Source organism: Streptomyces sp. NPDC054932 (assembly GCF_053610205.1).
This window is the reverse complement of the sequence record NZ_JBSGXU010000009.1, coordinates 1-91,084: the sequence shown is the minus strand read 5'-3', so window position 1 is coordinate 91,084 and position 91,084 is coordinate 1. Positions and strand designations below refer to the sequence as shown.

The window sequence follows — 91,084 nt, the reverse complement described above, 5'->3', positions numbered from 1 at the left end:
GTCCTCCCCTTGTGACCTGGAGCCCCGAGCTCTCAAGGTCGTCCCCTCGGACCGTCTTCCCCGAGCGGCCCGCCTCCCTGTTGAAAGGATCTCCATCGGCAACGGCGGCCAATCCTTGAGCAAGGTCACTCGAAAGAGCGGTGTTGTGGGCGAGAAACCCGTTTTCGAATACGGGTTCGATAGTCTGGCGGGGAGCGAAGGGGGTGCATCTGCGGTGGTACAGCGCGTCGATGTGACAGGGGCCGAAGGAGTCCGCCTGGCCGCCTGGGAGTTCCGCGAAGCAGAGGCCGAACCCGACACCCGCCCCGGGGCCCTGTTACTGCACGGCCTGATGGGCCGCGCCCTCCACTGGGCCGGCACCGCCCGCTGGCTCCGCGAGCGCCGCCGCGTCGTGGCCCTGGACCAGCGCGGACACGGCCAGAGCGCCCGCCCTCCCGCCACCTCCGACAGCACCCTCACCTCCCTGGGCCGCGAGGCATTCGTGGCCGACGCCGAGGCGGCCGTCGAACAGCTCGGTCTCGCCCCCGTGACCCTGATCGGCCACTCCATGGGCGCCCTCACCGCCTGGCAGCTCGCGGCCCGCCGCCCGGAACTGGTCGAGGCCCTCGTCATCTGCGACATGCGCGCCTCCGCCCTGGGCGCCGCCTCCCAGCAGGAATGGGAGGACTGGTTCCATCACTGGCCCCTGCCCTTCCCCACCCAGGACGCGGCCCGCCGCTGGTTCGGCGAGGACGACCCCCGCGTGGAGCGCCCCGACCCCGGCCGCGGCGCCTTCTTCGCCGAGGTCATGCAGGAGGCGTCGGACGGCTGGCGCCCGGTCTTCTCCCGCCGCCAGATGCTGACGGCCCGTGAGACCTGGGTCCACGACGCCCACTGGGAGGAGCTCGCCCAGGTCCGCTGCCCGACCCTGGTGGTCCGCGGCCTCGACGGCGAGCTGGGCCGGGCCGAGGCCCAGGAAATGGTCCGCGTCCTCCCGGCCGGCCAGTACGCGGAGATCCCCGACGCGGGCCACTACCTCCACTACGACCAGCCGACGGCCTGGCGCGAGGTCCTGGAACCCTTCCTCGACGGCATCAAGGCCGAAGCGCCCTGACCGGCCGGCGCGGGCGGCCCCGGCGGGCATCGTCCCGGTGAGACCGCCCGTCGCCGCCCGTCGCCGCCCGGGGCCGCGCAGGGGCGCCCGAGGCCGCGCGAGGCTGCGTAAGGCCGCGCGAGGGCGTATCAGCGGTTTGTCAGCGGGCTGTTCGGGAGCTGTCAGGGGACGGCGTCATGGTGACGTCGTCGCCAGGCAAGCACCGAGAAACGAGGAACCCCGATGAACGCCGTCGCCGCCCTGCAGCTCCTGATCGCCCTCGCCTTCCTGAGCATCCCCGTCGTCCGCAGCCGCTACGGCGCCCGCGCCCAGGCCGCCGTCGAGGCCGAGTTGGGGCGCCAGGGCGTGCGCACCACGGTCACGGCCGAGAACGGCATGCGGCTCGACGCCGGCGGGCACGAGACGTGGGCCCCCGTCGGGATAGCGGTGTCCCTGGCCGTGCCCGCCGTGCTCGGGCTCGCCGGGAGCCCGTGGAGCGGGACGCTGTCCTGGATCGTCCAGCCGCTCGTCATCCTCGTGAACTGCGTGATCCTCTACTCGAACCTGACCGCCGTGCCCTCCGTGACCGCCGCCTTCGCCAAGTCCGGTGACGCCGAACTGCAGCGCATCGACGTCAGGTCCATGCTCCGCGCCGCCGAGGACGGTTTCCCCGACTGGGTGATGCCCGGCCTCCAGAACATCCGGCACGTCGTCGTCTTCGCGGGCTCGATCGCGGTGCTCCTCCTGCTCGCCGCCCGTTGACACCACGCCCGCCGATCCGCCTGGCGCCGGACCCGCGCGAACGGGCCGGCCTCCGCTCCCGCAGGGGAGAGGAGGCCGGCCCGTTCGGCGTGGTCGGCCGTCAGCCCTTGCTGACCGCCAGCAGGATCTCCGGGAGCTTGCGCGCCACGGTCGGCGCGGAGAACCGCAGGCCCGCCCAGGTGGCCAGTGCGCCCCAGGCCACACCCAGCGGGAGCACGATCCAGGAGATGTCCTGATGGTCGGCCACCTTGAGCCAGATCGTCAGGGCGATCACCGGGGCGGCGATCACCGCCGAGACCAGCAGCCCGCCGAAGATGCCCGCCCAGGCCAGCCCGGCCTGCCCCGGGACGACGTTCTTGAAGGCGCCGTCCGACGGGATGGAGTACGGGAAGCGGGCCGAGGCCAGTGCACCGGTGCAGAGCATCGAGCCCAGCAGGGCCAGGGAGAGGCCCGTGGCCGCGGGGAGGGTGGACCAGTCGCCCATCACGGCGGCAGTGACCACGGTGACGAGGACCGTGTACGGGACGGTGACCAGGGCCAGCGCGACGGCCCGGGCACGCAGTTCCACATAGGCGTCGCGCGTCGTCGAGATGGTCTGCGCGACCATCCAGAACGCCGAGGTGTCCTGCCCGAACTGGTTGTACATCTGCATGCCGAGCATGCTCGCGCCGAAGCAGGCGAGGTAGACGGATCCCGTGCCCTGGAGGGCGTTGAAGACCGGGATGATCATGCCGATCGCCAGCGCGGTCACCCAGGAGGCCTTGGTCTTCGGGTCGCGGACGGCGTAGCGCAGGGTGCGCTGCATGGCCGCGCCCGTCCGCCCGGCGGGCAGCAGGGACCACAGGCCGCCCGCGCCGCGGTCCTTCGTCGGCCGGGCGGCCGCGATGGTCGAGCCGTCCGGGGTGACCATCAGCCGGGTCAGGCTCCGCTCCCAGAACCACAGGAGGGCGGCCACGGCGGCCAGGGTCAGGGCGAGTTGGGCGGCCGCCACCCCGTACGCACCCTCGCTCGCGGAGTCCACCATGCCGACGGCGGTCGCCGGCGGCAGCCAGCGGACCACGGCCTCGACGGGCTCCAGCGTGGCGAGGCCGCCCGCCTGGAACAGGCGCTGACTGGCGAAGTTGACCAGCTGGCCGCCCACCGCGATCAGCAGACCGCTGAGGATCGCCAGGTCACGCCCCTTGCGGCTGCTCAGCAGCCGCACGTTGGCCGTGGCCACCGCCCGCGCGAGGGTCACGCAGCCGAGCACCAGCAGCGGCGCGGCCACCACCGCGGCCACCGCTCCGGCGGCGCCGCGCGCGACGGCCACCACCGAGCCGACGGCCAGGCACAGCGTGAACAGCGGCCCGATGCCGACCAGCGAGGAGGCGAGCAGGGCCCGTACGAGAGGACGCGGGCGCAGCGGCAGCATGACCAGCCGGCTCGGGTCGAGCGTCTCGTCCCCGGTGGGGAAGAACAGCGGCATGAAGGCCCAGGCGAGGGCCAGGATCGCGGCCAGCAGGACGACGACGGTGCCCGCGCGGGCGTGCCCGTGCAGCAGGGCCAGGCCGAGCGTCATGAAGAAGCCGACGACCAGCGCGAAGGCGAGCGTCGTGAAGTAGGCGGCCTTGCGCTTCGAGGAGCCCTTCAGGCCGTTGCGCAGCAGCGACAGCTTGAGCCGGACGAAGATCGGGGTCAGCGGGATCGACGCGACGGAGGAGGCCCCCGTGGCTTCCGCGGACCCGTTGACGGCGGTGGTCACCACGGCGGCCGGGTTGGCGGGCGAGGTCATCGCGATCCCGCCCCGGAACCGCCGCCGAGCCACTCCAGCGAGTCCCCGGCCGCGTCGCGCCCGTGCGCGCCGACCAGTTCGAGGAAGGCGGCCTGCAGTGAGGGTGCGGAGCCCCGTACGTCGGCCAGCGGGCCGGCTGCGCGGATGGAGCCGGCAGCCATCACCGCCACCCAGTCGCACAGGGACTCGACGAGCTCCATCACGTGGGAGGAGAAGATGACGGTGGCCCCGGAGGCCGTGTAGCGCTCCAGCACCCCGCGGATGGTCTGCGCCGACACCGGGTCGACGCCCTCGAACGGCTCGTCCAGGAAGAGCACTTCGGGGTTGCGCAGCAGTGCCGCCGCCAGGCCGATCTTCTTCCGCATGCCGGTGGAGTAGTCCACGACCAGCTTGTGCTGCGAGCCCGCGAGGTCGAGGACCTCCAGCAGCTGCGTCGCGCGCTTGTCGGTCTCCTCGCCCGCCAGCCCGCGCATGCGGCCCATGTAGCCGAGCAGTTCGCGCCCCGACAGCCGCTCGAAGAGCCGCAGCCCCTCGGGCAGGACACCGATGCGCGCCTTCACCTCGGTCGGGTCCGCCCACACGTCGTGCCCGGCGACGTGGACGCGCCCCATGTCCGGGCGCAGCAGTCCGGTCACCATCGACAGCGTCGTCGTCTTGCCCGCGCCGTTGGGGCCCACCAGACCGATGAACCGGCCCGCGGGCAGCTCCAGATCGATCCCGGCCACGGCCACCTGATCGCCGAACCGCTTCCACAGTCCTTCCACCCGCACGGCGGGCGGAGCGGATCGCGCGCCACCCGCTCCGTACGCCCCACCCGTCGCATCGCCCCGGTCCGGCATGCGCCTGCCTCTCATTGCGTCCCCGTTGGTCGTTCCTTCTTCACCATAGGAGGGCAGGGAGGGGCCTGAGCAGTTACTTATGTCATGAGTTTTCGCCCCGATTCGCAGGTCCGGCGGGCGAGTTGCCGGGTCAGCCCTGGCGCCGCTTGCGTTCCGCCGCGGCCTCGCTCCCGCACGCGTAGGCCAAGGCGTCGATCAGTTCCTCGGTGTCCGGCAGCCACCGGTTGGCCGGCGTGGGGCGCTGCGCCCACTGGACCGATCCCCGGCCGCCGAAGCGGGTGGGCGGCGCCGCCACGTACTCGCCCTCGCCGCGGGCGACCAGGTCGATCGTGGCCGCGGGCCAGCCCAGCTTGCGCACCAGGTCGGGCACCTTGACGCCGGCGCCCGGCAGGACGAAGAACAGCATCCGGTGGTCGGGCGTGAGCGTGACCGGCCCGAGGGTGCGCTCCATCCGCTCCAGCCGCGCCAGCGCGAGGAATCCGGCCGAGTCGGGCACGTCCAGCGCGTCGAACGTCCGGCCGGTCGGCAGCAGGATCGAGGCCCGCGGGTGCTTCGCCCAGATGCGGCGGACCTGCACCGCGCTGCCGGTGGCCTGCGCCGCCCAGTCCTTCACCGCCGGGTGCGCGCCGGGCGCCGGGCAGTCCTCGGCCCCGCAGGAGCACAGCTCGCGGCCGTCCCCGGGTTCCAACCAGGTGCCGGCGAAGACATCCCAGTGCCGTTCTTCCGCGTACCGCACGGCATGGTCCAGCAGCTGCTCGCCGCGCTGCTTGGGGATGGGTGCGGTCTCCGTGACTCCGATGGTCTCTTCCACGCCCATCACAACTCCCCGGGTCACCCGGGGTTACGGGCGTAAACCCGGCGGCGGGCGGAGCATCGATCCTGCATACGGGGCGCACTGATGCACGCGTGGGGGCGCGTAGGAGGCCGGGGCGCCGCAGTTGGGTAGCTGCACGACGCAGAGCGGAAGATTCTCCGCACATCAGGCGGGAAGTGATCATTCCAACGATCACCCGCGGCCTCAGGGGGTTTTCATGGCAGCCAGGCCTCTCGTCGCCCGCCAGCCGAACGAACGGCTGCAGGCGCTCATCCAGGAAGCCGGGTGCTCCAACGCCGGGCTAGCCCGGCGCGTGAACATGTGCGGGGCCGAGCACGGCCTCGATCTCCGCTACGACAAGACCTCCGTGGCCCGGTGGCTGCGCGGCCAGCAGCCGCGCGGCCGGGCGCCGGGGATCATCGCCGAGGCGCTCGGCCGCAAACTGGGCCGGACCGTCACCATCGACGAGATCGGCATGGCCAACGGCAAGAACCTCGCCTCCGGCGTCGGCCTGCAGTTCTCCCCGACCGTCATCGGCGCCATCGAGCAGGTCTGCGAGCTGTGGCGCAGCGACGTCGGCCGCCGCGACTTCCTGGCGGGCTCCAGCGTGGCCGCCTCCGCCCTCGTCGAGCCGAGCCGGGACTGGCTGATCACGGGGGCCGACTCCCAGGTCGCCCGCAGCGGCGGCTCCCGCGTCGGCATGCCGGACGTCGAGGCGGTCCGCGCGACCACAGAGGCGCTCAAGGACCTCGACCACCGCTTCGGCAGCGGGCACGTCCGGCCGGTGGTCGTGCACTACCTCAACTCGGTGGTGTCCGGGCTGATCGGCGGCTCGTACCGGGAGCCCGTCGGGCGGGCCCTGTTCGCGGCGGTGGCCCGGCTGACCGAGCTCGCCGGCTACATGGCGGTGGACACGGGCCAGCCGGGCCTGGCCCAGCGCTACTACATCCAGGCGCTGCGGATGGCGCAGGCCGCGGGCGACCGGGCCTACGGCGGCTACGTGCTCGCGGCGTCCATGAGCCACCTCGCCGCAGAGCTGGGCAACCCGCGGGAGATCGCGCAGCTGGCGCGGGCCGCCCAGGAGGGGACGCGGGGGCAGGTCACCCCGCGGGTCGAGGCCATGTTCTACGCCGCCGAGGCGCGCGGGCACGCGCTGCTCGGGGACACCCGGGCGACGGCGGTGCTGTCCGGGCGGGCGGTCAGCGCGCTGGAACGGGCTCAGCCGGAGTCGGGCGACGACCCGGTGTGGATCAGCCACTTCGACGCGGCGTACCTCGCGGACGAGCTGGCGCACTGCCACCGCGACCTGGGCCAGGCGGACGCGGCGGCCAGGCGGGCGGAGGAGGCGCTGCGGGGTCTGCCGGCGGGCAAGGCGCGCCGCCGGGCCATCGGGCTGCTGGTGCTGGCGGCGGCGCAGGTGCAGCAGCGGGAGGTGGAGCAGGCCTGCCAGACGGCGGCGAAGGCGGCGGAACTGCTGGAGGGGCTCCGCTCGAACCGGGGCGTGGAGTACCTGGACGACTTCCGGGCGCGGCTGGAGCCGTACCGGGAGGAGGCGGCGGTGCGGGAGTTCGCGGCGCGGCTGGAGGTGACGGCCTAGGAGATGTCCTGCCGGGGCGGGGCCGGGGCGGGGCCGGGGCGGAGCCGGGCGGGCCGGGCAGGGGCCGGACGGGGTTCGGGGTGCTCTCACGGTGGCGGTGCGTGACGGGGTAGCGTGACCTGACGGTCCCGTAGGGTCGGGCGAGTCGGAGAAGGAGTCCCGGTGACGCAGAGCGGACAAGGGGGCGCCCCCCAGCCGGGTGCCCCGTGGGGTCCGGACCCGGCGTCCGGATACCCGGCGTACCCGGAGCAGCCGCAGTCGCAGCCGCCGCACCCCGGCGCCGCGTACGGCTACCCGCAGGCCTATCCCGCCCCGGAGGGCGCGCCGCCCGGTCACGTGGTGGGGCCCGGCTACGAGGGGGCGGGGGATCCGCACGGTTATGGCTACCCGCCGCTGCCCGAGGCCGCCACCCAGTACATCCCGCCGGTGCCGGCCGCCCCTTCGTACGGGGAGGCGGCGACGCAGTACATCCCGCCGGTGCCCGCGGCCGCCTCGCACGAGGAGGCGGCGACGCAGTACATCCCGCCGGTGCCGGCCGCCGCCTCGCACGAGGAGGCGGCGACGCAGTACATCCCGCCGGTGCCGGCCGCCCCCTCGCACGAGGAGGCCGCGACGCAGTACATCCCGCCGGTGCCCGCCGCCGACGGGTTCGACGGGCTCTTCCGCGGTGACAACGACACCGCCGGACACACCCAGCACCTGCCGCCGGTCCAGGAGCCCGTGCTGCGGCAGCCGCCGCCGCGACCCCAGCAGCCGCGCCCCCAGCAGCCCCGACCGCACCAGCCCCGCCCGCAGCAGCCGCAGTACCAGCAGCAGCAACCGCACCCGCAGCAGCAGTACGCCCCGCCCCCGCCGCCCCCGGAGCCCGCGCGCAGGGTCTCGCCCGGGATCATCGCCGCGGTGGTCGTCGGCCTCGCCGTCGTCGGGCTCGGCGTCGGTTCGCTGCTCGCCGACGACAAGCCGCAGAACAACGACCCCGGCGCGGTCGCCGGGACCCCGGCCGCGAGCGGCGGCTCCGCCGCCCCCGGCGGCGAGGCCCCGGTCGATCCGGCCCGCCCGCAGGCCGTCCAGCTGGACAAGCTCCTCGCGGACAGCAACGACAGCCGGGCCGCGGTGATCAAGGCCGTGGAGGACATCAAGGGCTGCAACAACCTCGACCAGGCGGCCGCCGACCTGCGTGACGCGGCCCGCCAGCGCGAGGAGCTGATCACCCGTCTCCAGGAGCTGAAGCTCGACCGGCTCCCGGACCACGCGAAGCTGTCCGCGTCCCTCACCAAGGCCTGGCAGTCCTCGGCGGACGCCGACGACAGCTACGCCGCCTGGGCGGACGACGTGGACGACGACAAGTGCAAGGACGGCAAGGCCAAGGTCACCAAGAACGCCGCCGACGGCAACAGGTCGAGCGGCGAGGCGACGAAGGCCAAGGAGTCGGCCGCGACCCTGTGGAACGCGATCGCGGCCAAGCACGGCCTCACCAAGCGGGACAAGTCCCAGCTCTGACCGGGACGCGGCGGGCCGCTCCGACCGCGGCCGGTCCGTGCGCGCGGCCGGCCGTCCGCGTCAGGCCGTGCGCGGCGCCTGCACCAGGGTCGGGGTCATGTCCAGGGGCTGCTCCCCGGGCTGCGCCACGAGCCGCCCGGCCTGCACGATCTGGAAGGTGACCCGGCCGTTGACGATGCGGGGGAAGCCGGCGACGGCGCGCATGTCCTGGTAGCGCCAGCTCAGGTCCGGGGTGAGGCCGCCGGTCTTGACCGGCTGCGCCTCGTTCAGCGACCGCTTGACCTTGCGGGCCGTGAGGGGCTCGTCCTCCTTGAAGCGGTTCACGATCTCGCTGAGCACCGTGTACGCGATCCAGGTGGTCTGCGCCCCGCTGTCGTCGGGGTCGACGTTGTCGTCGCCGAAGGCGAAGTCGGAGACCACCTTGCGCATGGGCTCCCAGAGGGGATCGGCGGACACCGGGTACCAGCTGGTCAGGTACGCGCCCTCGAAGGGGCTCTCCTTGCCGCCCGTGCGGTCCACCAGGGACTGGCTGACACTGCCCAGGACGGAGGAGATCTGCGGCTTCTTGCGCTGGGCGTCGGTCCGGCGGAAGGCGTCGAAGAAGGTCTCGGTGCGCTCGCCGAGGACCGCCGTCACGCAGCCCTTCTCCTTTTCCTTCTCCTTGCCGGTGCCGCTGGTGTGCGCGAGGGCCTCGCGGGCCTGCTGGCCGAAGTCGGCGGAGTCCTCGGCGGCCCGGATGTCGGAGGCGTCGGCCATCTTGTTGGCGCGCAGTCCGGCGTTGAGCAGGACCGGCAGGGTGTCGCCCGCGAGGGTGTCGGGGCGGACCAGGGCGACCTGGTCGCAGGCGCGGCCCAGCTGGTGCCCGGCGCCCGCGATGAGGACGGGCTGGCCGCCGTTGACCGGGTAGGACAGCGGGGACTGGAACTCCTCGGAGGAGACTCCGTAGCCGCCGATGAAGGGGATGCCCTCCGCCTCCAGCGGGGCCATGAAGGCGCGCCCGTGCTGGCTGTAGGAGCCGACGACGGCGACCGCCTTCTCGGTGACGGCCTTGCGGGCGCAGTCGGCGGCGCCGCTGGGCGTGTTCTTCTCGTTGCAGGTCAGTACGCGCAGTTTGCGGCCGTTGATCCCGCCCTTGGAGTTCACCCAGCGCTCGTAGGCTTTGGCCATGCCGGTCATACCGGGCATGTTGGTCGCTTTGGTGCCCTCCGGGGCGAAGGTCATGACGGTGAGGGTCTCCCCGGAGCCCCCCGAGCCCCCGGGGAGCGCACCGCAGCCGGCGATGAGACACGCACCCATCGCCGTGGCCACGAAGGTGCGGGAGAGAGATGCGGCGCGTCGCAACTTGGTCATGTCCATGCACCATTCCGCCCCACCGGTAACTGTCGAGTGAGATGGACACAACATCGGGTGACGCCCAGGTGAATTACCGGGGTGCGCTCCCGTGCAGGCGCCTGAAGATCGCCCCGAACAGGAACGTACGATCGAAAGCGTGACATTCGCCCAAGGTTCGAAGAACTCTTCCCGACGCGGTGGCCGCTCCTCCACCATGGGCGGCATGCCCCTCAACGACATGCCGTGGTGGCGCTGGCGCTGCAACGTGCGCTCGGCGCTGCACATGCTTTCCGATCCGGCCTTCCACGAGGACACGTGGCTGACCGGCGACGATGCCTACGGCGACGTCACCGACGCCGTGTACCGGCTCGTCGAGGACACCTGGCTCGACAGCTGGTCCGCCGAGAAGTACGTCGGCACGATCTTCCGCGACTCCCAGGAGGCGACCCTCGTCGACCTCGCCGTGCTGCGGGTGCTGCGCATCCTCCACCAGGTCGGGCCCGACGCCCCCGTCTCCGCCTACCTGGAGCACCACGCGTGGCCCGAGGCGGTGCGTGCCGCGCGCGAGGCGCACGTACGGCTGGCGGAGGCGGACGGGGACGACCCGGACGTGCGGCCGACATCGCTGGATGCGTTGAAGATCCTCACCCGCGCGGTGTGAAAGGCTGTGCGGTCATGAGCGACCCGCACAACGAGGCCCCGGCCCAGCCCCAGCCCCAGTACGTCCTGACCATGTCCTGCCCCGACAAGCAGGGCATCGTGCATGCCGTGTCGAGTTATCTCTTCATGACCGGATGCAACATCGTGGACAGCCAGCAGTTCGGAGACCGGGAGACCGGGCTGTTCTTCATGCGGGTGCACTTCGAGGCCGAGCCCCCGGTGACCGTCGACAAGTTGCGGGCCAGCTTCGCGGCGATCGGCGACTCGTTCAAGATGGACTGGCAGATCCACCGCTCCGAGGAGCGCATGCGGATCATCCTCATGGTGTCCAAGTTCGGGCACTGCCTGAACGACCTGCTCTTCCGCTCGAGCATCGGCGCGCTTCCGGTCGAGATCGCGGCCGTGGTCTCCAACCACACCGACTTCGCCGAACTGGTCGCCTCGTACGACATCCCGTTCGTGCACATCCCGGTGACGAAGGACACGAAGGCGGCGGCCGAGGAGCAGCTGCTGGAGCTCGTGCGTGCAGAGAACGTCGATCTGGTGGTGCTGGCGCGGTACATGCAGGTCCTGTCGGACAAGCTGTGCACGGAGCTGAGCGGGCGGATCATCAACATTCACCACTCGTTCCTGCCGAGCTTCAAGGGCGCGAAGCCGTACCACCAGGCGCACGCGCGGGGCGTGAAGCTGATCGGCGCGACCGCGCACTACGTGACGGCGAACCTCGACGAGGGGCCGATCATCGAGCAGGAGGTCGAGCGGGTGGGGCACGAGGTCACGCCGGAGCAGCTGGTGGCCGTCGGCCGCGACGTGGAGTGCCAGGCGCTCGCGCGCGCGGTGAAGTGGCACAGCGAGCACCGCGTGCTGCTGAACGGCGCCCGCACGGTGGTCTTCGCGTAACCGGAGGGGCCCGGCGGGCTCGGCCGGGCCGGGTGCGGACCGGCCTGGTTCGGACCGGCCTGGTTCGGACCGGCCGGGTTTGGACCGGCCTGGTGCGGACCGGTCCTGCAGGTCGGAAGGCGGCAGGGCAGGGCGCGGCAGGCGGGGCCGTGCGGCCCCGCCGCTGGTCGCCGGACGCGCGCCGCGGGCGTTACGCGTCCGGGGCCTCCACGCCGCAGTAGCCCGCGAAGGCCGCCAGGATCTCCTCCTCGGAGATGTGGCCGTCGCCGTCGGCGTCCAGGGCCGCGGCCACCTGGGTGGCCAGCTCCGGGGCGGTGCCCAGGACGCGCAGCACCCGGGCCGCGTTCGCCGGGGTCGTGCCGGCGCCGCCCTCGTCCGCCACCGCGATCACGGCCCGCAGGAACGGCCGCGCGATCTCCGCGAACCGCTGCGGGTTGTCGCGCAGCCGCTTCGCGGCCCCGGTGATGAACTCCTCGCGGGACACCCGCTGGTCCCCGTCGACGTCCGCGATGCCGGCCATGCCCTGCCAGAAGGCCTCGGCGCCCGCGAAGACGGCCTGGCCCTTGTCCGACCGGGCGGTCGTACCGAATTCGGCCAGGACGGCCTTCGCGGCCGCACTGAAGTCCTCACGGTCGATATAGCCGGACCCGTCCTGGTCGAAGGTGGCGAATCGGGCGGCGATCTTGCGCTCGTATTCTGCGCTTTCCATATTCGGCGTTCCGCCTTCACATGTGCAGTGGGGTTCAGATCAAGACAAGGCAGGAGCGTAAGGCCTATGTGGCCTGCGCGTTAAGCGAAGCGGTCAAGGAGGCGGCCGCATCGAACCCGCGCACGGGGAGCGCGGTGGGGCGCGTACACCTGTCCCCATGTGCCCTCGGACGTACCACCGTTCACACCGTGCCACGCCCCTATCACGCAGGGCGCACTTCCAGGGTGAGGTTCTCCCAAAACAGGCGCGATCCGCCATGTGCCCACTACATTCGATGCGTCGACACACGGCTGGGGGCATTCATGCCGAAGGACGCACCACCGCGCTGGGACCGCCGCATGCAGCAGCGGCTCGCCCGTGGCGAAGCCGCCGCGCTCGGGGAGCTGTACGACCGCTTCGCCTCGCTCGTGCACAGCCTGGCGCACCGGGTGCTGGGCGACGAGAAGGCGGCGGACCGGATCACCCGTGAGGTGTTCGGCTACATCTGGGAGAACCCGGACGCCTACGACCCCAAGCAGGGCTCCATGCGCTCCTGGGTCGCCCGGATCACCCAGGGGCAGGCAGTGGCCCGGCTGCGCCAGGCCGAACTGGGCCGGGGCTCCCGCGAGGAGCTGGAACAGAAGGTGCGCAGCGCCAACGCGGCCGCCCGCGCGGACTACATCGTCACCTCGATGCCGGCGCCGCTGCGCGCCGCCCTGGAACTCGCGTACTTCAAGCGGCGCGACTACCGGCAGGCCGCCGCCGACCTGCAGATCAGCGAGGACGAGGCGCGGCGCCGGCTGCGGCTCGGGCTGCAGTTGCTGTCGACCGCCAACGCCCTCCCACAGGAGGAAACCGCCCGGTCCGGATATGGAACCCCTCGATGAACGGCCCTGCCCAGTCGCCCGATGACGGATACGAGCGTCCCGGCGGCCAGGCGCGGATACCGGGCCCGCGCGGGGCCGCCGACGATCTCGATCCGGGGCGCGCGCCGCGGTCGGTGCCGCTCCCGCCGATGCCGGCGCCGGTGCCACCGATGCCGATGACGCCGCCGCCTCCGACGGAGCCGCCGCCGCCACCCTCGCACGCGGTGCTGAAGTCCCTGCTCGGGGCGTGGGCGCTGGCGGCCTGCTCGGCCGAGGAGACCCAGGCGGTGGAGGACCACCTCACCGAGTGCGCGCCCTGCGCGGAGGAGGCGCTCCGGCTGCGCGACGCGGTGGGGTTGCTGCACCCGGAGGAGAATCTCGACCTGAAGCCACTGCTGCGCTCGCGCGTCCTGGAGGACTGCCTGGGCAAGCGGCCGGCCCGCATTCCGGTGCCGGCGTGGGCGAGCCCGTACGACACCGAGACCGCGCGGCTCGACGCGCTGCTGCAGGACTTCGGGGACTCGGAATGGCACACCCCGGTGCGGCTCAAGTGGTTCGAGGAGGAGCGGCGCCGGTCGCAGCGGACCACGGTGGCGGGGGTGATCGGCCATCTGCTGACGGTGGACGGGCTGATCGCCTCGGCGCTGGGGCTGGACGACCCGCTGGGCCCGGACGCGCCGAAGGGCGGTCCGACCGTGCGGACGGAGCACTTCTGGGGTGCGTCGGAGTACCCGATCACGCGGCAGGTCCGCGACCCGTGGCGGGAGCAGGGCCACACGCTGGTGCGTACGGTCTCCTTCGCCGGCCGGGGCGTCGCCGAGCTCGCGGTGGACTACGGCGGCTTCGCGCTGCCGCTCGGGGACGCGTTCCTGGAACGGGCCTTCGAGTGCTGGGTGCACGCGTGGGACATCGCGGAGGCGGTGGACTACCCGTACGAACCGCCCTCCGGGCCGCACCTGCACCGGATGATCGACCTGGCGGCGCGGCTCCTGCCGGGTGCGCTGGCCCAGCGCAGGCGCGCGGGTCTGGCGGCCCCGGCGCGGGGCCTGGTCGCGGCGGGCGCGCCCGGACGCACCCTGCACCTGGAGATCGAGGGCGCCGGTGGCGGCGGCTGGGACATCGCACTGGACTCGCCCGGGGCGAAGCCGTCGCCGGAGCGGACGGTGGCGGAGATCGCCCTGGACGGCATCGAGTTCTGCCAGCTGGCCGCCGGTCACATCTCTCCGGAGGAGGCGGCGGTGGGCCAGCACGGCGACCGCGAGGCGATCCGGGACGTCCTGTTCGCGGCGGCGTCGCTGAGCAGGCTGTAGGGGGGCGGGGGGTACGGGCCGTTGCGCGGGCGGGGCCTTCACCCCCGCGACCCCTACCCCCCACTCGGCGGCTGCCCACCCACCCCCGGGTGCGGGCCGGCTCCGGAACGGCGGAGCCGACCGGCCGGAGTCGGGAAGCTGGGCGGGGTCGCGGGTGGGCGGGGTCCACTCGGGCGGCATCAGGGAGGGGTATGGGGGTTTCCCGTCAGTCCCATCGTCCCTCCGGGTCGGGCCGGTCCCTCAAGGGCGCTCCCTGCGGTCGCGTCGCTTCGCGATGTCGCTGCGCTCCACCCTTGACCGACCGTCCCGCCCCGGAGAAACGAAAGACTGCCGAGAAGCCCCCAAAAGAACGAGCCGGTCCAAGGCACGAAGGACGGGGACATCACAGATGCCCGACCTGATCCCCATGGGCACGACCGAGAGGCGAGGCCCATAGAAGCCCGGCCGGGTTCGGGGGAAGCGCATCCGATCGCTACGCGCTCCTCATCTCTCAGCGTCTCCAGCCCGTCCTGGGCCGGACATAGGCCGCCCACGATCCATGGGTGCTTCTCGATGGCTGCGACCGGCGACCGTTCGGGGCTGATCCAGAAGCGTGCCGGAGAGCTCTTGGCCGGCGGGTTGGATGTTGGAGACCGATGTGGTGATCTCACGGCCGGATGCGACACGGATGTAGGCCAGCTCCGTCCAGTGCTCGGTGGCCGAGTCCGAGACGTTCTCGTTGATCACGGCCATCAGCTCCCCCTCAACGCCGGAGGCGAGATCGCGTACCCGGCGGCGCAGGAGCCTGTGCGGCACGTACTCGTATGTCTCAGACACCGCTGGGTGCCGCCCGCTTGTGTGCGGCGCGGAGAAACCGATCCCACCCTGCGTCCGCGCGCGCGAGCAGCTCAGGGCTGGGGCCTTGTGACAGGTGGCGGAACGAGAAGTCTGAAGGTCGCTTCAGATCGCTGAAGTGCGGCGGAATTCCGCGTCGTTCTCCTGCGCTGTTCTTCGTCATACGGTGATGATGGGCTGGCAAGGAGAGGGATCGATAGGCCATCGTCCGGCCGGCGACGGCCAGGGTTTGGCCACGACCGGTGACGGCCGCTATGACAGCTCAAGCTGAGGTCATGGGAACTCGAAACGACGCACTCCGAGCGGCGAGGCTCCGGGTCGGCTGGCGGACGATGGACCAGGCCGCGAAATGCCTTTCCGCGCATGGGAAGCGCCTCCTTGACGACCGGCACTTCGAGGTGTCGCCCCGGACGTGGCGGCGCTGGGAGGGCGAGCGCCCGGGTTGGCCACCGGAAGAGACCGCCATCGTGCTGCATGACGCTTTGGGGCGCTGGCCCGAGGACCTGGGATTTACGGTGCCCGCTGGGTGGATCCGCCCCGAGGTTTTCCATGAGGACGACGTGAATCGTAGGCAGTTCGTATCCGCCACGGCGGCGGCTCTTGTCGCAGGGCCGGTCGTGCATCAACACGTCGACCCCGCCCTCATCGACTACTTCGAGCAGCAACTCGAAGGGCACTACAGGGCTGACATGTTTCTCGGGCCCCATGACTTGATCGGCACCGTCAGTGCGCAGTATCAGCTGATCGACAAGCTCGTCCGTTCCGCGAAAGGCGAGGTGCGTCGTGGTCTCTTGCGGGCCGGAGCTTCCTACGCCGCTCTGGTCGGCTGGTTGTACCAGGACGCGGGCGACTTGCCGGCCGCAACGTTCTGGCGAGGGGTTACGCAGGAGATCGCTGTTCGGTCCCGCGACCGTCATCTCGTCGGCTACAGCTTGGTGAATCAGGCACAGGTCCGCACGGATCTCGGTGACGGTTACGGAGTGATCGACCTTTGTGAGGCCGCCCTCGACGGTCCGGATCGGCTCTTCCCCAAGGTGCGGATCATGGCCATGCAGCAGCAGGCGCACGGTGCCAGTCTCATCGGTGACCGGGTGGCAGTGGACCAGCTGATCGACGCGGCCGGCGGGCTGCTTTCTCATGTCGACGACGACTTGCCCTGGGGCAATGCCTGCCGGCGCACGCCGGGCTATCTGGAGGTCCAGCGCGCGACCTGTTACGGCAGGCTCGGCCTCGGTAGAGAGGCCGAACGCCTCTGGGCGCAGGTTCTGGACGGCGTGCCGTCGACCGCGCGCCGGGATCGTGGTGTGTTTCTCGCACGCAGAGCGACTGCGGCGGCCGAGTCCCGGGAGCCTGACCGTGCGGTCGAGTTCGCCCGGTTGGCTGTCGAGATCGCAGTGGAGACCCGCTCTGCCCGCACGGTGCGCGAACTCGGCACTCTGGAGCGGGCTATGAGGCCGTGGCACGATGCCTCGGTGGGCCGGGATCTTTCCGAGATTCTGGCGCCTGTGACTGAGGGGGTCTGACATGGGCGTGCTGAGGGTGTTGTCCGACGAGGAGATCACGGAGCGGCTGGCGGGCTTGCCCGGCTGGGAGCGTAAGGGGGATGAGATCACCCGCACGTACCAGATCCGCTATCACGCTGCGGTGGCAGCGATCGTGACCATCGCCGACCGGTCCCGACGTATTCAGCACCATGCGGATCTCGATCTTCGTATCGACCACTTGCGTGCGTCCATCACCACCCACGATGCAGGCCACCGGCTCACTGCTGCGGACTTCGAGCTCGCGCACCGCATCGACGCGATCGTTTCAGCGCACCAGGCCATCCCGCTGGATTAGACCGTTTCCTGGTGAGTCCACGATTTGCAGGCGGGTTGTGTGGAGTCGTGGACGCGATATTCGGGAGGACGACCCCAGCCCGGAAGCGAACAGCTTGGTCCCGACGGCTTCAGCAATCGTGGTTGATGACGAAGGCCGGGTGTTGCTGCAGTGGCGCACGGACAACGGTCGGCGGGCTTCGCCGGGTGGCAGGATGGAGTTGGGTGAGGGCATCGGGGATTGCGCGGTCCGGACATTTCGTTCGGACGTGAAGCGCCTCCGCCCTACCTCTTGCGGAGCGGGTCGGGTGCCGGACCGAAGTCCGTTCTGTGGTCCTTGGTCAGCGCAGCCAGAAGGATGGGGTCGGCATGGGCCTGCGCCGTGTGCTGCCACGCAATGAGCATCTGTTGGACGGATGCGTGGTGGCCGATCGAATCTGCGGCGCGCAGGGTGTCGACCAGTTCGACAGCGAAGGCATGGACGTCTGGCCCGGGGAGGAACCGAATCCAGGGAAATGCCTCTGGCAGCATGTTGCGGAGTGATTCCATGCTGTGCTCGCCTGCTGCCAGCGCTGCAACTAAGGCCCTGGTAGTGGCGGTGACAACGCCAGGCTGTGGCAACAGCGGTGATTCCTCCGGCTTGGAGGCAGCGTTCTCAGCGCGCATAGCGTTGAAAGTACTTTCGATCCCCTCCCTTGTGTCATCACCCGCAGGGGGGAGAGTCCCAAGACGCCCGCAGGCGCGCGATCGAGGAGCGTGGGGAGACCGCTAGCGGCCTCTGTCTGGCCCAGGAAGGGCTGGAGACGCTGAGAGATGGGGAACGGGTAGCGCTCGGACGCGCCCGTCGCCCCCGGGACCGGCCCGGCCTGCCCCGGAGGGACGATGGGACTGACGGGACCCCCCATGCACAGCTCTGATTCGGATCGAGTGGCTTCCTTACTCTCCGGAGCCCCCGTCGCGCCCACCCATGCCGCCCCAGCAGCTCCCGCCCCCGAAGCCCCCGCCCCACCCTCCCGACGCCGCCTGAGCGGCTCCCGCCTTTCGCCCGCAGGGCTTACGCGTACCGCTCCCGGAGTTTGTACTTCAGGACCTTGCGCAGGGCCTCGTTGCGGGGGAGGGACTCCAGGAGTTCGAGTTGCTCCGGGAGTTTGTGGGTGGCCAGGCCCTCCGCGCGGAGGTGTGCGGTCAGCTGGGGCAGGGTCAGGGGGGCGGCTCCCGGGGGCTGTTCCACCACGGCGCAGACGCGTTCGCCGCGGGCCGGGTCCGGGAGGCCGATGACGGCCACGTCCGCGACGCCCGGGAGTTGGTGGAGGAGGTCCTCGATCTCCTTCGCCGAGATGTTCTCGCCCTTGCGGATGATGACGTCCTTGCTGCGGCCGGTGAGGACCAGGTACCCGTCCCGTGTCAGGTGCCCGAGGTCGCCCGTGATCAGGTAGCCGTCGGCGTCGAAGACGTCCGCCGGCTCGTCGTGGTTCAGGTAGCCCCGGCAGACGGCCTCGCCCCGGAGGCGGACCTCGCCGTCGGTGTCCGGGGGCAGCTCGGTGCCGTCCGGGGCGGTGATGCGGATGGACATGCCCGCGGGCGGGCGGCCCTCGGTGGTGGCGAGGTTCTCGTCGGTGTCGTCCGGGGCGCCCATGGTGATCATCGGGACCTCGGTCATGCCGTAGCCGTGGGTCAGCCGGCAGCCCAGCTCCCGTACGACCGCGTGGTAGATCTCGGGCGGTTTGGGGGCGCCGCCGCCCGCGAGGAGGCGGAGGGTGGGGATGAGCGGGACGTCCGGAGTCTTGCGCTGCTCGGTCAGGAACATGGCGTAGAAGGCCGTCGATCCGCCGGCCACGGTGACGCCGTGGCGGCGGTAGCCGTCCAGGGCGTCCGGCATCGCGAACTTCTCGAAGAGGACCGCGGGGAAGCCGTAGAGCAGCAGCATCACGGTGTAGTCGGGCCCGGCTATGTGCGCGAAGGGGAAGGCCATCGAGCCGACGTCGGACGGGCCGAGGTGCAGGGCGTGCGCGAGGCAGGAGCCGCCGGCGATCAGGGAGCGGTCGGTGTGCAGGACGCCCTTGGGGTCGGAGGTGGTGCCGGAGGTCCAGTAGATCCACCGGACGTCGGTGCCGGAGGCGGGCGGTGGGGGCAGTACGGCCGGGTCGCCGTCGGGGAGGTGGTCGTAGGCGTCGAAGACGCCGCGCGCGCCGAGGCGCCGGGCCATCGCCGTGTGGTCGAAGCCCCGCCAGGTCCCGGGGACGGCGAAGTACTCGGCCTTGGACTCGCGCAGGGCGAAGCCGACCTCGCGGTCCCGGTAGAAGGGGATGACGGGGGTCTGTACGGCGCCGATCCGGGCGAGGGCGACGGAGAGCAGCACGGTCTCGATGCGGGTGGGGAGCTGCCAGGCGACGACCGTGCCGGGGCGTACTCCCATGGCGTGGAGGCCGGCGGCGACGCGTTCGGAGCGGTCGCGCAGTTCCCCGAAGGTCAGCCGCCGGTCGGCCGCGGGGTTCTCGGCCGCTTCGATCAGGGCGGTGGTGTCGGGGGTCAGTGCGGCCCGGCGGGCGATGAGTTCCCAGAGGGTTCGGGACCGGCTCAGTTCTGTCGCGGTCGCGGTGTCCGTCATCCCAGACCTCCCCATAGCTGACGGATAGTCAGATCAAGCGCAGAGCGTAGGGCGCTGACGCTTGTCGGTCCAGGGGTGGCGGGGCTAGCTTATTTCTGACGATCCATCAGATCGCGGAATGGGGAGACCATGGAACTGCCTCGGATCATCAGTGTCGACGACCACGTGATCGAGCCCGCGCACCTGTTCGACGTATGGCTGCCCGCCAAGTACCGCGACCGCGGCCCCAAGGCACTCACCGCCGGCATCGGCGAACTCGCCTACACCGGCGGCAAGTACGTCATCACCATGGACCCGGACGGACCGCCGACCGACTGGTGGATCTACGAGGACCTGAAGTTCCCGTACAAGCGCAACATCGCCGCCGTCGGATTCGACCGCGACGACATGACCCTGGAGGGCATCACCCGCGAGGAGATGCGCCGCGGGTGCTGGGACCCCAAGGCGCGCCTCGCCGACATGGACCTCAACCACGTCGAGGCCTCCCTGTGCTTCCCGACCTTCCCGCGCTTCTGCGGCCAGACCTTCGCCGAGGCCCACGACAAGGAGGTGGCCCTCGCCTGCGTGCGCGCCTACAACGACTGGATGGTCGAGGAGTGGTGCGGCGACAGCGGCGGCCGGCTGATCCCGCTGTGCATCATCCCGCTGTGGGACATCGACCTCGCGGTGGCGGAGATCCGGCGCAACGCGGCCCGCGGGGTGAGGGCCGTGACCTTCTCCGAGATCCCGACCTACCTGGGGCTGCCGTCGATCCACTCCGGTTACTGGGATCCCTTCTTCGCCGTCTGCCAGGAGACCGGCACGGTCGTCAACATGCACATCGGGTCCAGCTCCCAGATGCCCGCAGCCTCCCCCGACGCGCCCCCCGCCGTCCAGGCGTCGCTCAGCTTCAACAACGCGATGGCCTCGATGATGGACTTCCTCTTCAGCGGCGTCCTGGTGAAGTTCCCGACGCTGAAGCTCGCCTACAGCGAGGGCCAGATGGGCTGGATCCCCTACGCCCTGGAGCGGGCCGACGACGTCTGGGAGGAGCACCGGGCCTGGGGCGGGGTCCGCGATCTGATCCCCGAGCCGCCGTCCACGTACTACTACCGGCAGATGTTCTGCTGCTTCTTCCGCGACAAGCACGGGATCGCCTCGCTCGACGTCGTCGGACGCGACAACGCGACCTTCGAGACCGACTACCCGCACGTGGACTCGACCTTCCCGCACACCAAGGAGGTCGCCCTCGACCACGTGAAGGGGCTGGACGACGAGACGGTCTACAAGCTGATGCGCGGCAACGCCATCCGCATGCTCGGCCTCGACCTGGACCGCGACCGCTGATGGACCTGACCTACACCGAGGAGGAGCAGGACTTCCGCGCCCGGCTGCGCGAATGGCTCGCCAAAGTGCTCCCCGAGCTGCCCGCCCGCCCGTCCCCCGACGACTGGCCCGGCCGGCGCGCCTACGACCTCGGCTGGCAGCGCCGGCTGTACGAGGCCGGGTACGCGGGCCTGCACTGGCCGGTGGACGCGGGCGGCCGCGGGGCCACCCCGACCCAGCACCTGATCTTCCTGGAGGAGACCGAGCGCGCCGGGGCCCCGTACGTCGGCGCGAACTTCGTCGGGCTGCTGCACGCCGGTCCCACCATCGCCGCCGAGGGCACCGCGGCGCAGCGGGCGCGCTGGCTGCCGCCCGTGCTGCGCGGCGACGAGGTGTGGTGCCAGGGCTTCAGCGAGCCGGACGCGGGCTCCGACCTGGCCTCCCTGCGGACGCGGGCCGTGCGCGACGGCGAGGACTACGTGATCAGCGGGTCGAAGATCTGGACCTCGCACGCGGAGGTCGCCGACTGGTGCGAGCTGCTGGTGCGGACCGGGCCCACGGTCCCCAAGCACCGGGGGATCTCCTGGCTGGCGATGCCGATGGACGCGCCGGGGGTGACCGTACGGCCGCTGCGCACGCTCGCCGGGTCGACGGAGTTCGCGGAGATGTTCCTCGACGAGGTGCGGGTTCCGGTGGCCAACCGGGTCGGTGCGGAGAATGACGGCTGGCGGGTCACCATGGTCACGCTGTCCTTCGAGCGCGGGACCGCCTTCGTCGGCGAGGTCGTCGCCTGCCGCCGGACCCTGGGGGAACTGGCCCGGACGGCGAAGGCCAACGGCCGGTGGGACGACCCGGCGCTGCGGCGCAGGCTGGGGCGGCTGTACGGGGAGTTCGGCGCGCTGTGGCGGCTGACCCAGTGGAACGTCAGCGAGTCGGAGCGCTCCGGCGGGGTTCCCGGCATCGGGGGTTCAGTCTTCAAGCTCGCCTACTCGCACGCGCGCCAGGAGCTGTACGACACGGCGGCGGAGGTCCTCGGGGTCTCGTCGCTGTCCCTGGAGGAGGAGTGGACCCTGGACCGGCTCTCCTCCCTCTCGTACACGATCGCGGCGGGCACCTCGCAGATCCAGCAGAACATCGTCGCCGAGCGGATCCTCGGCCTCCCGAAGGGCCGGTGAGGGGAATGGACTTCCAGCCGACCGAGGACCAGCGGGACCTGCGGGCGGGTGTACGGGACCTGCTGGCGGGACGGTACGGGCGCGAGGCGCTGCGGGCGTCGGTGGACTCGGGCGCCGGTGTGGACCGCGCGCTGTGGCGGGAGCTGGGGGAGGCGGGCTTCTTCGCGCTGCGCCTGCCGGAGTCCGAGGGCGGTGTGGGCCTGGGGCTGCCGGAGGCGGTCCTGGTCTTCGAGGAGGCCGGGCGGGCCCTGGTGCCGGGGCCGCTGGTGGCCACGCACCTGGCCGCGGGGGTGGTTGCGGGGGCGGCGGTGGGGACGGCGGTGGTGAGCGCCTTCGACCTGGACGGGCCGCTGGTGGCGCACCTCGCGGACGCGGACGCGGTGCTGGGGGCGGACGCGGTGCCGGCCGGCGAGCCGGTGCGGTCGGTGGACCCGCTGACGCCGCTGCACCGGGTGGCGGCGGTGGGCGACGTCTCGGCGTACCGCGGGGCGGGGGCGCTGCTGACGGCCGCGCTGCAGCTCGGGAGCGCGCTGCGGACGGTGGAGCTGGCGGTGCGGTACGCGGGGGAGCGCGAGCAGTTCGGGCAGCCGATCGGGGCGTTCCAGGCGGTCAAGCACCTGTGCGCGCAGATGCTGGTGCGGTCGGAGGTGGCCCGTACGGCGGTCTACGCGGCGGCGGTGACGGGGGACGCGGGCGAGGTGGCCGCGGCCAAGCTCCTCGCCGACGAGGCGGCCGTGCGGGGCGCCCGGGACTGCCTGCAGGTGCACGGCGGGATGGGCTTCACCTGGGAGGCGGACGTGCACCTGCATCTGAAGCGGGCCTGGGTGCGGGCCCGGCAGTGGCGGACGGCGGCGCAGGCGGAGGAACTGCTCGCGGAGGAGCTGCTGGGCTCGGCGGGGTAGCGCGGCGCCGGGGCCGCCGGGGCTGCCGGGCCGGAGCCCTCGGCGGCCGTCGCTCACTGTGACGGCAAGGCACGGGAGGGACGGCGCGGGACGCATGTCTGATTACAGAGAGTTGATATCGGTTTGTGTCCTGCGCCCGACTCATTGCGGCCCGGAAGAGAGGGCCTGCTCCGGTACGCTCCCACGAATGCGAGCGGTTGAGCGGCGCAGGCGTCGCACAGTATGCACCACGCCCACTCCTTCGCGCGGGAATATGCCCGAAGCGCTTGTTGTGGTGACTGTATGTCAACCATGCTGCTCCGCAAGGGGATCACTCCCCCCGGGTTGCCGCCCGGAGGTACCCCCAGGTGATCCCGTCGGTCGCGAGGCGAAGTGTCCGCCGGTTCGGATGGTGTGAGCGGTGCAGGTGCTTCAGGTTCAGCTGGAGGTCGGAGCGGATCCCGCCGAGGTCGGCCGGGCCCGCCGGTGGGCCCGGTCCCGGTTGGCGGGGTCGGGCATAGGGGACGACGAGCCGCTCGCCGAGACGCTGATCCTGCTGATCTCCGAGCTGGTCACGAACGCGGTCGTGCACACGGGCTGTCCGGCCGTGCTGCGGATGCTGTTCGGCGGGCCCGGGGTGCGGGTCGAGGTGGCCGACGCGAGCGACCGGGAGCCGGCCCGCCGACAGGCGGCCGGGGACGACACGGGCGGGCGCGGCCTGGAGCTGGTCGACGGGCTGGCGGACCGCTGGGGCTGGCAGCGCGAGGGCGCGGGCAAACGGATCTGGTGCGAGATCGACCGTGCGCAGAAATCGACCTCGGACTGCGCCTCCGAGCGGGCCTCGGACGGCCCGTCGGAATTTCACACCCCGCCCCGGGAACCGCGCGTGTACCTCTAACGAGGTGTTGACGGTTCGTCACATCTTGATCACCCTGGTGTGGAGCGATTCGACGCGAGGGGACGCCAAGGACAGGCCTTGACGAGTGCGGGTCGTGGGGTGGCGGCTGCCGTGCCGCGCTCGGGGCGTGCATGCGCGCCGCCGCCACCCGCAGCACCTGGACCGGTCACAGCTCCGCGAGGAGGCCGTCGAGCGGGGCCGGTACCCGGTCGGGGTGCAGGGCCTCGGCGAGGAGACGGCCGTAGCGGATCTTGCGGCCCTTCTTCGTGCCGAGGAAGCGCCGCAGCTGCCGCTGCCGGGGCCGGCCGTGCTGTGCGGGCTGGCGCAGGAAGGTCTGCCAGGCGCGGAGGTCACCCTCGGCGCGCAGGATCTCCTCGACCGCGTCCGTGCCCAGGGCCCGGATCAGCTCGTCCTCCAGGTCCGCCACGCAGACGAAGAAGCCCCGGCGGGGCGCCCCCGCCCGCTCCAGGCCGCGGTCGTAGAAGCCCTGCTCGCCCTCGTCGCACAGCCCTGTCAGGCGCAGTCCGAGGCCGGGCGGCCCGAGGAGGCCGGTGTAGCGGCCGACGCTCATCGCCCCGCCCATCGGTATGACGCACACCCCCTCGGCGGCGAGGTCCCGCCCGTGCACGGCGGCCAGCGCCTCCACGGCCGCCGAGTCGCTGGGTCCTTCCAGCAGCACCGCCGTCCGCACCCCCAGGAGGACGGCCAGGTCGCGCGCCGCCGCGTCGCTGCCGCCGTTCGCCCAGTCGCCGACCGCATCCCGGAATGCCCGCATGTCCGCCATGGAGCGAGTCTGCGCCTCCACCGGCGTCACGGCACGGCATTTTCCCGGGCGGCCCGGGCCGGAACCGCTGCGGAACACTGAGCCGGAACCACTGAGCCGGAACCACTGAGCCCCGAATCCCCGTGCTCCCATACGGTGTTGACGGGAAGCGGCAGCAGCGTCACGAGGGGCGGGGGAGCGGATGGACGGGACGGTCGAAGGGGCGGAGGCGGGCCGGTCGGACGAGGCGGAGGCGGCACGCCGGGGACGCGTGCGCAGGGCCGCGGTCTGGGGCGGGATCGCCGGCGCGGCCGCCGTCGTGCCGATCGCCATCGAAGGTCCGGAGCACCTGCCCTGGTGGGCCACCCTGACGATCTGCCTCGCCCTGGGCCTCCTGGGAGGCATCGGCGGGGCGGTGACCGGTCGCCGGGACGGCCTCAAGGCGGAGGTCCGCAGGGACACGCTCGATGCCGGCGAGATGGAGCTGGGCCGGTACCGGGTGAAGCCGGTCCCCGAGGGCGTCCCGGCGCCACCGCCCCTCAAGGAGAACGACTACACGTCCTACTCCCTGACGACGACCACCCGCCGGCTCCAGCTGTGGGAGTTCGACCACCGGTCGCAGTGGAGCCACCGGTGGAGCGAACTGAGCCTGACGGCGGAAGGGCACGTCCTGGTCGTCACCGGGCCGCAGGGCCTGCTCGGCCGGTTCGTCCTGGACAGGATGCTCGTACCGGAGGAACTCGTCCTGACCGGGCGCCGCCTGCGCGCCCGCGCATCCCGCGGGCCGTCGTCGCCGTCGGGGCGGTGATCGATACCGGCGCAATAAGGCAACTGCATAGCGTTTGGGGTGTCTTGCCGGTCTGGACAGCGGTCTCCGCGCCGGGTCCGGGGCCGCTGGGCACCACCCTGGAACGTGACGACGGAAGGCCTTGATCCATGCGAAAACTGTTGGCTGCTGCTGCGACGGGTGCGTTGCTGATGGCGGGGACCGCGAGTGCGTCGGCGGCGTCCTCCGAGGAGCCGTGGAGCCAGGCGTGGAACGAGAGCATCGAGGGCGCGTCGGGCGCCGGCGTGATCACCAGCGAGAACAACGGGACCAGCCCGGAGAAGGAGCCTTACCACCTGACGGGCACCCTGACCGTCACCGATCCCAATCCGGAAGCCTGCTACTACGTCCAGGTCGGTTCGGAATGGATCGGCAAGCCCAGGCCGTTCCGATGGTGGGGGAGTTCCTCGGTACGGCAGTGCGGTCCGGGGACCGTCGACGTCACGTCGACCATCCAGGGGGGTGGCTGGTCGGTCCGTGCGCGCATCGCCCGGGACACCGACAACGGTGACTACAAGGCGTTCACCCAGATCACCGTGCCGAGCGAGGTCAGGACCGGGGTCAGCGCCGTCAGCGCCGGGCCCCAGTACAGCCTGGCGCTGAAGAACGGCACGACCACGGCGTGGGGCAAGAGCGACTTCGGCCAGACCTCCGTGCCGGCCGCCGCGAAGTCGGGTGTCACCGCGATCAGCGCCGGGCCGCGGCATGCGCTGGCGCTCAAGAACGGCGGGGTCGTCGCATGGGGTGACAACCTGCGCCGGCAGACCTCCGTACCGGCCGCCGCGAAGTCCGGTGTCTCCGCGATCGCCACCGGGTGGTCGCATTCGCTGGCCCTGAAGGACGGCAAGGTCGTCGCCTGGGGCGAGAACAATAATGGCGTCGTCACCGTGCCTGCCGAGGCCACGTCCGGCGTGAGTGCCGTCGCAGCCGCCCACGGAACCAGCATGGCCCTCAAGGACGGCAAGGTCGTCGTCTGGGGCGACGAAGAGTACCTGCGCAAGGTGCCCGCCGAGGCGACGTCCGGAGTCTCCGCCATCGCGGCAGCCCCGGGTCACCTCCTCGCCCTCAAGGACGGCAAGGTCATCATCTGGGGCTACGGGGGGACCGACCTGAAGGTGCCGGCTGCCGCGGAGTCGGGCGTCACCGCCATCTACGCCTCCAAATCGTGCAGCTTCGCCCTCAAGGGGGGCGAAGTCATCGGCTGGGCCGCCGAGTCCGGCCTGTGCAACGCCCCGGCGGCCAAGTCGGGCGTCAGCGGGATGTCCGCGGGGGAGGAGCACAACCTGGTGCTCAAGGACGGCAAGGTCTACGACTGGGGCCACCTGTTCCCGTAACCACCCGACCGCCCCGGGGCGCGGCACGGTCCTGACACCGCGCCGTGCCCCGGGAAGGGTTCAGGCCGTCTCTTCCGGATCTTGCCGGGCCCGCGCCGTCCGGCACCGCACCTCGCCGCGTTGTCGGAGCACCGCAGTACGTCCAGTACAACGGCGCTCCTCCGCCCAGGGGGCACCTCCCAGCGGTAGCTGGGGGAGATGCACGGCACCGGACGACGCGGGCCCGACCGACAAGATCCGAAAGAGACGGCCTAGCCGTCGGTGCAGATCACGTCGTACGGGCGGCCCACCGCCATGGTCAGCTGCATGGGCTGCGTGGTCCCGGACGGGCACTCGCCCTTCGTCTTGACCAGGCCGAGGACCTTGGAGCCGCCCGAGCCGCCGGCACAGGCGACCTCCTGGGCCCGGTCGGTCACGCAGTCGCCCTGGACCAGCTGTCCGCCGCCCGCGCCCGGGTCGCCGGGGTGGTCGCCGGAGAGGTTGCGGCCGCAGACCGTGTTGGTGGGTATGCCGCTCTTCTTGCCGCCGTACGAGATGCTCACTTCGATCATCAGGTCGGTGCCGGGCGGGCACTGGATCGAGCCCGGGAGGATGCTGGCGTCCTTGATGTCGATGGCCTTGAAGGTGGCGCCCGAGTCGGAGCAGCCCTGCGGCCGGTAGCCGTCGGGCTTGTTGGCCGGGTCGGGACCGCCGCAGTCGCCGACCTTCCACGAACTGGAGGTGTCGGACGAGGACTCGGGGTTGCCGGGGTCCTTGGCGGAAGGCTTGGCGGACGGGGACGCCGAGGTGGACGCGGTGGTCTTTGACTTGCCGTCGTCGCCGAGCCACTTGGAGGCGCCGTAGAGGCCGGCGATGACCAGGGCGATGGCGAGGAAGGAGACGAGTCCTCCGTTGGACCGGCGTCTGGGGGGCTGGGGCGGCGTTACCTCGTAAGGGTTGGCCATGCGCTTCTCCTGCGGTGAGGGTGGTGGGCTCCATGGGTGACGCGCGAACGGTGACGCGTCATGGACACGCCATGGTTCCACGCCGGAGGAGTCCCCGGGGGCCGTGCGGGCAAAGCCCCCCGGGGCGGATCGCCGGGGCCTCAGAGGACGGCCACCGGAGCCACGGGGGTGCCGGTCCCGCCGACGAACGGTTCCGGCATCGCGGACAGGAGAAAGGCGTAACGGTTCTCTTCTGCACAGGCTGTGGACAACTTCTCGAGGTTCCAGTTCTGGCCCTGGTGCATGCCCATCTCGACCAGGTCGAGGGCGTGGACGGGCAGCCACAGGTTCTCGATCTCCGGCGGGAAGATCTCGAAGGTCAGGGTGTCGTTCGCGACGGCCGCCACGTCCCGCGCGTGGAACCACTCGGGCGTACGGACCGACAGGCCCGGCGAAGGGAAGCCGTAGCCGTGCTTGTCGCCCGACAGGTAGACCTGGATCTGGCCCGTGCGGACCAGGACGATGTCGCCGGCGCGGACGCTCACCCCGCCGAACTCCTCGGCCTCCGCGAGGTCCCCGGGGGTCACCGCGTGGCCGCCCGGCAGCCGGTCCAGCCCCTTCGCGCGTGCGACGTCGAGGAGCACTCCGCGCGAGACGATGTGCCCGGCCTTGTCGATGCCGCTGAACTCGGCGCGGCCGTGCGCCGTGATGGTGCCGGCCGGGCGGCCGTTGTAGATCTTCCCCGAGTGCGAGACGTGGGTGAGCGCGTCCCAGTGGGTGCCCGCCTGGAGACCCATGCTCACGGCGTCGTCGCTGCAGGCCACCGTGCCCGGGCCGAAGAGCTCCTGGTTGATCTGCACCATCGTGTGCAGCGGGTTGATCCGGCCGGGGATCATGCCGACCTGGACCCCGTCCTCCTTGAGCGGGAGGGCGAGCGGGATCCGGCGGCCGGTGCGTATCTCCGCCGCGGCGGCCCGGACCACCTCGTCCGTGATCAGGTTCAGGGTGCCGATCTCGTCGTCGGCGCCCCAGCGTCCCCAGTTGTTGACGCGCTTGGCGATGTCGTGGAACTCGGCGGGCAGGGTCATGGGCGTCGACAGCTCCTTGCGTGGATGCGGCAACGAGGGCTTGTGCAGGTGCATCTGACTACCCATAGAATCTAACGGTCCGTCAGAAATCGCGGGAAGGGGCCGGACGTGGGGAACTTCTTGGCAGGCAAGGTCGTCGCCGTCACCGGCGCCGGCCGGGGCATCGGGCGGGCCGTGGCACTCGCCGCGGCCGCCGAGGGCGCCAAGGTCGTCGTCAACGACTACGGGGTCGGGATCGAGGGCGCGGAGCCCACCAGCGAGATCGCCGAGGCCGTGGTGAAGGAGATCGTCGCCGCGGGCGGGGAAGCCGTCGCCGTCGCCGACGACATCTCCACCATGGCGGGCGGCCAGCGCCTCGTCGACACCGCGCTCACCCGGTACGGCCGCATCGACGGCGTCGTGTGCGTCGCCGGCATCCTGCGCGAACGGATGCTGTTCAACATGTCCGAGGAGGAGTGGGACCCGGTGGTCGCCACCCACCTCAAGGGCACCTTCACCGTCTTCCGCGCCGCCTCCGCCGTCATGCGCAGGCAGGGCTCGGGCACCCTGATCGGCTTCACCAGCGGCAACCACCAGGGCTCCGTCGCCCAGGCCAACTACAGCGCCGCCAAGGGCGGGATCATCTCGCTCGTCCGGTCCGCCGCGCTGGGCCTGGCCAAGTACGGGGTCACGGCCAACGCCGTCGCACCCGTCGCCCGGACCCGCATGTCCGCGAACGTTCCCATGGAGCTCAAGGAGATCGGCGAGCCCGAGGACGTGGCGGCGCTCGTCACCTACCTGCTCAGCGACCGGGCCAGGGCCGAGGACATCACCGGGCAGGTCTACACGATCGCCGGCCCGAAGATCGCCGTCTGGGCGCAGCCGCGCGAACTGCGCGCCGGATACGCCGAGGGCTCCTGGACGCCGGAGAAGATCGCCGACTTCCTGCCCGGCACGGTGGGCACCGACCCGATGCCGATGCTCGCCCAGCTGGAGGCCATGGCGAAGGCGGCGGCCGCCGAGGACCGCCCCAACGCGTAGGGGCGCGGGGTGGACTTCAGCTTCGGGGCCGAGGACGAGGAGCTGCGCGGGCGCGCCCGGGCGTGGCTGGCGGAGCACCTCGTGGGCCCGTACGCGCAGGCCGTCGGCCTCGGCGGGCCGGGCAGCGAGCACGAGGGAACCGGGATCCGGCGCGCGTGGGAGCGCGAGCTGGGGCGGGGCGGCTGGATCGGGCAGGGCTGGGCGGCCGAAGGATGGGGCAACCGCCGGCTGTCCCTGACCGGCCAGGTGGTGTGGGCCGAGGAGTACGCGGCCCTGCGCGCGCCCGGCCGGGTCGGTCACATCGGCGAGAACCTGCTCGCCCCGACGCTCATCGCCTACGGGTCGCCCGAGCAGCAGGGCCGCTTCCTGCCCGGCATCGCACGGGGCGAGGAGCTGTGGTGCCAGGGCTACAGCGAGCCGGGCGCCGGATCCGACCTCGCGGGGATCCGGACGGCCGCGGTACGGGACGCGGCCGACGGGCTGTACCGGGTGACCGGCCAGAAGATCTGGACCTCGCTCGCGCAGGACGCCGACTGGTGCTTCGTCCTGGCGCGCACCGAGCCGGGCTCGCGCCGCCACCGGGGGCTGTCGTTCCTGCTCGTACGGATGGACCAGCCCGGCCGCGTCGAGGTCCGGCCCATCCGGCAGATGTCGGGGACGAGCGAGTTCAACGAGGTGTTCTTCGACGGGGCGGTCGCGGCGGAGGTCGTCGGCGCCGAGGGCGACGGCTGGACCGTGGCCATGGGCCTGCTCGCCCTGGAGCGGGGGGTCTCGACGCTGGTCCAGCAGATCGGGTTCGCGGCGGAACTGGACCGGGTCCTGGCCGCGTACGCGGCGCGGGCCGCTTCGGGCGCCGGGGACCCCGTACTGCGGGAGCGGCTCGTCCGGCAGTGGGCGCAGCTGCGCACCATGCGGTGGAACGCACTGCGCACCCTCGGCTCCGGGGGGGATCCGGGCGCGCCGAGCGTGGCCAAGCTGTTGTGGGGCGGGTGGCACCGGCGGCTCGGGGAGCTGGCGGTGGAGGTCCGCGGCGCGGCGGCCGCCGCCGGGCCGGCGGACTGGGCGCCCGCTCTCGCCTACGAACTCGGGCTCGACGAGGAGCAGCGCCTGTTCCTGTTCACCCGTGCCGACACCATCTACGGCGGCTCGGACGAGATCCAGCGGAACATCATCGCCGAGCGTGTGCTCGGCCTGCCTAAGGAGTCCAGGTGAGAGGCGTCGTATTCGACGGCAAGCAGGCCCAGGTGGTCGACGACCTGGAGATCCGCGACCCGGGGCCGGGGGAGGTGCTGGTCGCGATCGGGGCCGCCGGACTGTGCCACAGCGACCTGTCGGTGATCGACGGGACGATTCCGTTCCCGCCGCCGGTGGTGCTGGGGCACGAGGGCGCGGGGATCGTGGAGGCGGTGGGCGCGGGCGTCACCCACGTGACGACGGGCGATCACGTGGCGCTGTCCACCCTCGCGAACTGCGGGGCGTGCGCGGACTGCGACCGGGGCCGGCCGACGATGTGCCGCAAGGCGATCGGGATGCCGGGCCAGCCGTTCTCGCGGGGCGGGAAGCCGCTGTTCCAGTTCGCCTCGAACTCCGCCTTCGCGGAGCGCACGATCGTCAGGGCCGTGCAGGCCGTGAAGATCCCGGCCGACATCCCGCTGACGTCGGCGGCGCTCATCGGCTGCGGGGTCCTCACGGGGGTGGGGGCGGTACTGAACCGGGCGCGCGTGGACCGCGGCGAGAGCGTGGTCGTCATCGGCACCGGGGGCATCGGCCTCAACGTCCTGCAGGGAGCCCGGATCGCCGGTGCCGCCACGATCGTGGCGGTGGACGCCAACCCGGCGAAGGAGGCGGTGGCCCGGCAGTTCGGGGCCACGCACTTCATCGACGCGTCCGCCGTGGCCGACTCGTCGGCGGCGGTGCGCGAGATCCTGCCGACCGGCGCCGACCACGCCTTCGAGTGCGTGGGCAACGTCCGGCTGATCCGCCGGGCGATCGACCTCCTCGACCGGCACGGGCAGGCGGTCCTGCTCGGTGTGCCGGGCTTCCAGGAGGAGGCGTCCTTCCTCGTGTCGTCCATGTACCTGGACAAGACGATCATGGGCTGCCGGTACGGGTCCTCGCGCCCGCAGCGCGACATCGCCCTGTACGCCGAGCTCTACCGGCAGGGCAGGCTGCTGCTGGACGAGCTGGTGACGGAGGTCTATCCGGTCGAGGACTTCGCCAAGGCGGCGGACGACGCCCACCACGGGCGGGTGGCGCGCGGGGTGCTCACCTTCTGACCGGCCGGAAACGACTCGGCTCCTGCGCCGGCGGGTGCGTGCCCGCCGGCTCAGGAGCCGTATGCCGTATGCCGTGTCAGCGTCAGTCGAGGACGTCCGGGATCGGGTCGGTGTTGCCGCGCTGCAGCGCTGCACCGGAGCCGGTGCTGGAACCGAGGGACCAGTCCATGAGCTTCATGGCGTCCGCGTAGCGCTCCCCGTCGTTCAGCAGGACGCCGATGACGGTCTTGCCGTTGCGGGTCGCCGAGTAGACGAGGCACTTGCCCGCGGCGGTGCCGGTGCCGGTCTTGACGCCGATCGCACCGGGGTACGCGTAGCCGGTCGGGCGCTCGCGGATCAGCAGGTTGCTGTTGCCCCACGTGGCGTCGGTGGACGTGCCGCCGGTGCTGTAGGTCGTGGCCTTCACGAGCTTCGGGAAGGTGGTGCCCGCCATCGCGTACTTGGTGAGCTTCGCGAGGTCGCGCGGGGTCGTCAGGTTCCTGCCGGTCGGTGAGATGCCGTCGAAGGAGTCGTAGGTGGTCCTGGTCATGCCCAGGGCCTTCGCCTTGGCGTTCATCTGCGCGATGAAGTCCGCCTTGCGGGCCGCCGTGGTCGAGCCCTTGCCGAAGGTGTCGGCGAGCGCGTAGGCGGCGTCGCAGCCGGACGGCAGCATCAGGCCGTACAGCAGCTGGCGGACCGTCGGCGTGGCACCCACCTTCAGGTGGGCGGAGCTCGCACCCTCGCGGACGACGTAGTCCGCGTACTCCTTCTTGATGGTGACCTTCTTGTTGAGGTCCAGACCGGGAGACCGCAGCACCACGTGCGCGGTCATGATCTTCGTGGTGCTCGCGCCCTGCCGCTGGGTGTCGGCGGCCTTGCTCGTGAGCGTGGCGCCGGTGGTGCCGTCGATCAGGATCGCGCCGGCCGCCGTGATGGGAGGCGCCGCGACCGGTGCCGCCGAGGCAGGCGAAGCGGCCACCAGCAGGGCCCCGGTGGCGACCGTGACGGCGACCGCGCCACGCGTGCGCCGCATCAGGTTCAGTATCAAATCAAATCCCCGCGTATCCGAAGAATTCCGAAAGAGCGCGGGACACCGAGGTGTGCCGCTCCGAGCGGAGCATACGCAGCGGACGGGCACAGGAAAATCAACAGGCGGCGGCAATCCGGTTCGGGCCGGTTCGCCACCCCGGCCGGCTGCCCGGTCAGTCGGCCAGGCGTCCGAAGCGGCCCTTGTGGAAGAGGAGCGGATCGCCCTCGCCGGCCGCGCCCATGGCCACGACCCGGCCCACGACGATGAGGTGGTCCCCGCCGGTGTGGACGGCCTGGATCCGGCAGTCGATCCACGCGGGAACGTCGTCGAGCTGCGGCGATCCCGTGACGGGGGCCGGGGTGTGGGTCACCCCCGCGAACTTGTCGGCGCCGCTGACGGCGAAGGACCGGCACAGCTCACCCTGCTCGGCCCCCAGGATGTTGACGCAGAACACCCCGGCGCGGGCGATCCGCGGCCAGGTGGTCGACGTACGGGCCACCATGAAGGTGACCAGGGGCGGGTCGAGGGAGAGCGAGGCGAAGGACTGGCAGGCGAAGCCGGCCGGTCCGTCCTCTTCCTCGCCGGGCGGTGCGGTGATGACGGTGACCCCGCTGGCGAAGTTGCCGAGGACGGCCCGGAACTCGGCGGGGGAGACCGGCGCGCGCTCGTCCTCGCCGACGGCCCGTAGCTCGGGACGCGGCAGGGCGTCGAGGGGCTCGGTCTCCCGCTGCGCCGAGGCGGAGGTGGGGGAGCCGACTGACCTGAGGTATCGGACGACGGTGGCCGCCATCCCTGCATGTCCCATCACCCTCCCGATTGAAGCTGACGGTTCGTCAGATAGGAAGGGGTGGCGTGCTGCGGCGTTGACGGATCGCGCTGACCTCGGGCCTTCGTGCCGGGCCGCAGCCGGATTACGCGATTCGGTCATTGGCCTGAACTCCCTTGTGAGCAAGGAGACATGGGGCACTTGGCGGGCCGGAGCCCCCCGTGTGTAGGGTCATGGCCAACGACAAGGACGTCGGGGGCTGGGGGTGGTCATGGGCAACGGTTTTCGCTACCGGGCCGAGCGGATCTCACTGGGTACGATGGCCGCGGCAGGCATCGGGGTCCTGCTCGCCGACGTCCTCGGATGGCTCGACAGGATGGCCCCCGGAGGCACGCTCCCGAAGATCACGCTGCTCATCCTGAGCACGGTCACCCTCTTCCTCCTGATGGAGTTCGACCGCCTGAAGGTGCTCGACAGCATCAGCACGCAGATCTCCGGCCTCACGCTGGACGGCCTCACCGGCGAGCTCCGCCGCCAGCACTACCTCGGCGTGACGAGGGTCCACCCGCAATTCCCCACCGTGGAATTCAAACGCCTCGTGGGCGGTGCCCGGCGCGAGGTGGCCGTCCTGCAGACCTGGATACCCAACCTCGACGGCCTCGAGGCGGAGCTGGAGAAGGCCATCACCGAGCGGAACGTCGAGGTGCGCATCCTGCTGGTGCACCCGAAGTCCGCCGTGGTGGACCTGCGCGACCAGGCGCTGCGCAACACGAGCAGCTCGGTCTCCGTGGACGCGAGCCTCGAGATCCTCCACAGGCTCCACGGCCGCCTGCCGCGGGAGCTGCAGGACAAGCTCAAGGTGCAGGTCTACAACTCCCTGCCGTCGATCGCCGTGTACAAGGCCGACGAGCACTATCTGGTCAGCTCCTTCCTGCACGGGCAGCTCGCCATCGAGTCCACCCAGATCGAGATAGACGGGTGCGACTCCGTGATGGGCCGGCAGGTTCAGAAGGAGCTGGACACCTTGTGGGACATCGGTCGCGAAGTGGATCTGCGCGACCCGGCGAGATCGATCGACATCAGCCAGTGATCAGGGAGAGGGGCTAGGACCGTGTGGGAACTGGACAGGTTCGAGGACGAACTGATCGAGCAGTACAGACAGCATCCGGTGCTCGCGAACATCGCGCTGCTCCCGGCGGAGGAGTTCGCCGGGATCCTGCTCCAGCGGCGCTTCCTGTCGCTCGCCTTCACCCCGGCCTACGACCTGGCGATCGACCTCCTGCAGGACGAGGTGGGGCTGCGGACGGCCCGGAAGATCCTGCGCGAGGAGTACCCGGACGCCCGCGGGAACACGAAGTCGCACCGTGAGGACATGACGGACGACATGCTCCAGCTCGGGATCTCCCGGACGGCCCTCGTCCGTTCCCGGCCGACGGCGGCGACGAAGCGGGCCATCGAGGACACCTTCGCTCTCATCGCCGACGCGGGCGACCACGACCGCGCCGACCTCGTGCTGTTGACGGTCCTGCGCTTCTGGGGCGAGATCCTGGTCTCCGTCGAGTACGGGCGGCTGTGGGAGCGCATGGAGCCCCAGCTGGTGCAGGACGGCGAGAACCGCTCGCGCTTCTACTACCCGCACCACTGGCACGATGCCAAGAAGCACTCGCTGGAGACCGTGAACCTGCTGGCCACCAGCCACTCCGACCGGCTGGGCACCCGGCTCAGGGAGCTGCTCGGCGACGACGACGGGGCGGCCGAGTGCTTCAAGGACGCGGAACGGCGCTCGCTGCGGCTCAAGGTGAACTTCTACGACCAGTTCCTGCCCGCACCGGAGCGGGTCGGGAGCTGAAACGGGGAACCTGCGGCGGGGCGCGCTTCCCCCTGTTACCCCACACGGGTGAAACCCCCGGCCCCCGGGGGGCCGTACACCCGGGGGCGGGTGGAGGCTCGGCATCGTGGCAGCGACCTCGTACCGCGCCGTATCCCCGGAGGACCCCATGCTCGGCACCGACTTCACCACCGGATCACCCAACTGGCTCGACCTCGGCAGCCCCGACACCGAGGCGGCCGCCGCGTTCTACGCCTCCGTCCTCGGCTGGGAGTTCGTCTCGGCCGGGCCCGAAGCGGGCGGGTACGGGTTCTTCCAGGTGGACGGCAAGACCGTCGCCGCGCTCGGTCCGCTCACCGAGGAGGGGGCGACGTCCGCATGGATGCAGCACTTCATGACCCCCGACATCCAGGCCACCACCGCGGCCGTCCGTGACGGCGGCGGCACGGTCAGGATGGAGCCCATGGACGTCATGGGGGAGGGCTGGCTGGCCCAGTACACCGACCCGCAGGGCGCCGAGTTCGCCTGCTGGCAGCCCGGGAAGACCGCCGGACTCCAGCTGACCTCCGCCGACAACACGCTGGTGTGGGCGGAGCTGCACGTACCGGACCCGGTCGCCGCCATCGCCTTCTACGCCGGGCTCTTCGGGTGGCGGAGCGCCGAGATGCCCGCGCCCGGCATGACGTACCGGGTGCTGAGCACCGCCGACGGCGACCAGCAGGACGCCTCCTTCGGCGGGGTCGCCCCCTTCATGGGCGAGGGCACGGGCGAGGAGGCGCGCTGGACGCCGTACTTCGCGTCGGCGGACGTCGACGCCAACGTCGCGGCGGCCCGGGCGAACGGCGGATCGGTGGTCATGCCGGCCACCGACCTCCCGGAGGTCGGCCGGATCGCCTGGCTGGCCGACCCGGCCGGAGCGGTGTTCGCCCTGCTCAAGCCCGACCCGCAGATGTAGGGACGGGGGGTCGGCGGGGTCAGCGGCCGAGGTACTTGGGCGTGCGGCGCTCCACGAAACTCGCCACGCCCTCGTTCGCGTCCGCCGTGGTCATGTTGATCTCCTGAGCGGTGGCCTCGGCGGCCAGCGCGGCCGCCCGGTCGCCGTCCAGGGAGGCGTTGACCAGCTGCTTGGTCATCGCGAGGGCCCGGGTGGGGCCCTGCGCGAGCCGCTCGGCCCACGCGCGGGCGGTCGCCTCCAGCTCCTCGGCCGCAACCACCCGGTTGACCAGGCCCAGACGCTCGGCCTCCGCGGCCGGGACGGCGTCGCCGAAGAACATCAGCTCCTTGGCCTTCTGCGGGCCGACGAGCCGGGGCAGCAGATACGCGCCCCCGCCGTCGGGCACCAGACCGCGCCGGACGAACACCTCGATGAAACGGGCCGGTTCGGTTGCGATCACGAGGTCGCAGGCGAGGGCTAGGTGCGCGCCGATACCGGCGGCCGTGCCGTTGACGGCGGCGAGGACCGGCTTCTCGCAGTCGAGCACCGCGGTGATCAGGCGCTGCGCGCCGAGGCGGATCATGCGGGCCACGTCGCCGGCGACCCGCTCGCCCGCGGGGGCGCCGCCGCGCAGGTCCGCGCCCGCGCAGAAGCCCTTGCCGGTGGCGGTGAGGACGACGGCGCGGACGGCGGGGTCGGCGGAGGCCCCGGCGAGCAGCGCGATGACGCGCTCGCGCTGGTCCCAGGTGACGGCGTTCATCGCCTCGGGGCGGTTGAGGGTGATCCAGGCGACGCCGTTGTCGATGCGGTGGAGGACTTCGTCCTCGGGGGCGCGGGTCATGGGTGGACTCCCGTTCGTGGGTGGATTTTCCGGCCCGCGCGGCGATTGAGCGCACGCGCGCGCAGCGCACGTACGGGGTCCGGGGCGCAGTCCCGGGAAGCGGCGGGGCAGGAGCGCAGCTCAGCGGCAGATGGCGAGGGCGTCCAGGGCCACCGCCCCCTGCCCGCGGGGGAGGACCATCAGGGGGTTGATGTCCAGCTCGGAGAGCTCGTCGCCCAGTTCGAGGGCCATCCGCTGGATGCGCAGGACCACCTCCACCAGGGCGTCCACATCGGCCGGGGGCGCTCCCCGTACGCCCTCCAGGAGCGCGTGGCCGCGCAGTTCCCTCAGCATGGCCCGCGCCTGGTCCTCGCCGAACGGCGGGACGCGGACGGCCGCGTCGTGCAGGACCTCCACCAGGACACCGCCCAGCCCGACGGTGACGGTCGGGCCGAAGAGGTCGTCCTGGGTGACGCCGACGACCATCTCCACCCCCCGCTCCACCATCTGGCAGACCAGGATGCCGTCGAGCGGCACGTTCTCGTAGCGCGCGATGTCGGTCAGCTCCCGGTAGGCGTCGCGGATCTGGCTCGCCGAGGTCAGGCCGATCTTCACGAGGCCGAGCTCCGTCTTGTGCCCCAGCTGCGGGCCCGATGCCTTCATTACCACCGGGTAGCCGACCAGCCCGGCCGCGCGGACGGCCGCGGCCGCGCTCGTCACCAGTTGCTCGCGGGGGACCCGTATCCCGTAGGCGCGCAGGAGCTGCTTCGCCGCGTGCTCGCTGAGCTGCTGGGACGGTCGCATGAGGGCCTGCGCCTTGCGGTACGAGGGCGAGGGCGTGCGCGGTGCGTCGTCGAAGGGGGAGCGGTATCCGGTGGTGAAGCGGTGGTGGCCGAGGTAGGCGCGTACGGCGGTGATGCAGTTGCCGAAGGTGCGGAAGGTGGCCACGCGGGAGGAGCCGAGGAGGGTGGTGCGGTAGGCGTCCTCGGTGCCGACGGGGGAGCCCCAGATCACGCAGATCAGCTTGTCGCTCTGCTCGGCGGCGTCCACCAGGTCCTGCGCGAGCCTGTCGCTCATGGGCGGGAACGGGCCGGTGATCGGGCAGATCAGCACGCCGACGGACGGGTCCGCGAGGATCGCGTCGATGATCTTCCGGCCGCGCCAGTCGCCGACCGGGTGGCCGCCGTTGTCGACGGGGTTGGCGACGTTCAGGTACTCCGGGATCCACTGGTGCAGCTCGTCCTGCTTGGCCTGCGAGAGGGTGGGCAGGGTCAGGCCCGCCTCCGTGGCCAGGTCGGAGAAGTGGGCGCCGGTGCCGCCGGAGATGGAGTAGACGACGACCCCGTCGGCCTTCGGCTTCCGGGCCCGGGCGAGCAGGGCGGCGGTGTCCTGGAGCTCGTCGAGCCCGTCGACGCGGATGACGCCGAACTGGCGCATGGCGGCGTCCACGACGGTGTCGGCGCCGGTCAGCTTCCCGGTGTGGGAGGCGGCCATGCGCGCGCCGGTCTCGGTGCGGCCGACCTTGACGGCGACGACGGGGACCCCGTTGCGCGCGGCGTGGTCGGCGGCGAGCAGGAAGGACCGGCCGTCCTTGAGGCCCTCCACGTAGCAGGCGATGGCCCCGACCTCGGGCTGCTCCGCGAAGTAGGAGATGAAGTCGGAGGTCTCCAGGTCGGCCTCGTTGCCGGTGGGCGCCCAGTGGGAGAGCCGGATGCCCAGCTCCTGGAGGGTGTAGACGGGCCGGCCCTGGTGGCCGGACTGGGTGATCAGGGCGATCGCCGGGCCGTCGAGGTCCTGGCGGAACTCCTCGAAGGCGTTGAGGTTGGTGTTGGGGCCCAGCAGGCGCAGGCCCGAGCGCCGGACGGCGGCGCCGAGCCGCTCCTGGGCGGCGGCGCCCGCGTCGCCCGTCTCGGCGAAGCCGGAGGCGAAGGCCACGGCGAACTTGACCTTGGTCTCCGCCAGTTCCTCGATGACGGGGAGCGGGTCGGCGACGAGGAGGACGGCGAGGTCCACCTGTTCGGGCAGGTCGGCCACGGAGGCGTGGCAGGTCAGCCCGAAGACGGTGGAGCGGGTGGGGTGGACCGGGTGGAGCCGGGCGCCGACGCGCTCCGCCCAGGCGATGAGCTGGCGGGTGATGCCGGTGTTGGGCCTGCCGTCGGCGTCGGATGCGCCGATGACGGCCACGGACTCGGGCCGGAAGAACCGGTCCAGGTCGGGGACGTCGGCGTGCAGCGGTCGTCCGCTGACGTCCACGGGGACCGCGTCGTCGGCGGAGGGGGCCGCCGACGAGTGGACGGCGGTCCTGGGAGACTCCCCGCAGGCCTCGACACGTGCGCGGAAGTCGGTGGTGAGGGTGCCGTGAGTAGATCCAAGCATCGTTGCCGCCCGCTCCTGCTCGATGAACCTCGATGGAACTCAATAACTGACGTGTAGTCAGATTACTGAACTGACGTGCCGTCAGGAACAGGGCTGCGCAGGAAAGGTGTGGAGGTGGTGTGGTGAACGGTGACAGATCCCGCCCGGACCGGTCCAGGGCGCGATTCGGCCGACGCGCGGACCGGGCGGGCCCCGCCCGCCCGGCCGCTCACAGGGGCGCCGACTCCACCCGGCCGGTGAACCGGCCGCCGACCTGACCGGCGAGCCACTCGATGCGGGCGGTGTCCCCGGCGAGGGCGGCGTTCCGCACGTGCACGTGGACGGTGTGGTCCTCGGACGGCTCGTGCTGGTAGAGGTCACGGGAGTTCACCGAGAGCGTGAGGTACGCGTACTTCTGCGAGACGCGTTCCAGTCCGGCCTCGGGCACCTCGGGCCAGGCGTCCAGATCGAACCGGACGGCCGCGGTATCGGGACCCAGCGCGGCGATGAACGGCTCGGCCAGATCCAGCGGGTGGCACCAGTCGAAGACCGAGATCGGCAGGCACCGCGCGGGGTCGTCCCCGGCGTCCGACGAGCCGTGCTCCTCACCGCCCGCGGCCGACCACTTGAGGGCGGGCAGCACCTCCAGCACGCGGGCCAGGACCTCCGGCGACCGGATCACGGCCTCGAAGTCGACCTCCCCGCCCGTGGTGTCCGCGATCTCCAGCAGGGTGCGCACGGCGCGCACGGCCTCCGCCGGATCGGGTGTCGTCAGGACGGCGGCGGCATCGGAATTGCTCATTGCGAAGCCCCCTCGGCGGTGCGCGGGCGGCGGGCGACGGCCTTGGCGATCTTCTCCGCGTCCAGGGCCATCTCCCGGAACATCCCGCTGATGGGGTTGGAGAAGCCGGTGAAGTACAGGCCGCGGGCCTGCTCGGGGCTGCGGGCACCGTGCGTACGGGGCCGGCCGCGCTCGTCGAGCACCCCCAGGTGGCCGACCAGCTCCTCCAGCGCCCGGCGGTAGCCGGTCGCCGCGATCACCGCGTCCGGGGTGATCCGCGAGCCGTCCGCGAGCACCACCCCGGCGCCGTCGAAGGACTCGACCGCGGCCACCGGCTCGACCTTGCCGCTGCGGACCGCGTCGATCAGACCGACGTCCTGAACCGGGATCGACCCCTGCCTGACCCTGCTGTACAGGCCGGTGGCCGGGCGCGGAAGCCCGTACGCCGACAGGTCCGGCACGGAGGCCCTGGCGACGAGCCCGCCCAGCCGGTCCACGAGCCGCACGGGCAGCCGGCGCACGAGGATCCCGCTGCGCTGGGCCGGCCAGCCGGCGGTGGAGCGGCGCATGATGTGCGGCGCGGTGCGCACGGCGAGCCGCACCCGGGCCGCGCCGCCCTCGACGAGGTCGACGGCGATCTCGGCGCCGGTGTTGCCGACGCCGACGACGAGGACGTCCTGGCCCGCGTACGGCTGGGGGTTGCGGTATTCGCCGGCGTGCAGCAGCCGGCCCTCGTACGCGTCCCGGCCCGGCCAGTCGGGGAGCGCGGGCGTGTGGTTGTACCCGGTGGCGACGACGACGGCCGCGGCGGCCAGCTCCCGCCCACCGGTGGCGTGCAGGATCCAGCCGTCCCCCTCGGGCGCGGGCTCGATCCGGGTCACCTCGACGCCGGTGACCAGCTCCAGCTCGTGGAACTCGGCGTACTTCTCCAGGTAGCGCACGACGTTGTCGCGGGAGACCCAGCGTCCGAAGCGGCGCGGCATGGCCAGCCCCGGGAGGGCGGAGAGCCGGCGCGTGGTGTGCAGGCGCAGCCGGTCGTAGTGCCGCCGCCAGGACGCGCCGACCACGTCGGACTTCTCGACGACCACGGCGCGGACCCCGCGGGCGCGCAGCGCGGCGGCCGCGGCGAGGCCGCCGGGGCCGGCCCCGATGACGTACACGGGGCGGGGCTGGGTGGTCATGTCGGGTGCTGTGGGGTCTCCGGGCATGAGGTGTGATCGTATCGCCACGCTGGGTTGATGGGTCTCGGTCGGGCGGGGAATCGATTGCGGATCGATCACGGGCGCGCGCGGTTGTCCGCGGGGCGCGGACCCGCGGCCGGCCGGGGCCTTGCGCGATCGCCCCGGATCCGCTCAACTGACGTACCGTCAGATAGAGCGTGCACGTCGATCGCGAGAGGGGTGGGGGCTGCCGATGCAGACCATCTGGCTCAGTGGGGCCGAATGGCTCGCCGTGCTCCGGATAGGCCTCGGCCTGTGGTGGCTGGAGAGCTGGCGGCACAAGGACAAGAAGGGCTGGTTCGAGCGCGGCACCGGCATCGCCTGGGCCGCCGACGTCGCCGGCAAACACCGGTGGACCTTCGTCAAGGGCGGCTTCGATCGGATCGTCGCACCGAGGCCCAAGGTGATGGCGTACATCGTCGTCTACGCGGAACTCGCCCTCGGGCTGGGCCTGGTGCTCGGCTTCCTGACCCCGGTCGCACTCGTCGGCGGACTCCTGCTGAACCTGCTCTACCTGGTGCTGATGATCCACGACTGGGCCGAGCAGGGCCAGAACGCGATGATGGCGCTCATCTCCCTCGTCGCGCTCCTCGCCATGTCCTGGCAGACCTGGTCCCTCGACGCGGCGATCGGACTGTTCCTGTGACCGGCACGGTGCGATACGACCTCCCCGAGACGGACGACTTCAGCCGCCCCTACTGGGACGCGGCCGCGGAGGGCCGGCTGCTGGTGCGGCGCTGCGCCGACTGCGGGCGGGCCCACCACTACCCGCGCGAGTTCTGCCCGTTCTGCTGGGCGGGCGAGGAGCGGGTGACGTGGGAGACGGCGAGCGGCCGGGCGACCCTCTACACGTGGTCGGTGATCCACCGCAACGACCTCCCGCCCTTCGGTACGCGCGTCCCGTACACGGCGGCGGTCGTCGACCTGGCCGAGGGCCCGCGGATGATGACCGAGGTGGTGGCCTGCGAGGCGGAGGACCTCCGCATCGGCATGCCGCTGACGGTCACCTTCCGCGAGGCGGCGGACGGGGTGTGGGTGGCGGTCTTCCGGCCGGCACCGCACTGAGGGCCCTGCGGGCCGGGGATCAGGGCCAGAGCAGCCCGCGCTCCCAGGACCCGTCGGCCGTACGGGAGTAGCGCAGGCGGATGTGCCTGCGCGCGGCGTCCCCCTGGAAGAACTCCACCTCGGCGGCGTCCAGTACGTACCGCGTCCAGGTCGGGGCCGGCGCGTCCGGCTCGGCCCCGGCCCGCTCCCAGGCGGCCGCCGAGGCCCGCGCCAGCTCCTCCACGGAGCCGAGCACCTCGCTCTGCCGCCCCGTGAGCGCGGCGGCCAGCGCACCCCGCGAGCGGACCGCCAGGTCCGCCCGGCTCTCCTCGGGCCCGCAGGCGGTGACCCGGCCCCGGACGCGGACCTGGCGGCCCACGGTCGGCCAGTAGAACCCGAGGGCGGCCTCCGGCCGCCCGGCCAGCTGCACGCCCTTGGCGCTGGTCGCGTGCGAGGCGAAGTGCCAGCCGCGCGCGTCGGCATCGTGCAGCATCAGCGTCCGCACATCGGGCCGCCCCTCCCCGTCCACCGTCGCCAGAGTCATGGTGTGCGGCTCCAACTGCCCCGCCCGGGCGGCATGCACGAACCACTCCCGGAACAGTGCCAACGGCTCACCGGGCGCGGCCCCGGCATCGAAGCCGGGAAGCGGAGAGTCCCACACCCGCAGGGAATGCAGGGTGGTGCGGAAGTCGTCACTGCTGATCTCGCTGCTCATGCGGCCATCGAACAGGAACCTGGGCGCGGGGACCAGCGAAGCCGTGCGGGGCGGTGGGGGTGAGCGGGGCTTCGGTCGGGCGGAATCAGGGATGCGTATGGGGGTTTCCCGTCAGTCCCATCGTCTCTCCGTGTCGGGCCGGTCCCTCAAGGGCGCTCCCTTCGGTCGCGTCGCTGCGCGATGGCCTTCGGCCACCCTTGACCGCCCGTCCCGCCCCGGACATACGAAGACTGCCGGGAAACCCCCAAAGGAACGGGCCGGGCGTTCAAGGATCAGGACGGGGTGGTCGGAGATGGACGGCCCGGTCGGGCGTGAGAGGCACGCCCCCGAGGCGGGGCCCATGGGAGAGGCCGGCCGGGTCGGGGGAAGCGCATCCAATCGCTACGCGCTCCTCACGTCTCAGCGTCTCCAGGCCGTCTTGGGCTGGGCATAGGCCGCCCACGAGTCGCGGAGGCTTGCCGCTGACGGCGACCGGAGGTCGGCCGGGGCTTATCGGGACCGGTGGGAGGGGCTGGCGGCCGGTACTTCACCTATTCCGTAGTGAATCCGGGTCAGGGCGGGGACGACTCCACGAAACGGCGCCCAAACGACCGCAATTGGGGCAAAGGCTGGCCCTTTGGGCCGCCCGCTTCCGCTGACCCGGCTCCACTACCGAATAGCCGTAGTCGCAGGCGTTTCCTGCTCCCGACAGCCGTCGGACGCAGTCAATGAGGAGTCCCACGGCTCGTGGGCGGCCTATGTCCAGCCCCAGACGGACCGCAGACGCCGAGACGTGCGAAGCGCGTAGCGATTGGATGCGCTTCCCCCGGCCCGGCAGGTCTCTCTCATGGGCCCCGCCTCGGGGACATGCCCCACCCTGACCGGGCAGGGCATCCCCGACCACCCCGCCCTGCCCCCTTAACGCCCGGCCCGTTCCTTTGGGGGTTTCCCGGCAGTCTTCGTATGTCCGGGGCGGGACGGGCGGTCAAGGGTGGCCGAAGGCCATCGCGAAGCGACGCGAGGAACGAGCGCCCTTGAGGGGCCGGCCCGACACGGAGAGACGATGGGACTGACGGGAAACCCCCATACGCCTCCCTGACCGCCGCCTGAGCGGCTCCCGCCCCCGAAGCCGCCCCGAGTCCCCGAGCCCCGAGCCCCGAGCCCTCAGCCCTCAGTGACCCGTGGCCGGCGGGCGCGGGATCGTCCACGCTGCCACCGGGGGGCGGGGCGGGCGTCGCTTCAGGGCTGCCCTGGTGAGGTAGGTGACTCCCGCGACGACCGTCGCGGTGGACGACAGCACCACGATCGCCGGCTGCCACGGGGTCCCGGCTCCCGTGCCGGTCAGCCACGTCGCTGCCGAACCCGCGGCCAGGAGCAGGAACAGTGCGACCCTCGCCCCGAGCGTCAGTCCGCTGCTCATCGCGGCGTAGAGGAAGCCCAGGACGGCGCCTGCCGCGAGCGTCGCGATCAGAGCCAGGATCGCGAGGACGAACAAGAGGATGAGCATGATGACCATGGCGCAACGACCTCCGGGCTGGTGGTGACCGGCAGGTTCACCGTGGCCATACTGTCAGAGTGTTTGAACGTGTTCAACGCGGGTCGCTCCAACCGTCACCCGTAGGTTCTGGTGTCGGCGCCGGGGCCCGGTGGTGGGGGCGTGGCACGATCGCGGGATGGAGTACCGGTACGCCACCGAGGCCGATGTGCCCGCCATGGCGGAGCTCTTCGCCGCCAACCATCACGACGCGCTGACCGAGCGGCAGCGGGCGGAGCAGGGGTTCGTGCAGGGCCGTTTCGACGTCGGCGTGCTGCGCGGGATGGCCGGGGCGCGGGAGCTGCTGGTCGCGGACGACGGGGGTCGGATCGCCGGGCTGCTCGCGCTGTCGGTGCCCGCGGCCCCGGCCGACGCGTCGCCGCCGGTCGCGGGCCTGCTCCGGGCCCAGGGGGCCCTGGAGTGGCAGGGGCGCCCCCTGGCCGAGGTGCGGTGGCTGCTCTACGGGCCGGTGGTGGTCGCGGCCGCGTACCGGGGGCGCGGCGTGGCCCGGGCGTTGTTCACCATGGCCGTGTCCGCGGCCTCGGAGCGTGCCGAAGCGGTGGTCGCCTTCATCGAGGCCGGGAACGTGCCGTCCTGGAAGGTGCACGTCGACGGCTTCGGCATGGTCCCGCTGGGTGAGTTCGTCGCGGGCGGGCGCACGTACAGCGCGGTTGCCGCGCCGACGTTCTAGGTACGGGCCCAGGTCCGGGTCCAGGTCGTCCGGGTCCAGGTCGTCCGGGCCCGGCTCCGGGCCCCGGTCAGCTCCGGCGTTCCAGGATCACCAGAGGGATCTGGCGGGGCCGGGCCGCGGCGCGGTCGTCCTCGAACGGGGGCCACAGGGCCGTCATCATCTCCCAGTACGTCTCGCGCTCCTCCGGCGTGGCGGTGCGCGCCTGCGCCGTGAAGGCGGCGGCGCCGGCCTGGACGCGGACCTCCGGGTGGGCGGTGAGGTTCCGGTACCAGCGGGGGTGGTGCGGGGCGCCTTGGGCGGAGGCCAGGACGATGTAGCTGCCCGCGTCCTCGCCGTAGATCAGCGGGGTGCGGGAGGTGCGGCCGGTGGCGCGGTCGAGCGTGGTCAGCAGGAGGGTGGGGACCCCGTGCCAGAGGTGCCCGTCGGCTCCCGCAGTGCTCACATAGGCGCGGACGTGGTCGAGCCGTGGGCCGGGGCGCGGGTCGGTGGGGTGGTCCCAGTCGACGTCGAGTGTGTGCATTTTCCAGTCCTTAGGGTTGTGTCCCCCTTGCGGCTAACGAGCATTAACGATTCTGGATGCGCACGACCCATAGCGCACGACTACAGGTCTGGACCAAGCTCTTCGTATGGATCTGGAGCTGAGGCACCTCAAGATCGTCAGGGCTGTCGCCGACGCCGGGAGCCTGACCCGGGCCGCCACCGCGCTCGGCCTCGCCCAGCCCGCGCTCAGTACGCAGCTGAAGCGCATCGAGCGGGCACTGGGCGGGACGCTGTTCCTGCGCGGGCGGGAGGGCGTACGGGCCACCGCGCTCGGGGAGCTGGTGCTGGAGCGGGCCAGGGTGCTGCTGCCCGCGGTGTGCGAGCTGCAGGAGGACGCCCAGCGGTTGGCCCGGCAGGGGGCGCGCGGCTACCGGCTCGGCGCCACGCACGGGCCGCTGCTCGGCGGGCTCGTGGACCGGCTCGCCCACCGGGAACCGGGCGTGCCCGTGACCACGTACACCTCCTGGTCCGAGAAGGAGATCGCCGGCGGCGTCGCCGACGGGCGCCTGGACTTCGCGATGGTCGGGGTCTGCGGCGAGAGCGCGCCGCCCGAGCCCGGGCGCCTCGCCTGGATGGAGGTGGCGCGCGATCCCGTGCACGTGATGCTCGCCGAGGACCATCCCCTGGCCCTGGCCCCGCGCGCGGAGATCGAGCTCGCCGAGCTGGCCGCCGAGGCGTGGACCGACGTCCCCGGGGACGGGTGCTTCGGCGACTGCTTCGCCGCGGCCTGTGTGCGGGCCGGTTTCGCGCCCGCCTGCGTCTACGAGACCGACACCGCCTCCTGTGTGCACCTGGTGCAGGTGGGGCGGGCGGTCGGCCTGTGCCGGGCCACCTTCCCGGCGACCCCGGGGGTGGTCACACGGCCGCTCACCGGGACCCCGCTCATGTGGCGGCACCTGCTGGGCTGGCATCCCGCGGCGCCCGCCGCGGCCCGGGCCGCGGAGGTACTGGAACACGCCCGGGCCGCGCACGCACAGGCGCTGGCGAGATCGGCCGGCGGACTCCCACCGGCCCCCGGGCGCGGGGACCGCTCCGCCCCGGGGGGCGACCCCGGGGCGGAGCTGTCGGCAGCATCCGTGTCGCGCTGAGCCGTACCTACGGCAGATAGCGCTCGATGACCTGCGGGCCCTCCTTCTCGATCAGCATGCGAGCCTTCTCGACCCGCTCCGGAGTCGGGTCGTGGCCCGTCGCCATCACGAGGTCCTCGGGGTCGTACGGCCGCTCCCCGCCCGTGAAGAGCCGGTCCGACCGTGTGGGCTGCTCGTCGGGTTCACTGACCATCGCGTACCTCCTACGGTTTCCCCTGGCCCCATCCTCCGGCCGACGCCCCATGAACGCACCTCGGCTGCGGCGGCGCCGTCCGGGGACCGCGGGCATAACACCGGGGGAGGGGTCAACCGGCAGCTCCCGCAGGACGGTTCGGATTTCTACGGTTTCCGCAGACCCCCACCGGAAACCGAGGAGATCCCCCATGCTCAAGCGACACGCCCGCGCGGCGTGTACCGCCCTGGCCGCCGCCGGGCTGCTGCTGGCCGGGACCGGCGGCGCCACCGCCGATCCCGCGCCGCCCGCCGCCCCCTCCGCGTCGGCCACCCTGCGCACCGCCGACGCCCCGCCCGAGCTGCTCGCCGCCATGCAGCGCGACCTCGGCCTGACCCCCACGCAGGCCAAGGCACGACTCGCCCACGAGGCCGAGGCGGGGGCCACCGCCGCCCGGCTGCGCGACCGGCTCGGCGCCGCCTTCGCCGGGGCCTGGGTGGACGGGCCCGACGCGGGCACCCTCACCGTGGCCACCACCCGGGCCGCCGACACCGCCGCGATACGGGCCACCGGGGCCCGGGCCGAGCTGGTCACCCGCAGCCTGGCCGACCTGGACGCCGCGAAGACCGCGCTGGACCGGGCCGCCGGTCCCGCGACCCCGGTCCGCTACGTCGACCCGCGCTCCAACACCCTCGTCGTCGAGGAGACCGGGCCGGGCGCGGCGGCCGCACTGCTGGCCGCCACCGGGACGGACCCGGCCCGGGTCACGGTGGTCCGTACGGCCGAGGTCCCGCGCCCGCTCTACGACCTGCGCGGCGGCGACGCCTACTACATGAACGGCAGCGGCCGCTGCTCCGTCGGCTTCCCCGTCACCAGGGGGACCGTGAACGGCTTCGCCACCGCCGGGCACTGCGGGCGCGCCGGAACCACCACCAGCGGCTTCAACCAGGTGGCCCAGGGGTCCTTCCAGGCATCGGTCTTCCCCGGCAACGACATGGCCTGGGTGGCCGCCAACACCCAGTGGACCGCGACCCCGTACGTCAAGGGCAGCGGCGCGAACGTGCAGGTCACCGGCTCGGTGCTGCAGCCGGTCGGGGCCTCGGTATGCCGTTCCGGATCGACCACCGGATGGCACTGCGGCACGATCCAGCAGCACAACACCAGCGTCACCTACCCCGAGGGCACCATCTCCGGCGTGACCCGGACGACGGTCTGCGCCGAGCCGGGCGACTCGGGCGGCTCCTACATCTCCGGGAGCCAGGCCCAGGGCGTCACCTCGGGCGGGTCCGGCAACTGCTCCAGCGGCGGGACCACCTTCTTCCAGCCGCTGAACCCGATCCTGTCGGCGTACGGACTGACCCTCAAGGTCAGCGGCAGCGACCCCGGTCCGGGACCCGGCCCCGGCGAGCCCGAGCCGGGCGGCACCTGGAAGGCGGGCACCGTCTACGCGGCCGGCGCCACCGTCACCCACGGCGGCGCGACCTACCGCTGCATCCAGGGGCACCAGGCCCAGCCGGGCTGGGAGCCGCCGAACGTCCCGGCGCTCTGGCAGCGGGTGTAGCCCGTACCGCCGCGCACGCGCGGACCGGTGCCGTGACTGCCAAGGGGGGAGTCACGGCACCTTCGCGTGCGCGCGGTTCAGACGAGGACCGCGGCCAGCGTGCCGAGCGCGCCGAAGACGGTCAGCAGGCCGCAGATCGACAGGTTCACGAGCCGGTGCTCCCAGAAGACCGCGACGAACTCCCGGATGGTGGCGCTCGGCACGTAGTACTTCGCGGTGGGGGAGCCCAGTACCTGCCCGTTGACCCCGGTCTTGCGCGCCAGCATCGCGGCCCGGAAGGCGTGGAAGTTGTTGGTGACCACCACGCACCGGTAGGCCGGATCGTGCGCCTCCATGATCTCCCGGCTGAAGCGCATGTTCTCCTCGGTCGTGGTGGACCGGTCCTCCAGCACGATGTGCTCCGCCGGGACGCCCTCCGAGATCAGCCAGTCCGCCATCGCCCGGGCCTCGGCGACCTTCTCGTCCGATCCCTTGCCGCCCGACACGAGCAGGACCGGCGGCCGGCCGCCCCGGGCCAGCTGGGCCTCGTAGATCTGCTGCCCCTTGCGCAGGCGCGAGGCCAGCAGCGGAGGCACCCGGTCCCCGCCGACCAGTCCCGAGCCCAGCATGACCACGTGGTGGACGTCGCCGCGCACCTTGATCCGTCCGTAGAGGAAGGCGTAGCCCAGGAAGCAGAAGAAGACGAAGGAGACGTAGCCGGCGACGACGGTGAGGGTTCCGGCGATGCCGCCCAGTACGGGGGATCCGACCACGCCGACGAGGACCAGCAGCGCGATCAGCGCGAAGATCGCGAGGCCCGCGAGCATCGACAGCAGGTTGGCCGGCCGCAGGCCCTCCTTGCGGACCATGGTCACGCCGTTGCGGACGAGGAAGACGCCCAGCGCCAGGGTGGCGAACGCGGGTGAGGCGAAGGCCAGTACGACGACCGTGACGGCCGCCCAGGTCGGCAGCTTGCCCACCTGGAGGAACAGGGCGGAGAAGGCGCTCAGGAAGGTCAGCCCCAGGAGCACGGCGTTGCTGAAGCGGCGCCGGTCCTGTCTGACGCTTATGCAGAACGCGAGGAAAAGCAGGGCGGCAAGGGCGAAGGCGACCATGCCGCCCATCGTAGATGTCGGATCTACCGGGGACCCTGGTCGGTCCGGCGGACCGAACGCCCGGCCAGCACGTCCGTCCGGCGCCCGTCGCGCATGACGAACCGCCCGTCGATCAGGACGTGCGGGATACCGGTCGGCAGCGCGCGGGGACGCTCGTACGTGGATCCGGCCGCGACCGTCTCCGGGTCGAAGAGGACGAGATCGGCGCGGTGGCCCACGCGGACCAGACCCCGGTCGGGCAGCCGCAGGCGCGCCGCGGGACGGCCGGCCAGGTGCGCCACGCACTCCTCCAGGGAGAGCAGGCCCAGTTCGCGGACGTAGTGGCCGAGGTAGTGGGGGAAGGTGCCGTAGGCGCGCGGGTGCGGCTTCGCGCCCCGGAGGATGCCGTCGGAGCCGCCGGTGTGGACCCGGTGGCGCATGATCGCCCGGACGTTCACCTCGTGGCCGACGTGCTGGAGGATCGTCGGCGCGAGCCGGTCGCCCAGCAGGAGCCGGCGGGCGGTCTCCCAACCGTCCAGGCGCCTGCCGACGTACGCGCCGTGGGCGGGGTCCGCGGTCCCCGAGATCTCGATCGTCGACCAGTCGACGGGCACCCCGTGGCAGCCGTCGGAGCCCTCGACCTCCAGCGCGTGACGGATCCGCTCGGCCTGGGCGTCGTCCCGCAGCCGGGCGAGGACCGCCTCCGGGCCGCCCTCGTTCGCCCAGCCCGGCAGGAGCGCGACGAGGGTGGTGCAGCCGGGGGTGTACGGATAGCTGTCGAGGGTGATGTCGGCGCCCCCGTCCAGGGCCGCGTCGATCAGGGCCAGCAACTCGGGGGCCCGGCCCCGGTTCTCGCCGAAGTTCATGGTGGCGTGCGCGAGGTGCAGGGCGCAGCCGGCCTCCCGGGTGAGGGCGATCATCTCGGCGTAGGCGGCCAGGGCGCCGTGGCCGTAACTGCGGTGGTGCGGGCAGTAGTAGCCGCCGTAGCGGGCCACGACCCGGCACAGCTCGGTCAGTTCGGCCCCGGAGGCGTACATGCCGGGGGTGTAGGTGAGCCCGGAGGACAGGCCGACGGCGCCCTGGGCGAGGCCCTCGGCGACGAGGGCGCGCATCCGGTCCAGCTCGGCCGCGGTCGCGGGGCGGTCGTCCCAGCCGAGGGCGTACGCGCGGACCGTGCCCTGCGGGACGAGGTAGGCGGCGTTGACGGCGATGCCCTCGCCGCCGAAGCCGCGGTCCAGCCGGTCGAGGTAGCCGCCGACCGTGCGCCAGTCGAAGTCGATGTCGTCGCCCGGGCCGTTCCAGCCCGCGATGGCGGCCCGCACCTCGCCGAGGGTGCGGTCGTCGGCGGGCGCGTACGACAGGCCGTCCTGGCCGAGGACCTCCAGCGTCACGCCCTGCGCGGCCTTCGCGCTGTGGTCCGGGTCGCGGAGCAGGGCGAGGTCGCTGTGGGCGTGCATGTCGACGAAGCCCGGGGCGAGGGCGAGGCCGTGCGCGTCGAGGGTCCTGCGCCCGCCCGGGAGCCTGCCGATCGCCGCGATCCGGCCCTCGTGGACGCCGACGTCGGCGGTGTACGAGGGCCCGCCCGTGCCGTCGACGACGCGGGCCCCCCGGATGACCAGGTCCACCGGCCGGCGCCTAGAAGAAGGTGCGCACGTAGTCGGTGACGGTGCCGTCGGCCGCCACGACCGGGATCAGCGGCCACTTCTCGAAGATCGTGCAGGGGTGGGACATGCCGAGGGCCACCCAGTCGCCGACCTGTACGTCCTCGGCCGAGCCGGTCTCCAGCCAGGCGTGCTGGTCGGACAGTTTGACCACGCGGACGCCGGTGGCGGGCCGCTCCTCGCCGGTGAGGGCGTCGCGGACCAGCTCGGCCTCGGGCAGGCCCAGGTCGTAGGCGATGTCGCGCTTGCCCGCGTTGACGAAGGCCTGGGTGGGGGAGGGGCGGGAGACGACCTGGGTCCACAGCCGGAACGCCGGGCGCAGGCCGCCCTCTTCGGGGTGCCGGTTGAAGGGGGTCAGGCGGGTGTACCAGCCGTGGTCGTGGGAGACGTACGCGCCGGAGCGCAGCAGCTTGAGGACCGGGCGGGAGAGCTCCGGGAGCTCGGCGAACACGTCGGCGACCGCGTCGAACCAGGCGGAGCCGCCGGCGCTGACGACGATCTCGTCGAGGTCGGCGGGGAACCGGCCCGCCTTGTCGAACTCGACGGCGAGGGCGGTGAGCCGGCGCAGGTACGCGTGGACGGAGCCGGGGTCGGCGTCCGGGACCTCGGCCTCGTAGCCACCCATGCCGACCAGGCGCAGGGCGGTGCTCGCGGCGACGGCGTCGGCGACGGCACGGCAGTCGTCGTCGGTGCGGGCCCCGGTCCGGGCACCTTCGCCGGCGCCCAGCTCGACGACGACGTCGATGCGGGCGGTCCGGCCCTCGAGGGCCCGGTCCATGAGCTCGACCCCGCGCACGGAGTCGACGTAGCAGACGAAGCGGAAGCCGGGGTCGGCGGCGAGCTCGTCGGCGACCCAGCGCAGGGCGGCGGGATCGACGAGCTCGTTGGCGAGGAAGATCCGCTGGATGCCGAAGGCGCGGTAGACGCGGGCCTGGTGGGGGACGGCGGCGGTGATGCCCCACGCGCCGTGCTCCAGCTGGCGCCGGAAGAGCTGGGGGGACATGCAGGTCTTGCCGTGCGGGGCGAAGGCCAGGTCGTGGCGGGCGGCGTAGGCGCCCAGCGCGGTGAGGTTGTGCTCCAGCGCGTCCGCGTCGAGCGTCAGCACGGGGGTGGTGAAGCCGCCGGAGTAGAGGTCCCGGCGCTCGGCGGCGAGCTGCCCGACGGTGAGGCCGTGCGCCTGGGCGTCCGGGGGGAGGCCCTTGAACCGGTGGTCGACCGGCTCGTCGGCGAGGTCCTTGACGGGGTCGCTGGCGGTGGCCATGCGGGTGCCTCCCGGGGATTGCGTGGTGTGCAACGGTCGTTGCGTATACCGCTGCATGCTGTCTAACATCCCGGATGACGGTGGGTCAATGCGCGGCGCCGCTGCGCAGTGACGGTCACGAGAGGGCGCGGCATGAGCCAGTCGGTCGAGAGGGCGCTCGGCATCCTGCCCCTGCTCGCGCGGGGCCCGGCCTCGCTCGGCGAGGTCGCCGACGCCCTCGGCGTGCACAAGAGCACCGCGCTGCGCCTGCTGCGCACCCTGCACGAGCACGGCTTCGTCTACCGCCAGCCCGACGGCCGCCACCGCCTCGGCGCCCGGCTCTTCGCGCTCGCCGCGGAGGCCATCGAGAACCTGGACGTCCGGGAGATCGCCCACCCCCACCTCGTGGAACTGAACAGGGCCACCGGGCACACCGTTCACCTCGCCCTCCACCAGGACGACGAGGTCGTGTACGTCGACAAGGTCGACAGCCGCTACCCGGTCCGCATGTACTCCCGCATCGGCAGGCCCGTGCCCCTCACGGTCGCCGCCGTGGCCAAGCTGCTCCTCGCCGACCTGCCCGAGGCCGAGCGCCGGGCCCTCGCCGGCCGGATCGAGTACCCCCGCTACACCGCCCGCTCCACTCCGGACGCGGGGGCCTTTTTGCGCGAGCTGGACCTCGTACGGGAGCAGGGCTGGGCCACCGATCTCGGCGGGCACGAGGAGTCCGTCAACTGCCTAGGGGCGCCCGTGCACGGGCCGGACGGACGGGTCGTCGCCGCGCTGTCGGTGTCCGCGCCCGGTGTGGTCCTCGCCGCCGAGGGGCTGCTCGAACTGCTGCCGCAGGTGCTGGCCACCGCCGGGGCCATCAGTCAGGACTATTCAGGAGCACAGGAGAGCACGTGACCGAGAAGACCGCCATCACCCCCGACACCCACACCGCCCCGCCCGCGAAGTTCTCGCACGGCGTGCGGAAGGGGAACATCCTCCAGGTCGCCGGCCAGGTCGGCTTCCTCCCGCACGTCGACGGGCAGCCGCCCACCCCCGCCGGGCCGACGCTGCGCGAACAGACCCTCCAGACGCTGGAGAACGTCCGGTCCGTCCTGGAGGCCGGCGGTGCGGGCTGGGACGACGTGATGATGATCCGCGTCTACCTGACGGACACCGGGCACTTCGCCGAGATGAACGGCATCTACAACGCCTACTTCGAGGAGCAGGGCCTGGGGGAGGCCCCCGCGGCCCGCACCACCGTGTACGTGGGGCTGCCGGCCGAGCTGCTCATCGAGATCGACGCCCTCGCCGTCCTCGGCTGAGGCAGGCCTGCGGCCGGATACGCGGCCGGATACGCGGGCGGGGCGCCCCCCTGGCGGTGGGGCGCCCCCTTTCACACGGTCAGCCGGTCACGGCGTCGTGCAGTACTGGGCTTCCTTGCCGATCGAGCGGTACATGCAGTCCGCGTTCTCCAGCAGCTGGAGCACCGCGTCCTTGTTGCGCGCGGTCTCGCGGTCGATGACCTCGTCCGGCGGGTAGAAGCCGCCGCCGCCGCTCTCCGGGTACATCTCGAAGGTGTAGGAGAAGATCTTCTGGTTGCCCCACAGCCAGTCGTCGATCGTCCCGTCCGTGATGTAGAGGTCGCTCGACTGCTCCGGCGTGTAGCCGTTGCTCGCCGCCATGCCGGTACCGATCTTCTTGTAGACGGCGAGGTCGTCGGCGGTCAGGCCCGGGGCGGTGTCGTTGTAGGTGTAGCCGAAGGGCCACAGGACGAGCTCGCTGTAGGTGTGGAAGTCGATGGCGGCCTTGATCTGCTGCTTGCCGCCGATCACCCGGCTGCGTACGAAGTCCGAGACGACCTTCACCTCGGGCGCCGACTCGGCGGCCGCGCCCCGGTAGGTCTCGGAGCTCTTGCTGCTGCTGGAGCCGCCGCAGCAGCCCCACTTGTAGTTCCAGTTGCGATTCTCGTCCGTGCCGACGTAGGAGGAGCCGGCGTTGGGCTGCCGGTTCTTGCGCCACGAGCGGTAGGAGCCGGTGGCGATGTCGTACTCGCCGCCGTCCGGGTTGAGGTCCGGGATGATCCAGATCTCGCGGCCGTTGACGGCGTTCGTGACCCGGGAGTCGCTGCCGTACTTGGAGGCGAACTCCTTGAGCAGGTACAGCGCCATCTCCACGGTCAGGTGCTCGCGCGCGTGCTGGTGGGCGGTGAAGAGCACCTCGGGCTCGGCCTCGTCCGTCGCGACGTTGTCGCTGATCTTGATGGCGAACATGTCCCGGCCCTGGTACGACTTCCCGATCACCCGCTTGCTCGCGATCGAGGGGTACTGCGCGACGAGCTGGTTGATCTCGGCCGTCGCCTCGGCGTAGTTGTGGTACTTCGAGTCCGCCGAGGGGAAGTCCATCGGGCTCGCCGCGATACCGGGCAGCGAGCGGTCCGGGGGGCCGGGCAGGGCGGTCAGCCGGTAGCCGAGCTCCCCCAGCTTCTTCGCCTGCATGGTGTCGGCGCTGACCACGACGGTGTGGTCGTCCACCTCGTCGATCGAGACGCCCGTACGGAGCAGGGCGGTGCGGTCGGCGGCGGTGGAGGGGCCGTGGATCCGGTACTGGACGATCGCCTCGTCCTGGGTGGCGGTCGAAGGGGTGGGCGGAGGGGAAGCCGTCGCGCTCATGCCGTAGGCGGGTGCGCCCAGCGCGAGCGCCAGCAGGGCCGCCGTGAGGGCGGCCCTTCGGCGGGTATGGAGCCGCATGCGTTCTCCTGGGTCGGGAGTGTGGGGGTAGCCGTGCGGACGCGCACAGCGTGCTCTCGTGGCATGTCCCGGTCAAGGACACGCTGTGCCGGCCGTACCGATCCGGCCACCCCCACACGTACCGCCTACGGGAGCCCGTGGACCTTCGGACCCACCGAATTCGACCAAGCACTACCCGCCTTGGCGTCCCAGTTGGTCGACCAGGTCATCGCGCCGCGCAGACCCGGGTAGGTCTTCGACGGCTTGAAGGAGCCGCAGTTCGTGCCCCGGGTCAGGCAGTCCAGGGCGTTGTTGACGACGCTCGGGGAGACGTAGCCGCTGCCCGCCCCGCTCGGGGAGGCCGGGACGCCGATGCCCACCTGCGAGGGGTCGAGCCCGCCCTCCAGCTGGATGCAGGCGAGCGCGGTGAGGAAGTCCACCGAGCCCTGGGAGTAGACCTTGCCGTCGCAGCCGTTCATGGAGCCGCTGTTGTAGTACTGCATGTTGACGACGGTGAGGATGTCCTTGATGTTCAGCGCCGTCCTGAAGTAGCCGCCCTGCGTGGACTGCATGTCGATCGTCTGCGGGGCCATGGTGATGACGAGCGAGGAGCCCGCCTTCGACGACAGCGAGCGCAGGGCCTGCGTCATGTAGGTGGGGTTCAGGCCGTTTTCCAGGTCGATGTCGATGCCGGTGAAGCCGTACTCCTGCATCAGGGCGTACGCAGAGTTCGCGAGGTTGTTCGCGGAGGCCGAGTCGTTGACCGTGATGGTCCCCTTCTCACCGCCGATGGAGAGGATGACCGACTTGCCGGCCGCCTCCTTCGCGGCGATGTCGGCCTTGAACTGGGCGACGGTGTAGCCGCCGAGGCCGGCCGAGTCGAGGTTGAAGGTGATGGCGCCGGGCGTGGTGGTGGCGTCGGCGAAGGAGACGGCGATGATGTCGTACTGCGCGGAGACGTCGGAGATCTTCTGGACGGTCGCCCCGTTGTTGAAGTTCTGCCAGTAGCCGGTCAGGGCGTGCTTGGGGACGGCGGGCCCGGGGCCCGGACCCGGGTCGGTGCCGGTGGTGGTGCCGGTCACCGGGGCGGACCTCGGGCCCTCGCCCGCCGCGTTGTACGCGCTCACCTGGAAGGAGTACGAGGTCGAGGCCGCGAGCCCGGTGACCTGGGTGGAGGCGGCGCCGCCGGTCACGGCCTGGACGCGGACGCCGTCCTGATACACGTAGTAGCCGGTGGCCGAGCCGACCGCGTTCCACGAAAGGGTGAGGGCGTTCGCGCTCTGACCGGAAACGGCCGTCCCGGCCGGGGCTCCGGGGACGGACGGACCCGGGTCGGTGCCGCCTCCGCCGTCCGGGCCGAAGGCGCTGAACTCGTCGACGACGTAGGCCGGCTGGCCGTACCAGCCGTGCGTGTAGACGGTGACCTGGGTGGTGCCGGGGCCGGTGGTGAAGGTGGTGGAGAGCTTCTGCCAGCCTGCGCCCGATCCGGGCGTCCAGGTGGAGACGTCCTGGGTGCCGGTCCCGGTCGCGCCGAGGTACACGTAGGAGCCCTGGACCTGCGTGCTCAGCGTGTACGTCGAGTTCGGCTTGACCGTGACGGTCTGGCTGCAGCGGGCGTTGTCCTGGCCCGCGGGGGTGGCCTTCAGGGCGCCGGATCCGGAGTGGACGGGCGAGGAGACGGAAGCGCCGGTTCCGCCGGTGCAGGACCAGTTGGCGAGACCCGACTCGAAGCCGCCGTTGCGGGCGACGTTCACGTCCGCCGCCTGTGCGGTACCGGCGGCGAGGGCGGACAGGGCGCCCGCGGTCAGGGTGACGGCGATGGGGAGGGCGAGGGAGCGTATGCGGTTCACGTGGGCTCCGGTGGGGGGAGGAAGGGGGGTGCGGGGATGGGGGGACCCGGTGGGGCGGGTCCGACTCAAGGCGTGCGTTGCCAAGTTGGTCCAGACCAATCCCCGTGTCAAGAGTCTTTGCGATGTGGCTTGAAATGGCCCGCTATGCGATCCCTGTTGTCCGGGTTTCCGCCCCCGGCGACCCGTGCCGTGAGCACGGGAATCCTCAAGGCCCTGCCCCGCCAGGGGCGACGCGGATATGGTGCTGGGGCAAGGGGGAGCGGGTCGATCGGATGCGGTCGCGCAGTGCGGGCGCGGACGTGAGGAGTCCGTATCGGGCCCGCGTCGAGTCCGCGTCGAGCGCGCGCCGGGCGGGTGACGTGCTCGCGGCGCACGGGGCGAACGTGGGGGAACGGGGGAATGCGCGTGCCGACCGCCATCGCTGTCACCAGCGCCGATCTGGTACTTCCGGCCCCTGACCGGCACACGCCCGGCGCGGCGTTACTGCACCCGCCCGAGCAGCTCGACCTGGAGGCCGCGCTCGCGGAGACGGGCGCCCTGCTGGAGCGGCACGGCCACCTGGTGGCCCTCGTGCCGCCATGGCTCCCGCGCTCCACCGTGCAGCGGCTGCACACCGTACGGGCCATCCTGGAAACCGACCGGATCGCGCTCCTCGGCATCGATCTGCCGCCGCTGGGAACGGCCCTGCTGGCGCGTCAGCTGCGGCAGCTCAGCGTCTGCGACTTCAGCCCCGGAATCATCGCCTCGGCGGCCCGGCTGCTGTCCCACTACATCTACGCGGGCGCCCTGCTGGGCTCGGTCGCCAAGCTCGACCGGGTCCGGGTCCCCGTCGGACTGGGTGCGCACGCCCGGTCCTGGTCGCCGAGCGCGCAGTTCGCCGTCATGGCCCATCCCAAGCCGCACCTGGCGAAACTCGGCGGGGGCGGCAGCGGTGGCGCAGGCGGAAGCCGCGGCGGAAGCCGTGGCGGCCAGGGCGCCCACGGCCCGCGCAGCGGGGTGCTGCCCGCCGGTCCCGACTTCGCCACGCACCTCACCTTCGCCCGCGGCCAGCTCACCTCCGACTGGGTCACGGCCGAACTGGCCCCCGCCTGGCAGGTCCAGGGCGTCATGGAGAACCCGCTGCCCGGAGCGTCCCCCGGCTGGTGGGGCACCCCGAAGCTCGTCGAGTTCGCCGCCGGGATCCCCGACCTGTCCGTGCTCTACCAGCTGGTCGCCTCGGTCCGCCGGGAGGAGTGCCGCTGGTGCGGCCTCGAACTCATCGGCGACCGCTGCGGCTTCTGCGCGGCGCCGCTCACGGCACCGCCGCCGCCCGCGAGCACCGCCCGTTCCAGACCCTGATCACTCGAACGCACGAATGAATGAAGAACGGCGAGGTAGGTAAGGCCCATGAACTCACGCCAGCGCCGCGGCGTCATCCTGCTGCTCCTGTCGGTCCTGTGCGCACTGGGGGCCTTCGCCGGAGTCCTCGTGGTGATCGGCGACGTCAACTCCAAGGTCGGTGCCGAGGTCGTCGCGTACCGCGCCAAGGGAGACATAGCACCGTACAGCCCGCTGGCGGCGGGGCAGTTCGAGGAGGTCAGGATCCCCAAGCGGTGGCTTTCAGACACCGCCGTCACCGACCTCGGCGCCCTCAAGGACAAGATCGCGCTCACCACCCTGAAGAAGGGCTCGCTGCTCCAGGCGGACATGTTCGTCGACCGGCCGCAGCTGCAGCCCGGCGAGCAGGAGATCGCCATCATGATCGACGCGGCCACGGGCGTGGCGGGAAAGATCACCTCCGGCGCCAAGGTCAACATCATCGCCACCTTCAAGGGCGCCAAGGACACCGACCCCTCGCGGTCGGTGATCATCGTCGCCAACGCCCGGGTCCTCGGCGTCGGCAGGCTCACCGCCCTGGACAAGGACGCCGACCGCAAGGGCCCCGCCGAGGCCGTCCCGATCACCTTCGCCCTGAACACCAAGGACACCCAGCGCGTCGCGTACGCCGAATCCTTCGCGGAACACGTACGCCTGGCCCTGGTGGCCCCCGGCACCGACTCGGCGCCCGGCCCGGGCGACCGCACGTACACCCTCGACGGGGACAGGTGAGGCCCGGATGACCACCCGAATCCTCCCCGCGGTCGGCGACCCGGACGCCGCGCGCGCCATCGTCACACTGCTCAGCCAGCTCCCGGCCGCCGAGCCGGCCGCCCCCGTCCCCGACGCGACCACGCTCCTGGACACCCTCGCCCGGCTGGCCGCCGAGTCCATCGACGAACTCCCCGAGGTCGTCCTCGTCCACGAGCGGATCGGCCCGGTGCCCGCCCTGGAGCTCATCCGGGAAGTGGCCCTGCGCTTCCCGGCGGTGGGCGTCGTCCTGGTCTCCTCGGACGCCGGCCCGGGGCTGTTCTCCGCCGCCATGGACTCCGGCGCACGCGGCCTGATCGGCCTCCCGCTCTCCTACGAGGAACTCGCCGCCCGCGTCCAGGCCGCCGCCCAGTGGTCCGTGGGCGTACGCCGCCACCTGGGCGGGGGCGCCGCCGCCGACGTCTTCACGGGCCCGGGCGGCCGGGTCGTCACCGTCACCGGAGCCAAGGGCGGGGTGGGCACCACCTTCACCGCCGTGCAGTTCGCGCTGGCCGCGGCCGCCTCGGGCCGGCGGACCGCACTGGTCGACCTGGACCTCCAGGCGGGCGACGTCGGCTCGTACCTCGACGTGCAGTTCCGGCGCTCGGTCGCCGACCTCGCCGGGATCCAGGACATCTCGCCGCGGGTCCTCCAGGACGCCGTCTACGACGACGCCTCGGGCCTCGCCCTGCTGCTCGCCCCGGCGGACGGGGAACGCGGCGAGGAGGTGGACGACCGGGCCGCCCGGCACATCGTCGGAGCCCTGCGCAGCCGCTACGAGCTCGTCGTCATCGACTGCGGGACCCAGGTCACCGGAGCCAACGCGGCGGCCGTGGAGATGGCGGACGTCGCCGTACTGGTCACCACCCCGGACGTGGTCGCCGTGCGGGCGGCGAAGCGGATGGTCCGGATGTGGGAACGGCTCCAGGTGCGCAAGGCGGAGGACACGGCCGTGGTCGTCAACCGCTGGAGCAAGCACACGGAGATCCAGCCCGCCCTGATCGAGAAGATCACCAAGACCCGCGCCACCCGCACCCCGGTCCCGGCCGCCTTCAAGGAACTCCAGGCGGTGGTGGACGCGGGCCGGGTCCAGGACCTCGACAACCGCTCGACGGTGAAGCAGGCCCTGTGGACGCTGGCCGGAGAACTCGGCCTCCTGTCCACCCCGGACACGGCACCGTCCGCGTCCGCGGCCACCGGCGCCTCCCTGGCGGTCCGCGCGGCGGGCCCGGTGGCGCGCCTGCGCCGCGGCCGGGAGGGCTGACGGATGCCCGCCCGCAGACCGGGGCGTGGGGACCGGGGCCAGGTGGCCATCGAGTTCGTGGGCACGGTGCCGCTGATCCTGCTGCTCGTGGCGGCGGTGTGGGAGTGCGTACTGATCGGCTACGCCTTCTCCCTGGCGGGCAACGCGGCGGACGAGGCGGCGCGGGCGGGGGCGGTGGGAAGGTCCTGCCGGGAGGCGGCGGCCGAGCACATCTCGCCCGCGTGGGGCATGCACGCGGACTGCGGCCCTTCGGGCGACATCTACAAGGCGACCGTGACGCTCAGGATCCCCGTCCTCCACCCCGGACTCAACTTCGGTGAGATCACGGGCACGGCCGGCGCGGCGATGGAGAAGGAGTGACATGAACCGGAACCGGAAGTGCCGCTCCGACCGGGGCCAAGTGGCCATCGAGTACATCGGCTTCGTACCGATCCTGCTGTTCGTCGCCCTCTGCGGGATCCAGCTCGGCTGGGTCGCGTACGTCCACGAGCAGGCGGACACGGCGGCGCGCACCGCGGCGCGGGTGGAGGCCCGGAACGGCGAGGGCGGCGAGGCGGCGGGGGTGGCTGCCGTCAGGGCCGGCCTCGGAGCGAAGGTCAAGATTTCCAAGACCGCGGATGCCGTGACCGCGGTGGCGACGATAGAGATCAACTCGATCATTCCCGGGCTGGATCCCGAACCGGCCAGGGCGACGGCGGTCATGCCCAACGACGACCCGAAGGAGACCGGACCATGAGCCTGCGTTCCCGGGTCAACACCCCCGACGACCGGCACAGCCCGCGCGAGGACGGGCGCCTGGTCTCCTCCTACCGCGCCAAGCTGCTGGAGGAGATCGACCTCGCCGAGATGTCCGCGCTCGCGCCCGCAGAGCGCCGCGCGCGCCTGGAGCGCGTACTCGGCCACATCATCAGCCGCGAAGGCCCCGTCCTCTCCACCGTCGAGCGCGCGCAGCTGATCCGCCGCGTCGTCGACGAGGCCCTCGGGCTCGGCGTGCTCGAACCGCTCCTCGAAGACGCCTCGATCTCCGAAATCATGGTCAACGGCCCCGACCACATCTACGTGGAGCGCGCCGGCCGGGTCGAACAGCTCCCCATCCGCTTCGCCTCGCACGAGCAGCTCATGCAGACCATCGAGCGCATCGTCTCCACCGTCAACCGGCGTGTGGACGAGGCAAATCCGATGGTCGACGCCCGCCTGCCCAGCGGCGAGCGCGTCAACGTCATCATCCCGCCGCTCTCCCTGACCGGCGCGACCCTCACCATCCGCCGCTTCCCGCGCGCCTTCACCCTGCACGAGATGATCGCCCTCGGCTCGCTCGACGAGCAGATGCTGATCCTGCTCTCCGGCCTCGTCGGGGCGAAGACGAACGTGATCGTCTCCGGGGCCACAGGCACCGGCAAGACCACCCTCCTGAACGCCCTCTCCGGCCTGATCCCGGAGGGCGAACGCATCATCACCATCGAGGACTCGGCCGAGCTCCAGCTCCAGCAGGCCCATGTCATCCGCCTGGAATCCCGCCCCGCGAACGTGGAGGGCAAGGGCCAGATCACCATCCGCGACCTCGTACGCAACTCCCTGCGCATGCGCCCCGACCGCATCATCGTCGGCGAGGTCCGCGGCGGCGAGACCCTCGACATGCTCCAGGCGATGTCCACCGGCCACGACGGATCCCTGGCCACCGTCCACGCCAACAGCTCCTCCGACGCGCTGATGCGCCTGCAGACCCTGGCCTCCATGTCGGAGGTCGAGATCCCCTTCGAGGCGCTCCAGGACCAGATCAACAGCGCCGTGAACGTCATCGTCCAGCTCACCCGCTTCGGCGACGGCTCACGCCGCATCACCGAGATCTCCGTTCTCGAATCCCACGGCCGTGAACCCTTCCGCATCACGACCGTCTGCCGCTTCGCGGCCCAGCCCATGGGGGCGGACGGCCGGGTGCACGGCTTCTTCGAGTACTACCCGCTGCCGCGCCGGATCGCGGAACGCCTCTACATGAACAACCAGCCCATCCCCCAGGCCTTCGGGGTGGCCCTGCCGGACGACCACGACCCGCTCACCGCCCCGTTCACCACTGCGCACATCCCCCGGACCGCCCTGTGAACCCACTGATCCTCGCCACTCTCGGCGTCACCCTGCTGGCCTGCGTACTCGTCGTCGCCGGCCTCCAGGCGTACATGGCCGGCCGCGCCCAGCGTGCCGCCCTCATCGAGCGCCTCTCCGCGAGCGGAGTCCCGGAGCCCGCCGGCCGTCGCCGCCGCTTCCAGGAGGTGGACCGGCGACTGCGGAAGACGAAGCTGGGCCGGCGCATCGAGATCAAGCTGGCCACCACCGGCCTGGACCTCACGCCGGGCGAGTTCTTCGTCTACATGCTCGGTTCCATCGCGGGCGTCTGGCTGATCGCCTCGTCCCTCCTCGCGCCGTTCTTCGGTCCGGTGGCGGGTGCGATCGGCATCTGGGCGGCGAACGCCTTCCTCAACTGGCAGCGGGCGCGCCGTACGGAACGGTTCATCAACCAGCTCCCGGACCTGGCCCGCATCCTCGCCAACGCCACCCAGGCCGGACTGGCGCTGCGCACGGCCATCGGCATAGCCGCCGAGGAGCTGGAGGCACCGGCGGGCGAGGAACTGGCGCGCGTCGCCGACCGCCTCGCCGTCGGCCACTCGATCGACGAGTCCCTCGGCGAACTCACCGAACGCCTGCCCTCCCGGGAACTGGTCGTCCTCGTCTCCACCCTCGTCCTGTCGGCCCGCGCGGGCGGCGCGATCGTGGACAGCCTGCGCAACCTCACGGTGACGCTGGAGCAGCGCAAGGAGACCCGCAGGGAGATCCGTACCCAGCTGTCGCAGGTGACGGTGACCGCCTACCTGGTCCCCGCCATCGGCCTCGGGTCCCTGCTGCTGGTCGACATGATGATGCCGGGCGCACTGGACCGGATGACGGGCGCGTTCCTCGGCCAGACGGCCGTCCTCGTCGCGCTCGGCCTCTTCGCCCTGGGGTTCGTCCTCATCCGCCGCCTGTCCAAGATCGACGTGTGAGGGGGCGGACAGGACGATGATCGGACTCCTTCTCGCACTCGCCGTGGCCCTGTCGGTCCTCGGAGCTTTCCACGGCATCCGCCTCTACCGGGCCGACGTCAAGCTGCCGACCGACCTGGCACTCGCCCTGGAGGTCGGTGCCACCCGTACGACGGCCGTCGGCTCCCTGGTGGACCGGATGGGCATCCGCTGGGCCCCGGCGGTGCTGCGCCTGATGGGACCGGCCCGGGTGGCCCGCAAGCGCCGCCAGATCGACATGGCGGGCAACCCGGCCGGCCTCACGATCGACCGCTACGCGGCGCGCCGCGCGGTGTACGGAGCCCTGGGCGCCCTCGGCGCCTTCTCGATGCTGATCAACGGTCAGCTGGTGGCCGCGCTCCTCATGGTGGCCTTCGGCCTGTTCTGGATCGAGGCGGGCCTGTGGTCCGCGATCCGCGTCCGCCGCGACCACATCGAGCGGACCCTGCCGGACTTCCTCGACGTGCTCGCGGTGGTGGTGAGCGCGGGTCTGGGCTTCCGGCAGGCGCTGGGCCGGGTGGCGGACAAGTACGAGGGTCCGTGGGCGGACGAGATCCGCATCACCCTGCAGCAGATGGACATGGGCGTCAGCCGCCGCCAGGCCTTCGACGAGCTGCGCCGACGCAATGACAGCGAGCAGGTCGCGCAGTTCGTGACGGCGCTGCAGCAGGGCGAGGAGCTGGGCTCCCCGATCGTCGACACCCTGATCGCGATCGCCGAGGACATGCGCCGCACGGACGCCCAGAACGCCCGCAGGCGCGCGGCCCGGGCCGTGCCGAAGGCCACCTTCTCCGTGACCATGTTCATGCTGCCCGGCACGCTGATCCTGCTCGTCTGCGGCTTCGTGTACGGGGCGAACGTCGACTTCGACGCGCTGTTCGGGGGTGGCTGAACCATGACGCCACTGAGCGTCCTCATCGCGGACGGCAACCCGGTCATCAGGGCGGGCCTGGCGGCCATCCTGTGCACGGCCGAGGACCTCGACGTCATCGCCCAGGCGGCGGACGGCCGCGAAGCCCTGAGCCTGACCCGCCGGCACGCACCGGACGTGATCCTGCTGGACGTCCGCATGCCGGGGGTGGACGGGATCTCGGCACTGCCGCACCTGGTGCAGCTGGCCCCCGTACTGATGCTGACGTACAGCAAGGAAGCCGAAATCGTGCGTGAGGCCCTGCTGTTGGGGGCCGGCGGCTACCTCGTGCACGGCGAGTTCACGGCGGACGAGCTGCTGAGGGCGGTCCGCGACGTGCGCGAGGGCCGCCCCCACTTCACTCCGACGGCGGCGAGCGCGCTCCTGGCGGAGCTGCGGGCCTCTTCGCATCCGCAACGAGTTGTGGCACAGTCTTCTGAGCGGATGCACAACTCTGTTGTCTTCGGGCTGAGTTCCCGGGAGGTGGAGATCATGGATCTGATCGCGTCCGGGATGAGCAACCAGCGGATCGCGGCGGCCTGCTTCATCAGCGAGAAGACCGTCAAGAACCACATCAACCGCATCTTCGCGAAGCTCCAGAGCGCCACGCGCAGCGAGGCGATAGCCCGCTGGCTGGGAACCGCCCGTCCAGGAGTGACCGGTCATGGGTAGACGGAGTGCGCAGTGGGTCCGTAATTGGGCCCCGGGACCCTTGGTGACGACTGGTGACTCGCCGTACCGTCCGCAGATCGACACCGGTACCGGCCCGGGAGGGAACCCCCATGTTGCAGAACACCGTGGCGAGGATGCGCAAGCGGTACGAGGGCAAGGGCTCGAGGGATCGAGGCCAGACGGCATTCGAGTACCTGGGGATCATTCTGGTGGTCGTCGTGATCATCGGCGCGATCATCGGAACCGGCATCGGCCAGGCCATTACGACCAAGATCACTGCTGCCGTCGCGAGCATCACGGCAGGAAAGTGACATGGCGCCGATTCGGCGGTGACCGCGGTCAAGCCTTCCCCATTTACGCCGTAGTCGTAGCGGGTCTCCTCTTCGCTGCTCTGGCGTTCTTCACCATCGGCAAGGCGGCGATCGTCCGCAGCGATGCGCAAGGAGCTGCGGACGCCGCCGCGCTCGCGGCGGCGCGCGAGGCCAGAGACACCCTGGTGCCCGGCCTCGACCTCGCCACCCTCTCGCCGGAGGAGTGGGAACAGGTCCTGCTGGGCAATCGATTCGACCCGTCCGGAGACGCTTGTGCGGCGGCGCACGACTTTGCCGCGATGAATGACGCGACGGTGACGTGCAGCCGGTCGGGCATCCGGTTCAGCGTCCGGTCGATGACGAACGGAACGGTGGGGGACTCTGTCGTCCCCGGTACGAGCGGAAAGCGCGGCGAAGCGGATGCGAGAGCGGAGATCGTTCCTCGCTGCCACGTCCAACCCGGGGGACCGGGCAGCGGCGGCGGCTCGGCGCCGATACCGGAGCCGCCCGGGCCGATCAAGTTCTCTTGCGACAAAGGGGTCGTCGTGGACTACAACCCCGCCCAACCGCGCGCGTGGCGTTCGCTGGCTGCGGCTCTGTTCGACATACGCCTGACCGACTGACGACCGAGAGACAAGGAAGCCAAGTACATGAGTGTTCGGCGGCGCGCGGCCCACGGGAAGGCGGCTGTGGGGATGGTGGCGGTCCTGGCCCTTGCCCTGACCGGGTGCGGGGGCGAGGGGAAGTCGGACAAGCCCGCTGCGTCCCCGTCGGCGAAGCCGCAGGGCGGCGGCGAGGCCTCCCCGTCCGGAGCGGTGAAGAGCGCTGATGCCCCACCGGCTCAGATCATCGCCACGGTGAACGGCGAGTCGGGCATGGTGCTGACGATCAACAAGGCAGCCCGGGACGCCGGAGGATTCCTCACCGTCGAAGGGCAGTTGAAGAACACCGGCAGTGCCGCGTACGTGAACACCGCGCCCTGGCGCGGTAACGAGCTGAACTCCAGTGGAGTATCCGTGGCCGGCGTGACCCTGGTCGACAAGGTCGGCAAGAAGCGGTACTACGTGCTCAGGGACACCGATGGCCGGTGCCTGTGCACGACTGGGCTGAACATCATCGAAGCCGGCCAGACCATGCCGTTCTTCGCTCAGTTCCCGGCTCCGCCTACCAGCACCGTTGAGGTGGACCTCAGCCTCCCCACCTTCGCCACGGCGACCGTCAAACTCTCCGGGTGACCCCATGACCAAACGCCATCGCGTCCTCGCCGCAACAGCCGTCGTCGGGCTCGTCATTGCCGGCGTTCAATCAGTCGGTGCGGCGGCCGCCCATGCCGATGACGTCAAGCCGTCCGTACCTCCCGGCACCGAGCCCTCCGCCTCCGCCCCCGTCCCCATCGACTCCAACGCCCCCGGGCTGAAGATCCCGCAAGGGGGGACGCTCGCGCCCGTCAAGGTGCTGGACATCGCCGAGGTCGTCGAGGACCTCGGTGGGGAGCAGCGGCGGCAGGAGACCAATCAGACCGTCATGATGGCGCTGCAGTCCGAGGTGCTGTTCCCGGAGAACAGCGCCGTGTTCAACGCGCAGGCCGCCGCCCGGATCCAGGCCATCGCCAACGAGATCAACACGCAGAAGGCGACCCGCATCCGCGTCTTCGGGTTCACCGACGACCAGGGCAGCTACGAGCACGGCAAGGAGCTGTCCAAGCAGCGCGCCGATGCCGTGCAGGCCGAGCTGGCCAAGACCGTCACCAATCCCAGCGTCGTCTTCGACGTCCGCGGCTACAGCGAGGACTACCCGATCGCCGACAACAGCACGGAGGAAGGACGCAAGAAGAACCGCCGCGTCGAGATCACCTTCCCCCGCACCACGGGCGGAGGCTAAGGGGCCGGCGGCTTCCCCATGTCCCCCTCGATCGCGGCCCAGAAGTAGATCCGCGTGGCGCCGGGCCGGAACTCGTGTGCGTGGATCTTCGCGCAGAGACCCAGGGCCGTGCTCTCGGGCGTCTGCGCGTCACCGTGGCAGACGGATCTGTGACGCATTCCCTCGGTGAAGGTCTCGGGCTCGGGGAGTCCGAGGTGGGTGAAGCCGTCGCTGCGGGTGTACCCCGGAGCCTTCGGTTCGAGGTTGGGCAGCATCTTCTTGCCCGGCGGCACCAGCGGCTGCAGGAAGCTGTCGGCCTCCGCCGTCGTCACCGTGAAGGTGAGCAGCCCGACGTCGTACTGCGAGCTGGTCTTGAACCCGGCCCGGCGGTCCGTGGCCGCCTGCGGCACCTGGAACCCCATCACCCCGGCCATCCACTCGGGTGTGGCGTTCTCCTCCCAGCAGCACTTCGTGTCGTGCTCCATCAGCCGTTGCCAGGTGATCATGCCCAGCACGAGCACGGCGGCGCATCCGAGGCCGCACAGCCCGGCGAACACACCCGCACCGACGGCGAGACGCCGCTTCCATGACCACTTCTGCTTCCGGGGCCCGACCCGGGCAAGGGAATCGTTCATTGGCCGGCTTCTCCTTCCCCGTCCCGCACATGGCTTGGCAATGGATGAAGCCTGCGGTAGCTGATCATTGTCCCAACTCCCGTGGAATGGTGCTGTTGTTCCGCCCGACGCCCGGTGTCGGCCGGGAACTCATGTGCAAACGAGCCCGCCCCCGAGACTCCGTCGGCGCGCCCTGTCACGCCGCCGCCGGGTCTGCCACGCTCAGGCGTCATGACGGCGTACGAAGTGCTTCTGATCGGCGGCGGATCGGGTGTGGGGAAGTCCACGGTCGGCTGGGAGGTGTCCGAGCTGCGGCGCGGTCGTGGGACGGCGCACTGCTACATGGAGGGCGACTTCCTCGACCAGATCCATCCGGCCCCCGAGGGCGACCCGGACCGTGCGGCCATAACCGAGCGGAACCTCGCCTCGATCTGGGCGAACTACTCCGTCCTGGGGCAATGCCGCCTCGTCTACACCAACACCGTCAGCATCCTCGATCTGCCGCTGATCCACCGGGCCATGGGCGGCGACAGCCCGATCCGTACGACGTGCGTGCTGCTCACGGCGCGCGAGGAGACCGTGCGGGAGCGGTTGGCCCGGCGGGAGATCGGCTCGCAGCTCGCGGTCCACATCGCGCGCAGCCGACGGGCCGCGGCCGTGCTGGAGCGTGACGCGCCACCCGGAACGGTCCGTATCGCCACGGACGGCCGTCCGGTGCCGTGGATCGCGCAGCGGGTCGTGGAGGCCGCGGCATGGTGAGGCCCGGCCGGGTCCGGCTAGCTGCTCGGAGTACGGGGGGTGCCGCGCCGGAGGCGGCCGCGGGAGGCCTCCACGATCGTTCCGAGGACGAGCGACTGGGCCAGTACGCAGAGGACGAGCTCGGTGATGAAGAGCCACGTCGCGGGCGGGCCGTCCCCGATGGCGCTGCCATGGGCCAGCGCCACGAAGAGGAACAGCGGGAACGCGCACAGGGCGGGCAGTACCCATACGAAGCCGGGATCCGGGGCGAACAGCGTGACGGCCGTCGCGACGGCCACGGCGGCGCCGACGAGGCTCAGGTAGATCACCGAGGCGGGGTTCGCGAAGGTCAGGCGGACGAGCGTGCGAGCGGTCATCGGTTCCCCCGGGGTGTGTGGACTCCCTCCATGATCGGGAGCGTCCGGGCTCCTGTCGTGAGTACGCGTACCCAGACCGTTGCCCACTGTCCGGCCCCTCCCCTGTCGGGGCCGGACAGTGGGCCGTCCCGCGCGTGATCAGCCGAACTGGCCCGGCTGGTAGTCGCCCGCCGGCTGCTGGACGATCACGTTCATCCGGTTGTACGCGTTGATCAGCGCGATGAGGGAGACCAGCGCGGCCAGCTGGTCCTCGTCGTAGTGCTTGGCGGCATCGGCCCACGCCTCGTCCGTGACCCCGCCGGCCGCGTCGGCGATGCGGGTGCCCTGCTCGGTCAGCTCCAGGGCCGCCCGCTCGGCGTCGGTGAACACCTTCGCCTCGCGCCAGGCCGCGACCAGGTTCAGCCGCACCGGGTCCTCCCCGGCGTGCGAGGCGTCCTTGAAGTGCATGTCGGTGCAGAACCCGCAGCCGTTGATCTGGCTGGCCCGGAGCTTCACGAGTTCCTGCGTGGCGTGCGGGAGGGTCGAGTCCGAGAGGGCCTTGCCCGCGGAGTTGATGTACCGGGCGAACTTGGTCGCGACCGCATTGCCGTAGAAGTTGAGACGCGCTTCCATCGTGATCTCCTTGCCGTGTCGACCGTTACACAGCTCTGACGGAAAACGCGGCCCGGATGTGACAGCCTCAGAGGCCGGATTGACGTGACCTGCGTCACCCACTCAGGAGGAGCTCCGCGATTTCCCGGGCCTGGTGGGCCGGCTCGGGGCCGGGGGAGAGGGTGGCCACCGTCGTCGCCCCCTCGGTCAGGATCAGGAGCCGGTCGGCGAGGGCGGGGTCGGCGGTCAGGCCGGCCAGCAGGGCGTGGAGTTCCGCCTTGTGGATGCGGACGATCCCGGGGGCCGCCGCCCCCAGCTCCCCGTACGCGTTGAGGAACGCGCAGCCCCGGAAGTCGGGCTCGCTGAACCAGTCCGCCAGCCAGTCGAAGACCGCGAGCACGCGCGCCCGCGGCTGCGCCGGGGCGAGGGCCGCGGTGCGCAGCGAGTCCAGCCAGCGCCGGTCGCGGCGTTCCAGGTAGGCCGTGACCAGGGATTCCTTCGCCGGGAAGAGGCGGTAGAGGCGCTTGAGGGGGACCCCGGAGGCGGTGCGGATGCGGTCCATGCCGACGGCCTGGATGCCGTGCCGGTAGAACAGCTCCTCCGCCGCGTCGAGCAGTCGGGTCCGGGCCTCTTCGTCGTCCATGGGGGCAGCGTAGTTCAGATTCCCCTTGCGTGGAGAACGTGCGTTCTCTAGTGTCGAGAACGACCGTTCTCGCAATCGAGAGGTGACCGCCATGACCGACACTCCCGCCGTACGCCCGCCCCTGCCGCCCTTCACCGAGGAGTCCGCCCGCGCCAAGGTCCAGGCCGCCGAGGACGCCTGGAACAGCCGCGACCCCGAGCGCGTCGCCCTCGCGTACACCGAGGACTCGGTCTGGCGCAATCGCGACCGGTTCCTCACCGGCCGCGCCGAGATCCGTGAATTCCTCGCCGACAAGTGGGAGCGCGAGCTCGACTACCGGCTCCGCAAGGAGCTTTGGGCGTTCACCGGCAACCGCATCTCGGTCCGCTTCGAGTACGAGTGGCACGACGCCGCCGGCCGGTGGTTCCGCAGCCACGGCAACGAGCAGTGGGAGTTCGACGACAACGGCCTGATGAGGCGGCGCGAGGCGAGCATCAACGACGTCCCGATCGCCGCCCGGGACCGCCGCCTCGCCTGATCCCGCCCATCCGGCCGGCGCGCGGGACGGCCGGGCACGCGGGCATCGCGCACGCGAGGACGAGCAGTGCCCCCGATGCCGCCCCCCATACCGGCCCCTGTGCCGGCCCGCTGTGCAGGGTCATGCCGAGGCGGGGTCGTGCAGGACGGGGGTGGCCGGGCCCGTGACGCCGACGTTCAGGCCGCCGTGGTCCGCCCGCGCCAGCTGGACCGCCACTTCGTCGGCGGGGCCGAGGGCGACGAGGCGGCCCGCGGCGCTGCGGACCCGCCAGCCGGAGCCCTCGAAGTACCCCTGCGCCCGTGCCATGGCCCGGGCCGCCCGGTCGTCGGCCAACGGCTCGGTCGCCCAGGTGTGGTGGACGTAGGTCGCGCCCTCGTTCTCCACCGTGCGCAGGTCCCCGCCGCCCGCCGCGTCGTGCCGGACGCGCAGGGCGTCGTAGATCCGGCTGGAGTGCGCGAGCACGGCCTGCCGGGAGGCCTCGTCGGCGGACAGTGACTGCGACTGCGACTGCGACTGCGGGCTGGGGGAGGCGCTGCGCTCGGGCTTGGGGTAGCAGGGGGAGGTGACGGTGATGTAGGCGATGCCCTCGCCGGTGGCCTCGTTCGTGATGCCGATGCCGCCGCTCATCCAGAAGTCGTCGGGCTCGGTGCGCATGCTGATGTAGGGGTCCGGCTTGCTCCAGTCGCCCTCGCCCTCCTTGGACTTGAACTTGTACCCCTGTGCGACCCAGGCGTCCCGGACCTGGCCGAGAAGGTCCTTCGCGGCGGAGCCGGGCACCTTCGTCAACTGGTACCGGTGGATGACCTGGGCCCGCTTGCTGACCCCGTAGTCGGCCAGGCAGGCGCCCGGCCCCTTGGCCCCGTTCTGCTGCAAGGCGGGCTGCGGTGACAGGCCGGCCACCGCCTGCTGGACGATCTGCTCGGCGCGCGACACGGCCTGCTGCTCGTTCATGGTCACCTTCTCCGTCGGCTTCCCCTGGTCCGCGCACGCGGCCGTCGTTCCCATCAGTGCGAGGAGCACTCCCGATGCCACGACTCTTCTGAGGTTCAAGATTTCTTCCCCGTCACTATTCCGCCCATGGCCTTCAGGGAGTCGTCCTCCCAGTACTGCGAGTGCGCAGGCATGGGGTCATCCAAATCGGCCTGAAGCCCTTTGCCCGGCGCCACGTCGAACGTACGTCCGCCGAAGTCGTCCGTGGTGGGATCCGTCCCGTACAGGATGGAGTGGTCATCGAACAGCTCGATGAGCCCTGGCGGGTACAGAGGGCCCAGCCATGCGCCGGCGAGCCCCTTGGGTGAGGGCGGGGTGTTGATGTAGTCGTTGTCGGCCACTGCGGACCATACGTGGTCCGGCGGTACCCCGAGATCCCTCGCATGGTCCACGCTGACACCCGGGCTGCCCACGAAGATGACGTTGTCCACGGGCAGGTCGGGGTGGTCTGCCAGGGCCTTGCCCGTGACCAGCGATCCGTAGCTGTGGCCGAGGACGGTGGAGTTCACCGGGCCTCCGGTGTGGGCGGTGTCGACCCCGGTGAGGAACCGGCTCAGCGGCTCCTTCGCGTCGTTCGCCCAGGAGGGGCTGGCGGCCTCCGGCACAATGCTCTGAGGCGCCTCGTAGCCGAGCCAGAGGATCGAGGCGGTCTGCCGTCCGGGATCCTGGTCCATCGCCTCCGCCCGGAGCTGCTCGGCCCGCACGAGGTCACCCTCGATCCCCGCTAGGTTCGACTTCGTCCCCGGCACGTACGTCACCACGTTGTCCGCCGTGTCCGGGTTGCCGATCGACACGATGGCCTGGCCGTTCTTGGTGTCGGCGAAGCCCAGGAGGTAGCCCTCGGGCCGCTTGCCGGCCTCGGACGCGGTGAGACGGTCCTGGACGTGCTGCATCCCGTCCAGCCGCTCCTGCATCTCCGTGCGCTTCTCGTCCCACTCCTTCCACGCCTTCGACTCGATCTGCGCGCCCTTGACCTCGCGGCCGGTGATCGGGCTGATGTACTTCTCGTACCGGGGCGGCTCCTTGCCGCGCCAGGCGTCCAGTTCCACCTGGCGGGTGCCGTGGTTCTCGGCGAGGACGACGCGGTTCGCCGTGTCGCGGACCTCCGTCGGGATGCCGTCCAGGGCGCCGACGCTCGCGGGGTGCAGGGAGATGTACTCGTCCCGCCGCTCCTGGTCGAGGCCGTTCCACCAGGCCGCGTTCTCCGCGGGGGACTTGCCGTGCGGGATGTCCGAGTCCTTGAGGTACGTGCCGGCGGCGTCGCGCGTGCGCTGAAGGTCCTTGGCCGCATCGGCCCAGACCTTGTCGTCGACGCGCAGGCCGCGCTCCACCTTGAGCTCGGAGAGGGTGGTGCGGTAGCGGGAGTCGATCTCCGCCGCCGTGCGGCACGCGGAGGCGATGCGCTGCGCTATGCCCTCGGCCTTGGCCTTGTTCGGGTTGATGACCAGACCCCCGTTCGGCGCGGGGGACAGAGGGTTGCTCGCCCCCGGGAGCAGCGGGCCGGCGGGGGTCGGGCCGGCCGTGCCCGCCTCGGTGGGCTTGAGGTACGGGCTGGACGGGGTGCCGGTCGGATAGGAGACCGAGCCGTCCTGGTGGACGGTGAAGCCGTAGCCCTCGGCGTCATCCAGCGCCGCCTTGAGAAGGCTCTGAGGGGCGGCCACTTCGGCGGCGAAGCCGTTGAGGGCCGTACGGACGAGCCCGCACTCGGCGTGGACGTACTGGAAGTTGCGGGCCAGCCGGCTCAGGTCGCCGAGGGCCGCTTCGGCGGTCTGCGCCGTCTGGGTGTCGCGCAGCCTCGCGAGCATCTCGTTCTCGACGCGCTCCTTGGCCGCGTAGGCACGGCTGCTGACTTCGCCCCAGCCGTCCGCCGCCTCCTCGTACTCGGTCCGCTTGAGGTCCTTCAGGTGCTGCCAGGTCATCATCGGGCGCTACCGGCCCTTGTCCGCGCGGTGCTCGCCGTCCGCGCCGTCGGGGCGGAGGGCGCCGAACCCGTCCTTCACCCGGTGGTCGACCTCGCCGAACTCCCTGCCCGCGGTCTTCAACGCGCCCTCCAGCCGCGTGCATTCGGCCCGGACGTCCTCGAGGCGGCCCTTCCAGGACGTGCGGACCTCTCCGAGGATCGCGGGCAGCATGAAGCCTTCGAGGGTGGGGACGACGCCTTCGTGCGCACTGTCCAGCCGGGTCAGGGCAGTGCTGGTGGTGACGGTGAGTTCGGCGGAGACCCCGGAGGCACTGGTCCACGGCCCCTGGCTCACGTCGAGGTCCTTGCCGCCTCCGCCACCCCCACCGCCCCCTGCGGGTGTGTTCGCCGAAGCCAGGTTCATCCGGGGGGAAGCCTCGAACAGCTTCTCCCACTCGGGGCTGAGCCCCATGCGTTCCTCCCGTGTCACACACCATCAGATCCCTCGTACCGTACGGGGGATCCGATAGCAGGACATGAGTAGGAATACCTACCCCGTGGGGTCGGTCTGCTGGGTCCTATGCCTGGTGGTGGGCCTGGGTGATGAGGTCCGTGGCGACCTCCAGGGCGGCCAGGCGGGTCTCCTCCGGGTCGCCCTCGACGTGCTGGAGGAACATCATTCCGGCGTGCAGGGTGAACAGCGCGCTGACGCAGCGGACCTGGTCCGTCAGCGGGCCGTCCTGCGTGCGGAGCAGTTCCACGAGGGTGAAGAGCCGCTTCTTGACCGTCTCGCCGATGCTGAGCTCGCGCGTCGTGGCCTGGTTCTCCTGCATGAACCGGTACAGCACGGCGCCCGCCGCCATCGCCTCGCTGTAGCGCCGCAGCACCTCGCGCTTGGTCTCCAGCGTGCGCGGCTGCCCCTCCGCCCACGTGATCAGCTCGTCGATGGGACGCGTCAGGTCCTCGAAGATGCTGATGATGATGTCTTCCTTGGTCTTGAAGTGGTAGTACAGCGCCGCCTTCGTGACCTCCAGCCGCTCCGCGATCTCGCGCAGCGACGTCTTCTCGTACCCCTGCTCGGCGAAGAGCTCCAGTGCGACGTCCTGGATGCGCTGACGCGTGTCGCCACGGCGTCGCTGCGGACTGCTGCTGGACATGGCTCTCCCCAATTACTTACTTGACGCCCGGCTAGTTGCGGGTCTACCGTCCCCATTGTAGTGAACTAGCCGGGCGGCAAGTAAGTGCCGGTGCGGGACGCAGTACGAGTGGTAGGGCCAGGGGAGTGGACATGGTGGACGAAGTCAAGCCTGCGGGGACCTCGGAGGAGGTGAAGCCGCGCAGCGTACGGGTCGTCCTCATGGCGCTCATGATCGCGATGCTGCTGGCGATGCTCGACAACATGATCATCGGCACCGCGATGCCGACGATCGTCGGCGAGCTCCACGGCCTGGAGCACCTCTCCTGGGTGGTCACCGCCTACACGCTGGCCACCGCGGCCTCCACCCCCATCTGGGGCAAGCTCGGCGACATGTACGGGCGCAAGGGCTCCTTCCTCACCTCGATCGTCATCTTCCTGATCGGCTCCGCGCTCAGCGGCATGGCCCAGAGCATGGGCCAGCTGATCGGCTTCCGCGCGATCCAGGGCCTCGGCGCCGGCGGTCTGATGGTCGGCGTCATGGCGATCATCGGCGACCTGATCCCGCCCCGTGAGCGCGGCAAGTACCAGGGCATGATGGCCGGCGTGATGGCCCTCGCCATGATCGGCGGCCCCCTGGTCGGCGGCACCATCACCGACCACTGGGGCTGGCGCTGGTCCTTCTACATCAACCTGCCGCTCGGCGCGGTCGCGCTGGCCATGGTCACCGCCGTGCTGCACCTGCCCAAGAAGCGGGCACAGGGCAAGATCGACTACCTCGGCGCCGCGCTGCTGACCATCGCCATCACCTCCACCGTCCTCGTGACGACCTGGGGCGGCAACGAGTACGCGTGGGGCTCCGTCGAGATCCTCGGCCTCATCGCCGTCGGCGTCCTGTCGACCGCCGCGTTCCTCTACGCGGAGACCAAGGCCGCCGAGCCGGTCATGCCGCTCCACATCTTCCGCAGCCGCAACTTCACCCTGATGTCGGTGATCGGCTTCCTCGTCGGCTTCGCGATGTTCGGCGGCGTGCTCTACCTCCCGCTGTTCCAGCAGTCGGTGCAGGGCGCCTCCGCCACCAACTCGGGCCTGCTGCTCCTGCCCATGCTGCTCTCGATGATGGCCGTCTCGCTGATCGCGGGCCGGGTCACCACCAGCAGCGGCAAGTACAAGATGTTCCCGATCGCCGGCGGCGCGCTCATGGTCGTCGGGATGTTCCTGCTCGCGACCATGGACACCGGCACCACCCGCCTCGTGTCGGGCCTCTACATGGCCGTCCTCGGCGCCGGTCTCGGCTTCCTGATGCAGATCACCATGCTGGTCGCGCAGAACAGCGTCGAGATGAAGGACATGGGCGTCGCCTCCTCCTCGGCGACCCTCTTCCGCACCCTCGGCGGCTCCTTCGGCGTGGCCCTGATGGGCTCCCTCTTCAGCGCCCGGGTCACGGACACCATGACCGAGCGCCTGGGCCCGGAGGCCGCCCAGGCCGCGGGCTCCGCCCAGCTGGACGCCGCGAGCCTGGCGAAGCTCCCCGAAGCGGTACGCGACGCCTACCAGCACGCGGTGGCCGCCGGTACGCACTCGGCGTTCCTGCTCGGCGCGGCCATCGCCGTACTGGGCTTCGCGGCGGCCTGGTTCGTCAAGGAGGTCCCCCTCCGCGGCGCGGGCCCGGCCGACGCGGCGGACGCGGCGGACGGCGACAAGGCGGCACCGGCCGCGCAGGAGGCGGTCGCCCACTGACCGCAGGCGCACGCGAACCCGCACCGGCCGAAGGCGGTACCACCGGGACGACCGGAGGTGCCGCCTTCCGGCCTGTCCGGGCCCCTACTTGGGGTCGTCGGTCTCCCAGGGGTACAGGAAGGCGTCGGGGCGGATGCGCCACGCGGTGAGCACGGCGATCAGGCCGGCCTCGTCCGGCGCGTCCGCGGACGCGAGGAGCGCCGCGCCGACGTCGTGGTCGAAGCCGTCGAGGCGCTCGCCCTCGTACTCCCGGTGCTCGAGGCGGAATCCGCGGCCCGCGTCGCCGCGCACCCAGCCCTCGTCGCGCGCGATGTCATCGGACCGGCTCCGGTCGGGGAGTACGTCCACGAACGCCCGGCGGCCCGGCCGTGGCGCAGGGACCTCCGTCACCAGTCGCCGGCCGAGGCGGAGCGCGGTCAGCTTGTCCGTCGGCCAGGTCCGTCCTTCATCCATGCGTCCCATTCCGGTCCGCCCGCCACCGCCCGCCACCGCGAACCTCCCTGCGGGCGGCCCGGCTTGGCATCCGGCGCGCGGGCGTGCGGGCTTGCCCCGTTTCGGGCGCGTTCGCGTGGGCAGGTATTCCAACTCCCTGAAGGACTAAAGTCCCATCGGCCCCATCAGTCCCATAATGACGATTTTATGGGGTATTTGGCTGGAACTCCTCGACGGCGATGAACGTCCTGATCCACAGAACGCTCGCAAAGCGGATGGGGAGTGGACGATTCATGAGTTTCTTGGCGCGCGCGAACAAGAAGGGCGTCCGGGCCGGGGCCGCCGTCGTGGCCTCGGCCACCGCCGTGGCGGCGACCGTGTGGGGCGTGGCCGTCCTCGTCGGACCGGGCGGAACGGCCGCCCCCCAGCAGAACGTGGCCCGGCCGGGCGCCACCGACGGCGCCGGCCGCGGCGACGACGGCCGGCCCGGTCAGCAGCCGCAGGGCATACCCGAGGGCATAGCCCACGCCTCCGAGAGCGGCGGCAACGCCGTCAACATCACCATCGACGACGGCCCCGACCCCCGCTGGACCCCGAAGGTGCTGGACGTCCTGCGGCGGCACGACGTCAAGGCGACCTTCTGCATGGTCGGGCCGCAGGCCAAGGCCCATCCCGACCTCGTCAAGAAGGTGGTCGCGGGCGGACACCGGCTCTGCAACCACACCATGAACCACGACACCGCCATGGACAAGAAGCCCGTCGCCTACCAGGAGCAGCAGATCCTGGAGGCGAAGAAGCTGATCGAGGAGGCCGCGGGCGGCGGCGCGAAGGTCGAGTACTACCGGGCCCCCGGCGGCGCGTTCACCCCCGACAGCCGGCGCATCGCCGCCGCGCACGGCATGCGGCCGCTGGGCTGGAACGTCGACACCAAGGACTTCGACAAGCCGGGCACCGCCGCCATCGTGGGCGCCGTGAAGCGCGAGATGGGCAACGGACCGACGGTGCTCTTCCACGACGGCGGCGGCAACCGCGCCCAGACCGTCGACGCCCTCGACCAGGTGCTGGCCTGGCTGAAGGAGCAGGGCCGGCCCACCGGCTTCCCCGTCCGCACCGCTCCCGACACGCCCGGCACCGCCGAGGCGCCCACGGCCCCCACCGCCTCCTGACACGCCGTCCGACGGGCGAACGGGTGACGGTCGACGACGCGGACCCGCCCGCGTTGTTCCCTGGTCGGGCACGGACGAACGTACGCCCGATCAGGAGGCTCCTGTGGCCATCGCCCCCGCCAAACTGTCCGACCCGGTGGTCGGCGCCCTCGTCGCCGCCGTCAACGCGCACGACAAGGACGCCTTCCTCGCCGTCCTGACCGCCGACGCGACCATGTCCGACGACGGCTCCGACCGCGACCTGTACGACTGGATCGACCGGGAGATCTTCGACTCCGGCGGCCACATGGACGTCCAGTCCGAGTCGGACGGCGGCCGCACCCTGCTCGTCGACTACCGCAACGACACCTGGGGCGAGATGCGCACCACCTGGCGCTTCGTCATCGCCCCCGGCGGCGGCCGGATCAGCCGCTTCGAGACCGGTCAGGCCTGAGCGCGCTCGGGCCCGGGCTCCCGGAATCCGGCGCTCCCGACCCCGGGCGCTCCCGTACGGGTGAAAGCACGCCCGGCGTCGTTCCGGCCCGCCGGAGGGTCCCGTTGGTCCGGGCATGAAGCGCACCCGCATCGCCGCCCTCGCCCTCGCCACCGCCACCGCGGCCCTCGCGCCCCTCCTGTGCCGGGCCGCGACCGCCGCGGAGGGCACGGTCTACCTCCAGGACCCGGCCGGCGGCGAGAAGACCATGAAGTCGATGTGGACCAAGGACGAGATGCACAAGGTGGAGGGCCAGTTCCGCCTCCACCCCGGGGTCCAGTACAAGACGGTCACCCGCCCCGGCCCCTCGGGTGCGCCGGACTTCGAGCGCCGGGTCGCCGACCCCAAGACCCTGGCCTGGCTGCCCTCGTACGAGTTCGCCTGGTCGGTGTCGGACTCGACGGTGGTGAAGAAGGCGGTGACGGTCAAGGAGGGCCGGCACCCGATCGTCGTGCACGCCGTGCTGCGCCGCGCGGACGGGGCCGAGGTCGGGGAGGTGCACAAGGAGCTGGCCGGGAAGCCGGCCACCGGGCGCGAGAAGGTCGCGGGCGGCAGGCGGATCGCGTGCGACACCGGGGAGTACACGGTGGAGTGGTCGGTCACGCGCTCGGGTTACGGAACGCTCGGCGGCACGCTGCGCTGGAACTCCAGCTGCGAGCAGTACCGGACGGCGTTCGACCCGAAACACGGGCAGCAGCGCTGAGCGAAGGGTTCGGGTGGAGGCCGGCCGCCCCGTGCACCTTGTGGGTGCCCGTCGGGCGACTGGGCCGTGGCCTTGGATCAAGTGCCGTAGTGGCCATGGTGCCGTACCGGGTGGTGTGCGGCACGGGTCGAAGGTCCCGTGTCGAGGAACTTCTCAGTGCTTCTTGGATGCCTGGGAGGCCTGCGCCGCGATGTCCTCCAGCACGCCCTTCGGGTCGCCGCCCGGTTCCACGGCGCGTCCGATGTTGCGCTTGATGGTGTCGCTGACCGTCAGCCAGGACGGGTCGTTGACCGGGTAGAGCTGGGCGCCGCGCAGCGCGTTCAGGAACTGCGTGTCGTTCTTGTCCAGTCCGCCCCCGGCCGGGGTGCGCGAGGCCGTGACGGTGGACGGCAGCAGGTGGTAGCGGCCGGCGAAGTCCGACAGGTTCTTGTCCTGGTATATGAAGTCCAGGAACCTGCCGATCTCCGCGCGCTTGCCGTTCTGCTTGAAGGCCATCATCCAGTCGGCCACACCGACGGTGGGCGGGACCTCCCCGGTGCCGAGGTCGTCCGAGACGGGCATGGCGATGGTCGCGACCCCGATGCCCTTGCCGCGCGCCTCGTGGGCGAGCGAGGGGTAGCCGTTGACCATGCCGACCTCGCCGCGCAGGAAGGCGGCGAAGGCGTCGGCGCGGTTCAGCTGGGAAGGCGGGGTGGGGCCGGTGAGTCCGGGAGCGACCAGCTCCTGCTTGACCCAGGCCCAGGTCTCGATGTTCTGGTCGGAGGCCAGGCTGTAGTTGCCGCTGCTGTCGGCGTAGCCGCCGCCGTTGCTCAGCTCCCAGATCAGCGCCTCGGCGTGTGCCTCCTCCGGGCCGAGCGGCAGGGCGTAGGGGAACTTCACGCCCTTGTCCTTGAGGGCCTTCGCGGCTGCCTTCAGACCGGACCAGGTCTTCGGGGCCTCCTTGATGCCGGCCTTCGCGAAGAGCGCCTCGTTGTAGAAGAGGAGGCGGCTGCTCGCGACGAAGGGCAGGCCGTAGAGGGTGTTGCCGACGGAGCCCGCGTCGGCGAGCGGCTGCAGGAAATTCGCCTCGGCGGTGACCGAGAGAAGTTCGTCCGCGGGATAGAGCTGGCCCTGGGCCGCGAAGTCCGAGTAAGAGCCCATGAGTGCCACGTCCGGCGCCTTGCCGGCCTTGACCATACGGGAGACCTCGCGGTCGATGTCGGCCCACGGAAGGAGCTTGACGTCGAGCTTGATTCCGGGGTTCTGCTCGGCGAAATCGGCCGCCATCTTGTCCCAGTAGGGCTTGGAACTGGTGGCCGGACTGTCGCCGTATTCGGCGGCGACCAGGTGCAGCGTACCGCTGTCACCTGCACTGTCTCCGGAGCCACCACATCCGGCCAGAGGTATCAGCAGGCCGAGCACGGCCGTGGTGGCGGTCGTGCCGAAAATTCTTCGTCGCACGGGTGTATTCCCCTGAATTTCTTTTGTGTCTCGTTATTACTTATGAGTTGCTCCGGGCTGTGGTGTCCCTCGATGGCCCGTTGGCCGGAATTCTCTCCTGAGGGAGGGGTGGTTGATTGCATTGGGGCCATTTTTGTGGTCAATGCTCCAAGTGGGGCTTTTCTGAATGGTGTTTTCCAATATGTGATCCAAAAAATGGACGCGCGTAGACATGCCGAAAAGCCCGTTTCCGGTCTCGGAACGGGCTCTGCAGGTTTTGCGGGCTGCGGGTTCTGCGGGTTCGGGTGCGGGGCTACCCGGCGAACTCGCCGGCGTACGGGTCGGGCTCGCCCGTCTCCGGGTTGCGGCCCTCCTGCCAGCGCCGCTGGGCCTTGCGCCAGTGCACGAAGCTGAGGTGGCCGCCGTCCCAGAAGGTGATGCTGACCGGGCTCACGTCGAACTCGTCGGAGCAGAGCCGGTAGAGGAATTCGGCCATGCCGTACGGATACACGGCGAAGGAGTCGGCGGTGTGCCGCCCGCAGACCAGGACCGGCCACCGGTCCGGGTCGGGGTCGGAGGTGAGCCAGCACAGGATGTCCGACCCGCCGGTGACGCCCCAGGCGATGATCGACTCCGGGTCCACGTCGAAGGCGGCCCGGCCGCCCTCCGCCTCCCAGGCATGCCGGGCGTTGTCCGTCTCCTCGGCCATCCCGGCCGGGTCCCACTGGAGTCCGGGCTTGGGCAGCGGCAGCAGGATGCTGGCCTCGCCGTTGATGGAGCCCGCGCCGAAGCGGCCCATGAACGCGATGAAATCGGCCGGGAACCGGGTCCCCCAGACGGCCTCCACCGCCGGCCAGTCGATGTCCTCGTCGGCTCCGTGCGTCGCGGGCATGATCTGCTCCAGCGCCTTGATCCGCGCGTTCTCCGTCATGCCGCTCCCCTGTTGCCCCAGCTCAACCGCCCCAACCTACTGCCAGTGAGAGGCCTCGCCTAGCGGTGCGTGAGACGCCCGGGTACGTCCACCTTGAGGATGGTTCCGGCCCGCAGGCCCCAGCCGGCCATCGCACCGGCCGCCGACTCCAGGACGTGCCGGGAGCGGAGCCGGGGCAGACCCAGCCGGCCCGGCGCCATCGTGACCACCGCGAGCACGCCGAGGTCGCGGTCGAGGTAGGCCACGTCGATCGCGAACCGCATCCGGAAGGTGTGCACGCTCGCCGCGGGGGTCAGCAGCATCGCGCCGTCGATCCCGTCGCGCCCGAGCAGCCCGCGCGTCCTCGCCCCGTAGGAGGCGGCGACCTCGAGCGGGATCTCCGTGGGGTCCGCGCCGACCCGCAGTACCGCGCGGCCGTCATGCCAGTGCGCCATGGCGGCCACCTTAGGGGGTGTCCTACCGTCGCCGGATGATGGCTGTGCTCGTGATCGTTCTCGCCGCCGGGTACGGCGTGGCCGCCGGGCTCCTGCTGCCGCGCCCCGCGTACCGGCTCTCCGTCGGGCCGGGGGACCCCTGGCAGGGCCGCTGCCCGCAGGGGCACCGGCTGGCGGGCTGGCTCGGCCCGGCCCGCTGCAGGCCGCGGGCGCAGCCGCCCGGGCCCCCGCACGCGTACGGGCGGCGGGCCGCGCCCCTGGCCGTGCTCACCGCGGCGGTCTGCGCCCTGCTCGCGGCGGCCGTCGGGGCCCGCCCCGAGCTGGTGGCCTACGTGGGCCTCGCCCCGCTGCTCGTACTGCTCGCCCTCGTCGACCGGGCCGTGCACCGGCTGCCCGACGTCCTGACCCTGCCGCTGGCCGCCGCGGTCGCCGCGCTGCTCGGGGCGGCCGCCCTCGCCCCGGGCTCCGCCGGGTCCTGGCGCCTCGCGCTGCTGGGCGGCGGCGCGCTCGGAGCGGCGTACCTGCTGCTCCATCTGATCAACCCCGCCGGCATGGGCTTCGGCGACGTCAAGCTGGCGCTCTCGCTGGGGGTCGCTCTTGGGTGGTACGGGTGGGGGGTATGGACCGCAGGGGCCTTCCTCGGCCTCCTCTACGGAGCCCTCTACGGGCTGTTCCTGCTGCTGCGCGGCTCCGGAATGCGCAATCAGGGCTACGCGTTCGGCCCCTTCATGGCGGCCGGAGCACTCACCGGAGTGCTGCTGGGCGGTTTCGGAGCGTAATCATCGTGCGCCGATGCACGCAGGATGCTTTACGAAGGGTTATGGTGGAACCCCCCCCTCGGGCCGGTCCGTATCCCCCCCCACGGACCGGCCCGTTTTTTGTTTTCCTGCCGCCCGGCGGTGCCGCGCGGCAAATGCGCAGGTCAGCCGCGCTGGGCCCAGATGTTGGTGCCGGGGGTGGAGACGGCGAGCGAGTCGATCTCCTTCAACTCGGCCTCGGTGAGCGGCTCGGACGCCAGCGCGGCCACGTTCTCCTCCAGCTGCGGCACGCTCGACGCGCCGATCAGGGCCGAGGTCATCCGGTCGTCGCGGAGCACCCACTTGAGCGCCAGCTGGGCGAGGGACTGCCCGCGGCGGGCCGCGATCGTGTTCAGACCGGTGAGCCGGCGGAGCACCTCCTCCGAGAGCAGGTCCGGGTTCAGGGACTTGCCCTGCGCGGCGCGGGAGTCCGCCGGGATGCCCCCCAGGTACTTGCCGGTCAGCATTCCCTGCGCGAGCGGCGCGAAGGAGATGCAGCCCATGCCGGCGTCCTCCAGGGTGTCCAGCAGGGCGTCCTCCTCCGTCCAGCGGTTGATCATGGAGTACGAGGGCTGGTGGATGAGCGGGCGCACGCCCATCCCGCGCAGGATCCGCACGGCCTCGGCCGTCTGCTCCGCCGTGTAGGAGGAGACGCCCACGTACAGCGCCTTGCCCTGCTGGACCGCGGACGCGAGGGCGCCCATGGTCTCCTCCAGCGGGGTGTCCGGGTCGAAGCGGTGCGAGTAGAAGATGTCGACGTAGTCCACGCCCATCCGCTTCAGCGAGGCGTCGAGCGAGCTGAGCAGGTACTTCCGGCTGCCCCACTCGCCGTACGGCCCGGGGTGCATCAGGTAGCCGGCCTTGGTCGACAGGATCAGCTCGTCGCGGTGGGAGGCGAAGTCCTGTGCAAAGATCTTGCCGAAGTTCAGCTCGGCCGAGCCGGGCGGCGGACCGTAGTTGTTCGCCAGGTCGAAGTGGGTGATGCCGAGGTCGAAGGCCCGGCGGAGGATTGCCCGCTGGGACTCCAGCGTCCTGTCGTCGCCGAAGTTGTGCCAGAGGCCGAGGGAGATGGCGGGGAGCTTGAGGCCGCTGTGGCCGGTGCGCCGGTACTCCATGGAGTCGTAGCGCGAGGGCTCTGCCCGATAGGGATTGGTATCAGTCACGTTGTCCTCCCTATCACGGAGTTGTGACAGACCGAGTTGGGTACCCGATCCCACCGCGCAGTAATGTGGCGGACTCGGGGGAGGGACCGCATTTCGCACGGGGGCAAGGCACGGAGGGGCTGGAAGATCGTGAAGCTGCGCGACCTGGTGTACAGGCTTTATGCGCGCCGGGTGGAAGGCCGCCTCGACCATGACGCGGCGCCGAAGCACATCGGCGTCATCCTGGACGGAAACCGCCGCTGGGCGAAGGCGTCCGGAGGGACCACGGAGCAGGGCCACCAGGCCGGCGCCGACAAGATCTCCGAGATGCTGGGCTGGTGCACCGAGACGGACGTCGAGGTCGTCACCCTGTGGATGCTCTCCACGGACAACCTGGACCGCCCCGAGGTCGAGCTCCGCCCGCTGCTCAACATCATCGAGAACACCGTGCGGGGCCTCGCCGCGGACGGCCGCTGGCGCGTCCACCACGTCGGCAACCTCGACATCCTGCCCGCCCGGACGCAGACCGTCCTGAAGGAGGCCGAGCAGGCCACCCACGACATCGACGGGATACTCGTCAACGTCGCCGTCGGCTACGGCGGCCGCCAGGAGATCGCCGACGCGGTCCGCTCGCTGCTGCTGGAGCACGCGCGCAAGGGCACCTCCTTCGAGGAGCTCGCCGAGATCCTCGACATCGACCACATCGCCGAGCACCTCTACACCCGCGGCCAGCCGGACCCGGACCTCGTCATCCGCACCAGCGGCGAGCAGCGGCTGTCCGGATTCATGCTGTGGCAGAGCGCGCACAGCGAGTACTACTTCTGCGAAGTCTTCTGGCCGGCCTTCCGGAAGGTCGACTTCCTGCGGGCCCTGCGCGACTACGCGGCCCGTCACCGGCGCTACGGCACCTGATTCCCCGTAGGTCCCGCCACTCCCTCCCCTCGAAGCCTTCACCAGGGATTCACCGAGCGTCCGTCATATGCCATGGCATGGCCTGGCCTGTTCGGGGAATATCCCTTTCAGGTCGATGCCCGATCCACGGGTGTCGAGTCTCAGCGGACGGCATGGGGTCGTCCGCCCGGGAGGCCCTTTGCACCAGGACGCACGTGCGGTTCGCACGGACGGAGTGGAGGGCCGGAAATCGGCCCTGGCATGGGTGCCGATGACCGGTCCGGTCTTCATGGCCCGACCTCTTCCGAGGGGGTACGTCCTTCCGTGGTGACCAGCACAAAGAGCCGCCTGCCCGACAGGCGGACCTACGTCCTCGACACCAGCGTCCTGCTGGCAGACCCCAATGCGATCTCCCGCTTCGACGAGCACGAGGTCGTGCTCCCGATCGTGGTGATCACCGAGCTGGAGGCAAAGAGGCACCATCCCGAACTCGGCTACTTCGCGCGCCAGGCCCTGCGCCTGCTCGACGACTTCCGGGTTCGCAACGGTCGCCTGGACGCCCCCATCCCGCTGGGCGATCTGGGCGGCACCCTGCGCGTCGAGCTCAACCACTCCGACACGAGCGTCCTGCCCGCCGGCTTCAGGTTGGGGGACAACGACTCGCGGATCCTCGCGGTCGCCCGCAACCTCCAGGCCGAGGGCTACGACGTCACGGTGGTCTCGAAGGATCTCCCACTGCGCATCAAGGCCTCCTCCGTGGGGCTGATCGCCGAGGAGTACCGCGCCGAGCTCGCGATCACCGACGCCGGCTGGACGGGCATGAGCGAGATCGGCCTGTCCGGGGAGCAGGTGGACCTCCTCTACTCGGAGGACCGCCTCTACGTGCCGGAAGCCGCGGAACTGCCCGTGCACACGGGACTGGTCCTGCAGTCCGAGCGCGGCAAGGCCCTCGGCCGGGTCACGGCGGACGGCAACGTGAAGCTCGTACGCGGCGACCGCGAGGCCTTCGGGCTGCACGGCCGCAGCGCCGAGCAGCGCATCGCGCTGGACCTCCTCCTCGACCCCGAGATCGGGATCATCTCGATGGGCGGCCGGGCCGGCACCGGAAAGTCGGCGCTGGCGCTCTGCGCGGGGCTGGAGGCGGTGCTGGAGCGGAGGCAGCATCAGAAGGTGATGGTCTTCAGGCCGCTGTACGCGGTGGGCGGCCAGGATCTGGGCTACCTGCCCGGGGACGCGTCCGAGAAGATGAGCCCCTGGGCGCAGGCGGTCTTCGACACCCTCTCGGCGGTGGCCGGGCGCGAGGTCATCGAGGAAGTGCTGAACCGCGGGATGCTGGAGGTCCTGCCGCTCACGCACATCCGCGGCCGCTCGCTGCACGACGCCTTCGTGATCGTGGACGAGGCGCAGTCGCTGGAGCGCAATGTCCTGCTGACCGTTCTGTCCCGGATCGGGGCCAATTCGCGGGTCGTTCTGACCCACGACGTCGCCCAGCGGGACAACCTGAGGGTCGGGCGGTACGACGGAGTGGTCGCCGTGGTCGAGAAGTTGAAGGGCCACCCGCTCTTCGCGCACATCACGCTGACGCGTTCCGAGCGCTCCCCGATCGCCGCTCTGGTCACCGAGATGCTGGAGAACCTCTGACCCCGGCCCGACCGGCCGGCCGTCCACCCCGACGGTCGAATCGGTCAAAAACCTCATAGTGGGAAGGTGAGTTGACGCCGCCCGGCAAAGGCCCCAGAGCTTAGCCGGGCGGCGTCGTGCTGCACAGGTGTTTGCCCGAATCAGCTGCGACATGCCAGGTGTGACCTTTCACACGCAACGGAGAATTGCCTTGCGGTGTCGCGTTCCGGCAGAGTCTGGTTTCCGTCAGGCCCCGCATACGGCACACCTGTATCTCCCGTGAGATACGCGCAGCACCACAACTCCACAGTCGATTGCCGTATGCCGCCCGGAGCTTCACGCGGCAACCTCCGCAAGGGGAGTTGCCCACGGGCCCGCGCCTCCAGTGACCGTAGAACCACGGAGGCCAGAGTCGAGGGCACTTTTGCGCCCGCGCGGTCACTGCGGACGCTGCTGGAAGGACACCGTGTGAGCCGGATCTCGGTCCGGGGGTTCGCCGTGGCTTCGGCCACCGCGGTCACCACCGTCGGCGCAGTCGTGGGCGTTGCCACCGGCGACCCCACGAACGATCTCGAGACGACCGCGTCCGGCGCGACTCTCCTTTCCGAAATCCCGGTCGGCGACCAGGCAGAGGTCCAGAGCGCGTCCCTGACGCAGCAGGCCGATGCCATCGCCCACTCCGCCGATGCCGACGCCAAGCGCTCCGCCGAGGAGGCCGCGCGCGTCCAGGCCGCCGAGGACGCCAAGTCCAAGAAGGCCGAGGCCGAGAAGGAGAAGGCCGAGGCCGACGCCAAGGCGAAGCGGGAGCGCGAGGAGAAGGAGCAGGTCGCGAGCCGGTCCGCCCGCGACTCCGGCGACTTCCCGGTCCAGGCCTCCTACACGGTCGCGCAGGTCAAGGCCATCGCCCAGCAGATGGTCCCGGCCGGCCAGTTCCAGTGCTTCTCGAACATCATCAACCAGGAATCCACCTGGAACTACCTGGCCGTGAACAAGTCTTCGGGCGCGTACGGTCTGGTCCAGGCGCTGCCCGGTTCGAAGATGGCCTCGGCCGGCGCGGACTGGCGCACCAACCCCGCCACGCAGATCAAGTGGGGTCTGAACTACATGGAGGACCGCTACGGCAGCCCCTGCGGCGCCTGGAGCTTCCACCAGAACAACGGCTGGTACTAGAAACGGGCCTGCGGCCTCGTCGCCGCACGGCTGCACGACCCGGGAGAGCCCCGCACCGTCCTACGGTGCGGGGCTCCTCGCGTGTACGGTCTTCGGGGTGAGCCCGCAGACCGGGGCGGGGGAAGGAAGCGACATGGCGAAGCGGGAAGGCTGGCTCGGCCGGCTCGGGAACAGGCTGAACCGGATGGAGGCGCGGCTCAACGAGCGGCGCGCCGAGGTGGAGGCGGAGACCAGCGGCGACCTGCCGGGCCCCGCCGCGCCCGGACGGCCCCCGGCACCCCCCGAGGCCCCTGCCGCCGTTGCGACCGTGCCCATGCCGCCCCTCGGTCCGCCGATGGTCCCCGCGCCGCACCTGGCGGCGCCGTCCGCGCCCGCGCGCCCCGACCCGGCGAGCGCCGTCCCCTGGGGGATGCGCGTCGCCGCCGAGGCCAGCTGGCGGCTGCTGCTGCTCGCCGGGATGCTCTGGGTGCTGATGAAGGTGATCAGCGAAGTCCGCCTGGTCGTCCTCGCCTTCGCCGCCGCCATGCTCGTCACGGCGATGCTCCAGCCCTTCGTGGTCCGGCTGCGCAGACTGGGCCTGCCGCGCGGGCTGGCCACGGCCGTCACGGCGATCCTCGGCTTCGTGGTCATCGGGCTCGTCGGCTGGTTCGTGGTCTGGCAGGTCATGGAGAACCTCGACGACCTCTCCGACCGGGTCCGCGACGGCATCAACGAGCTCAAGCTCTGGGCACTGGACAGTCCGTTCCACGTGACCGAGAAGCAGATCAACGACATCGCGAAGAACCTCAGCGAGACCATCGGCACCAACACCGAGCAGATCACCTCCGCCGGTCTGCAGGGCGTGACGGTGCTCGTCGAGGTCCTGACGGGCATTCTGCTCGCGATGTTCTCCACGCTCTTCCTGCTCTACGACGGCAAGCGCATCTGGAACTGGGCGCTGGGCCTGGTCCCGAACGCCGCCCGCGCCGGTGTCGCCGGTGCCGGTCCGCGCGCCTGGCGCACACTGACCGCGTACGTGCGCGGCACGGTCATCGTCGCCCTCATCGACGCCATCTTCATCGGCCTCGGCATCTACTTCCTGGACGTGCCGATGGCGGTGCCGCTGGCCGTCTTCATCTTCCTGTTCGCGTTCATCCCGCTGGTCGGCGCCGTGGTGTCCGGGGCCCTCGCGGTGGTCGTGGCGCTCGTGACGCAGGGCGTGTTCACCGCCCTGATGGTGCTGCTCGTGGTGCTGGCGGTGCAGCAGATCGAGGGCCACGTGCTCCAGCCCTTCATCCTGGGCCGGGCGGTACGGGTGCACCCGCTCGCGGTGGTGCTCTCGGTGGCCGCCGGCGGCATGATCGCGGGCATCGGCGGTGCGGTCGTCGCCGTACCGCTGGTGGCCGTCACCAACACGGTGGTGGGGTACCTGAAGGCGTACTCGCGCGAGCAGCACCACCACGGAGCCGGCATGGTCGGCCCGGCGCCGCACGGTTCGACGGCCCTGAGCGGGGGGCTTGATGCACCCGACTCGCGGAACTAGATATTCCGTCGAGCGGGGCTGCGATGATCGAAGAAATGTGCGGCTGACGGCGGCGCCGCGAGAGCAGTGACACTGGGGGGAAAGTCATGATCACCGAACCGGAGCTCGGCGGGGAGTGGAAGACCGAGTCCTTGGATCCGGCGCGGTCGGGGAGACCGGGCGGACCGGGGGAGGGGCCCGCTCCGCGCGAGCGGGCGGCGGGCGGTGCGAGGCCGTGGCTGTGGGCCCTCGGCGGGGTCGTGGCCGCCTCGGCGGTGTGGGCGGGCGGTCTGTACGCCCTCGGGGACCGGCTTGCCGGACCGGAGATCTCCTACCGGGCGTCGCAGAACCTGTGCGAGGACTTCCGGGCCCAGACGCTGGGCGGGATCGCGGGGGACCTGCACAAGGCCAGGCCGATGAATCAGGAGAACGTCCACCCCGCCGTGGACGGGGCGGCGTGCCACCTGCAGAACGTCGAGGGAATGCCGGACTTCATCGTGGTCGCCCAGGTCGACCTGCACAAGAAGACCGATCCCTCGGTCGAGTTCGGCCTGCCGGAAGTCGGGGAGATCGCCAAGTACGGCGCCCCGCGCACCGAAGTGGTGCCGGGCCTGGGCGAGCGTGCCGTGCTGACGGTGTGGCCCGGCGGGCAGTGGCTGAACCTCAAGGTGCTGGACGGGGGCGCGGTGTTCACCGTCGCAGCGTCCGCCGTCACCTACGAGGAGAAGAACGGCCGTCCCGCCACGGATGCCGACGCGGTCCAGGCGGCCCTGATCGAGGACACCCGCGAACTGATGGCGGCTCTGAAGAAATAGGGGGCGGGATGATCGGCGAGCCCGAGCTCGACGGGGAGTGGGAGTCGGCGCACCCGGCCGAGGTCGCACAGGACGTAGTGGTGCGCGAGCCCGTGCGGGCGCGGGCACGGCCGTGGTGGTGGGCGGCGGCGGCGGTCGTGGCCACCTCCGCACTGTGGGCGGGCGGTCTGTACGCCTTCGGGGACCGGCTGGCCGAGCCGGAGGTCCGCTACCGGGTCACCGACGACCTGTGCGGCCAGTTCGGGGCCCCGACCCTGGACGGGATGCTGGGCGGCCTCCCGGACGCCGCACCGCAGGCGGGCAGTCGGCAGCCGGCCCTGGACTGGGCGTCGTGCTCCCGCAGCAGCGACAGGCCGGCCTCCCGCGGGACCCTGTACGTCGCGGCCACGGTCGAACTGCACAAGAAGACCGATCCGTCGGCCGAGTTCGCGCTCGACACCCCTGCCGGCCGGATGTACGTCCACGACGCCGGCGGGTGGGAGTCGGTGCCCGGAGTGGGGGAGGAGGCCCTCGTCACCGGACCCGGGACCGGGAACGACCTCCGGCTGCGGGTCCGTGACGGCGGCGCGGTGTTCACGATCGACGTGATGATCTACGACGCGACGGGCGAGGTCGGTTCCGACCCGCGGGTCACGCCCCTGCCGGACCCCGACCGGGAGGCTCTGGTGGCCGCGGCGGTCGAGGACGTGCGGGCCCTGATGACCGCACTGCGCAGGAGCTGACAGCGCAAGGG

95 protein-coding genes are annotated in these 91,084 nt (G+C 71.5%); 56 read left to right on the top strand and 39 right to left on the bottom strand.

Annotation, left to right across the window (positions count from 1 at the left end):
* Nucleotides 1-214: 214 nt before the first annotated feature.
* Both ACWGE1_RS04615 and ACWGE1_RS04610 read left to right on the top strand, forming a co-directional pair.
* Nucleotides 215-1,093 (top strand): alpha/beta fold hydrolase, encoded by an 879-nt coding sequence (locus tag ACWGE1_RS04615; protein ID WP_453419092.1) that lies wholly within the window; start codon nt 215-217, stop codon nt 1,091-1,093.
* A gap of 222 nt (nt 1,094-1,315) precedes the next feature.
* A complete protein-coding gene (locus tag ACWGE1_RS04610) occupies nt 1,316-1,834 on the top strand; it encodes a hypothetical protein (RefSeq protein ID WP_453419091.1) in 519 nt (172 codons plus the stop codon).
* Nucleotides 1,835-1,934: 100 nt separating this feature from the next.
* Here the strand turns inward: ACWGE1_RS04610 and ACWGE1_RS04605 are convergent, their stop codons facing one another.
* The 3 genes from ACWGE1_RS04605 to ACWGE1_RS04595 all read right to left on the bottom strand — a co-directional run bounded on the left by ACWGE1_RS04605 (nt 1,935) and on the right by ACWGE1_RS04595 (nt 5,255).
* Nucleotides 1,935-3,605: a transporter gene (locus tag ACWGE1_RS04605; RefSeq protein WP_453419090.1), complete on the bottom strand. Its 1,671-nt coding sequence runs from the start codon at nt 3,603-3,605 to the stop codon at nt 1,935-1,937.
* A complete protein-coding gene (locus ACWGE1_RS04600; RefSeq protein ID WP_453419089.1) occupies nt 3,602-4,444 on the bottom strand; it encodes an ABC transporter ATP-binding protein in 843 nt (280 codons plus the stop codon). Before ACWGE1_RS04600 ends, ACWGE1_RS04605 begins: the two co-directional genes overlap by 4 nt.
* A 130-nt stretch (nt 4,445-4,574) precedes the next feature.
* A complete protein-coding gene (locus ACWGE1_RS04595; protein ID WP_453419098.1) occupies nt 4,575-5,255 on the bottom strand; it encodes a bifunctional DNA primase/polymerase in 681 nt (226 codons plus the stop codon).
* A 220-nt stretch (nt 5,256-5,475) separates the two neighbouring features.
* On the opposite strand from ACWGE1_RS04595, the gene ACWGE1_RS04590 reads away from it, so the two are divergent.
* Nucleotides 5,476-6,855 (top strand): transcriptional regulator, encoded by a 1,380-nt coding sequence (locus ACWGE1_RS04590; protein ID WP_453419088.1) that lies wholly within the window; start codon nt 5,476-5,478, stop codon nt 6,853-6,855.
* 162 nt (nt 6,856-7,017) lie between these two features.
* A complete protein-coding gene (locus ACWGE1_RS04585) occupies nt 7,018-8,355 on the top strand; it encodes a hypothetical protein (protein WP_453419087.1) in 1,338 nt (445 codons plus the stop codon).
* Between the two features lie 60 nt (nt 8,356-8,415).
* Here the strand turns inward: ACWGE1_RS04585 and ACWGE1_RS04580 are convergent, their stop codons facing one another.
* Entirely contained in the window at nt 8,416-9,705 is a 1,290-nt protein-coding gene (locus tag ACWGE1_RS04580) for an ABC transporter substrate-binding protein (protein WP_453419086.1), read from the bottom strand.
* Nucleotides 9,706-9,901: 196 nt separating this feature from the next.
* On the opposite strand from ACWGE1_RS04580, the gene ACWGE1_RS04575 reads away from it, so the two are divergent.
* Nucleotides 9,902-10,348, top strand: a complete 447-nt coding sequence (locus tag ACWGE1_RS04575) for an SCO4402 family protein (RefSeq protein ID WP_453419097.1) — start codon at nt 9,902-9,904, stop codon at nt 10,346-10,348.
* A 14-nt stretch (nt 10,349-10,362) separates the two neighbouring features.
* Nucleotides 10,363-11,247: a formyltetrahydrofolate deformylase gene (purU, locus tag ACWGE1_RS04570; protein WP_453419085.1), complete on the top strand. Its 885-nt coding sequence runs from the start codon at nt 10,363-10,365 to the stop codon at nt 11,245-11,247.
* 190 nt (nt 11,248-11,437) lie between these two features.
* Here the strand turns inward: purU and ACWGE1_RS04565 are convergent, their stop codons facing one another.
* Nucleotides 11,438-11,956: an EF-hand domain-containing protein gene (locus ACWGE1_RS04565; RefSeq protein ID WP_453419084.1), complete on the bottom strand. Its 519-nt coding sequence runs from the start codon at nt 11,954-11,956 to the stop codon at nt 11,438-11,440.
* Nucleotides 11,957-12,258: 302 nt separating this feature from the next.
* Here ACWGE1_RS04565 and ACWGE1_RS04560 point away from each other — a divergent pair, with 302 nt between their 5' ends.
* Both ACWGE1_RS04560 and ACWGE1_RS04555 read left to right on the top strand, forming a co-directional pair.
* Nucleotides 12,259-12,822 carry a sigma-70 family RNA polymerase sigma factor gene (locus tag ACWGE1_RS04560; RefSeq protein ID WP_030732432.1) on the top strand — a complete coding sequence of 188 codons (564 nt, stop codon included), beginning with the start codon at nt 12,259-12,261 and terminating at the stop codon, nt 12,820-12,822.
* On the top strand, nt 12,819-14,111 hold the full coding sequence (locus ACWGE1_RS04555) for a zf-HC2 domain-containing protein (RefSeq protein ID WP_453419083.1): 1,293 nt from the start codon (nt 12,819-12,821) through the stop codon (nt 14,109-14,111). Before ACWGE1_RS04560 ends, ACWGE1_RS04555 begins: the two co-directional genes overlap by 4 nt.
* A 483-nt stretch (nt 14,112-14,594) precedes the next feature.
* On the opposite strand, the gene ACWGE1_RS04550 is transcribed toward ACWGE1_RS04555, so the two are convergent.
* The gene (locus tag ACWGE1_RS04550) at nt 14,595-14,927 is read right to left on the bottom strand and encodes a hypothetical protein (RefSeq protein WP_266442139.1); all 333 of its coding nucleotides are present in this window, start codon (nt 14,925-14,927) and stop codon (nt 14,595-14,597) included.
* A gap of 350 nt (nt 14,928-15,277) precedes the next feature.
* Here ACWGE1_RS04550 and ACWGE1_RS04545 point away from each other — a divergent pair, with 350 nt between their 5' ends.
* From ACWGE1_RS04545 to ACWGE1_RS04535, 3 genes are read left to right on the top strand one after another with little or no spacing between them, the layout of a single operon-like run.
* Entirely contained in the window at nt 15,278-16,468 is a 1,191-nt protein-coding gene (locus ACWGE1_RS04545; protein WP_453419082.1) for a Twin-arginine translocation pathway signal, read from the top strand.
* Between the two features lies 1 nt (nt 16,469).
* Entirely contained in the window at nt 16,470-16,784 is a 315-nt protein-coding gene (locus ACWGE1_RS04540; RefSeq protein WP_453419081.1) for a 4a-hydroxytetrahydrobiopterin dehydratase, read from the top strand.
* Nucleotides 16,693-17,163 (top strand): NUDIX domain-containing protein, encoded by a 471-nt coding sequence (locus ACWGE1_RS04535; RefSeq protein ID WP_453419080.1) that lies wholly within the window; start codon nt 16,693-16,695, stop codon nt 17,161-17,163. The genes ACWGE1_RS04540 and ACWGE1_RS04535 overlap by 92 nt, the downstream gene beginning before the upstream one ends.
* On the opposite strand, the gene ACWGE1_RS04530 is transcribed toward ACWGE1_RS04535, so the two are convergent.
* Both ACWGE1_RS04530 and ACWGE1_RS04525 read right to left on the bottom strand, forming a co-directional pair.
* On the bottom strand, nt 17,048-17,428 hold the full coding sequence (locus ACWGE1_RS04530; protein WP_453419079.1) for a hypothetical protein: 381 nt from the start codon (nt 17,426-17,428) through the stop codon (nt 17,048-17,050). The genes ACWGE1_RS04535 and ACWGE1_RS04530 overlap by 116 nt on opposite strands.
* A 388-nt stretch (nt 17,429-17,816) precedes the next feature.
* A complete protein-coding gene (locus ACWGE1_RS04525; RefSeq protein WP_453419078.1) occupies nt 17,817-19,370 on the bottom strand; it encodes an AMP-binding protein in 1,554 nt (517 codons plus the stop codon).
* 129 nt (nt 19,371-19,499) lie between these two features.
* Here ACWGE1_RS04525 and ACWGE1_RS04520 point away from each other — a divergent pair, with 129 nt between their 5' ends.
* The 4 genes from ACWGE1_RS04520 to ACWGE1_RS04505 all read left to right on the top strand — a co-directional run bounded on the left by ACWGE1_RS04520 (nt 19,500) and on the right by ACWGE1_RS04505 (nt 23,629).
* Entirely contained in the window at nt 19,500-20,696 is a 1,197-nt protein-coding gene (locus ACWGE1_RS04520; protein WP_453419077.1) for an amidohydrolase family protein, read from the top strand.
* Complete coding sequence (locus ACWGE1_RS04515; RefSeq protein WP_453419076.1) at nt 20,696-21,850, top strand: acyl-CoA dehydrogenase; 1,155 nt, start codon at nt 20,696-20,698, stop codon at nt 21,848-21,850. The genes ACWGE1_RS04520 and ACWGE1_RS04515 overlap by 1 nt, the downstream gene beginning before the upstream one ends.
* A gap of 5 nt (nt 21,851-21,855) precedes the next feature.
* Nucleotides 21,856-22,752: an acyl-CoA dehydrogenase family protein gene (locus ACWGE1_RS04510; protein WP_453419075.1), complete on the top strand. Its 897-nt coding sequence runs from the start codon at nt 21,856-21,858 to the stop codon at nt 22,750-22,752.
* A 400-nt stretch (nt 22,753-23,152) separates the two neighbouring features.
* Nucleotides 23,153-23,629 carry an ATP-binding protein gene (locus tag ACWGE1_RS04505; RefSeq protein WP_453419074.1) on the top strand — a complete coding sequence of 159 codons (477 nt, stop codon included), beginning with the start codon at nt 23,153-23,155 and terminating at the stop codon, nt 23,627-23,629.
* A gap of 166 nt (nt 23,630-23,795) precedes the next feature.
* On the opposite strand, the gene ACWGE1_RS04500 is transcribed toward ACWGE1_RS04505, so the two are convergent.
* Nucleotides 23,796-24,413: a TOPRIM nucleotidyl transferase/hydrolase domain-containing protein gene (locus ACWGE1_RS04500; RefSeq protein WP_453419073.1), complete on the bottom strand. Its 618-nt coding sequence runs from the start codon at nt 24,411-24,413 to the stop codon at nt 23,796-23,798.
* 181 nt (nt 24,414-24,594) lie between these two features.
* Here ACWGE1_RS04500 and ACWGE1_RS04495 point away from each other — a divergent pair, with 181 nt between their 5' ends.
* Together ACWGE1_RS04495 and ACWGE1_RS04490 are read left to right on the top strand one after the other, a co-directional pair.
* A complete protein-coding gene (locus ACWGE1_RS04495; protein ID WP_453419072.1) occupies nt 24,595-25,200 on the top strand; it encodes a hypothetical protein in 606 nt (201 codons plus the stop codon).
* Between the two features lie 128 nt (nt 25,201-25,328).
* A complete protein-coding gene (locus tag ACWGE1_RS04490; RefSeq protein WP_453419071.1) occupies nt 25,329-26,552 on the top strand; it encodes an RCC1 domain-containing protein in 1,224 nt (407 codons plus the stop codon).
* Between the two features lie 251 nt (nt 26,553-26,803).
* Here the strand turns inward: ACWGE1_RS04490 and ACWGE1_RS04485 are convergent, their stop codons facing one another.
* Nucleotides 26,804-27,496, bottom strand: a complete 693-nt coding sequence (locus tag ACWGE1_RS04485) for a hypothetical protein (RefSeq protein ID WP_453419070.1) — start codon at nt 27,494-27,496, stop codon at nt 26,804-26,806.
* Between the two features lie 140 nt (nt 27,497-27,636).
* Nucleotides 27,637-28,563, bottom strand: a complete 927-nt coding sequence (locus ACWGE1_RS04480; RefSeq protein ID WP_453419069.1) for a cyclase family protein — start codon at nt 28,561-28,563, stop codon at nt 27,637-27,639.
* A gap of 108 nt (nt 28,564-28,671) precedes the next feature.
* Here ACWGE1_RS04480 and ACWGE1_RS04475 point away from each other — a divergent pair, with 108 nt between their 5' ends.
* From ACWGE1_RS04475 to ACWGE1_RS04465, 3 genes are read left to right on the top strand one after another with little or no spacing between them, the layout of a single operon-like run.
* Nucleotides 28,672-29,583 (top strand): SDR family oxidoreductase, encoded by a 912-nt coding sequence (locus ACWGE1_RS04475; RefSeq protein WP_453419068.1) that lies wholly within the window; start codon nt 28,672-28,674, stop codon nt 29,581-29,583.
* 9 nt (nt 29,584-29,592) lie between these two features.
* Nucleotides 29,593-30,795 carry an acyl-CoA dehydrogenase family protein gene (locus tag ACWGE1_RS04470; RefSeq protein ID WP_453419067.1) on the top strand — a complete coding sequence of 401 codons (1,203 nt, stop codon included), beginning with the start codon at nt 29,593-29,595 and terminating at the stop codon, nt 30,793-30,795.
* Complete coding sequence (locus tag ACWGE1_RS04465) at nt 30,792-31,859, top strand: Zn-dependent alcohol dehydrogenase (protein WP_453419066.1); 1,068 nt, start codon at nt 30,792-30,794, stop codon at nt 31,857-31,859. Before ACWGE1_RS04470 ends, ACWGE1_RS04465 begins: the two co-directional genes overlap by 4 nt.
* 82 nt (nt 31,860-31,941) lie before the next feature.
* Here ACWGE1_RS04465 and ACWGE1_RS04460 read toward each other — a convergent pair whose 3' ends face one another.
* Together ACWGE1_RS04460 and ACWGE1_RS04455 are read right to left on the bottom strand one after the other, a co-directional pair.
* Nucleotides 31,942-32,871, bottom strand: coding sequence for a D-alanyl-D-alanine carboxypeptidase family protein (locus tag ACWGE1_RS04460; RefSeq protein WP_453419065.1), 930 nt, complete (start codon nt 32,869-32,871; stop codon nt 31,942-31,944).
* Nucleotides 32,872-33,040: 169 nt separating this feature from the next.
* On the bottom strand, nt 33,041-33,658 hold the full coding sequence (locus ACWGE1_RS04455) for a flavin reductase family protein (RefSeq protein ID WP_453419096.1): 618 nt from the start codon (nt 33,656-33,658) through the stop codon (nt 33,041-33,043).
* Nucleotides 33,659-33,905: 247 nt separating this feature from the next.
* Here ACWGE1_RS04455 and ACWGE1_RS04450 point away from each other — a divergent pair, with 247 nt between their 5' ends.
* The 3 genes from ACWGE1_RS04450 (at nt 33,906) to ACWGE1_RS04440 (ending at nt 36,417) form a co-directional block, all read left to right on the top strand.
* Nucleotides 33,906-34,724, top strand: a complete 819-nt coding sequence (locus ACWGE1_RS04450; protein WP_453419064.1) for a hypothetical protein — start codon at nt 33,906-33,908, stop codon at nt 34,722-34,724.
* Nucleotides 34,725-34,745: 21 nt separating this feature from the next.
* The gene (locus ACWGE1_RS04445; RefSeq protein ID WP_453419063.1) at nt 34,746-35,483 is read left to right on the top strand and encodes a hypothetical protein; all 738 of its coding nucleotides are present in this window, start codon (nt 34,746-34,748) and stop codon (nt 35,481-35,483) included.
* Between the two features lie 148 nt (nt 35,484-35,631).
* The gene (locus ACWGE1_RS04440; RefSeq protein WP_453419095.1) at nt 35,632-36,417 is read left to right on the top strand and encodes a VOC family protein; all 786 of its coding nucleotides are present in this window, start codon (nt 35,632-35,634) and stop codon (nt 36,415-36,417) included.
* A 19-nt stretch (nt 36,418-36,436) separates the two neighbouring features.
* On the opposite strand, the gene ACWGE1_RS04435 is transcribed toward ACWGE1_RS04440, so the two are convergent.
* From ACWGE1_RS04435 to ACWGE1_RS04420, 4 genes are all read right to left on the bottom strand, one after another.
* Nucleotides 36,437-37,237, bottom strand: a complete 801-nt coding sequence (locus tag ACWGE1_RS04435) for an enoyl-CoA hydratase/isomerase family protein (RefSeq protein ID WP_453419062.1) — start codon at nt 37,235-37,237, stop codon at nt 36,437-36,439.
* Between the two features lie 120 nt (nt 37,238-37,357).
* Nucleotides 37,358-39,592: an acetate--CoA ligase family protein gene (locus ACWGE1_RS04430; RefSeq protein ID WP_453419061.1), complete on the bottom strand. Its 2,235-nt coding sequence runs from the start codon at nt 39,590-39,592 to the stop codon at nt 37,358-37,360.
* A gap of 208 nt (nt 39,593-39,800) precedes the next feature.
* Nucleotides 39,801-40,373 (bottom strand): hypothetical protein, encoded by a 573-nt coding sequence (locus ACWGE1_RS04425; protein ID WP_453419060.1) that lies wholly within the window; start codon nt 40,371-40,373, stop codon nt 39,801-39,803.
* The gene (locus tag ACWGE1_RS04420) at nt 40,370-41,533 is read right to left on the bottom strand and encodes a flavin-containing monooxygenase (protein ID WP_453419059.1); all 1,164 of its coding nucleotides are present in this window, start codon (nt 41,531-41,533) and stop codon (nt 40,370-40,372) included. The genes ACWGE1_RS04425 and ACWGE1_RS04420 overlap by 4 nt, the downstream gene beginning before the upstream one ends.
* A gap of 232 nt (nt 41,534-41,765) precedes the next feature.
* Here ACWGE1_RS04420 and ACWGE1_RS04415 point away from each other — a divergent pair, with 232 nt between their 5' ends.
* Complete coding sequence (locus ACWGE1_RS04415) at nt 41,766-42,218, top strand: DoxX family protein (protein ID WP_453419058.1); 453 nt, start codon at nt 41,766-41,768, stop codon at nt 42,216-42,218.
* Nucleotides 42,215-42,637: a Zn-ribbon domain-containing OB-fold protein gene (locus tag ACWGE1_RS04410; RefSeq protein ID WP_453419057.1), complete on the top strand. Its 423-nt coding sequence runs from the start codon at nt 42,215-42,217 to the stop codon at nt 42,635-42,637. The genes ACWGE1_RS04415 and ACWGE1_RS04410 overlap by 4 nt, the downstream gene beginning before the upstream one ends.
* A gap of 19 nt (nt 42,638-42,656) precedes the next feature.
* Here ACWGE1_RS04410 and ACWGE1_RS04405 read toward each other — a convergent pair whose 3' ends face one another.
* Together ACWGE1_RS04405 and ACWGE1_RS04400 are read right to left on the bottom strand one after the other, a co-directional pair.
* Nucleotides 42,657-43,331, bottom strand: coding sequence for a pyridoxine/pyridoxamine 5'-phosphate oxidase (locus ACWGE1_RS04405; protein ID WP_453419056.1), 675 nt, complete (start codon nt 43,329-43,331; stop codon nt 42,657-42,659).
* 1,150 nt (nt 43,332-44,481) lie between these two features.
* Nucleotides 44,482-44,826 (bottom strand): hypothetical protein, encoded by a 345-nt coding sequence (locus ACWGE1_RS04400; RefSeq protein WP_453419055.1) that lies wholly within the window; start codon nt 44,824-44,826, stop codon nt 44,482-44,484.
* 157 nt (nt 44,827-44,983) lie between these two features.
* Here ACWGE1_RS04400 and ACWGE1_RS04395 point away from each other — a divergent pair, with 157 nt between their 5' ends.
* The gene (locus tag ACWGE1_RS04395) at nt 44,984-45,535 is read left to right on the top strand and encodes an N-acetyltransferase family protein (protein ID WP_453419054.1); all 552 of its coding nucleotides are present in this window, start codon (nt 44,984-44,986) and stop codon (nt 45,533-45,535) included.
* 67 nt (nt 45,536-45,602) lie between these two features.
* Here ACWGE1_RS04395 and ACWGE1_RS04390 read toward each other — a convergent pair whose 3' ends face one another.
* Nucleotides 45,603-46,055, bottom strand: a complete 453-nt coding sequence (locus ACWGE1_RS04390) for a nitroreductase/quinone reductase family protein (protein WP_453419053.1) — start codon at nt 46,053-46,055, stop codon at nt 45,603-45,605.
* Nucleotides 46,056-46,161: 106 nt separating this feature from the next.
* On the opposite strand from ACWGE1_RS04390, the gene ACWGE1_RS04385 reads away from it, so the two are divergent.
* Entirely contained in the window at nt 46,162-47,163 is a 1,002-nt protein-coding gene (locus tag ACWGE1_RS04385; RefSeq protein ID WP_453419052.1) for a LysR substrate-binding domain-containing protein, read from the top strand.
* A 7-nt stretch (nt 47,164-47,170) separates the two neighbouring features.
* Here ACWGE1_RS04385 and ACWGE1_RS04380 read toward each other — a convergent pair whose 3' ends face one another.
* The gene (locus ACWGE1_RS04380; protein ID WP_030385746.1) at nt 47,171-47,356 is read right to left on the bottom strand and encodes a hypothetical protein; all 186 of its coding nucleotides are present in this window, start codon (nt 47,354-47,356) and stop codon (nt 47,171-47,173) included.
* A 190-nt stretch (nt 47,357-47,546) separates the two neighbouring features.
* On the opposite strand from ACWGE1_RS04380, the gene ACWGE1_RS04375 reads away from it, so the two are divergent.
* Nucleotides 47,547-48,896 (top strand): carbohydrate-binding protein, encoded by a 1,350-nt coding sequence (locus tag ACWGE1_RS04375; protein ID WP_453419051.1) that lies wholly within the window; start codon nt 47,547-47,549, stop codon nt 48,894-48,896.
* 77 nt (nt 48,897-48,973) lie between these two features.
* Here ACWGE1_RS04375 and ACWGE1_RS04370 read toward each other — a convergent pair whose 3' ends face one another.
* Genes ACWGE1_RS04370 through ACWGE1_RS04360 form a run of 3 tightly spaced genes read right to left on the bottom strand, consistent with a single transcriptional unit; the run spans nt 48,974 to nt 52,891 of the window.
* Complete coding sequence (locus ACWGE1_RS04370; RefSeq protein ID WP_453419050.1) at nt 48,974-49,990, bottom strand: YdcF family protein; 1,017 nt, start codon at nt 49,988-49,990, stop codon at nt 48,974-48,976.
* A 23-nt stretch (nt 49,991-50,013) separates the two neighbouring features.
* Nucleotides 50,014-51,594 (bottom strand): N-acyl-D-amino-acid deacylase family protein, encoded by a 1,581-nt coding sequence (locus tag ACWGE1_RS04365; protein WP_453419049.1) that lies wholly within the window; start codon nt 51,592-51,594, stop codon nt 50,014-50,016.
* 10 nt (nt 51,595-51,604) lie between these two features.
* Nucleotides 51,605-52,891 carry an amino acid deaminase gene (locus tag ACWGE1_RS04360; protein ID WP_453419048.1) on the bottom strand — a complete coding sequence of 429 codons (1,287 nt, stop codon included), beginning with the start codon at nt 52,889-52,891 and terminating at the stop codon, nt 51,605-51,607.
* Between the two features lie 132 nt (nt 52,892-53,023).
* Between ACWGE1_RS04360 and ACWGE1_RS04355 the strand changes: the two genes are divergently transcribed.
* On the top strand, nt 53,024-53,776 hold the full coding sequence (locus ACWGE1_RS04355; RefSeq protein WP_453419047.1) for an IclR family transcriptional regulator: 753 nt from the start codon (nt 53,024-53,026) through the stop codon (nt 53,774-53,776).
* Nucleotides 53,773-54,183, top strand: coding sequence for a RidA family protein (locus ACWGE1_RS04350; protein WP_453419046.1), 411 nt, complete (start codon nt 53,773-53,775; stop codon nt 54,181-54,183). Before ACWGE1_RS04355 ends, ACWGE1_RS04350 begins: the two co-directional genes overlap by 4 nt.
* Nucleotides 54,184-54,270: 87 nt before the next feature.
* Here the strand turns inward: ACWGE1_RS04350 and ACWGE1_RS04345 are convergent, their stop codons facing one another.
* Together ACWGE1_RS04345 and ACWGE1_RS04340 are read right to left on the bottom strand one after the other, a co-directional pair.
* Entirely contained in the window at nt 54,271-55,608 is a 1,338-nt protein-coding gene (locus tag ACWGE1_RS04345; RefSeq protein ID WP_453419045.1) for a M14 family metallopeptidase, read from the bottom strand.
* A gap of 125 nt (nt 55,609-55,733) precedes the next feature.
* The gene (locus ACWGE1_RS04340) at nt 55,734-57,437 is read right to left on the bottom strand and encodes a chitinase (protein ID WP_453419044.1); all 1,704 of its coding nucleotides are present in this window, start codon (nt 57,435-57,437) and stop codon (nt 55,734-55,736) included.
* A gap of 399 nt (nt 57,438-57,836) precedes the next feature.
* On the opposite strand from ACWGE1_RS04340, the gene ACWGE1_RS04335 reads away from it, so the two are divergent.
* From ACWGE1_RS04335 to ACWGE1_RS04275, 13 genes are all read left to right on the top strand, one after another.
* Nucleotides 57,837-58,775: a hypothetical protein gene (locus ACWGE1_RS04335; protein ID WP_453419043.1), complete on the top strand. Its 939-nt coding sequence runs from the start codon at nt 57,837-57,839 to the stop codon at nt 58,773-58,775.
* 48 nt (nt 58,776-58,823) lie between these two features.
* Complete coding sequence (cpaB, locus tag ACWGE1_RS04330) at nt 58,824-59,525, top strand: Flp pilus assembly protein CpaB (RefSeq protein WP_453419042.1); 702 nt, start codon at nt 58,824-58,826, stop codon at nt 59,523-59,525.
* Nucleotides 59,526-59,532: 7 nt separating this feature from the next.
* Entirely contained in the window at nt 59,533-60,807 is a 1,275-nt protein-coding gene (locus tag ACWGE1_RS04325; RefSeq protein WP_453419041.1) for an AAA family ATPase, read from the top strand.
* A gap of 3 nt (nt 60,808-60,810) precedes the next feature.
* The gene (locus ACWGE1_RS04320) at nt 60,811-61,167 is read left to right on the top strand and encodes a TadE/TadG family type IV pilus assembly protein (RefSeq protein WP_453419040.1); all 357 of its coding nucleotides are present in this window, start codon (nt 60,811-60,813) and stop codon (nt 61,165-61,167) included.
* 1 nt (nt 61,168) lies between these two features.
* Nucleotides 61,169-61,543, top strand: coding sequence for a TadE/TadG family type IV pilus assembly protein (locus tag ACWGE1_RS04315; RefSeq protein WP_453419039.1), 375 nt, complete (start codon nt 61,169-61,171; stop codon nt 61,541-61,543).
* Nucleotides 61,540-62,907: a CpaF family protein gene (locus ACWGE1_RS04310; RefSeq protein WP_453419038.1), complete on the top strand. Its 1,368-nt coding sequence runs from the start codon at nt 61,540-61,542 to the stop codon at nt 62,905-62,907. Before ACWGE1_RS04315 ends, ACWGE1_RS04310 begins: the two co-directional genes overlap by 4 nt.
* Entirely contained in the window at nt 62,904-63,842 is a 939-nt protein-coding gene (locus ACWGE1_RS04305; RefSeq protein WP_453419037.1) for a type II secretion system F family protein, read from the top strand. Before ACWGE1_RS04310 ends, ACWGE1_RS04305 begins: the two co-directional genes overlap by 4 nt.
* A gap of 19 nt (nt 63,843-63,861) precedes the next feature.
* On the top strand, nt 63,862-64,752 hold the full coding sequence (locus ACWGE1_RS04300) for a DUF5936 domain-containing protein (RefSeq protein WP_453419094.1): 891 nt from the start codon (nt 63,862-63,864) through the stop codon (nt 64,750-64,752).
* Between the two features lie 3 nt (nt 64,753-64,755).
* Nucleotides 64,756-65,442 carry a response regulator gene (locus ACWGE1_RS04295; protein WP_453419036.1) on the top strand — a complete coding sequence of 229 codons (687 nt, stop codon included), beginning with the start codon at nt 64,756-64,758 and terminating at the stop codon, nt 65,440-65,442.
* Between the two features lie 110 nt (nt 65,443-65,552).
* A complete protein-coding gene (locus ACWGE1_RS04290) occupies nt 65,553-65,753 on the top strand; it encodes a hypothetical protein (protein WP_453419035.1) in 201 nt (66 codons plus the stop codon).
* Nucleotides 65,750-66,376: a pilus assembly protein TadG-related protein gene (locus ACWGE1_RS04285; RefSeq protein WP_453419034.1), complete on the top strand. Its 627-nt coding sequence runs from the start codon at nt 65,750-65,752 to the stop codon at nt 66,374-66,376. Before ACWGE1_RS04290 ends, ACWGE1_RS04285 begins: the two co-directional genes overlap by 4 nt.
* A 27-nt stretch (nt 66,377-66,403) precedes the next feature.
* Nucleotides 66,404-66,988, top strand: coding sequence for a hypothetical protein (locus ACWGE1_RS04280; RefSeq protein WP_453419033.1), 585 nt, complete (start codon nt 66,404-66,406; stop codon nt 66,986-66,988).
* 4 nt (nt 66,989-66,992) lie between these two features.
* The gene (locus tag ACWGE1_RS04275) at nt 66,993-67,634 is read left to right on the top strand and encodes an OmpA family protein (protein ID WP_453419032.1); all 642 of its coding nucleotides are present in this window, start codon (nt 66,993-66,995) and stop codon (nt 67,632-67,634) included.
* Here ACWGE1_RS04275 and ACWGE1_RS04270 read toward each other — a convergent pair.
* Nucleotides 67,631-68,248, bottom strand: coding sequence for a hypothetical protein (locus ACWGE1_RS04270; protein WP_453419031.1), 618 nt, complete (start codon nt 68,246-68,248; stop codon nt 67,631-67,633). The genes ACWGE1_RS04275 and ACWGE1_RS04270 overlap by 4 nt on opposite strands.
* Before the next feature lie 210 nt (nt 68,249-68,458).
* Here ACWGE1_RS04270 and ACWGE1_RS04265 point away from each other — a divergent pair, with 210 nt between their 5' ends.
* The gene (locus ACWGE1_RS04265; RefSeq protein ID WP_453419030.1) at nt 68,459-68,986 is read left to right on the top strand and encodes a hypothetical protein; all 528 of its coding nucleotides are present in this window, start codon (nt 68,459-68,461) and stop codon (nt 68,984-68,986) included.
* A gap of 17 nt (nt 68,987-69,003) precedes the next feature.
* Here the strand turns inward: ACWGE1_RS04265 and ACWGE1_RS04260 are convergent, their stop codons facing one another.
* From ACWGE1_RS04260 to ACWGE1_RS04250, 3 genes are all read right to left on the bottom strand, one after another.
* Entirely contained in the window at nt 69,004-69,342 is a 339-nt protein-coding gene (locus tag ACWGE1_RS04260) for an SCO4225 family membrane protein (RefSeq protein ID WP_453419029.1), read from the bottom strand.
* 138 nt (nt 69,343-69,480) lie between these two features.
* Nucleotides 69,481-69,954: a carboxymuconolactone decarboxylase family protein gene (locus tag ACWGE1_RS04255; RefSeq protein ID WP_453419028.1), complete on the bottom strand. Its 474-nt coding sequence runs from the start codon at nt 69,952-69,954 to the stop codon at nt 69,481-69,483.
* A 94-nt stretch (nt 69,955-70,048) separates the two neighbouring features.
* Nucleotides 70,049-70,576 (bottom strand): TetR/AcrR family transcriptional regulator, encoded by a 528-nt coding sequence (locus ACWGE1_RS04250; protein ID WP_453419027.1) that lies wholly within the window; start codon nt 70,574-70,576, stop codon nt 70,049-70,051.
* Between the two features lie 91 nt (nt 70,577-70,667).
* On the opposite strand from ACWGE1_RS04250, the gene ACWGE1_RS04245 reads away from it, so the two are divergent.
* A complete protein-coding gene (locus tag ACWGE1_RS04245) occupies nt 70,668-71,093 on the top strand; it encodes a nuclear transport factor 2 family protein (RefSeq protein ID WP_453419026.1) in 426 nt (141 codons plus the stop codon).
* A 120-nt stretch (nt 71,094-71,213) separates the two neighbouring features.
* Here the strand turns inward: ACWGE1_RS04245 and ACWGE1_RS04240 are convergent, their stop codons facing one another.
* From ACWGE1_RS04240 to ACWGE1_RS04225, 4 genes are all read right to left on the bottom strand, one after another.
* Entirely contained in the window at nt 71,214-72,143 is a 930-nt protein-coding gene (locus ACWGE1_RS04240) for a hypothetical protein (RefSeq protein WP_453419025.1), read from the bottom strand.
* Complete coding sequence (locus ACWGE1_RS04235; protein WP_453419024.1) at nt 72,140-74,002, bottom strand: alpha/beta hydrolase; 1,863 nt, start codon at nt 74,000-74,002, stop codon at nt 72,140-72,142. Before ACWGE1_RS04235 ends, ACWGE1_RS04240 begins: the two co-directional genes overlap by 4 nt.
* Before the next feature lie 9 nt (nt 74,003-74,011).
* Nucleotides 74,012-74,455, bottom strand: coding sequence for a hypothetical protein (locus ACWGE1_RS04230; protein ID WP_453419023.1), 444 nt, complete (start codon nt 74,453-74,455; stop codon nt 74,012-74,014).
* 106 nt (nt 74,456-74,561) lie between these two features.
* Nucleotides 74,562-75,140 carry a TetR/AcrR family transcriptional regulator gene (locus ACWGE1_RS04225; RefSeq protein ID WP_030385774.1) on the bottom strand — a complete coding sequence of 193 codons (579 nt, stop codon included), beginning with the start codon at nt 75,138-75,140 and terminating at the stop codon, nt 74,562-74,564.
* Nucleotides 75,141-75,271: 131 nt separating this feature from the next.
* Here ACWGE1_RS04225 and ACWGE1_RS04220 point away from each other — a divergent pair, with 131 nt between their 5' ends.
* Nucleotides 75,272-76,858: an MDR family MFS transporter gene (locus ACWGE1_RS04220; RefSeq protein ID WP_453419022.1), complete on the top strand. Its 1,587-nt coding sequence runs from the start codon at nt 75,272-75,274 to the stop codon at nt 76,856-76,858.
* 84 nt (nt 76,859-76,942) lie between these two features.
* On the opposite strand, the gene ACWGE1_RS04215 is transcribed toward ACWGE1_RS04220, so the two are convergent.
* Nucleotides 76,943-77,311: a hypothetical protein gene (locus tag ACWGE1_RS04215; RefSeq protein ID WP_453419021.1), complete on the bottom strand. Its 369-nt coding sequence runs from the start codon at nt 77,309-77,311 to the stop codon at nt 76,943-76,945.
* Nucleotides 77,312-77,592: 281 nt separating this feature from the next.
* Between ACWGE1_RS04215 and ACWGE1_RS04210 the strand changes: the two genes are divergently transcribed.
* From ACWGE1_RS04210 to ACWGE1_RS04200, 3 genes are all read left to right on the top strand, one after another.
* Complete coding sequence (locus ACWGE1_RS04210) at nt 77,593-78,456, top strand: polysaccharide deacetylase family protein (protein ID WP_453419093.1); 864 nt, start codon at nt 77,593-77,595, stop codon at nt 78,454-78,456.
* Nucleotides 78,457-78,559: 103 nt separating this feature from the next.
* On the top strand, nt 78,560-78,889 hold the full coding sequence (locus ACWGE1_RS04205) for a nuclear transport factor 2 family protein (RefSeq protein WP_453419020.1): 330 nt from the start codon (nt 78,560-78,562) through the stop codon (nt 78,887-78,889).
* 115 nt (nt 78,890-79,004) lie between these two features.
* Nucleotides 79,005-79,631 carry a hypothetical protein gene (locus ACWGE1_RS04200; protein ID WP_453419019.1) on the top strand — a complete coding sequence of 209 codons (627 nt, stop codon included), beginning with the start codon at nt 79,005-79,007 and terminating at the stop codon, nt 79,629-79,631.
* Between the two features lie 153 nt (nt 79,632-79,784).
* On the opposite strand, the gene ACWGE1_RS04195 is transcribed toward ACWGE1_RS04200, so the two are convergent.
* The 3 genes from ACWGE1_RS04195 to ACWGE1_RS04185 all read right to left on the bottom strand — a co-directional run bounded on the left by ACWGE1_RS04195 (nt 79,785) and on the right by ACWGE1_RS04185 (nt 82,415).
* A complete protein-coding gene (locus tag ACWGE1_RS04195) occupies nt 79,785-81,071 on the bottom strand; it encodes an extracellular solute-binding protein (protein WP_453419018.1) in 1,287 nt (428 codons plus the stop codon).
* 292 nt (nt 81,072-81,363) lie between these two features.
* A complete protein-coding gene (locus tag ACWGE1_RS04190; protein ID WP_453419017.1) occupies nt 81,364-81,981 on the bottom strand; it encodes an SMI1/KNR4 family protein in 618 nt (205 codons plus the stop codon).
* Between the two features lie 59 nt (nt 81,982-82,040).
* On the bottom strand, nt 82,041-82,415 hold the full coding sequence (locus ACWGE1_RS04185; RefSeq protein ID WP_453419016.1) for a DUF192 domain-containing protein: 375 nt from the start codon (nt 82,413-82,415) through the stop codon (nt 82,041-82,043).
* A gap of 35 nt (nt 82,416-82,450) precedes the next feature.
* Between ACWGE1_RS04185 and ACWGE1_RS04180 the strand changes: the two genes are divergently transcribed.
* Nucleotides 82,451-83,194, top strand: a complete 744-nt coding sequence (locus ACWGE1_RS04180) for a prepilin peptidase (RefSeq protein ID WP_453419015.1) — start codon at nt 82,451-82,453, stop codon at nt 83,192-83,194.
* A 143-nt stretch (nt 83,195-83,337) separates the two neighbouring features.
* On the opposite strand, the gene mgrA is transcribed toward ACWGE1_RS04180, so the two are convergent.
* Nucleotides 83,338-84,375, bottom strand: a complete 1,038-nt coding sequence (gene mgrA, locus ACWGE1_RS04175) for an L-glyceraldehyde 3-phosphate reductase (protein ID WP_453419014.1) — start codon at nt 84,373-84,375, stop codon at nt 83,338-83,340.
* 129 nt (nt 84,376-84,504) lie between these two features.
* Between mgrA and ACWGE1_RS04170 the strand changes: the two genes are divergently transcribed.
* From ACWGE1_RS04170 to ACWGE1_RS04145, 6 genes are all read left to right on the top strand, one after another.
* Nucleotides 84,505-85,266, top strand: coding sequence for an isoprenyl transferase (locus tag ACWGE1_RS04170; protein WP_453419013.1), 762 nt, complete (start codon nt 84,505-84,507; stop codon nt 85,264-85,266).
* 303 nt (nt 85,267-85,569) lie between these two features.
* Nucleotides 85,570-86,886 carry a PhoH family protein gene (locus tag ACWGE1_RS04165; RefSeq protein ID WP_453419012.1) on the top strand — a complete coding sequence of 439 codons (1,317 nt, stop codon included), beginning with the start codon at nt 85,570-85,572 and terminating at the stop codon, nt 86,884-86,886.
* 447 nt (nt 86,887-87,333) lie between these two features.
* Complete coding sequence (locus tag ACWGE1_RS04160) at nt 87,334-88,035, top strand: aggregation-promoting factor C-terminal-like domain-containing protein (protein WP_453419011.1); 702 nt, start codon at nt 87,334-87,336, stop codon at nt 88,033-88,035.
* A gap of 133 nt (nt 88,036-88,168) precedes the next feature.
* Nucleotides 88,169-89,557, top strand: a complete 1,389-nt coding sequence (locus tag ACWGE1_RS04155) for an AI-2E family transporter (RefSeq protein ID WP_453419010.1) — start codon at nt 88,169-88,171, stop codon at nt 89,555-89,557.
* 86 nt (nt 89,558-89,643) lie between these two features.
* Complete coding sequence (locus ACWGE1_RS04150) at nt 89,644-90,351, top strand: hypothetical protein (RefSeq protein ID WP_453419009.1); 708 nt, start codon at nt 89,644-89,646, stop codon at nt 90,349-90,351.
* A gap of 8 nt (nt 90,352-90,359) precedes the next feature.
* Nucleotides 90,360-91,073, top strand: coding sequence for a hypothetical protein (locus ACWGE1_RS04145; RefSeq protein ID WP_453419008.1), 714 nt, complete (start codon nt 90,360-90,362; stop codon nt 91,071-91,073).
* The last annotated feature ends 11 nt before the right edge of the window (nt 91,074-91,084 follow it).

Coding starts and splice junctions, on each gene's coding strand:
- ACWGE1_RS04230 (WP_453419023.1), bottom strand. CDS start 74,455: ATGGGGCTCAGCCCCGAGTGGGAGAAGCTGTTCGAGGCTTCCCCCCGG.
- ACWGE1_RS04220 (WP_453419022.1), top strand. CDS start 75,272: ATGGTGGACGAAGTCAAGCCTGCGGGGACCTCGGAGGAGGTGAAGCCG.
- ACWGE1_RS04420 (WP_453419059.1), bottom strand. CDS start 41,533: ATGACCACCCAGCCCCGCCCCGTGTACGTCATCGGGGCCGGCCCCGGC.
- ACWGE1_RS04540 (WP_453419081.1), top strand. CDS start 16,470: ATGGGCGTGCTGAGGGTGTTGTCCGACGAGGAGATCACGGAGCGGCTG.
- ACWGE1_RS04265 (WP_453419030.1), top strand. CDS start 68,459: ATGACGGCGTACGAAGTGCTTCTGATCGGCGGCGGATCGGGTGTGGGG.
- ACWGE1_RS04185 (WP_453419016.1), bottom strand. CDS start 82,415: ATGGCGCACTGGCATGACGGCCGCGCGGTACTGCGGGTCGGCGCGGAC.
- ACWGE1_RS04385 (WP_453419052.1), top strand. CDS start 46,162: ATGGATCTGGAGCTGAGGCACCTCAAGATCGTCAGGGCTGTCGCCGAC.
- ACWGE1_RS04255 (WP_453419028.1), bottom strand. CDS start 69,954: ATGGAAGCGCGTCTCAACTTCTACGGCAATGCGGTCGCGACCAAGTTC.
- ACWGE1_RS04520 (WP_453419077.1), top strand. CDS start 19,500: ATGGAACTGCCTCGGATCATCAGTGTCGACGACCACGTGATCGAGCCC.
- ACWGE1_RS04275 (WP_453419032.1), top strand. CDS start 66,993: ATGACCAAACGCCATCGCGTCCTCGCCGCAACAGCCGTCGTCGGGCTC.
- ACWGE1_RS04525 (WP_453419078.1), bottom strand. CDS start 19,370: ATGACGGACACCGCGACCGCGACAGAACTGAGCCGGTCCCGAACCCTC.
- ACWGE1_RS04560 (WP_030732432.1), top strand. CDS start 12,259: ATGCCGAAGGACGCACCACCGCGCTGGGACCGCCGCATGCAGCAGCGG.
- purU (WP_453419085.1), top strand. CDS start 10,363: ATGAGCGACCCGCACAACGAGGCCCCGGCCCAGCCCCAGCCCCAGTAC.
- ACWGE1_RS04325 (WP_453419041.1), top strand. CDS start 59,533: ATGACCACCCGAATCCTCCCCGCGGTCGGCGACCCGGACGCCGCGCGC.
- ACWGE1_RS04565 (WP_453419084.1), bottom strand. CDS start 11,956: ATGGAAAGCGCAGAATACGAGCGCAAGATCGCCGCCCGATTCGCCACC.
- ACWGE1_RS04260 (WP_453419029.1), bottom strand. CDS start 69,342: ATGACCGCTCGCACGCTCGTCCGCCTGACCTTCGCGAACCCCGCCTCG.
- ACWGE1_RS04400 (WP_453419055.1), bottom strand. CDS start 44,826: ATGGTCATCATGCTCATCCTCTTGTTCGTCCTCGCGATCCTGGCTCTG.
- ACWGE1_RS04250 (WP_453419027.1), bottom strand. CDS start 70,576: ATGGACGACGAAGAGGCCCGGACCCGACTGCTCGACGCGGCGGAGGAG.
- ACWGE1_RS04460 (WP_453419065.1), bottom strand. CDS start 32,871: ATGCGGCGCACGCGTGGCGCGGTCGCCGTCACGGTCGCCACCGGGGCC.
- ACWGE1_RS04375 (WP_453419051.1), top strand. CDS start 47,547: ATGCTCAAGCGACACGCCCGCGCGGCGTGTACCGCCCTGGCCGCCGCC.
- ACWGE1_RS04555 (WP_453419083.1), top strand. CDS start 12,819: ATGAACGGCCCTGCCCAGTCGCCCGATGACGGATACGAGCGTCCCGGC.
- ACWGE1_RS04225 (WP_030385774.1), bottom strand. CDS start 75,140: ATGTCCAGCAGCAGTCCGCAGCGACGCCGTGGCGACACGCGTCAGCGC.
- ACWGE1_RS04145 (WP_453419008.1), top strand. CDS start 90,360: ATGATCGGCGAGCCCGAGCTCGACGGGGAGTGGGAGTCGGCGCACCCG.
- ACWGE1_RS04515 (WP_453419076.1), top strand. CDS start 20,696: ATGGACCTGACCTACACCGAGGAGGAGCAGGACTTCCGCGCCCGGCTG.
- cpaB (WP_453419042.1), top strand. CDS start 58,824: ATGAACTCACGCCAGCGCCGCGGCGTCATCCTGCTGCTCCTGTCGGTC.
- ACWGE1_RS04390 (WP_453419053.1), bottom strand. CDS start 46,055: ATGCACACACTCGACGTCGACTGGGACCACCCCACCGACCCGCGCCCC.
- ACWGE1_RS04415 (WP_453419058.1), top strand. CDS start 41,766: ATGCAGACCATCTGGCTCAGTGGGGCCGAATGGCTCGCCGTGCTCCGG.
- ACWGE1_RS04530 (WP_453419079.1), bottom strand. CDS start 17,428: ATGCGCGCTGAGAACGCTGCCTCCAAGCCGGAGGAATCACCGCTGTTG.
- ACWGE1_RS04575 (WP_453419097.1), top strand. CDS start 9,902: ATGGGCGGCATGCCCCTCAACGACATGCCGTGGTGGCGCTGGCGCTGC.
- ACWGE1_RS04235 (WP_453419024.1), bottom strand. CDS start 74,002: ATGACCTGGCAGCACCTGAAGGACCTCAAGCGGACCGAGTACGAGGAG.
- ACWGE1_RS04545 (WP_453419082.1), top strand. CDS start 15,278: ATGGACCAGGCCGCGAAATGCCTTTCCGCGCATGGGAAGCGCCTCCTT.
- ACWGE1_RS04295 (WP_453419036.1), top strand. CDS start 64,756: ATGACGCCACTGAGCGTCCTCATCGCGGACGGCAACCCGGTCATCAGG.
- ACWGE1_RS04600 (WP_453419089.1), bottom strand. CDS start 4,444: ATGCCGGACCGGGGCGATGCGACGGGTGGGGCGTACGGAGCGGGTGGC.
- ACWGE1_RS04315 (WP_453419039.1), top strand. CDS start 61,169: ATGAACCGGAACCGGAAGTGCCGCTCCGACCGGGGCCAAGTGGCCATC.
- ACWGE1_RS04270 (WP_453419031.1), bottom strand. CDS start 68,248: ATGAACGATTCCCTTGCCCGGGTCGGGCCCCGGAAGCAGAAGTGGTCA.
- ACWGE1_RS04395 (WP_453419054.1), top strand. CDS start 44,984: ATGGAGTACCGGTACGCCACCGAGGCCGATGTGCCCGCCATGGCGGAG.
- ACWGE1_RS04510 (WP_453419075.1), top strand. CDS start 21,856: ATGGACTTCCAGCCGACCGAGGACCAGCGGGACCTGCGGGCGGGTGTA.
- ACWGE1_RS04200 (WP_453419019.1), top strand. CDS start 79,005: ATGAAGCGCACCCGCATCGCCGCCCTCGCCCTCGCCACCGCCACCGCG.
- ACWGE1_RS04490 (WP_453419071.1), top strand. CDS start 25,329: ATGCGAAAACTGTTGGCTGCTGCTGCGACGGGTGCGTTGCTGATGGCG.
- ACWGE1_RS04435 (WP_453419062.1), bottom strand. CDS start 37,237: ATGACCCGCGCCCCCGAGGACGAAGTCCTCCACCGCATCGACAACGGC.
- ACWGE1_RS04480 (WP_453419069.1), bottom strand. CDS start 28,563: ATGACCCTGCCCGCCGAGTTCCACGACATCGCCAAGCGCGTCAACAAC.
- ACWGE1_RS04215 (WP_453419021.1), bottom strand. CDS start 77,311: ATGGATGAAGGACGGACCTGGCCGACGGACAAGCTGACCGCGCTCCGC.
- ACWGE1_RS04405 (WP_453419056.1), bottom strand. CDS start 43,331: ATGAGCAGCGAGATCAGCAGTGACGACTTCCGCACCACCCTGCATTCC.
- ACWGE1_RS04355 (WP_453419047.1), top strand. CDS start 53,024: ATGAGCCAGTCGGTCGAGAGGGCGCTCGGCATCCTGCCCCTGCTCGCG.
- ACWGE1_RS04320 (WP_453419040.1), top strand. CDS start 60,811: ATGCCCGCCCGCAGACCGGGGCGTGGGGACCGGGGCCAGGTGGCCATC.
- ACWGE1_RS04580 (WP_453419086.1), bottom strand. CDS start 9,705: ATGACCAAGTTGCGACGCGCCGCATCTCTCTCCCGCACCTTCGTGGCC.
- ACWGE1_RS04360 (WP_453419048.1), bottom strand. CDS start 52,891: ATGGCCACCGCCAGCGACCCCGTCAAGGACCTCGCCGACGAGCCGGTC.
- ACWGE1_RS04370 (WP_453419050.1), bottom strand. CDS start 49,990: ATGGTCGCCTTCGCCCTTGCCGCCCTGCTTTTCCTCGCGTTCTGCATA.
- ACWGE1_RS04190 (WP_453419017.1), bottom strand. CDS start 81,981: ATGACGGAGAACGCGCGGATCAAGGCGCTGGAGCAGATCATGCCCGCG.
- ACWGE1_RS04440 (WP_453419095.1), top strand. CDS start 35,632: ATGCTCGGCACCGACTTCACCACCGGATCACCCAACTGGCTCGACCTC.
- ACWGE1_RS04535 (WP_453419080.1), top strand. CDS start 16,693: ATGCAGGCCACCGGCTCACTGCTGCGGACTTCGAGCTCGCGCACCGCA.
- ACWGE1_RS04455 (WP_453419096.1), bottom strand. CDS start 33,658: ATGGCGGCCACCGTCGTCCGATACCTCAGGTCAGTCGGCTCCCCCACC.
- ACWGE1_RS04380 (WP_030385746.1), bottom strand. CDS start 47,356: ATGGTCAGTGAACCCGACGAGCAGCCCACACGGTCGGACCGGCTCTTC.
- ACWGE1_RS04610 (WP_453419091.1), top strand. CDS start 1,316: ATGAACGCCGTCGCCGCCCTGCAGCTCCTGATCGCCCTCGCCTTCCTG.
- ACWGE1_RS04430 (WP_453419061.1), bottom strand. CDS start 39,592: ATGCTTGGATCTACTCACGGCACCCTCACCACCGACTTCCGCGCACGT.
- ACWGE1_RS04590 (WP_453419088.1), top strand. CDS start 5,476: ATGGCAGCCAGGCCTCTCGTCGCCCGCCAGCCGAACGAACGGCTGCAG.
- ACWGE1_RS04345 (WP_453419045.1), bottom strand. CDS start 55,608: ATGCGGCTCCATACCCGCCGAAGGGCCGCCCTCACGGCGGCCCTGCTG.
- ACWGE1_RS04290 (WP_453419035.1), top strand. CDS start 65,553: ATGTTGCAGAACACCGTGGCGAGGATGCGCAAGCGGTACGAGGGCAAG.
- ACWGE1_RS04245 (WP_453419026.1), top strand. CDS start 70,668: ATGACCGACACTCCCGCCGTACGCCCGCCCCTGCCGCCCTTCACCGAG.
- ACWGE1_RS04150 (WP_453419009.1), top strand. CDS start 89,644: ATGATCACCGAACCGGAGCTCGGCGGGGAGTGGAAGACCGAGTCCTTG.
- ACWGE1_RS04450 (WP_453419064.1), top strand. CDS start 33,906: ATGGGCAACGGTTTTCGCTACCGGGCCGAGCGGATCTCACTGGGTACG.
- ACWGE1_RS04180 (WP_453419015.1), top strand. CDS start 82,451: ATGATGGCTGTGCTCGTGATCGTTCTCGCCGCCGGGTACGGCGTGGCC.
- ACWGE1_RS04495 (WP_453419072.1), top strand. CDS start 24,595: ATGGACGGGACGGTCGAAGGGGCGGAGGCGGGCCGGTCGGACGAGGCG.
- ACWGE1_RS04310 (WP_453419038.1), top strand. CDS start 61,540: ATGAGCCTGCGTTCCCGGGTCAACACCCCCGACGACCGGCACAGCCCG.
- ACWGE1_RS04280 (WP_453419033.1), top strand. CDS start 66,404: ATGAGTGTTCGGCGGCGCGCGGCCCACGGGAAGGCGGCTGTGGGGATG.
- ACWGE1_RS04605 (WP_453419090.1), bottom strand. CDS start 3,605: ATGACCTCGCCCGCCAACCCGGCCGCCGTGGTGACCACCGCCGTCAAC.
- ACWGE1_RS04485 (WP_453419070.1), bottom strand. CDS start 27,496: ATGGCCAACCCTTACGAGGTAACGCCGCCCCAGCCCCCCAGACGCCGG.
- ACWGE1_RS04155 (WP_453419010.1), top strand. CDS start 88,169: ATGGCGAAGCGGGAAGGCTGGCTCGGCCGGCTCGGGAACAGGCTGAAC.
- ACWGE1_RS04425 (WP_453419060.1), bottom strand. CDS start 40,373: ATGAGCAATTCCGATGCCGCCGCCGTCCTGACGACACCCGATCCGGCG.
- ACWGE1_RS04335 (WP_453419043.1), top strand. CDS start 57,837: ATGCGCGTGCCGACCGCCATCGCTGTCACCAGCGCCGATCTGGTACTT.
- ACWGE1_RS04500 (WP_453419073.1), bottom strand. CDS start 24,413: ATGGCGGACATGCGGGCATTCCGGGATGCGGTCGGCGACTGGGCGAAC.